The sequence below is a fragment of the Fulvivirga marina genome (assembly GCF_016775155.1).
Classification (GTDB): domain Bacteria; phylum Bacteroidota; class Bacteroidia; order Cytophagales; family Cyclobacteriaceae; genus Fulvivirga; species Fulvivirga marina.
This window is the reverse complement of sequence record NZ_JAEUGD010000014.1, coordinates 1-115343: the sequence shown is the minus strand read 5'-3', so window position 1 is coordinate 115343 and position 115343 is coordinate 1. Positions and strand designations below refer to the sequence as shown.

88 protein-coding genes and 1 other RNA gene (1 of these 89 running past the window's edge) are annotated in these 115343 nt (G+C 40.6%); 36 read left to right on the top strand and 53 right to left on the bottom strand.

All coding sequences use genetic code 11. The features are described 5' to 3' along the window. The 10 genes from JMN32_RS04115 to JMN32_RS04070 form a co-directional block, all read right to left on the bottom strand. Window positions 1-370, bottom strand: the start of a protein-coding gene (locus tag JMN32_RS04115; protein WP_202855020.1) for an outer membrane beta-barrel protein. It extends 782 nt beyond the left edge of the window; the window shows 370 of its 1152 coding nt (coding positions 1-370); the start codon lies at window positions 368-370; the stop codon falls past the left edge of the window. A gap of 105 nt (window positions 371-475) precedes the next feature. Then, the gene (locus JMN32_RS04110; protein WP_202855019.1) at window positions 476-1798 is read right to left on the bottom strand and encodes an ammonium transporter; all 1323 of its coding nucleotides are present in this window, start codon (window positions 1796-1798) and stop codon (window positions 476-478) included. 632 nt (window positions 1799-2430) lie between these two features. Then, window positions 2431-3261 (bottom strand): translation elongation factor Ts, encoded by an 831-nt coding sequence (gene tsf / locus JMN32_RS04105; protein WP_202855018.1) that lies wholly within the window; start codon window positions 3259-3261, stop codon window positions 2431-2433. 114 nt (window positions 3262-3375) lie between these two features. Then, window positions 3376-4140: a 30S ribosomal protein S2 gene (gene rpsB / locus JMN32_RS04100; RefSeq protein WP_202855017.1), complete on the bottom strand. Its 765-nt coding sequence runs from the start codon at window positions 4138-4140 to the stop codon at window positions 3376-3378. Between the two features lie 43 nt (window positions 4141-4183). Continuing rightward, window positions 4184-4570, bottom strand: coding sequence for a 30S ribosomal protein S9 (rpsI, locus tag JMN32_RS04095; RefSeq protein WP_202855016.1), 387 nt, complete (start codon window positions 4568-4570; stop codon window positions 4184-4186). 3 nt (window positions 4571-4573) lie between these two features. Further along, a complete protein-coding gene (gene rplM / locus JMN32_RS04090) occupies window positions 4574-5020 on the bottom strand; it encodes a 50S ribosomal protein L13 (RefSeq protein WP_202855015.1) in 447 nt (148 codons plus the stop codon). A gap of 138 nt (window positions 5021-5158) precedes the next feature. Beyond that, complete coding sequence (locus JMN32_RS04085; protein WP_202855014.1) at window positions 5159-5869, bottom strand: RluA family pseudouridine synthase; 711 nt, start codon at window positions 5867-5869, stop codon at window positions 5159-5161. 226 nt (window positions 5870-6095) lie between these two features. Next, on the bottom strand, window positions 6096-7316 hold the full coding sequence (locus JMN32_RS04080; protein ID WP_202855013.1) for an NAD(P)/FAD-dependent oxidoreductase: 1221 nt from the start codon (window positions 7314-7316) through the stop codon (window positions 6096-6098). Window positions 7317-7553: 237 nt separating this feature from the next. After that, entirely contained in the window at window positions 7554-9344 is a 1791-nt protein-coding gene (locus tag JMN32_RS04075) for a sodium:solute symporter family protein (protein WP_202855012.1), read from the bottom strand. A gap of 452 nt (window positions 9345-9796) precedes the next feature. Further along, window positions 9797-10078, bottom strand: a complete 282-nt coding sequence (locus JMN32_RS04070) for a hypothetical protein (RefSeq protein WP_202855011.1) — start codon at window positions 10076-10078, stop codon at window positions 9797-9799. A 12-nt stretch (window positions 10079-10090) separates the two neighbouring features. On the opposite strand from JMN32_RS04070, the gene JMN32_RS04065 reads away from it, so the two are divergent. After that, entirely contained in the window at window positions 10091-10240 is a 150-nt protein-coding gene (locus JMN32_RS04065; RefSeq protein ID WP_202855010.1) for a hypothetical protein, read from the top strand. Window positions 10241-10337: 97 nt separating this feature from the next. Here the strand turns inward: JMN32_RS04065 and JMN32_RS04060 are convergent, their stop codons facing one another. The 5 genes from JMN32_RS04060 to JMN32_RS04040 all read right to left on the bottom strand — a co-directional run bounded on the left by JMN32_RS04060 (window position 10338) and on the right by JMN32_RS04040 (window position 15179). After that, window positions 10338-11396, bottom strand: coding sequence for a sensor histidine kinase (locus JMN32_RS04060; protein ID WP_202855009.1), 1059 nt, complete (start codon window positions 11394-11396; stop codon window positions 10338-10340). 3 nt (window positions 11397-11399) lie between these two features. Continuing rightward, on the bottom strand, window positions 11400-12089 hold the full coding sequence (locus JMN32_RS04055; protein WP_202855008.1) for a response regulator transcription factor: 690 nt from the start codon (window positions 12087-12089) through the stop codon (window positions 11400-11402). A 108-nt stretch (window positions 12090-12197) separates the two neighbouring features. Next, entirely contained in the window at window positions 12198-12998 is an 801-nt protein-coding gene (locus JMN32_RS04050; protein WP_202855007.1) for a DUF3108 domain-containing protein, read from the bottom strand. A gap of 25 nt (window positions 12999-13023) precedes the next feature. Further along, complete coding sequence (locus tag JMN32_RS04045; RefSeq protein WP_202855006.1) at window positions 13024-14046, bottom strand: aminopeptidase; 1023 nt, start codon at window positions 14044-14046, stop codon at window positions 13024-13026. After that, entirely contained in the window at window positions 14043-15179 is a 1137-nt protein-coding gene (locus tag JMN32_RS04040; protein ID WP_202855005.1) for a hypothetical protein, read from the bottom strand. The genes JMN32_RS04045 and JMN32_RS04040 overlap by 4 nt, the downstream gene beginning before the upstream one ends. Before the next feature lie 141 nt (window positions 15180-15320). Between JMN32_RS04040 and recA the strand changes: the two genes are divergently transcribed. Beyond that, window positions 15321-16349: a recombinase RecA gene (recA, locus tag JMN32_RS04035; protein WP_202855004.1), complete on the top strand. Its 1029-nt coding sequence runs from the start codon at window positions 15321-15323 to the stop codon at window positions 16347-16349. Between the two features lie 95 nt (window positions 16350-16444). On the opposite strand, the gene JMN32_RS04030 is transcribed toward recA, so the two are convergent. After that, complete coding sequence (locus JMN32_RS04030) at window positions 16445-17707, bottom strand: ABC transporter permease (protein ID WP_202855003.1); 1263 nt, start codon at window positions 17705-17707, stop codon at window positions 16445-16447. 118 nt (window positions 17708-17825) lie between these two features. Between JMN32_RS04030 and queA the strand changes: the two genes are divergently transcribed. Both queA and JMN32_RS04020 read left to right on the top strand, forming a co-directional pair. Continuing rightward, entirely contained in the window at window positions 17826-18872 is a 1047-nt protein-coding gene (gene queA, locus JMN32_RS04025) for a tRNA preQ1(34) S-adenosylmethionine ribosyltransferase-isomerase QueA (RefSeq protein WP_202855002.1), read from the top strand. Window positions 18873-18927: 55 nt separating this feature from the next. After that, window positions 18928-19617 carry a 2-C-methyl-D-erythritol 4-phosphate cytidylyltransferase gene (locus JMN32_RS04020; RefSeq protein ID WP_202855001.1) on the top strand — a complete coding sequence of 230 codons (690 nt, stop codon included), beginning with the start codon at window positions 18928-18930 and terminating at the stop codon, window positions 19615-19617. A gap of 65 nt (window positions 19618-19682) precedes the next feature. On the opposite strand, the gene JMN32_RS04015 is transcribed toward JMN32_RS04020, so the two are convergent. Next, window positions 19683-19904 (bottom strand): DUF2795 domain-containing protein, encoded by a 222-nt coding sequence (locus tag JMN32_RS04015; protein WP_009578808.1) that lies wholly within the window; start codon window positions 19902-19904, stop codon window positions 19683-19685. Window positions 19905-20162: 258 nt separating this feature from the next. Here JMN32_RS04015 and ettA point away from each other — a divergent pair, with 258 nt between their 5' ends. From ettA to JMN32_RS04000, 3 genes are all read left to right on the top strand, one after another. After that, on the top strand, window positions 20163-21845 hold the full coding sequence (ettA, locus tag JMN32_RS04010) for an energy-dependent translational throttle protein EttA (protein WP_202855000.1): 1683 nt from the start codon (window positions 20163-20165) through the stop codon (window positions 21843-21845). A gap of 12 nt (window positions 21846-21857) precedes the next feature. Next, entirely contained in the window at window positions 21858-22409 is a 552-nt protein-coding gene (locus JMN32_RS04005; protein WP_202854999.1) for a DUF3267 domain-containing protein, read from the top strand. A gap of 169 nt (window positions 22410-22578) precedes the next feature. Next, window positions 22579-23076 (top strand): SixA phosphatase family protein, encoded by a 498-nt coding sequence (locus JMN32_RS04000; RefSeq protein WP_202854998.1) that lies wholly within the window; start codon window positions 22579-22581, stop codon window positions 23074-23076. Here JMN32_RS04000 and JMN32_RS03995 read toward each other — a convergent pair. Genes JMN32_RS03995 through lon form a run of 4 tightly spaced genes read right to left on the bottom strand, consistent with a single transcriptional unit; the run spans window position 23073 to window position 29025 of the window. Further along, on the bottom strand, window positions 23073-24092 hold the full coding sequence (locus tag JMN32_RS03995; protein ID WP_202854997.1) for a DUF4421 domain-containing protein: 1020 nt from the start codon (window positions 24090-24092) through the stop codon (window positions 23073-23075). The genes JMN32_RS04000 and JMN32_RS03995 overlap by 4 nt on opposite strands. A 14-nt stretch (window positions 24093-24106) precedes the next feature. Continuing rightward, on the bottom strand, window positions 24107-25519 hold the full coding sequence (hslU, locus tag JMN32_RS03990; protein WP_202854996.1) for an ATP-dependent protease ATPase subunit HslU: 1413 nt from the start codon (window positions 25517-25519) through the stop codon (window positions 24107-24109). Between the two features lie 3 nt (window positions 25520-25522). Next, window positions 25523-26542, bottom strand: a complete 1020-nt coding sequence (porQ, locus tag JMN32_RS03985) for a type IX secretion system protein PorQ (protein ID WP_202854995.1) — start codon at window positions 26540-26542, stop codon at window positions 25523-25525. A gap of 14 nt (window positions 26543-26556) precedes the next feature. Beyond that, window positions 26557-29025 (bottom strand): endopeptidase La, encoded by a 2469-nt coding sequence (lon, locus tag JMN32_RS03980; RefSeq protein ID WP_202854994.1) that lies wholly within the window; start codon window positions 29023-29025, stop codon window positions 26557-26559. Window positions 29026-29277: 252 nt separating this feature from the next. On the opposite strand from lon, the gene JMN32_RS03975 reads away from it, so the two are divergent. Next, window positions 29278-31212 (top strand): OmpA family protein, encoded by a 1935-nt coding sequence (locus JMN32_RS03975; RefSeq protein ID WP_238354344.1) that lies wholly within the window; start codon window positions 29278-29280, stop codon window positions 31210-31212. Between the two features lie 277 nt (window positions 31213-31489). Here the strand turns inward: JMN32_RS03975 and rseP are convergent, their stop codons facing one another. Genes rseP through JMN32_RS03960 form a run of 3 tightly spaced genes read right to left on the bottom strand, consistent with a single transcriptional unit; the run spans window position 31490 to window position 35508 of the window. Continuing rightward, window positions 31490-32836, bottom strand: a complete 1347-nt coding sequence (gene rseP, locus JMN32_RS03970) for an RIP metalloprotease RseP (protein WP_202854992.1) — start codon at window positions 32834-32836, stop codon at window positions 31490-31492. Then, a complete protein-coding gene (locus tag JMN32_RS03965) occupies window positions 32836-33999 on the bottom strand; it encodes a 1-deoxy-D-xylulose-5-phosphate reductoisomerase (protein ID WP_202854991.1) in 1164 nt (387 codons plus the stop codon). Before JMN32_RS03965 ends, rseP begins: the two co-directional genes overlap by 1 nt. 6 nt (window positions 34000-34005) lie before the next feature. Beyond that, window positions 34006-35508, bottom strand: a complete 1503-nt coding sequence (locus JMN32_RS03960) for a GH3 auxin-responsive promoter family protein (protein WP_202854990.1) — start codon at window positions 35506-35508, stop codon at window positions 34006-34008. Window positions 35509-35690: 182 nt separating this feature from the next. On the opposite strand from JMN32_RS03960, the gene JMN32_RS03955 reads away from it, so the two are divergent. Next, on the top strand, window positions 35691-37148 hold the full coding sequence (locus tag JMN32_RS03955; RefSeq protein WP_202854989.1) for a S1C family serine protease: 1458 nt from the start codon (window positions 35691-35693) through the stop codon (window positions 37146-37148). A gap of 73 nt (window positions 37149-37221) precedes the next feature. On the opposite strand, the gene JMN32_RS03950 is transcribed toward JMN32_RS03955, so the two are convergent. Continuing rightward, on the bottom strand, window positions 37222-38109 hold the full coding sequence (locus JMN32_RS03950) for an NmrA family NAD(P)-binding protein (RefSeq protein ID WP_202854988.1): 888 nt from the start codon (window positions 38107-38109) through the stop codon (window positions 37222-37224). 70 nt (window positions 38110-38179) lie between these two features. After that, window positions 38180-38764, bottom strand: a complete 585-nt coding sequence (locus tag JMN32_RS03945; protein ID WP_202854987.1) for a TetR/AcrR family transcriptional regulator — start codon at window positions 38762-38764, stop codon at window positions 38180-38182. 105 nt (window positions 38765-38869) lie between these two features. Here JMN32_RS03945 and JMN32_RS03940 point away from each other — a divergent pair, with 105 nt between their 5' ends. Continuing rightward, window positions 38870-39268, top strand: a complete 399-nt coding sequence (locus JMN32_RS03940) for an acyl-CoA thioesterase (RefSeq protein ID WP_202854986.1) — start codon at window positions 38870-38872, stop codon at window positions 39266-39268. Window positions 39269-39310: 42 nt separating this feature from the next. Here JMN32_RS03940 and JMN32_RS03935 read toward each other — a convergent pair whose 3' ends face one another. The 5 genes from JMN32_RS03935 to JMN32_RS03915 all read right to left on the bottom strand — a co-directional run bounded on the left by JMN32_RS03935 (window position 39311) and on the right by JMN32_RS03915 (window position 47468). Next, a complete protein-coding gene (locus JMN32_RS03935; RefSeq protein WP_202854985.1) occupies window positions 39311-40747 on the bottom strand; it encodes a right-handed parallel beta-helix repeat-containing protein in 1437 nt (478 codons plus the stop codon). A 650-nt stretch (window positions 40748-41397) separates the two neighbouring features. Beyond that, on the bottom strand, window positions 41398-43770 hold the full coding sequence (locus JMN32_RS03930) for a TonB-dependent receptor (RefSeq protein ID WP_202854984.1): 2373 nt from the start codon (window positions 43768-43770) through the stop codon (window positions 41398-41400). A gap of 100 nt (window positions 43771-43870) precedes the next feature. Continuing rightward, entirely contained in the window at window positions 43871-45820 is a 1950-nt protein-coding gene (locus tag JMN32_RS03925; RefSeq protein ID WP_202854983.1) for an STN and carboxypeptidase regulatory-like domain-containing protein, read from the bottom strand. After that, window positions 45804-46817: a FecR domain-containing protein gene (locus JMN32_RS03920; protein WP_202854982.1), complete on the bottom strand. Its 1014-nt coding sequence runs from the start codon at window positions 46815-46817 to the stop codon at window positions 45804-45806. Before JMN32_RS03920 ends, JMN32_RS03925 begins: the two co-directional genes overlap by 17 nt. Window positions 46818-46862: 45 nt before the next feature. Next, the gene (locus tag JMN32_RS03915) at window positions 46863-47468 is read right to left on the bottom strand and encodes an RNA polymerase sigma-70 factor (RefSeq protein WP_238354343.1); all 606 of its coding nucleotides are present in this window, start codon (window positions 47466-47468) and stop codon (window positions 46863-46865) included. 184 nt (window positions 47469-47652) lie between these two features. Here JMN32_RS03915 and JMN32_RS03910 point away from each other — a divergent pair, with 184 nt between their 5' ends. Beyond that, window positions 47653-51810, top strand: a complete 4158-nt coding sequence (locus tag JMN32_RS03910) for a reprolysin-like metallopeptidase (protein ID WP_202854981.1) — start codon at window positions 47653-47655, stop codon at window positions 51808-51810. A gap of 611 nt (window positions 51811-52421) precedes the next feature. Beyond that, window positions 52422-55955 carry a reprolysin-like metallopeptidase gene (locus JMN32_RS03905; RefSeq protein ID WP_202854980.1) on the top strand — a complete coding sequence of 1178 codons (3534 nt, stop codon included), beginning with the start codon at window positions 52422-52424 and terminating at the stop codon, window positions 55953-55955. 41 nt (window positions 55956-55996) lie between these two features. On the opposite strand, the gene JMN32_RS03900 is transcribed toward JMN32_RS03905, so the two are convergent. Beyond that, window positions 55997-56431, bottom strand: a complete 435-nt coding sequence (locus tag JMN32_RS03900) for an SRPBCC family protein (protein ID WP_202854979.1) — start codon at window positions 56429-56431, stop codon at window positions 55997-55999. Between the two features lie 27 nt (window positions 56432-56458). Next, window positions 56459-56863 carry a VOC family protein gene (locus JMN32_RS03895; RefSeq protein ID WP_202854978.1) on the bottom strand — a complete coding sequence of 135 codons (405 nt, stop codon included), beginning with the start codon at window positions 56861-56863 and terminating at the stop codon, window positions 56459-56461. Window positions 56864-57172: 309 nt separating this feature from the next. Between JMN32_RS03895 and JMN32_RS03890 the strand changes: the two genes are divergently transcribed. From JMN32_RS03890 to JMN32_RS03880, 3 genes are all read left to right on the top strand, one after another. Continuing rightward, window positions 57173-58156: a GlxA family transcriptional regulator gene (locus tag JMN32_RS03890; RefSeq protein WP_202854977.1), complete on the top strand. Its 984-nt coding sequence runs from the start codon at window positions 57173-57175 to the stop codon at window positions 58154-58156. Between the two features lie 535 nt (window positions 58157-58691). Then, window positions 58692-59156 carry a PAS domain-containing protein gene (locus tag JMN32_RS03885; RefSeq protein ID WP_202854976.1) on the top strand — a complete coding sequence of 155 codons (465 nt, stop codon included), beginning with the start codon at window positions 58692-58694 and terminating at the stop codon, window positions 59154-59156. 428 nt (window positions 59157-59584) lie between these two features. Further along, entirely contained in the window at window positions 59585-60103 is a 519-nt protein-coding gene (locus tag JMN32_RS03880; protein ID WP_202854975.1) for a superoxide dismutase family protein, read from the top strand. A 561-nt stretch (window positions 60104-60664) separates the two neighbouring features. On the opposite strand, the gene JMN32_RS03875 is transcribed toward JMN32_RS03880, so the two are convergent. After that, window positions 60665-62509, bottom strand: coding sequence for a PAS domain-containing protein (locus JMN32_RS03875; RefSeq protein WP_202854974.1), 1845 nt, complete (start codon window positions 62507-62509; stop codon window positions 60665-60667). A gap of 1155 nt (window positions 62510-63664) precedes the next feature. On the opposite strand from JMN32_RS03875, the gene JMN32_RS27480 reads away from it, so the two are divergent. After that, entirely contained in the window at window positions 63665-63793 is a 129-nt protein-coding gene (locus JMN32_RS27480) for a hypothetical protein (RefSeq protein ID WP_262896693.1), read from the top strand. A gap of 106 nt (window positions 63794-63899) precedes the next feature. Here the strand turns inward: JMN32_RS27480 and JMN32_RS03870 are convergent, their stop codons facing one another. Next, window positions 63900-64631, bottom strand: coding sequence for an SDR family NAD(P)-dependent oxidoreductase (locus JMN32_RS03870; protein ID WP_202854973.1), 732 nt, complete (start codon window positions 64629-64631; stop codon window positions 63900-63902). Between the two features lie 119 nt (window positions 64632-64750). Between JMN32_RS03870 and JMN32_RS03865 the strand changes: the two genes are divergently transcribed. The 4 genes from JMN32_RS03865 to JMN32_RS03850 all read left to right on the top strand — a co-directional run bounded on the left by JMN32_RS03865 (window position 64751) and on the right by JMN32_RS03850 (window position 67192). Beyond that, window positions 64751-65095 carry a winged helix-turn-helix transcriptional regulator gene (locus JMN32_RS03865; protein ID WP_238354342.1) on the top strand — a complete coding sequence of 115 codons (345 nt, stop codon included), beginning with the start codon at window positions 64751-64753 and terminating at the stop codon, window positions 65093-65095. Between the two features lie 243 nt (window positions 65096-65338). Beyond that, on the top strand, window positions 65339-65923 hold the full coding sequence (locus JMN32_RS03860) for a TetR/AcrR family transcriptional regulator (protein ID WP_202854972.1): 585 nt from the start codon (window positions 65339-65341) through the stop codon (window positions 65921-65923). A gap of 3 nt (window positions 65924-65926) precedes the next feature. Further along, entirely contained in the window at window positions 65927-66388 is a 462-nt protein-coding gene (locus tag JMN32_RS03855; protein WP_202854971.1) for a hypothetical protein, read from the top strand. Between the two features lie 96 nt (window positions 66389-66484). Beyond that, window positions 66485-67192 carry a FecR family protein gene (locus JMN32_RS03850; RefSeq protein WP_202854970.1) on the top strand — a complete coding sequence of 236 codons (708 nt, stop codon included), beginning with the start codon at window positions 66485-66487 and terminating at the stop codon, window positions 67190-67192. Window positions 67193-67328: 136 nt separating this feature from the next. Here JMN32_RS03850 and JMN32_RS03845 read toward each other — a convergent pair whose 3' ends face one another. The 3 genes from JMN32_RS03845 to JMN32_RS03835 all read right to left on the bottom strand — a co-directional run bounded on the left by JMN32_RS03845 (window position 67329) and on the right by JMN32_RS03835 (window position 69570). After that, entirely contained in the window at window positions 67329-67844 is a 516-nt protein-coding gene (locus JMN32_RS03845) for a VOC family protein (RefSeq protein ID WP_317191759.1), read from the bottom strand. A gap of 306 nt (window positions 67845-68150) precedes the next feature. After that, entirely contained in the window at window positions 68151-68306 is a 156-nt protein-coding gene (locus tag JMN32_RS03840; RefSeq protein WP_202854969.1) for a DUF3784 domain-containing protein, read from the bottom strand. A 229-nt stretch (window positions 68307-68535) separates the two neighbouring features. Then, window positions 68536-69570, bottom strand: a complete 1035-nt coding sequence (locus JMN32_RS03835; protein ID WP_202854968.1) for a hypothetical protein — start codon at window positions 69568-69570, stop codon at window positions 68536-68538. Window positions 69571-70314: 744 nt separating this feature from the next. Here JMN32_RS03835 and JMN32_RS03830 point away from each other — a divergent pair. Continuing rightward, window positions 70315-72498, top strand: a complete 2184-nt coding sequence (locus tag JMN32_RS03830; RefSeq protein ID WP_202854967.1) for a sensor histidine kinase — start codon at window positions 70315-70317, stop codon at window positions 72496-72498. A 441-nt stretch (window positions 72499-72939) separates the two neighbouring features. Here JMN32_RS03830 and JMN32_RS03825 read toward each other — a convergent pair whose 3' ends face one another. After that, window positions 72940-73809, bottom strand: coding sequence for a response regulator (locus tag JMN32_RS03825; protein ID WP_202854966.1), 870 nt, complete (start codon window positions 73807-73809; stop codon window positions 72940-72942). 524 nt (window positions 73810-74333) lie between these two features. Between JMN32_RS03825 and JMN32_RS03820 the strand changes: the two genes are divergently transcribed. From JMN32_RS03820 to JMN32_RS03800, 5 genes are all read left to right on the top strand, one after another. Then, a complete protein-coding gene (locus JMN32_RS03820) occupies window positions 74334-76304 on the top strand; it encodes a YHYH protein (protein WP_202854965.1) in 1971 nt (656 codons plus the stop codon). A gap of 270 nt (window positions 76305-76574) precedes the next feature. Beyond that, entirely contained in the window at window positions 76575-86567 is a 9993-nt protein-coding gene (locus JMN32_RS03815; RefSeq protein ID WP_202854964.1) for a LamG-like jellyroll fold domain-containing protein, read from the top strand. Between the two features lie 100 nt (window positions 86568-86667). Beyond that, window positions 86668-87591 carry a T9SS type A sorting domain-containing protein gene (locus JMN32_RS03810; protein WP_202854963.1) on the top strand — a complete coding sequence of 308 codons (924 nt, stop codon included), beginning with the start codon at window positions 86668-86670 and terminating at the stop codon, window positions 87589-87591. A 223-nt stretch (window positions 87592-87814) separates the two neighbouring features. Then, a complete protein-coding gene (locus JMN32_RS03805; protein WP_202854962.1) occupies window positions 87815-88813 on the top strand; it encodes a hypothetical protein in 999 nt (332 codons plus the stop codon). 88 nt (window positions 88814-88901) lie between these two features. Continuing rightward, complete coding sequence (locus JMN32_RS03800; protein WP_202854961.1) at window positions 88902-89066, top strand: hypothetical protein; 165 nt, start codon at window positions 88902-88904, stop codon at window positions 89064-89066. Window positions 89067-89083: 17 nt separating this feature from the next. On the opposite strand, the gene JMN32_RS03795 is transcribed toward JMN32_RS03800, so the two are convergent. Continuing rightward, window positions 89084-89302, bottom strand: coding sequence for a DUF3185 family protein (locus JMN32_RS03795; RefSeq protein ID WP_202854960.1), 219 nt, complete (start codon window positions 89300-89302; stop codon window positions 89084-89086). 918 nt (window positions 89303-90220) lie between these two features. Here JMN32_RS03795 and JMN32_RS03790 point away from each other — a divergent pair. Then, the gene (locus JMN32_RS03790; RefSeq protein ID WP_202854959.1) at window positions 90221-90766 is read left to right on the top strand and encodes a CARDB domain-containing protein; all 546 of its coding nucleotides are present in this window, start codon (window positions 90221-90223) and stop codon (window positions 90764-90766) included. A gap of 163 nt (window positions 90767-90929) precedes the next feature. Here JMN32_RS03790 and JMN32_RS03785 read toward each other — a convergent pair whose 3' ends face one another. The 10 genes from JMN32_RS03785 to JMN32_RS03740 form a co-directional block, all read right to left on the bottom strand. Then, window positions 90930-95492, bottom strand: coding sequence for an ATP-binding cassette domain-containing protein (locus tag JMN32_RS03785; RefSeq protein WP_202854958.1), 4563 nt, complete (start codon window positions 95490-95492; stop codon window positions 90930-90932). A 324-nt stretch (window positions 95493-95816) separates the two neighbouring features. After that, a complete protein-coding gene (locus JMN32_RS03780) occupies window positions 95817-98804 on the bottom strand; it encodes a type I restriction endonuclease subunit R (RefSeq protein ID WP_202854957.1) in 2988 nt (995 codons plus the stop codon). Next, a complete protein-coding gene (locus tag JMN32_RS03775; protein WP_202854956.1) occupies window positions 98801-99889 on the bottom strand; it encodes a hypothetical protein in 1089 nt (362 codons plus the stop codon). The genes JMN32_RS03780 and JMN32_RS03775 overlap by 4 nt, the downstream gene beginning before the upstream one ends. Continuing rightward, on the bottom strand, window positions 99849-100607 hold the full coding sequence (locus JMN32_RS03770; protein WP_202854955.1) for a hypothetical protein: 759 nt from the start codon (window positions 100605-100607) through the stop codon (window positions 99849-99851). Before JMN32_RS03770 ends, JMN32_RS03775 begins: the two co-directional genes overlap by 41 nt. 3 nt (window positions 100608-100610) lie before the next feature. Continuing rightward, complete coding sequence (locus JMN32_RS03765) at window positions 100611-101924, bottom strand: restriction endonuclease subunit S (RefSeq protein WP_202854954.1); 1314 nt, start codon at window positions 101922-101924, stop codon at window positions 100611-100613. Continuing rightward, window positions 101924-103693, bottom strand: a complete 1770-nt coding sequence (locus JMN32_RS03760) for a DUF262 domain-containing protein (RefSeq protein ID WP_202854953.1) — start codon at window positions 103691-103693, stop codon at window positions 101924-101926. The genes JMN32_RS03765 and JMN32_RS03760 overlap by 1 nt, the downstream gene beginning before the upstream one ends. A gap of 12 nt (window positions 103694-103705) precedes the next feature. Continuing rightward, on the bottom strand, window positions 103706-105523 hold the full coding sequence (locus JMN32_RS03755; RefSeq protein ID WP_202854952.1) for a type I restriction-modification system subunit M: 1818 nt from the start codon (window positions 105521-105523) through the stop codon (window positions 103706-103708). Then, window positions 105510-106502 carry a nucleotidyl transferase AbiEii/AbiGii toxin family protein gene (locus JMN32_RS03750; protein WP_202854951.1) on the bottom strand — a complete coding sequence of 331 codons (993 nt, stop codon included), beginning with the start codon at window positions 106500-106502 and terminating at the stop codon, window positions 105510-105512. Before JMN32_RS03750 ends, JMN32_RS03755 begins: the two co-directional genes overlap by 14 nt. Then, entirely contained in the window at window positions 106499-107080 is a 582-nt protein-coding gene (locus JMN32_RS03745; protein WP_202854950.1) for a DUF6088 family protein, read from the bottom strand. Before JMN32_RS03745 ends, JMN32_RS03750 begins: the two co-directional genes overlap by 4 nt. A 318-nt stretch (window positions 107081-107398) precedes the next feature. After that, window positions 107399-108574, bottom strand: a complete 1176-nt coding sequence (locus JMN32_RS03740) for a hypothetical protein (protein WP_202854949.1) — start codon at window positions 108572-108574, stop codon at window positions 107399-107401. Between the two features lie 584 nt (window positions 108575-109158). Between JMN32_RS03740 and JMN32_RS03735 the strand changes: the two genes are divergently transcribed. Together JMN32_RS03735 and JMN32_RS03730 are read left to right on the top strand one after the other, a co-directional pair. Next, on the top strand, window positions 109159-109323 hold the full coding sequence (locus JMN32_RS03735) for a hypothetical protein (RefSeq protein WP_202854948.1): 165 nt from the start codon (window positions 109159-109161) through the stop codon (window positions 109321-109323). Window positions 109324-109435: 112 nt separating this feature from the next. Further along, window positions 109436-110800: a tetratricopeptide repeat protein gene (locus JMN32_RS03730; protein ID WP_202854947.1), complete on the top strand. Its 1365-nt coding sequence runs from the start codon at window positions 109436-109438 to the stop codon at window positions 110798-110800. Between the two features lie 13 nt (window positions 110801-110813). Here JMN32_RS03730 and JMN32_RS03725 read toward each other — a convergent pair whose 3' ends face one another. Further along, on the bottom strand, window positions 110814-111251 hold the full coding sequence (locus JMN32_RS03725) for a helix-turn-helix transcriptional regulator (RefSeq protein WP_202854946.1): 438 nt from the start codon (window positions 111249-111251) through the stop codon (window positions 110814-110816). A 415-nt stretch (window positions 111252-111666) separates the two neighbouring features. Here JMN32_RS03725 and JMN32_RS03720 point away from each other — a divergent pair, with 415 nt between their 5' ends. The 7 genes from JMN32_RS03720 (at window position 111667) to JMN32_RS03690 (ending at window position 114158) form a co-directional block, all read left to right on the top strand. Then, window positions 111667-111837: an HTH domain-containing protein gene (locus tag JMN32_RS03720; protein ID WP_202854945.1), complete on the top strand. Its 171-nt coding sequence runs from the start codon at window positions 111667-111669 to the stop codon at window positions 111835-111837. Window positions 111838-111906: 69 nt separating this feature from the next. Next, complete coding sequence (locus tag JMN32_RS03715; RefSeq protein WP_202854944.1) at window positions 111907-112218, top strand: hypothetical protein; 312 nt, start codon at window positions 111907-111909, stop codon at window positions 112216-112218. A 9-nt stretch (window positions 112219-112227) separates the two neighbouring features. Then, entirely contained in the window at window positions 112228-112464 is a 237-nt protein-coding gene (locus JMN32_RS03710) for a hypothetical protein (RefSeq protein WP_202854943.1), read from the top strand. Window positions 112465-112586: 122 nt separating this feature from the next. Next, complete coding sequence (locus tag JMN32_RS03705; protein WP_202854942.1) at window positions 112587-113231, top strand: hypothetical protein; 645 nt, start codon at window positions 112587-112589, stop codon at window positions 113229-113231. A gap of 114 nt (window positions 113232-113345) precedes the next feature. Further along, the gene (locus JMN32_RS03700; protein WP_202854941.1) at window positions 113346-113642 is read left to right on the top strand and encodes an alpha/beta fold hydrolase; all 297 of its coding nucleotides are present in this window, start codon (window positions 113346-113348) and stop codon (window positions 113640-113642) included. Beyond that, entirely contained in the window at window positions 113629-114006 is a 378-nt protein-coding gene (locus JMN32_RS03695; RefSeq protein ID WP_202854940.1) for an alpha/beta fold hydrolase, read from the top strand. Before JMN32_RS03700 ends, JMN32_RS03695 begins: the two co-directional genes overlap by 14 nt. Beyond that, window positions 113997-114158: a hypothetical protein gene (locus JMN32_RS03690; protein WP_202854939.1), complete on the top strand. Its 162-nt coding sequence runs from the start codon at window positions 113997-113999 to the stop codon at window positions 114156-114158. The genes JMN32_RS03695 and JMN32_RS03690 overlap by 10 nt, the downstream gene beginning before the upstream one ends. Before the next feature lie 47 nt (window positions 114159-114205). Here JMN32_RS03690 and JMN32_RS27695 read toward each other — a convergent pair whose 3' ends face one another. Beyond that, window positions 114206-114442, bottom strand: coding sequence for a GIY-YIG nuclease family protein (locus JMN32_RS27695; protein ID WP_202854938.1), 237 nt, complete (start codon window positions 114440-114442; stop codon window positions 114206-114208). 361 nt (window positions 114443-114803) lie between these two features. Next, window positions 114804-115212: a transfer-messenger RNA gene (ssrA, locus tag JMN32_RS03680) on the bottom strand. Window positions 115213-115343 lie beyond the last annotated feature (131 nt).

Sequence of the window (115343 nt, the reverse complement as noted above, 5' to 3'; positions counted from 1 at the left end):
TCCAGTAAGCATAAAGCTGGTTAATAATTTGTGAGCTTCCTCTTTCGGAATTGTAATACGGCGAAGCAAAAACTGCATCTTCTCCCCTGGGACCAAACACAAGATCGGCAACAAAACCTCCCTTTTCGGCCTGATACGAGCCGATAAAATTCACCATCCCTAGACTGAAGCCAGGTAAATTACCAAAGGAAGTACCTGGTGCCTGATAATCGTCCCCTCTGTTCTTTGCATTAAGGTTAGCCCTATAATAAACATCGACGGAACCTGACAGTGAAAATTCGCCACTTTTTTCTTCCTCATCCTGCCCGAAAACCACAGGTGAAACTGCAAAATAAAGTAACATAGTAAATAGTGTAAATGACTTTTTCATCTTACTTTTGGATTAGGTTAATAATTGCGTTAACTAATAGAAGCCCGTTAATTCTGAGAGAAAGGTGAGATCTTCTTTCAGGAGGGCTTCTTATTTTATACTGACCTATTCATCGTATACAATGGTGTAGCCACGTATACCGTGTTCATGACTATCAAGGCCTTCTATTTCGTGCTGCTCTGAAACCCGAATACCAAAAAGTTTCTTTAACACAAAAAATATTATAAATGCTGAAGCAAAAGCTGTTGCTCCACATACTGCAACACCATAAAGCTGTGGCAGGAAAGGCATGGCCTTACCATCGGCTGATACTCCAAAAATACCAACAGCCAATGTTCCCCATACACCACAAACCAAGTGAACGGATACTGCCCCTACGCAGTCATCAAGCTTTAGTCTATCAAGGGTAATTGCCGAAAGCACTACCAGTATCCCTGCCACAAAACCTACTACCAGCGCCCAACCCGGACTGATTACATCCGCACCAGCAGTTATTCCTACTAAACCTGCAAGCAGGCCGTTAAGAACCATGCCGAAATCCAGTCTTTTGAAAACAAAGTACCCTGCCACAAGCCCTCCTATAGCACCTGTACACGCCCCTAGACTGGTGGTAACTAATACAAAAGATACTTTACCTGGATCTGCCGAGAGCACTGATCCTCCATTAAAGCCGAACCAGCCTAACCACAAAAGAAATACTCCAATAGTGGCTAGAGGCACACTGGAACCCGGCTTATCAATTACTTTACCATCCACATATTTACCTATACGAGGCCCTAAAAGCATAATACCAGCTAAAGCTCCCCATCCGCCAACAGCATGTACAAGAGTAGAACCAGCGAAATCATAAAAACCAGCAGCATCAAGTGCTCCTCCACCCCATTTCCAACTTCCTACAATAGGATAAACAATACCTACGAACAATAGGGTGAAGGTGATATAAGAAGATATTTTAATACGTTCTGCAACCGCTCCAGACACTATAGTTGCTGCAGTTGCCGCAAACATGGCCTGAAAAAGAAAGTCGGTCCAATAGGTATAACCTCCACTGGCATATTCAGCCGAATTACCATTTGTAGGAAGATCGAGCATAAAACCTCCGAAAGCGAACCACCCAGGGGTCTCAAAGCCAGGGTACATCAGGTTAAACCCTACAATGTAGTATGTTAGAATACCTATAACAGGAGTTAGTGTATTTTTAAAGAGTATATTGACTGTATTCTTGGATTGACTAAACCCAGCCTCTACACCAGCAAAACCTAAGTGCATAATAAATACAAGGGCCGTAGCCATCATCATCCAGATATTGTTGGCCGTAAACAGGCCTTCTGCGACAAGACTAAGATCAATACTGTCTGCGCTAGCAGTGGTTTCCAGAGTACTTTCTCTGACCACCAAAGGTAATTCGCTCAAAAAGAACTTCTCCATAATAACAGGTTTGTTTTTAAATGACTTGCAATCAAAAGTTTGAATCGTAAAGCCAAATGAAAAACAATTTATCGATATTATAAAGCTAGTTGGATTATTTTTTTAACCTTATTTTAAATTTTAAGCATAAAAAGTAGGTATACAGGGTATTTTTTAACCTTAGTGCAAACGTTTTTGTTGCATATAATTCAAATACATGGTACTTTTTAAACCATAATTTGAAAAATGACTTAATTACGACAATATTTTTTGACAACTATGGAAATTTTCAGTCACATCCAGACACATATTAAAAAAGTCATACAAAAACACTATTAGAGTAAATACAAAATCGAACAATAAAAAAGACCGCCAAACCTGGCAGCCTTTAATCCGATTGTATTTATAAGGGATTTGATATCAGACAGCAATCCTTGCTTTCACAAAGTAAAATACTCTCCGTTAAAGTTCACCTGCACAAAGTCCCACAATTCAGCCGCCTCTGTTTCGACATTCTACTTGGCTACGATTTAATCCAGAATATTAGCACGCTCATGAGGAGACGAACTTCATCCATAATCACAAGGACTATAAACAGAAAAGCCGTTATGATCAAATCATAACGGCTTTAAATGTATTGTTAATTACCTTACTTATCCAATAGCTACTCTTTTAAACTCTGCAACTGTCAATCCTTTTGACACACTATCAAGATAGCCTGCAACTGTCAGTGAACTATCTTTAACAAATTGCTGGTTCAACAAAGTGTTATCCTTGTAGAATTTCTGAAGTTTACCTTGAGCGATTTTCTCTACAATGTTTTCAGGCTTACCTTCAGCCAATGCCTGCTCTTTACCGATCTCCAATTCTTTTTCAACTATTGTAGCATCAACACCTTCTTTATCAACCGCTACAGGGTTCATCGCTGCAATCTGCATACCTACGTCTTTTCCAGCTTCCTGTACATCTGCACCGTTAACTCCTTTAAGAGACACCAACACTCCTAATTTACTACCTGCGTGAATGTAAGGCACTACAGCTTCGCCATTTACTCTCACATATTCGCTAATCTCTATTTTCTCACCGATCTTACCTACAAGTTCAGTGATCTTTTCCTCTACAGTATGATCTCCGAGTTTCTCACTTTTAAGCGCTGCGATATCTGCAGGTTGCTTATCAAAAGCAATATCAAGGATAGCATTTCCAAGGTTAAGGAACTCCTCATTTTTACCAACAAAGTCAGTCTCACAATTCAAGGCGATAAGGATTCCCTCAGTACCATCATTGTTTGTTCTTACAAAAACAGATCCTTCAGTCACATCCCTATCGGCTCTTGAAGCTGATACTTTCTGTCCTTTCTTTCTTAGAAGGTCTATTGCTTTGTCAAAATCGCCATCAGCTTCGGTAAGTGCCTTTTTGCAATCCATCATTCCGGCACCGGTCATTTGCCTAAGCTTATTTACGTCTTTTGCTGTAATAGCCATAGTTACTTAATATTTAATATTCTTAAATTGATTTGTCTTTAATAAAAAATTGAACATCAGTTTATCGCCAATGTTCAATTTTTTTGAATTATCTATCGGTATAATTTATTTATTTTATTCTACAGATTCCTTGTCCGCTGATTTTTTAGCTTCTTCTTCTTTCTGTAGGTTCGCCTCTTCTTTATCCTTCTTTCTTTCCATCAAACCTTCTTCGATAGTTTTTCCAACTTGCTTAGTGATAAGCGAGATAGATTTAAACGCATCGTCGTTTGCCGGAATTGGGAAGTCTACCCCAGTGGGATCAGAGTTAGTATCCACCATAGCAAATACAGGGATATTCAACTTTTGAGCTTCTTTTACAGCAATGTGCTCTCTTTTAACATCTATCACAAAAAGAGCTGCAGGAAGTCTGTTAAGATCAGCAATACCACCAAGAACTCTTTCAAGCTTCTCTTTTTCACGGGTAATCATCAATCTTTCTCTTTTTGCAAGGTTAAGATAAGCCTCATCCTTCATCAGCTTATCAATTGAAGACATTTTCTTCAATGACTTCCTGATAGTAGCAAAGTTGGTAAGCATACCACCTAACCATCTATCAGTAACGTAAGGCATGTTCAATCTTTTAGCTTCTTCAGTCACTACATCCTGTGCCTGTTTTTTAGTAGCTACGAACAAAACCTTTCTTCCTGATCTTACGATGTTCTTAAGTGCATATGATGCTTTGTCGAGGCACTCAAGGGTTTTATTTAAGTCAATAATGTGGATACCATTTTTCTCCATGAAGATATATGGAGCCATTTTGGGATCCCACTTTCTCGTTAAGTGTCCGAAGTGAACACCAGCATCAAGTAAGTCTTTATATTCTAATTTATCAGCCATTAATTAATTTGTTTTCTTTTTTATATTCCGTCAACAGTAAATATTAACGCTTACTGAACTGGAACTTTCTTCTCGCTTTTCTTCTTCCGTATTTCTTTCTTTCAACCATTCTTGGGTCCCTGGTAAGAAAGCCTTCCTTCTTAAGAGGAGATCTGTTCTCAGCATCTACTTCGCATAAAGCTCTTGATAATGCCAATCGTATAGCTTCTGCTTGTCCTGCAGGACCGCCACCATCAACATTTACCTTAATATCGAAGTTACCATCCTGACCAACTGTATTTAAAGGCTGGCGAACGATGGTCTGCAAAATACCGGCAGGAAAGTAATCCTCTACGCTCTTGTTATTCACAGTGATCTCACCTTTACCAGAAGTCATATAAATTCTGGCTACTGAGGTCTTTCTTCTTCCTATTGAACTAATTACTTCCATTGATTATAGTTTAATTTCTTTAGGTTTTTGAGCTTCATGCGGATGCTCAGCACCCTCATAAACGTATAAATTTTTAAACAAGGATCTTCCCAGTCTTGTTTTAGGAAGCATACCTCTTACGGCTCTTTCTACAAGGATTGTAGATGATTTTTTGGCCATAACTTCTTTAGGAGTAGCAGATCTCTGACCACCAGGGTATCCGGTGTGGGAAACGTAAACTTTATCAGTCCACTTTTTTCCTGTCAGCTTTATTTTATCTGCATTGATAACGATAACATTATCTCCACAATCAACATTCGGAGTGAAATCAGGTTTGTGCTTACCTCTGATAACTCTCGCAACTTCACTGGCTAACCGGCCTAAAACTTTTGAATCAGCATCAACGATGATCCAATTTTTGTTTACTGTTGCCTTGTTAGCCGAAACTGTCTTATAACTTAAAGTATCCACGCTGTAAAAGCTTTATATTTTTGACAATAGATAATTCCTCCCTCAAAAAGGGACACAAAGATAGATGTATATATTTTTAAATGCAACAGGAGCCTTAAAATATTTAAATCACCTGTTTTTCCACATCAAATGGCTTCATCAACTATTCTTTTCCAGCTGCTCTGTAAGTACACGGAAGTCTTTAGGATATGGAGCCTCAATAGTCAGTTCTTCATGATTAAGAAGTTTGAAAGTAAGACTATGGGCATGCAGGGCCAACCTTTTAATTAGAGGTTGCTCCTCTGTCCATTTTTTAAGATTATACTTTCTTTTAATAGAGGACAAATAAAGGGATTTGCCTCCATACATCTCATCTCCTGTTATGGGCGCTCCTATACTGCTAAGGTGTACTCTAATCTGATGCATCCGTCCGGTAACTGGCATACATTCTATTAAGGTATGGGCAGAGTATGCTTTCAATGTATTGAAAATAGTCTTTGCCTCTTTCCCTTTATGATCAATCCTTACAGTCCCGTTGCCTAGCTTTAAAATTGACCTGTCTACTTCCTTATTATTAAAATCGTGTATACCATCAGACACTGCATGATATATTTTCCTTACCTCTCTGTTTTCAAACTGAATGGACATATGTCGATAAGCATCAGGATTCTTAGCGATTACCAATGCCCCGGTGGTTTCCTTATCTAACCTGTGACACACCTGAGCACCTTCATGATATGCCCTTGCCATTACCAAAATGTTCACACTATCATTTCTATCAGCAAGCGTAGAGATAAAGGCAGGTTTATTAATAACTATATAGTTATCGTCTTCCCTAATGATTAAATCCTCAAACTTCATTTTTGCCATGACGCAAAGGTAATGTTTTTTCTGATTTCTAGTTACTGGTGGATTGAGAGGCGCATAATTTGATTTTGCAGGTTACCAACTGGTTTGTGATTTCTTTTTTACCGTTCATTGAATACCGAATACCGATTACGACTCACCTGATTACTCCAAACCGACCGCAAAAAAAGAAAGTCATCGGATGCTTCACCACCCGATGACTCTTTGTTCAACCTAACCTATTTATTACCTATGGGAGCCAGGCGTATCCATGCCTGTTTTTCCATATGAAATACTTTTCGAGAAACACCTTTCCAAGGTCATTGAAGATGTTGGGCAACAACACTGCAAATTGTCGTGGTTTGAAAAGATGGTTGGCAATAAGGTATATTTCCTTGTGGCCGGCATCCATTACACATAGCGCTGGTATCCTGCCCCACTCTTTGCTCACCAGTTTTGTTTTTCCTTTAATTAGGTTTGCAATGTTACCTGCAACAATTTTACCTGTTACATCACTGGGATACCCCGTTTTAGGCACACCAAAAGGTGTATTTACAATTTCGAAAGGAGGGGCCACTTTAACTGCCAGCCCAGCAGCAAACACATTTTTATATTTTAGATGTTGATAAGTACCAGACACTTCAACAAACCCTTTTGCATCTACCAATTTCGGGCTAGCCTTCATTACGTCAGCTCCTTCAAAAGGCGGCATCAGCATTGCCATTTTATATGGTAACACCTCGCCTGTCTTTAAGGTGATTTTATTATCCTCTATTTTTTCAATACTTGCATCGGTGATCCATTCAATATTATAGAGCTTCATAAACATCTTCAGCATCTTTTCACCTCCGGGCATACCATCTATTCCAAAGTTTCCAAGATATGGCTCCGGAGTGATCCAGTAAAGTTTTACCTGCTTCCTCACTCCTCTTCGTCTGAGCTCTTTGTCCATATTAAAGAGGTATTCATAGGCCGCCCCCATACAGCTGGCTCCCTGAGTAGCACCAACCACTACAGGGCCGGGGTCTTTAACGAGATTTTCAAAAGCCTCCCTGGTCTTCATAGCAAGTTTAGGGATTACAATATTCTGGATTTTGTTGTCTTCAGGCTTCAAACCATCTACCACATCAAAATTCATTTTCACACCAGTGGCTACTACAAGGTATTCGTAAGTCAATGTTTCGCCTTCAGGCAGATAGACAGTGTTTATATCCGGATCAACCCTTTCTGCAGGTGCTTCAATAAATTCTATATTATTCTTTCTGAATATTTCTCTAAGGTCAAACCTAATATCCTCGATTTTCCTACGTCCAAAGGGCACCCATATTAAAGAAGGCACATATAGAAAGTCATGACTTGGAGATACTACGATTACCTTATACTCTTTTCTTTTACCTTTAAGTCTTTTTACCAGTTGCATTGCTGCAGTAAATCCGGCAAAATTGCTTCCGAGAATGACAATATTTTTCATAGTTCTGCAGGTTGCTGCGTTTAATTCAAACTTTGATTTTGTTATCTGTAAAATTAAATGATGAAAGCTAGCCAAACGCTGATGATCGTCAGCTTAAAAAGTGACTTTTAGTGCTTAAATGAAAGAGACTGTCTCAAAAGCCTCTTCTTAAACAGCCCTGCTTTTATTTACGGCTTGGAAACAACAGGGGGATACAATGGCCCTCCTGATATACCGAAAATATATGTTATTCATTCGCTAATCATTTTCCAGCTTATCCAGCCAGTTTTTCTTTAAGATTACCGATGTCACCGCGAAAATACTAAAGGCTATAAGCATAGGCCAAAGTTCTCTGACAACAAGGTAAATAGGCATAACCACCAATGTAAATTGCCAAACAACACCGATAACAATATTAAAAGTGTCACGGCCTGCATTATCATTAGGCTTGAAATCGGGATACCTTTGCATAGTCAGCTGCTTTACCGGTCCCCACCATCCCCATGGTCTCACATTTTTGTAAAAGTCAATCAATGTATCTTCATTATCAGACTTAGTAAGCAAAGAGCCTCCGATTGCCACTATTAATGAGGTAATAAGTATAAATGGGAATGCGTAAAGTGGCTGTACGTCGGGAAAAAGAAATGGCAACAGCAGGGATGCGACCAATCCGGCCATCATGCCACAGAAATATCCAAAGCCATTGAACCTCCACCAATACCACTTCAACAGATTGGCTGCGGTGTACCCGCCAAACAGAGCTCCGAATACCCATTGTGTAACTGAGTTGATGGAGTCTATCACAAATCCGAAAGAAATACCCAGCACGATGATTACCAGAGAGGCAATGTAACTCGCCCGTACGTAGAGCTTTCTGCTACCATCCGGTTTGATGTATTTCTTATAAATATCATTAACAAAATATACAGGAGCTGCATTGACTGTAGCCGCATAGGTTGACATAAACGCGGCTATTAATCCAGCCAAAAGCAGCCCTAAAAAACCGACAGGAATGAAATTGTTAATAGAATAAGGCAGGATCATCTCAAAATCAAAGCTCGTTTCCGTATTGATCTTTGGTCCGAGAAATACGATTGCCAGGATAGTGAGACCTGTCACCAGCATATACCGGGGGAAGTACATCACCAATGATACAAGGCCGCTCATTTTCGCGGCATCCTTGGCTGTTTTGGTCGCCAGTATCCGCTGCATATCATAATTAGGCACCGGCCCAGCCATACTTACCAGCACACCTTTGAAGATCATCATCATCACAAAGAATGAAAACCATGAGAAACCGTCTTCACTGATTTTATTATTGACGTCATTAATTATACCGGTCCAGTCCAAATCGAGGTGCGATCCGAAAAACACATTTCCCCATCCCTCAGGGATATGCTCCGCCAGCATTTCAGGACTCACGAGATTCATCGCAATTACACCTACTGCTACTGAGGCTATAGTCATGATCACAAACTGAATGAGCTCAGTGATTACCACACTATACATACCTCCTTTTATCACATATAGAGAGGTAAACCCAATCAGTATAAGTGCATAGGTATCAGGTGCCAGATCCCAAGGCAGGAAGGTTTGAGAAAATTTCCCTATGCCCTTAAAGGTATAAGCAATAAAACCCACCACACTGACCAGTGCGAAGATCACCACTACCAATTGTGAAAGTTCTGCGCCTTTACCATTTCCAAAACGCTTTTCAAGCCATTCAGCTCCCGTCATTACATTGGACCTCCTCAACCACACAGACAAATAAACCATCAAAAATATCTGATTGAACGTTGGCCATATCCATGGCAGCCAGGCACTTTTAAGGCCATATACGAAACACATAGATACGAGCCACATGGTACCTGTGATATCGAACATGCCTGATGCATTGGAAATACCCAATATCCACCAGGGAATAGTTTTACTTCCCAGAAAGTAGGCCTGCAAGTCCTTCGAGGCCTTCTTAGAAAAATAAAAACCCGGGGCAATGGTCAACACCAGATACCCAACAATGATTATTACATCAATCAGCTCAAGTTTCATATTTCAGCACAGGTATCAAAAGTCAATAAATGATCAGTTCTTTTTCTGCCTGTTGTAATCGTCTGTTTTTATTTACAACTGTTTTTATTTTACCAAGAATGGGGGCGAAATAGTAATCGGCAAAACGGTCTTTTCATTCGGGTACCTTCAGGTGTACATTCCTGACAACGACATTGGTTGTTAGCTCAAGGGTTGTGACATCTGATTCCCCACTAAATTCCATCTCTATTTCAGGCTTTTTCTATTTAATTTTCAGCTTCAAATAGTGATTATCCTCATAGATAACCTGCCCATCTTTTACAATCCGCGTAGTAAGCAGATGGCTGACTACTTTCCTTTGTATCAATTAATTGCTGCATGTAGTCTTAACACTGACCTGCTACAGTTGTTTCCGATAGTAAGTTCATACCGTCCTTCATATACTTTTTCCTTGAAAAGTCCAGAACATCCACTTAGAGAATTACAGAGTTCATCAAACCCCAATCTTCCTTTTCTGCATTTTTCAGAAATGCTTCATCTCTGGGGTACATACTACAGGCGAACATGAAGTCCTGCCAGGTCAGTATACCATGTATACCAGAAAGATCATAGAATTCATCATTTTCATGAATTCCTACTCTCCAAACACGAAGCATATTCATATTAGAAGCTACTGATTTGTCAAAAACCTCCTGACAATTCTCTTGAGTTACCCTATCCAGAAAGCTGCCAGAGGGTATACAGTTGGCTTCCAAATGAAAACCGGAATGTCATTACACTTAGCTTTTCTTCAGATTTATCATTACGGGTTCGAGAGCCTGTTTTGCCAGCAAACTAATCGTGGTGTACAAGTGCTCAATCTTATAGAAAGAGATGAGGCTATTGTAGAAAGTACCGAAAAAATCCTCCCTTTGTAGTACACTTTACTGAGTCATTTATCATTCCTGCAGGGATAGACAAAATATTCAACAAAGCACCGGCATTACTAAAAATATCCTATTTGAAATAACAGAGCTACTCAGCAGGTGATGTCTGCAAAGTAGCCTCTCGAGGAAGCTTAAAACTAAACACTGATCCTTTTCCTGGCTCACTGGATACTTCGACCTTAGACTTATGAACCTCCATAATATGCTTTACAATGGCCAGTCCAAGCCCAGTGCCTCCTTTTTCTCTTGAGCGGCTTTTGTCCACTCTGTAAAATCTTTCAAAGATCCTTTTCACATGCTCCGGAGGTATGCCTTCCCCAGTATCCCTAACTCGGGTAACTACATGAGATGTAGTAATTTGAAAGTCAATAGTAACCTTTCCATTCTTGTTGGAGTATTTTATCGCATTACTGATCAGGTTGGTCAGCACCTGATTTATCCTTTGCCAGTCTGCATAAACAAACACTTCCTCAGGGGCATGCTTTGATATTTTGAGGTTTATATCTTTCTTTTCTGCCTTGTTTTCAAACTGATCAATGACTTCTTCTGCCAACTGCCTGATATCGAAAGACTCAAAGTGCATTTTGATTTCCCCTGTCTCTATCTGTGACAGGGTAAGCAAGTCCTGCACCAGAATGTCCAGCCCATCCAGGCTTTTGGCAGCCTTTTTCAAAAACCTGTTTCTTACACTTTTATCCTTTACCGCTCCGTCAAGCAATGTGTGTACAAACCCCTGGGCTGCAAAAATTGGAGTTTTGAGCTCATGACTCACATCAGCAATAAACTCTCTTCGAAAGGCTTCCAGCTTTTTAAGTTCATCAATTTCCTTCTGCTTAAGTGCCGCATAGGAAAAGATCTCTTCATTGATCTTTTTTAGGGGATTAAACAAACCGGATTTATTCTGATCAATAGCAGTCAATTCGCTCTTCCTCAGGTTATCAAGTAAGTTGTATATCTTATTGATCTCTCGAAAAATCAGGAATTCCAGAATAATAAACCCCAGCAAGTAGGTAGAGGAAAGGCTGATCAGAAAAGTAACTACCAATGCACTGCTACTTACCTCTTTAAACAATGACAGAAAAGAGGTGGTAACTACTGCAATGCAAAAGGCCAGAAGCACTGCAATTAACCTGGAATTAAAAACCATATTTTAATTGAGACTGAACTTGTAACCTACACCCTTTATGGTTTTGATGTAGTCATCTCCTATTTTTTCTCTTACTTTTCTGATGTGGACATCCACAGTTCTGGCCAAAACATATACATCCGACCCCCAAATGTTCTGTAGCAGTTCATCCCTATCAAACACCTTATTAGGGTTTTGGGCCAGAAAATAAAGCAATTCAAACTCCTTTTTAGGTAGCGACACTTCATTTCCCTTCATTTGTACTGTATAGCTGGTACGATCGATCACCAGGTCACCTATAGAAATCTGATTGGTAACTTCTTTCTTCTTAGTATCTCTTCTAAAGAAGGCATTGATCCTACTCATCAATGCTCGCGGTTTGATCGGCTTAGTTATGTAGTCATCGGCACCAACATCAAAAGCTGCTACTTCTGAGTACTCCTCTGAACGTGCCGTAAGGAATATGATAAACGTGCCCGATATATCAGGTATCTCCCTTAGTTGCCGACAGGTTTCCACTCCATCTTGCCTAGGCATCATAATATCGAGCAAAATAAGATCGGGCTTGAACCTTTTGGCAATTTCAACACCTTTAATACCATCCAGAGCCGTCTTTACTTCATACCCTTGTTTTTCAAGATTGTATTTTAACAACTCAAGAATTGCTTCTTCATCATCCACAACAAGCACTTTATGGCCTTGCTTGTTTCCCATAGTTTATTCTCTTTGATTGAATTTCAGTTCAATATTACTACAAACAGTAAATAAAATTATAGAGAAAAATCCTTATTAAAAAGTTAATAAAGATAACTTAACAATTCCTTAATCAAGTCCTTTTTCATATTTGACAATATCTATTTCTACCGCACCCACAAACATTTCAGCCTTAATCTTTAGAGGCACTTTATTTCTATCATCCGATATCCATACTTTAACAGAATTCTCCCCATCAAAAAGACTATTCTCTGGCATTATTGGAGATAGCACAATAGACTTGATCACCCCAAGTTTGGTCTTTACATTTTCTCGTCCCACAAACCTGATTTCAAAGTCGTAAACCTCATCATCAAAGAAAGCATCAACCTTTATTATATCACCTTCTTTAAGCTTGTCAAACTCCAAGGTTCTGATATAGTAGTAGCCACTTACCAAATCCTGTACATCGGCAGGCACATCAAACGTTTCTATAGGCTTCCATTTCTGCTTCTTATTGTCAAAAGTTTTCACTTTAGCCTCCTTGGCATGGTGGTCGAAATTAACAATTTCATTTTTACGATATTTTCCCTCCTCTATTACCCTGTAGAACTTTTGAGTCACTAAAGCACTAGTATCCAGGTAAGTACCCCAATTATCTCTTATCCTCAAAAAGAGATCAAACATCCCTATCGACTTTCCGTATACATCGATCTTGAAACATGGCCTGTTATTTACATTGTATATCTCATCGCTGATCACCATCCTGCCCTCTGCAGCATGCACAAACCCATAATGAGCCTTGTATTCAATAACTTCTCCAGGTATAAAGCAGCTATTATTTAAAGTACGGTATTGATGCTGCCAATCACCCCTGATAAATGAGCAGAGCAGCATGAGAATAAGTATGGATAAAGGTATTCTTGTCATTAAGCTAGTTCTTCGCAGCTGAAATTTACAAAAAAGGATGTTTTTTCTTCAAATAAGCTATGAATTCGTTTAAGTTACTATTAAATTTTTGAGTATAAAGCTCGTCCAGGTTGTTTTGCTTTGATCTGTAGCGCATAAACGACATAAAATAAGTATTATTGGGCTGGTATCCCTTTACCCCCTGCAAGTAATCTGTCTTATTGAGTTTTAGCGTGTCTAACGACTGCATAATTTGGCTAATCATTTCTTTTTTCTTCCTCTTCTTTTCATCTTCCGCAATACCATCAAAAGAACTGTATAATACCTCAAGACTATCTGCACCCCTTAGTATGTGGGCTATGTAGTTTTGTTCATCTTCAACCTCCTTCACATATTCCTCATACTCGTATGATCGTTTCCCATACTTATCTTTTAAAAACCTATAAGTGCCTTTGTCTGCAATAAAAGAAGCCAGATTCTCATTAAATTCGACACTATCTTTAACAAAGATAGTTGCATGTACAAGTTCATGAATGATCAGGTTAGCCAGATCTCCAGTGGTTCGATTCAACATATTACTGAGGATCGGGTCATTAAACCAGCCCAAAGTAGACCAACCCCCTACTGTCCTTACACCTGCATCATACCCCTCCGCTATAAGTTCCTCCATTGTCGCAGTAGCATCATCCTCAACGAAAAACCCTTTGTAAGGCATGGTACCCACCACTGGAAATTTCCACTCCTTAGCCTCAAATGCATAGGGCTTACTCCCTGTAACCACCCAAAGTACAGGCTTACCACGCTGGTCGTACATGGCGGTATAATTATCACTGTTATTAAGCCCTAGCTCCTCTACAGCATACTTCCTTACTTCCTGTATTAAGTATAGCTTACTCTTAACGCTATCTGTAACAGTGGGGTCCGCAAGATAATCTTCTACCGGTCTTGCATTCCAAACAATATGTAACTGTCCTTTAGCCTGCTTTAAGCCATATACTACAAGTTCAAAATTCCAGATTATCAAAATTGCCACAATCACCATTATGGCCAACATAATTTTTTTGATCATCTATGACTCCTTTTTTTCAACAACAAAAAATCTGTTGAGTAATTGATATAAAACCCGTGAGAAAACTCAAAGTTCCCATTCCCAAGATCATAAAAGGGTTCAAACCTTGTAGTAAGCCAGATCTGATCTGTAACTTTGAGATTATGTGTAACCCTGAAGATCAACAACTCCCGTACTTCTTCAACGGTACCGGGACTCTTAAATGTGGATGAAACTGACGGATAAAGCTGCCCCCCGGCAATGGAGATAAATTCGTGTCCACGCCAATAGCTAGCCAAGAAGTCTACCTTAGCCCTGGTCTTCACCCCTGCATTTAAATACCATCCACTTCCATCTTCAAACACCTGTAGCCTTTCTGTAGAAAAGTCTTTATGGTTTACGTAATAATTATCTGTATGGATACTTTTCACAAAACTGCCCTGCTGATTTACATATTCCAATGTAAAGCCCACAGCCGTATTGGTATATGTTTGCAATGGTGCAGGGCTGCTATCTATCTGCCCTCCTCGGTGCATGACCAAAAACTGCAAGGGCACCGAAAGACTAAGCTGATCTGTTTGTAACACTTTATAATCAAAAGACAACCCTCCAGTAATTTCCTCCTGATCAAAATCTCCTTTATAGATCATATTCTGCCAGTTTACCCAACCATCCACAAATAAGTTATCTTTATCAACAATCAACTGAAAACCATTTTCTAACCTATCAACCAACACCTTCTCAAAATCATATAAAGGTTCGATAAGTCTATGAGAGACGCTTCCTTCCAAATTTCCAAAAATAACCTTGGTGTCACCATGAACATATTCAAGTGAAAAAACAGGGGCTATTTCGTTATAATCATCTCTCCCAAAATCCTTTTGAAGATAAACACCAGCAGTTATCTTAAAGTTTGGTGCCGGATTGTAACTTAAGTAGGGGTTAAGTTGATACCCGAATAGTGTGTAACCATCGGCAATATCATTAAAGTACTCATTATTCTTGGTGAAACCTAAACTGTTAAGACCTAAAAAAAGTGAATTCGAATCTGCAGGAACTACCTCTGACCGCTGTTCAAATTTTCTATTATCTAACTGCGCTTTTACCTGTAAAGAGGCCGCCAGGAGCATCAAGAGACCAAGTTTGAATTTCATATTGAGGTTTTGGCGCAATATAAAAAAGTGAGATCAAAAAGCGGGCTGGGTCAAAACAATTTTTGGATAGCTGTTTAAGTTTTTATGCCTAGAACTTAGTAACTTCACCGCTTTGAGGATTAATGATAACTACATTTAGTAATGGCTGAAAAGGACGAAAAATTAAAAGCACTTCAATTAACAATTGATAAACTGGAAAAAACCTTTGGAAAAGGTACAGTGATGAAGCTGAGTGATGAGCGGGTAGTGGATGTACCAGCCATCTCCACCGGATCTTTAAGCCTTGACCTGGCATTAGGTGTTGGCGGTATCCCTCGTGGAAGAGTTATTGAAATTTATGGACCTGAATCATCAGGTAAAACGACCCTGTCTATGCACTGCATAGCTGAAGCTCAAAAGAAAGGCGGCCTTGCTGCATTTATTGATGCAGAGCACGCATTTGACAAGGTATATGCAGAAAAATTAGGTATTGACACCGAAAACCTCCTGATCTCTCAACCTGATAGTGGGGAGCAGGCTTTGGAAATCGCAGAACACCTGATCCGTTCAGGAGCCATCGATATTATAGTTATTGACTCTGTAGCCGCCCTTGTTCCTAAAGGTGAACTTGAAGGCGAAATGGGAGATAGTAAAATGGGTCTTCAGGCACGACTAATGTCTCAAGCCCTGAGAAAGCTTACCGGCACCATCAATAAGACCGGTTGTGCCTGTATCTTCATTAACCAGTTAAGAGAGAAGATTGGTGTAATGTTTGGTAATCCGGAAACTACCACTGGTGGTAATGCCCTAAAGTTTTACGCTTCAGTACGTCTGGATATTCGTAGAATTGGCCAGATCAAAGAAGGCGCTAATGACATTACCGGTAACCGTACTCGTGTAAAAGTGGTAAAAAACAAAGTTTCCCCTCCTTTTAAAGTGGTTGAGTTTGACATCATGTATGGCAAAGGAATTTCAAAAGTCGGAGAAATCATAGACCTTGGGGTTGAACTTGAGGTAGTCAAAAAGGCTGGCTCATGGTTCTCATACGATGGCAATAAATTAGGACAGGGAAGAGATGCCGTAAAAAACCTGCTTGAAGATAACCCTGAATTAATGGAAGAGCTTGAAAACAAGATCAAAGCGAAAATCAAGGGTGAAGATCTTGAAAAACCTATTCCGGCACAAGAATAGACTTACCCGCTTCTTACAATTAAAGAACACTAAAAACTATAAAAAACCCCGGTTCAAGATTATTGAGCCGGGGTTTCTTTTTTAATTAGATCTGTTTAATTAGATCTGATAGCTATTACCGGATCCAGTCGGGCCGCCAAGGCAGCCGGAATAATTCCCGAAACTGTACCTATGCCTGCCGAAACTCCCAGCCCTAGCACAATATTTTTTAATGAAAGCACCACTTCAAGGTTGCCAATAGGTATAAATGTGATCAACAGCACCAGAATCAGCCCTGCAGCCCCCCCAATAACACTTAAAAAGATTGCCTCAAATAAAAACTGAAATAAGATAAAGTAGTTTTTAGCTCCAAGAGACTTTTGTATACCAATAATATTGGTTCTTTCCTTCACCGACACAAACATGATATTAGCAATACCAAAACCTCCTACCAATATTGAAAACCCTCCGATGATCCATCCGGCAACGCCAAAGACATCAAACACACCTCCGATTACATTGGCAATTGCCTCAGGTCTGTTAAGTGCAAAGCTATCATCCTCCCGAGGCTTTAGTCCTCTCCTTGTTCGCATCAGTCCGGTAATTTCATTTTCAAGTTCTACCAATCCCACATCGGCATCATATCCTTTAATTCCTATGGAGGAGCCAATCTCATTTATAGCCCCGGTTCCTGTTTGGTAGAGCTTTCTAAATGAATTGTAAGGGATAATGGCAGTATCATCGTTACTAGGTGTTCCTAGAAAACTCTCGCCCTCCTTCTTCAGCACTCCGATCACCATAAATTTCAGACCACTCATTTTTACCTCCTTACCTACAGGATCTTCATTTGGAAATAAATTCTGTCCCAGATTATTACCAAGGATCACCACATTACGACCAGACTCCACCTCTGTCCTGGTAAAATACCTCCCCCTGGTTATGTTGATTTCAAAGATGTCGCTATATCCAAAACTACTGCCGCGCAAGTCTACTTCGCTTATGCTGTTATTCTTTCTTTTAATTGTGATATTGCTTCTAACTGCAAATATGGCTATACCACTCTGATGCTTAAGGTTAGCCTGTAAAAACTTATACTCATTATAGCTGGCATTGGGACGACTCATAAAGTCCCACCATTTATATTCACCATTAGCATCTGGTGTATACGGCCATTTTTCAACATATATCACACCAGCACCAAGAAATGAAAAGCTTTCCTTAATATTCTTTTCAAGTGAATCGACCAAAGTAAATACAGCAATAATGGCAAAGATTCCGATGGTAACGCCCAGCAAGGATAGCACCGTTCGAAGCAAATTCATCCTTAGCGCATTCCACGCAAACCTGAAGCTTTCTAGTATAAGTCTTAATATTAACACTATTATAATTTTATTTTAAAGTATGTAATAAGCGAACCTCAATTTGTCAAATAAATGCATATCTTTGCAAGCTAATTTTTTTATAACTAACCTTTTATTTAATACCGTAATATTAAATATGAAATTATCAGAATTCAAGTTTGATCTACCTATCGGGCTGGTTGCCTTATATCCGGCTGAAAACAGGGATGAATCTCGCCTAATGGTAGTACATAAGGATACCGGGGAAATTGAGCACCGTACATTCAAGGACGTTGTAGAATACTTTGACGAAGGCGATGTGCTTGTCAACAACAACACAAAAGTATTCCCTGCAAGATTATACGGTAATAAGGAGAAGACAGGAGCAAAAATTGAAGTCTTCCTACTCAGGGAACTTAATCAGGAAATGCACCTTTGGGACGTACTTGTTGACCCTGCACGTAAAATCAGGGTAGGTAATAAATTATATTTCGGTGAAGGTGACCTTGTTGCTGAGGTAATTGACAACACAACTTCTCGTGGAAGAACTATCCGATTCCTTTACGATGGAACGGATGAAGAGTTTTACAAAACAATAGACAGCCTCGGAGAAACACCTCTTCCAAAATATATAAAAAGAGAAACAGAACCCGAAGATCGTGAGCGTTTCCAGACCATTTATGCCAAGCATAAAGGAGCTGTAGCTGCTCCAACTGCCGGACTACATTTCACAAGACAATTGATGAAGCGTCTGGAAATAAAAGGTGTAGACACCACCAGCATTACACTTCACATCGGACTGGGCACGTTTCGCCCTGTAGATGTTGAAGACCTCACCAAGCATAAAATGGACTCTGAGAATTTCAGAGTAGATGAGCAAACTGTTAGCATGGTGAACAATGCTCTGGATAATAAGAAAAGGGTATGCGCAGTAGGCACCACCTCCATGCGAGCGCTGGAATCTTCGGTATCAGCAAGTGGCAGGCTTAAGCCTAAAGAAGGATGGACTGATAAGTTTATCTTCCCTCCTTATGACTTCAAGATCTGCAATGCCATGATCACCAACTTCCATATGCCTGAGTCGACATTACTTATGATGGCCGCAGCATTCGGAGGATATGAGTTGATAATGAAAGCTTATGACACAGCTATTAAGGAAAAATACAGGTTCCTGACCTATGGCGATGCCATGCTCATTATTTAAGTTAAAAAATCATATAATTTAGTCGGATGGTCCCAAGCCATCCGATTTTTTATTTATGGCTACTCAAGAATATGCAATAATAGTCGCCGGAGGAAAAGGCTCCAGAATGAATAGCGCCACACCTAAGCAATTTATGCTATTGAATGGCATCCCTATTCTCATACACACCATCAATGCTTTTTTTGAATATTCTGATCAAATAAAAATCATCCTTGTGCTTCCGCAAAATGATATTGCCACATGGGAAGGTCTGTGCGCAAAATACAGATTTAAAAAACCACTACAAACAACCGTAGGAGGCACATCAAGATTTGAGTCCGTAAAAAAAGGATTAGCGCAGATCGAAAGAGAAAATGGGCTGGTAGCAATTCATGACGGGGTACGCCCCCTGGTATCCCCAGATATCATCGCTACTTCATTCAAACTTGCTGCCGTACATCAAAGTGCCATAGCTGCAGTAAGGCTAAAAGAGTCTATCAGAATAATCAACCAGGATATCACCAAAGCTGTTGACCGAGCCAATTACAGACTTATACAAACTCCTCAGACTTTTGCGTTGAGCTTAATCAAGCAGGCATATGAAATAAAAGAAGAGGCTAGTCTAACAGATGACGCCAGTGTGGCCGAGCGTGCAGGCTATACAATCTCCCTTTTCGAAGGAAGTTATGAAAATATAAAGGTGACTACACCAGAAGATATTGCCGTAGCAGAGGCTTTACTCAATTACAGAAAAAACAAAGGCTGACCAAATTACTTGCAGTAAAGCCAGCCCAATAATATCATACTAATAGAAGTCTATATCTATTAAAATCAATATTCATCTTCATTAAAAAAGAAATCTTCCTTGGTCGGATAATCCGGCCAGATCTCTTCGATATTCTCATAAGGCTGACCATCATCTTCCAACTCCTGCAGATTCTCCACTACCTCTAATGGCGCTCCTGTCCTAATGGAATAGTCAATAAGTTCATCCTTGGTAGCAGGCCAAGGCGCGTCTTCCAAATACGATGCTAATTCTAGTGTCCAATACATAGATAAATCCTCCTACGATTTATACTTCTGAAATTTCGTGCAAAAATAAAATTAAAATGATCAAATCAAATATTTTCTTGATTTATTTATCTCTCGCCTCAATTCAGAATGTGAATGATTAACTTACCGCTGAAACGTAATGCTTTTTCTAAAAGTTTACAAACGTTTATTTTTTTTCTTTTAAAATTTTTCATTGTTAGGCAGCATTCCGTAGCAAAACGATAAATTTGTTATTGAACAGCATTTAAGCGTAGAACTATGAGTGACGAAAAAATAATATTTTCAATGGCGGGAGTAAATAAAATTTACCCGCCTAATAAACACGTATTAAAGGACATTTACCTTTCGTTCTTCTATGGAGCCAAGATTGGTGTATTGGGACTTAATGGCTCAGGTAAGTCATCCTTGTTACGTATTATAGCAGGCGTAGATAAAGACTACAAAGGCGAAGTAGTATTTGATGGCAGCTATTCCATTGGTCTGCTGGAGCAGGAACCTCAACTTGATACTTCTAAAACGGTAAAAGAAGTGGTTGAAGAAGGTGTAGCTGAAACTGTAGCGTTGCTGAAAAAATTTGAGGAGATCAATGAGAAATTTGCCGACCCTGCTTTAATGGAGGATCCTGATGCCATGAATAAGCTGATTGAGCAACAAGGTGAAGTACAGGAAAAACTGGATCAGCTCAATGCCTGGGAGCTAGACAGTAAGCTTGAGAGAGCCATGGATGCACTTAGAACCCCTCCGGCAGATGCAAAAATAGAAAACCTATCAGGTGGAGAGAAAAGACGTGTGGCCTTATGCAGGCTACTACTACAAGAGCCTGACATTTTGCTGCTGGATGAGCCCACCAACCACTTGGATGCTGAATCCGTGCACTGGCTGGAACAGCACCTACAGCGCTATGAAGGAACAGTAATAGCGGTAACGCACGACCGATACTTCCTTGACAATGTGGCAGGGTGGATTCTCGAATTAGACAGAGGTGAAGGCATCCCCTGGAAAGGCAACTATTCTTCATGGTTAGACCAGAAACAAAAACGCTTGAGTCAAGAGGAAAAATCTGAGTCAAAGCGTCAAAAAACACTGGAGAGAGAACTCGAATGGGCACGAATGTCTCCTAAAGGTCGACACGCTAAAGCTAAAGCCAGGTTAAATGCCTACGACAAACTTCTTAGTGAGGAAAGCAAAGAGAAGGAAGCAAAACTGGAACTATTTATACCTCCTGGTCCAAGACTTGGCGACAAGGTAATTGAAGCTCATGGGGTAGCTAAAGCCTTTGGGGATAAATTGCTATACGAAAACCTGGAATTTTCATTACCCAAAGCTGGCATTGTAGGAATTATAGGCCCCAATGGTGCTGGTAAGACCACTCTTTTCAAAATGATAACCGGGCAGGAAAAGCCAGACGAAGGTACATTTGAAGTAGGATCAACCGTTGAAATCGCTTATGTGGATCAAGAGCACAATGACCTAAAACCAGAACAAACTGTATGGGAGGCCATTAGTGGAGGTAACGAACTTATCAATATGGGTGGCAAGCAAATCAACAGCCGTGCATATGTAAGCAAATTCAACTTCAGCGGCGGTGATCAGCAGAAAAAACTTAAAGAACTGTCTGGTGGAATGCGTAACCGCGTACACCTAGCCATAGCACTTAAGCAAGGTGCCAATCTCCTGCTACTGGATGAACCTACCAACGACTTGGATGTAAACACATTAAGGGCACTGGAAGAGGCTTTAGAAAACTTTGGGGGTTGTGCGGTGATCATTTCTCACGATAGATGGTTCCTGGACAGGGTATGTACCCACATTCTTGCTTTTGAAGGTGATTCACAGGTAGTTTGGTATGATGGTAACTTTACCGAATATGAAGAAAACCGAAAACAACGCCTTGGGGATGAAGGTCCTAAACGAATCAAATACAAGAAGTTAGTAAAATAGGCTGCTTCTTATATGGATAGCCCGCAAAGTAAAGGGAAAGTGTATACCATAAAAGGTTCTTCCATTAATTTGCTGGCTTTCCTTTTTCTTATTCCAATCTTTCTGATTTTTGCTGTACCATATATAAACCTATATGGCTATCTAGCATTTCACCATGGCCTAACCAGCTTCATCAGCATATATTTCCTCATCACGTTCCCTCTAGGCATAGTTTTACATGAATTGCTGCATGGCGCCGTTTGGGCAAGTTTTGCAAAAGAAGGGTTCAAATCTATTAGCTTTGGATTTAACAGAAAAGCCATGGCCCCATATTGCCACTGCAAGGAACCCCTTCAAGTTAAGCACTATGCCCTTGGAGGTGCGGCTCCTGGACTATTAATGGGTATTATACCTGCCATCACCGCAATAATCATAGCTAGTGACTGGCTTCTGATATTTGGCATTTTCTTTACCTTGGCGGCCTCAGGTGACATTATATCGCTTTGGATGCTACGCAAATTGGATAGTTCAGTATGGGTAAGTGATCACCCCAAGGAAATTGGTTTTTACGTATCCAGTGAATAGTACCGACTTTTTAGATTCCATAACAACGTTTTCTATTATAAATTTTATTAAATTATCAATGAGGCTGCACCTCAAAAGTTTCCTTCAACAGTTTTCTGTATGTCACCAGAAACTTTGGCTCACTTATCACTTTTGAGAACAGGCCAGATAAACTGAAATCCGCACACTCATGAAAACGCTATACATTGTCAGGCACGCGAAATCCAGCTGGGACCACCCTCAACTTTCTGATAAAGACAGACCGCTAAGCAAGCGGGGTGAACGTGACGCCCCCAAAATGGGTCAAAGATTATATAACAGAGGCATTTCCCCCGACTTAATACTCTCAAGCCCGGCAAATCGAGCTATTACTACCTGCAAAACCATTGCCAGAGCATTGGGTTACCCATTAGAAAATATTGAAATAGACGACCACCTTTACCATGCCAGTGAAGACTTGCTCCTGGATATTGTTAATAACACAAATGACATATGGCTTTCTCTTATGATATTTGGTCACAATCCAGGATTTACAGATTTTGCCAATAGCCTGACTGATGGAGATTTGGACAACATCCCAACCTGTGGCGTTTTTGCTTGTACCTTTGAAGTAGGTAGCTGGCAGGAGGTGGGTTTTGGCAATGGCAGCTTATTGTTTTTTGACTACCCTAAAAAGAAGATTTATTAAAAAAGGTTTTTCTTCATTACACCCTTCTCCAAAAAACGTATTCCAAAAAACAGTTTCGCATTACCTGTTTGGCCGCTTACATCTATATCATCAAGTCCGTAGCTTACCGATTGGGTCACCATACTAAAGCCACAGAAAAATTTTTCACTGTTATAGCCTATGGCCACCCGACCTCCTATAACTGGCCGGATCTTAACTGCATTTTCGGTTTTCTCAGTGGTGGTTGATCTTGTCCATATATTAGCCGGGCCTGCAGACAGCGAGAGGTTAAGGTAGAAGTCTTTCAAAACAAAGTTATGTGCATACCCAGGAAGAACGCCTAAGGTAGTGAATTTCCCGGCTATCACATGCCCCTCCGACGTACTTGGGGACTGATCTGAAGCAGGCATCAGTGCTGAATCAGCACTAAACTTGAAAATTCCGAAAGTAGTACCTAGCAAAAAGGACCCGGCACTTTTTTTCTGCTTATCCGCCTGCATGTAGGAAGACCTATATGAAAATTTTTCATGGTTAAACATATAAAACCCATTAAGCTGAAAATTCACAATTTTCAGATCCTCCCTTTGGATAAATGGGTTATCACTTTTCCATTCAAGAAATTTCTCATCCGGGTCTTTAATATAAAAACCTTCATAATTCTGGTATGCAACATCAGCTCCCCAACGTTTTGTATAAATATTGGTTTGGAAATCAAAGGCACTTGTTTCTCCATACTTCTCCTCATCTTCTGCACTTGATGGCAACCTAAAAGATAGCTCAAGCCCCAGATTGAACATATACAGTCCAAGGCCAAGATATGTATTATTAATTGGCTCATACTCTACAGATTGCCTATCTCTCTGCTTGTCCTCTACTCTCATGTTCATGTTGCGCACAGTAAGTATAGGCTTTAAATAAAAACGGTCAGGGAACTCCTGTATATAGGTTTCCCTGACCAATGTTGTACTATCCGTTTGCGCAGTCAAAGGACCTGACAAGCTAATCATAGCAACGGTTAAAAGAAGTAACTTCTTCAACTTAATAGCAGATTTTAAAGTATGTATTCACTCAAGTCTTTATTTTTAACCAAACCAGACAACTTATCTTTAACCATTTCTCGGGTAACTATTATTTTGGCGTTTGGCCCTATCTTATCAGGAACATCAAATAAAAATTCATTGAGCAACTGGCTCATCACAGTGTGCAACCTTCTTGCCCCAATATTCTCAACTTCTGTATTAATAAAAAATGCTGTCTCTGCTATTTCCTCCATTGCTTCTTCCTGAAAAGAAAGCTCAACATCCTCAGAGGCTAACAATGCTTCATATTGTTTAGTCAGCGCATTTCTGGGTTCTTTCAATATATGGAAGAAATCTTCCTTGGTCAGGTTGTCCAACTCCACCCTGATAGGGAAACGCCCCTGTAATTCCGGTATCAGGTCTGACGGTTTAGCAATATGAAAAGCTCCGGCTGCTATAAAAAGCACATGATCTGTTCTCATTAAGCCGTACTTTGTATTTACGGTACTACCCTCTACAACAGGCAGCAAATCGCGCTGTACCCCTTCACGGCTTACATCAGGACCTCCTCCACCTTTTTTGCTGGCTCCCCCGGCAATCTTATCTATTTCATCGATGAATATGATACCTGTATTCTCCGCTTTTTTAATTGCCAGGTCTTTCACCTCATCCATATCAATAAGTTTGGACGACTCTTCCTCCATCAATATTTTTCTGGCTTCAGCGATAGTAACTTTTCTTTTCTTATTCTTCTTTGGCATCATACCACTGATCATTTCCTGTAGGTTGATCATAGAAGATTCGTCCATCATACCTCCACCAATCATTCCCACACCAGCATTGGCGGGTTTCTGCACGTTGATTTCAATCTTTCTGTCTTCCATTTCTCCATTTTTGATCTTTTCACGGAAGCGCTCTCTTGTTTTTTCGTTTAACTCCTGCTCCGTCTGAGGCATCTCTTCTTCTACAGAAGTCGTGGCTGAGGACGGGCTCCTGTGGCTGTAACTATTGCTCTTCATTGGTGGTATCAGGATATCGAGAATAATATCTTCTACAATCTGCTCAGCCTTAACTTTGACTTCCTCTTTCTTTTCTTCCTTAACCAGGTTTACAGACTGCTCCACCAAGTCCCTGACCATGCTTTCCACATCGCGTCCAACATAACCTACTTCGGTAAACTTCGAAGCCTCCACCTTGGTAAATGGTGCATTGGCTATTTTGGCCAGTCTTCTGGCAATTTCGGTCTTACCTACACCCGTAGCTCCTATCATTAAAATATTGTTAGGAACAATCTCCCCCTGCATATCAGTCTTTACATTCATTCTCCGCCAACGGTTACGCAGTGCTATGGCTACGTTGCGTTTAGCTTCCTTCTGCCCTATAATATATTTATCTAGTTCTTCAACGATTTGCTTTGGTGTAAAGTATGTTTTCTGATCAATCATGATTTACAATTTTCCTTTTCTAAAAAATAAGTTTGTATTGGCTGTAAGAGTAAAATTATTTGTGGCTCCCGCAGCATGGTACCCCCCTCTACTATATGCAAACTCAAATGCTTTAACTCTAAACATGAGTCCAAATGAAAAACCAGCCCCTCCTGAAGTGCTTTCTAACTTTAACTCTTTTCTAATCAAATGGTTATAACCTACCCTTAAATTTACATTTTTTGTAAGTAGTAATTCTGTCCCTATTACAATATGTCTGAAGATTTTATCAAAAGCTCCGGGTTCATCTTCAGCCTGCATTTTAGTGGCATCGTAATAACTAATATCTCCCCGGTACATGTTATATCCTGTAAACGAGAACCTGAAAGGCATATGACTTGGCTTAAAACTAGCCCCCAACTGCACATCAAATGGCAATTTAGCATTATCACTGTCAGTATACTCCGATACCACCAAACCCATGTTTTTCAACACCATCCCTGCTGTAAGCTTTTGGGATGGATGCTTAAAAACACCACCGACATCCATTGCCACAGCATTTGAATAATAGCCTGTAATAGAGGAGTTGATAAACTTCAGACTAGCACCAAGTGTGAATGAGCCCATTGTGTGGCTTCTCCCTACATAAATGACAGTTTCACCAGCATCCACCTCTCCAAGGTCAACACCTGTATCATCAAAGCTCTCAATGGTTCCATAGTCGAAATGATTGGCCCCAAAAAACCACGCCCCATATTTACCTAAGTCATGCTGATATGCAAATGAAAAACTATTGATATCAGCAAAGTACGAAAGATAATTAAATGAAAGCAGACCGGACAGCGTATCTGACGTCAAAGCGGGATTGCTATAGACCATATTGATATCGACATCTGCCAGTGATACGTTTACCCCTCCGAGTCCACTAGCCCTTGCTGAATAGGGTATATTTAAAAATTCATATGACCGTTGTCCTCCCACCTGTGCAGTTGCTATGCTACAGGTAACTAACAGGCAAACAACGGCTATGATCTCCTTAAGCATCAAATATAGGTGCTCTAGTTATTACTATTTACCGCTGTATCTGTGAAATCAAATTTCATGTGTCCCTTCACTTTATCCTTCAAAAGCGCCACCTGAAGCACTTCATCGACAGTATCAACGTAGTGTATCTTCAAATCTTTTATATACTGCTCATCAATTTCGCTAATATCGCGCTTATTTCGTTCAGAAAGTATAATTTCTTTTATCCCCGCACGTTTTGCAGCAAGAATTTTCTCCTTTATTCCTCCTACTGGCAATACTTTACCTCTTAATGTAATCTCTCCGGTCATAGCCAACTTCTCTTTAACTTTTCGCTGTGTATAGATAGAAGCCAATGAAGTTAACATGGTGATACCTGCTGAAGGACCATCTTTAGGGACAGCACCTGCAGGAACATGAACATGAAGATCATACTGATCAAATGCCCGATGATCGATATTTAGATCATCAGCATTGGCACGTAGGTATGAAATTGCCGCCATAGCAGATTCTTTCATCACATCTCCCAGTTGCCCTGACAACGTCAGTTTACCTTTACCTTTACTAAGGCTAGATTCTATGAACAGGATTTCCCCTCCAACTTGTGTCCAGGCGAGCCCGGTAACTACGCCAGCTATTTCATTGCCTTGGTACAACTCTTTATCAAATATTTCTGCTCCTAAGATCTTTACAACCTCATCTACGGTTATTGTTTTATTAAACTCCTCCTCCATAGCAATAGATTTAGCTGCATGACGAATGACCGACCCAAGCTTTCTCTCAAGGTTCCTCACTCCCGACTCTCTGGTATAGCCATCAATCACCTTTTCTATGGCCTTTTTATGGAAAGTCACATCAGAGCTTTTCAGACCATGTTCTTTTTTCTGCTTTGGTATCAGATGTTTTTTTGATATTTCTACTTTCTCCTCCTGCGTATATCCTGAGATTTCTATGATTTCCATTCTATCACGTAAAGCAGGATGTATGGTTTCCAGCGAGTTTGCCGTTGCAATAAAAAGCACCTTAGATAGGTCATATTCAAGCTCAAGGTAGTTATCGGCAAAAGTACTGTTTTGCTCAGGGTCAAGCACCTCTAGAAGTGCAGATGCGGGATCGCCACGAAAATCAGAACTTACTTTGTCAATCTCATCCAGGATGAAAACCGGATTAGAGGATTTGGCCTTTTTAATGTTTTGAATCAGTTTACCCGGGAGTGCGCCAACATAAGTTTTTCTATGTCCTCGTATTTCTGCCTCGTCATGCACCCCTCCCAGTGACATTCTGACATACTTTCTTTTCAAGGCCTTGGCGATGGAGCGCCCCAGTGAAGTTTTACCAACCCCGGGAGGGCCATATAAACATAATATTGGCCCTTTCATATCCTGTTTCAGCTTAAGAACCGCCAAATATTCTATGATACGTTCTTTAACCTTTTCCATACCAAAATGGTCCTTGTCGAGTATTTTTCTAGCTCGCTTCAGATCAAAGTTGTCTTTAGTATATTCATTCCATGGCAACTCAAGAAGCAACTCTACATAGTTCATAGCCACGGGATACTCCGCTGCTGCGGGATTCATTCTGAGAATCTTATCCAGTTCCTTATTAAAGTGCTTACCCACTTCACTTGGCCAGTTCTTTTTCTCACCTTTAAGTCTCAGTTCTTCTACCTCCTGATCTGGCCCATCAAAGCCCAGTTCATCCTGCATCACCTTAATTTGCTGCCTGAGGTAATAATCACGCTGTTGTTGGTCTATATCAGTGTGTACTTTCTTCTGTATATCATGCTTCAATTCAAGCAATTGAATCTCTTTAAGCATGAACTCCAATAGAAGTGTAGCTCTTTTTATCCCGTCATTAATTTCCAATAGCCTCTGCTTATCCGCCACTTCGGCATTGAGGTTGGAAGAGAGAAAGTGGGTAAGAAAACCGAGATCCTGAATATTATCCAGGGCCATTTGAGCCTCCTGCGGTATTTCCGGGTTAAGCTTCAGTATTTTTGAAGCTGAGTCCTTAAGCGACTGTATAATCGCTTTGATCTCTTTCTTATTGCCTTTTGGAAAATCACTCTTCAGCAGCTTTACACTAGCAGTGATATACGGCTCTTCCTTAATAATTGAGTCAATCTCGAACCTACTTTTTCCCTGGATGATGATGGTTGTATTACCATCGGGCAATACCAGCATCTTGATTATTCGCGCTATAGTACCTACTCTGTAGATATCATCCACACCCGGATCTTCCGTCTGTACATTTTTCTGAGCTATAACACCTACATATCTATCTCCCTGATATGCTTTTTTTACAAGCTTAATCGACTTTTGCCTCCCCACGGTAATAGGGATTACAACTCCGGGAAACAAAACAGTGTTCCTGATCGGCAAAATAGGTACATCTTCAGGAATATCATCTACCTGATTCTCATCCTCATCTTCTGGGTTAATCAATTGAATAAGGCCTTCCGAATCTTCCTGCACTAATTCAGACAAAAATAATTTATGAAACATAATTACGTTCTTATAGTCACAAAACATGTCAACCTGACACATTTTCCATTTAAATCACTAACTTTTAGGTTGGTAGTATTAAGGGTCAATAGGTGTGCCAAACTCTTTTGACTAACTTTTTGAAAAAAATACTTTTTATAACATCTTTAATATCTGGCATACTGCTCAGAAAAATGCATACTTGCAAAGAAAACCAGGAGGGCCTTGAAAACAACAATTAAATTGATTTTTTGCTTTTTCTTAATCATTATATTGAATAATGAAGCAATTAGTCAGAAAAAGAGAAAGACCCGAAAGTCAGGAGGCGTACTGGCTTTGAATGATTCTATTACCTCTTTTAGCAGCTCTGATCTCTTCAATTTTCCGAATATTAACAAAGTCCCATATTACCGTAACGACAGCAAATTAAAGCAAATTATAAAACTGGAGAATGAAAAAGGTTGGATTGCCTTATATCCCATGTTGAGGTCATATGTGAAGAACTTCGGTATTATGAACTTTTACCGTGACACATACTGGCTATGGAGACTGGCCAAACTCACCGAAATTTATGGAGATTACGATGAAGCTAAACTTCTATACAAACTCGTATTAAAACACCACAGGTCTGATATTGATATCAGAAAGATTGAACTTCACTTTGACTCGCTTACTACCAATGACAAGGATTATTACGTTCCTCTTGAGTATTACTACGAACTCGTAGATTATCGAAAAGAGGTAGACACTCTGCGTCCACCAAGAAGTGTATTACTAAACATGGGTGAGTTGGTAAACTCCGAACTATCAGATTACGGCCCTACCTTAAGTGACAACGACCAAATGTTGATCTTCACTTCAAAAAGAAACTCTCACCACCGAGGCATTGATCCCGTTTATGATGAAGACCTTTTCTTCACCGAATATTCGTTTGGAGGATGGAATAAGACCAAAGAATTTAAGGAGTTAAACACTCGGTTTAATGAAGGCTCTGCTACACTAAGCAATGACGGTCGAACGCTGTATTTTGCCAGGTGCAACTCTCCGGACTCCTATGGCGATTGTGACATATTTACAGCGACCCTCCAGCAGGATAGTACCTGGGGGCAGGTAAAAAACCTGGGGGTTAATGTGAATAGCATAGCTTGGGACTCTCACCCATCCTTATCCCAAACTGAAGACACCCTTTATTTCGCATCGGATCGTATAGGCGGATTTGGGCTTTCAGACCTATATTATACCACTCGTGCTCCAGATGGCGAATGGTCCAAGGCAGTTAACATGGGCCCTATTATAAATACCCGAAACTCAGAAGTAAGCCCATTCTATCACAATTCCAGAAATGTGCTTTACTTCAGCTCCAATGGGCAGAGCCTAAACTTCGGAGAATTCGATATCTATAAATCATACTTTATTCAGGGCAACTGGATTGAGCCTAAAAATATAGGGCCTCTCGTTAATGGACCTGGAAGTGAGTTTTATTTTACTATTGACTCCAAAGCTCAGGACCTCTACTATGCCAGGTCTGCTGAAAACAATATGGCCAATCTGGATTTATATTCATTCCCAGTACCTATGGAAGCCCAACCAGGTGCCACTACAAAAGTAAAGGGATCACTGACTGATGAGGATACTGGCAAACCTTTTAAGGGTATAGTTTCCATTATTGACCTTGACAACGGCATAGAAGTAGCTCCTAAGTTCCTACGACCTGACGGTTCGTTCGAATTTGATCTGATCAATAACAACAATTACCTGCTCATCATTCAGGGGGAAGAGTTTTTTAGAATAGAAGAGTTATTTTACCTAGACGGTGAAATGCAACTACACAAAAAGACCTCTTCTATTTCAAGCAAAATGAAATTTGAATCTCTTGAATTTGAAGAAGGCAAAGCTGCATTAACCACTCCTATGTATGGAGATTTGGATAAAATGGCAGATTTCCTTTTAGACAATCCTGACTTTAACCTACGTATATCTGGTCATACTGACTCTGATGGAAGGGAAGACTTTAACCTCAAGTTATCACAAGATAGAGCCGACATTATCAAAGAATACCTTGTTTATTTTGGTGGGGTGGAAGACTCAAGAATCACTGCCAAAGGGTTTGGAAGCTCCAAGCCTATCGTAAAGGAGGTGACTGAGGAAGATAAAAAACTCAATCGTCGGGTTGAGTTTGAGATATACCGAGACAAAGTAAATGAGTAAATAAAGCTCTCAAAAGTTTAATAAAGCTACCTGGAGGTAAGACCCAGCTTTAATTAGCAAAGTCTCCTTAACGTACAAGGCCTTTTAACAACAAATGCAGCACTTCGAACTGGCAAGACTCTTGCTGAATATCTGAGCCTGCTCTGTTTATATTTCATTTCTTAGTAAACTCACGGGGGTGACTAAAATTGCAATAAATGAGCAAGAAACACCTAGCCAATAAAAAATGGGGACCCCTTTCGAAATCCCCATTTAGTATATTTTGTAAATGAACTGCTTAGTTAATACCAAACAGGTTCTTGACAAACTCTATTTTGAATATATCATTGAAAATAATGAACACCATTAGTAGTAACAGGAATGCCATTCCGACCTTTTGTGCATTTTCCAAAAACTTATCAGATGGCTTTCTTCCTGAAATAATTTCATAACTCAGGAACATTACATGACCACCATCAAGCGCAGGTATGGGCAGTAAATTCATAAATGCCAGTACCATAGATAGTAGCCCGGTCATTCTCCAGAAACGTTCCCATTGCCATTCTCCACCGTAAGCTTGGGCGATACCAATCGGACCTGCCAGGGATTTACGCACTGAAAGCTCCCCACTAAACATTTTACCAAATGCCTTAACCTGCAGGAACACTATTCCGAAGGCTCTTTCAGTGCCTATTCCAACTGATTCGCCCAGCCCATATTCCAATTTGGCAAACATATCTTTAGGAGAAGTAAATCCTACACCAATAATTGTGTCATTTCTAAAATCTCTCTCATAGCTGAGCAATTCACCATTCCTTTCAATGGTTAACGAAATAGTATCTTCCTTATAACTCTTCACAACATCGGACATCTCTTTCGGGTTGTTAATCTTTACACCGGAGATCTCAACGATCCTGTCATATTCCTGCAGGCCAATTTCATCGGCAATTGATCCCTTCTGCACTTCTCCCACAAGGGCAGGAACATTCGGCATAATAAATTTTCCGGCAGCCTCTTTGTCGTTCATTTTCTCTATGAAATCCCCCGGGATCTGGATATCAACAAACTCTCCGTTTCTTTCAACGGTATAGTAAGAGCCACTACCCATAAACACACTAGGTTTAACCGTCTCAGAAAAATCTTCAAATTCTCTTCCGTTGATCTTTACAATTTTATCACCGGTTTTCAAGCCTAGCTCTTCTCCTACTTCAAGAGCTACAATACCTCCGTGCTCATTGACTGCATCATTAGAAATGAAGGTATCTCCATAAATGTATGTAAGACAGACAAATATAATGATACCCGTAATCACGTTAACTATAATACCCCCCAACATTACAATCAGTCTTTGCCATGCAGGTTTTGACCTAAATTCATAAGGTTGAGGTGGTTGTTTCATGGCTTCCGTATCCATGGATTCATCTATCATTCCTGATATTTTCACAAACCCACCCAGAGGAATAGCACTAAGAGCATATTCCGTTTCACCATATTTAAAACTGAAAATTTTAGGGGGAAAACCAATTGAGAACTGTTCCACCCTCATTCCAAACGCCTTTGCGGCGAGCAGGTGTCCCATCTCATGAAGCCCCACTAAAATTGATAAGCTCAGAATTATCTGAGCGGTCATTACTAATCCTTCCATTAATCTATAAGTTCTAAAGCTTTGATTCTAGTTTCTTCATCTGTGTTTACGTAATCCTCGTAAGTAGGAGCATTTATAAAAGTAATTTTTTCCATACAATGTTCCACAACATCGGACATTTCAAGAAAACCAATTCTATCCTTCAAAAATTCCGCAACTACAATTTCATTTGCTGCATTGAGCACACAAGGCGTGTTACCCCCTTTAGCTAATGCATCGAACGCTAATGCAAGATTACGAAAAGTTTTTTTATCAGGTTGCTCAAATGTGAGGGCCGGGTAATTGGCAAAGTTAAAACGCGGAAAATCGGACTTCAATCGCTGTGGATAAGCCATTGCATATTGTATCGGCAACTTCATATCTGGCAAGCCCATTTGCGCTTTGATGGACCCATCTTCAAACTGTACCATAGAATGAATGATGGACTGTGGGTGTACCACAACATCCACCTGATCAGGCCTGAGTCCAAATAACCACTTGGCCTCTATCACCTCAAGTCCTTTATTCATAAGGGTAGCCGAGTCGATTGTGATCTTTGCTCCCATATCCCAATTCGGGTGCTTTAGCGCCTGCGCTTTGGTAACCTTCTCCAGCTGTTTTCTGGACATACCACGGAATGGACCGCCAGAAGCTGTTAGTATGATTTTTTCTATGGGGTTGTGAAACTCTCCAGTCAGACATTGAAAAATAGCCGAATGTTCGGAATCCACCGGGTAGATGTTCACCCCTTTTTCCATAGCCATTTTAGTGATAAGCTCTCCGGCAACTACCAGTGTCTCCTTATTGGCCAAGGCAATATTCTTGCCTGCTTCAATGGCTCTTATTGTTGGTTTCAAGCCACTATACCCCACCAGCGCAGTTAAAACCAGATCAACGGTATCCATTTCAACCACCGCCGCCAGTGCGTTCTCTCCTGCATAGACTTTGATATCGTGTTTATCCAGAGCGTCAAACACTTTGTGATAGTGCTCATCATTACCAATCACTACTGTATTAGGTTGGTATTTTATCGCCTGTGAGATTAAGAGATCGCAATTATTCTGCGCAGTAAGTACTTCGACCTGAAAATGATCAGGGTTTGCATCCACGACTTCAAGCGCTTGTGTTCCTATTGAGCCTGTAGAACCAAGTATGGCTATATTTTTCTTTTGATTATCTTCCAATGTGAATTATTCTGAAATGCGGTATTTAATCAATTCATCGGCAATTTTTCTGTCATTTGACAATCTGGGTACTTTATTCTGGCCGCCGAGTTTACCTTGTGATTTCATATATTCTATAAAGGAATTCTTATTTAACTGAATAATCTTCAGACTTCTGAGTATGCTGCCTGATTGAAGATCATCATAATAAGTATTCAATTTCTGAAGCTGCAAATTTAGTTCTTTTTCGAAGGCTGACAAATCAGATGGTGAATTAGAAAATTCAACATACCATTCGTGCAGTGGTAAACCTTCTTCAGGTGTCACCTGGGGGGCTACGGTAAACTCTACAATTTCAGTTTCAGGGAATTTAGCAACGGTATATTTCATGGCTTTTTCTACCTCTTCTCCTATCACATGCTCTCCAAATGCTGAGATAAAATGCTTAATACGACCTGTCACGAGTAAACGATGCGGGTTAGTGGATACAAACTTAACTGTATCACCTATTGAGTACCCCCATAGACCTGCATTGCTATTAATGATCACCGCATAATTCACACCCGTTTTTACCTCTTCAATAGAAAGGCGTGTAGGGTTTTCATTGAAATATTCATCGGCAGGAATAAACTCAAAGAAAATGCCCGAATTTGAAAGTAACAGCAACCCTTCTTCATGTTGCGTATCCTGATAGGCTATAAATCCTTCTGAGGCTGGGTAAGTCTCTATAGAATCAACCTTACGACCAATAGAATCGAACAGTTTGGCCCTATAAGGTTCAAAGTTAACCCCTCCGTAAACGAAGAGATCAAAGTTTGGAAACACGTCCTTGATCTTTTTCCCAGTTCTCTCCTGAATACGGTCAAAGTACATCTGAACCCAAGGTGGAATACCTGAGATCAGTGTCATGTTCTGACCGATTGTTTCGTCTATTATTTTCTCCAGTTTTTGCTCCCAATCTTCGATACAATTAGTTGCATAGCTAGGCATTTGGTTGGTTCTTAAATAACCGGGCACATGATGATTCACTATCCCTGATAACCTTCCGGTATGAATACCTGCCTTCTGCCCCAGTTCTGGACTACCGGAAAGAAAGATGAGTTTACCATCCAGAAATCTGGACTTACCGGTTTCATGTACATAGCTCAATAGTGCATTGCGAGCACTGTTGATATGATTTGGCAGGGACTCTTTGGTAATAGGTATGTATTTCACCCCGGACGTGGTACCGGAGGTTTTTGAGAAATATTCGGGCTTACCAGGCCATAAAACATCCGATTTACCTTCAAGTATTTGCTTCACATAGGGTGATAACTCCTCATAATCTCTTATAGGAACTCTTTTTTTATAGTCATCGTACCCTTTTATTTCGTCAAAGGCATGATCTTTACCAAAAACAGTATCAGCTGCTTTGCTGACTATTTCATTAAAAATTTTTGATTGATATTTACCTGGATCTGCCGACCATTTCTTTTGCTGACCGACAATAAATGAAGCGAATGGCTTACTTAGTACTGACCTGAATCCCATACTCACAAATATACATAACTCACTCTATTGAACTAACCTCTTTTTATATGGTGTTTTCAATCATAATTATTTATCATTTTATCAGTTATTATAATTGGCAAAAACTTACAACTTCTGATAAATTGTCTCGTTTTATAAAGGCAGCATAATTTTTGTGATGGATATAAAAAAAGTATTTAAATATGCGTAAAACTATTTTTGTAATAGCAGTAAGCTTTACGGCAGGTTTGGGTGGCGCATTCACCTACGACCTGCTAAAAACTAATCAACCCCAGAACACAATACCTCAGGCGCAGACAGTGCATTTGGCACGTAGTAATGGAAATGATGCAGCCTACAACAGTAGGGTTACAAGAACGGAAATACCTGAAAATGATTTTGTTGAGGCCTCCAGAACAAGTACTGAAAGTGTAGTTTATATCAAGAATATTTCAGAGACCAGTTATAACAGAAGCTATCTGGACTGGTTTTTTGACAGAAGCCCTGGCACTCAAACTCAGATCAGCAGTGGCTCGGGAGTTATTTTCACTAAAGATGGGTACATTGTTACCAATAACCATGTAGTGCAAAATGCGGATCGACTTGAAGTCGTTTATCATAAACAAATTTATGATGCCAAACTAATTGGCACCGACCCTTCCACTGACCTTGCGGTATTAAAAATTGATGCACAAAACCTACCTGCCATACCAACAGGAAGTTCAAAGAATCTTAACGTTGGCGAGTGGGTGATTGCTGTAGGAAACCCTTTTAACCTTACCTCTACTGTTACTGCAGGTATTGTGAGTGCAAAGGGTCGTGAAATTAACATACTACAAGGGAAGTTTCCCATTGAATCTTTTATACAAACAGATGCAGCCATTAACCCAGGCAACAGTGGAGGTGCACTGGTCAACCGCCAGGGCGAGTTGGTGGGTATAAACACTGCTATACTTTCCCGAACGGGTTCATATGCTGGCTATGGCTTTGCAGTACCTATTGATATTGTAAAGAAAATTGTAGGAGACCTAATTGAGTATGGAGAAGTTCAAAAGGCATTCTTCGGTGGTGAGATTACTGATTTTGATGCCTCCATTGCCAAAAGGCTGGATATTGAAGTAACGAAAGAGTTCAATGGCGTACTGCTGGCTTATGTACAAAATGACGGAGCCGCAGCCAAAGCCGGCTTGCAGGAAGGAGACATCGTGTTGAAAATCAATGAAACTCCAGTGAATAGTAAAAGCCAGTTTGAAGAAGAACTTAGCTATCACTCTCCGGGAGATAAAGTAACCTTTACTTACAAAAGAGATGACGGTACAAAGCAGGCCAACCTGACTTTAACTAACCGAGAAGGGACAACATCTGTATTGAAACGAGAGATATATACTTCTGAATCATTGGGAGCCCAGTTTGAGGCTGTACCCAAAGTAGAACGGGATATTATAGGAATTGAATATGGTGTTAAAGTATTTAATATAGGTAGTGGCCTCGTGAGACGTATTGGTATTACGGAAGACTTTGTTATTACTGACATTAACAGAAACCCTATCAAATCTCCACAGAGACTAGTTGAGATTTTGGAAAAAATCCGGGGAAGGGTAATCATCGAAGGAGTAAATAGGCAAGGAAGAAGAGGGTACTATTCTTTTGAGCTCAGATAGACTAATCTGATATTGATAATACTTAAAAAGGCTGTACCGAAACCCTAAAAAAGATTTCGGTACAGTTTTTTTGTTAGCCATTTTGATAAGCTAAAGCAAACTCAGTGGAAAAATTTTCTACAGAAGTTGGTGTCGTATTACCTTCATTTCTCTCAAAATCGTTCAGGTACTCAGCACCATTCAGAGCATCAAAAAGCTCGTTATATCCATCTGCAATGGTTGCAGGTATTCCATTAGATACCATACCATTCTTCAATTCCTCTTTAGAAAATGGCACATACTGAATCTCCTTACCGATTGCTTTACTAAGGATTTCGGACACTTCCGGCATAGTATAATCTCTGTCCCCTGCAATAAACTGCTTTTCAAAACCTTTAAAGTCAAGAGCGATCAATCTTTGTAACGCAACCTCTGCGATGTCATTGGTGTGTACAAAAGGCATTTTAACATCCTGACTCAATGAATACCCAAAGATGCCTGATGCTTTGATCAATGGAATATTTGCATACAGGTTTTGCATGAAAAAGGCCGGTCTCAAAGCCAGTACGCTAAGCCCTGCCACTCCTCCTAGTAATTGCTCAAAATCGTACAAACCACTAACAGGCCCTGCCCCGTTTTGAAGATGCGAACCACAAGAACTTAAAGCTACGACATAAGGAACCTTTGAGGACTGTAGTGCATTGGTTATTGAAGTTGCTATTCTCCTTTGATAATTTCTCCAGGGCTCTTTCAAATCCCATTTAGGCGGGATAACCGCATAAACGGCTGTGGCTCCTTCAAAAGCCTGGGTTAAAAATACTTCGTCTTCCAAATTGCCTTCAGCCACTATAGCTCCAGCTGAAACAAGGTCTTCTACATTAGCTCTGTTTCGGCTAATTACTTTGACCTGCTTACCATTTTCCAATAATCTTTGGGCAATAATGCGTCCGGTATTGCCACTTGCTGCTGTAATTACATACATGGTTTCTGTTGTTTATAGTTAATAATTAATTAAATACATACTAGTTTGTATGTTCTTGGTTAAAATTTTTTTAATCCTTCTTCAATAATCTAACATAGCCAATCAACTGATCTATAGACCGGTCAAATACTTTCTTGCTCTGAAATGCTTTGCCTAAAGCATAGCTACCTTCTATACCTGAAATAATATAAAAGGCAACGTCTTCAACCATTATGCCTTCCTTTAGCTCTCCATTTTCAACACCTCTGCTCAAGGCTATCACAAGTAAGTCCTTTTGGGCCTCGAAAATACCTCGCAGCTTATCTCTGAAAGTATCATCAAGAGGAGACATTTCCTGTACAAGGTTATTTAAAGGACAACCTATATGAATTGTTTCTCTTGAGGAACAGCCCTTCAAATATTCTAACACGCTGGTAATGGCCTCTATACTGCCATTTTTGCTGTTTTTTAAAGGCGCAAAAGTACCTATATAATGAGGAGCAATAATTTCATCCACAATAGCATAGCCTAGCTCCTTTTTTCCTGAAAAATAGTGGTAAAAAGCCCCCTTGGTAATACCCAGCTCATTAATCACTTTATCCGTACGTAAGCCCTGAAAACCATGCAGGCACATGGCTTCGTAGTTTTTACTGAGTATTTGCTCCCTAGTATTCATGAGTATACAATATTACGACATACCTACTGGTATGTTACACTTTATTTCAATTTTTATTTTATCAATGTCATTCTTTACATTAGAAATGTTTGGCTAACTTTCCTTATGATCACATTCGAACCTGAAATTTTTAAACATGAAATTATTGTGCAAGAGAATCATATCGATGATCTGAAACATGTCAATAACGTGACCTACCTGGACTGGGTCCAACATTTGGCCCATCAGCATTGGATAGCTCGTGCTACGCCTGAACTCTTAAAATATAAATGGGTTGTACTTAATCATTTCATTGAATATAAACGACCTGCATTTCTGGGTGAGAAAATCCTGGCTACTACATTTATTGGTAAAACTGAGGGTGTAAGGTGCGAGCGTTTTGCTGAGTTTTATAAAAACGGCCAGTTGCTGGCCAAGGCTCGCTCAGAATGGTGTATGATAGAAGGGGAGACACTAAAACCTGTACGCGTGCCGGAGGATATGTATAAATTGTTTTCCAGTTAAGCTCATGAGGCACTGATCAGCACCTCATGAACCAATCATGTATTAGTTCCTCTGATACTCAACAGCACCGATATCTATACTCTGGCCTACTTTTCTGCTATTTAACATGAAGTCTGCGAGAATATTCGGATCATCAACTCCAATACCAGCGTCAATCAGTGAGCTATTATCAGTAGGTGAGAAGTTATACTGATCAGGGTTTTCAAGGTCAGCTTCTCTAATATCCATTAGCTCAAGGTTATTATCCACATTCAGGCTAATTTCATCACTCAACTTATTATGAAGTCCTCCTGTAATGTTGACAAGCAGATTATTGTTGAATATATTGTTTATACTCAGCTTGGAGTTCATATAGATCGCATACTCTCCTACATTATACATAGTATTGTTTACTATCATATAACTTTTACCAGCAGGAGGCTCTCTATCTCCAATATGCACCCCATCCCTCGCACAGTCTATGATTATATTGCTAAATACCTTATTAGCAAATCCATTGATAAATATGGCACTTCCGGTACCTCCTTTGATCAGATTGCTAAATATACTACCTGTTGTACCTGGGTTGATCTGTATGCCCGATTGGTGTACCTGTATATTTTTGAGCCCGTAGTTTATCACTACATTATTATAAATTTCACAACCCAGCACAGCTCCTCCAACCTGAATCCCGTCCTGCCCTACATTTTCAACAACATTATTATAAACTTTGACTCCTTCAAGCTGAGGCTCAAGCAAAACGAGATCAGGACAATCCGCTATCGGCGGAAAATTGGAATGCCAGTGTGAACCTCCAATGTAGAAGCCTTCCCCATCAACATCATGGATATAGTTATGATGAACTACTGTATTCTTTTGAGTGAAAGTACCCCTATTGGTACTACCATCACAAACTGGCCTTGTTCGGGCTGAAATTGCTGGCCCTCCAATGTTGGTGATCTCCACATGGTCTATCTCAAAATTGGTAGCAGCGAGTTCAGCCACAATACCAAACGGACTCCCCTCAGAAACTTTAATTCCATAGTCATCAGTTGACCCTGTACCTGTTAAACGTATATGACTTAGGGTATGTAACTTTATACCAGGTACATTGTCTGCTACATCTACCTGTCCATCGCAATTGGTAATAATGTAGGGTTTATCGGTAGTGCCATGAAAATTTCTAAATATCAGGGATTTTCGTTTTCCAGCACGTATCCCAATAACAGAACCTGGCGGAAGCTTCAAGTCGTTGTTATCGATCACCTGCATATCCAACTCCACAATATAATCACAATCAGCACATGCTTTTGGGGAATACTGGCAAGAATTGTCATCAAATGCAAACCCAGCAGATTTATTGATAGCCAACATATCGGTACAACTGGCAAGAACACCCGTTTTAGGTAACAACTCGTAACGTGTAACATCTACATTTTCATCTGAACCGCAAGCCGAGAAAATGGAAAGTAAAATAAGCAGTGGGACAATGTTTTTCATTTGATTTTGTTGATTTCACCTGTATCTCTACAAATACTTCTTGTTCTATTACCCTTGATTATAATACAGGGACAAAGGCTTCTTAACATTCACGCTTAATTCATCAGCGGGCGCCGAATCAGAAAGAAAAATAACGTCCTTACTAACAAATATTTTATGAACACCGGTTTAGGTCGAAGCAATAATGCAATTTATGACAAATTTAGTAAAATATAACATTTTTCAAGTACAACTTTAACCGACTTCCAACCCAGTACTTTTTACCAAGCTAGTACCGAAAATATGTTACTTCACACCTATTAGTTTCAACTCCTTTTCTACTTGTCAGTCAAAGAGATTCAACTTAATAAAGGCACTAAACTCATTGATTACCAAACAGTAAAGCGAACAAGAAAGTGCAAAAGAAATGATGAGTAATCGATCAAAAGATCATATACCGGAGGAGTTGCCTGTTACTCCGATGGATAGCTAATTCGAGCACTTGATGACTCAAGGGCATAATCATCATATCTCAAGAAATTAAATAGCCTGTGCCTAAGTCTTCCAACATGTTCAAAATCGCTTTGAAGTCTGTTGGTCTATAAGCAAGGTTCTGAAGCAAATTCAGTTTGCAAATTAAATTGGCTAGACACAAGCTCTTTTGGGTTTTCCTAAAAATGGATGGTATACATTAACACCGGAAGCAGTGGTAACTGATCCATATACTCTACCTCATTAGTCACATCATTATAATACTGTTCAATCCTGGCAGCATTATTAGTTACATTTTGCACATCAAGCTTCAGTTCCTGACTGGTCTTTTTTCTATCTATCCTGTAGGTAATACTTAAATTGGTTAAGAAAACATCATCACCTTTAAGGGAGTATGCTTTATCCTCAAGATAGACTGTTTTATCCTGTTCCATTGATGCCTGAACGTCTATAGGTGTGAATTTTCGAGCTCCCATAATAGATACTTTTGCATTCAGCCCGAGTACCTTTTTCTTCCCCTCCCGGGTGCTAAGTTCAAATTCTTTTCCTATGAGCACATTTCCAGCGTAGTTACCATTAAAGCGACTATCCCTTTCAACACCATCCATACCTTTGTATTTGGAGTCATAAAATGAACCCGTTACCATAAAGAAATAGCTGTCGGAAAAATAGCGCTCAAGAGTGAGTTCAACACCCAGATTTTCACCCGTACCTTCATTTACTAGTCGCCTGTCGGTAAACCATTCAACCTGGTTTAACAGCGAATAAGAACTGTTTAAGTTACCCTCGACAGGTATATTATAAAGTTGTTGGTAATAGGCCTCCATTTTGAAAAAGAGGTTAGCTCCAAGCCTGTTTTCATAACCTACAACATAGTGTCGCGCTTTGGAGAAGTCCAATTCTGTATTGGGGGTTGATGTACTTCCTATGCCATCTTCTATTATACTGTAATAGTTCGTCAACGATTCCATTTTGCCGTGTATTCCCCATCCTGCTGATAGAGCTTGTCTGGGGTGGAATTGCCACCTTATGCTGGCTCGGGGTTCGATTGATGTATTATTATTTAATGTTGTACCCTGGGCATGCACACCACTCACCACTGTTACATCTTCCCAGGGGCGATATTTCCAACTTACAAAACCCTGATAGTGCGATGCATCCTGCTTCGTATTCTGATTGATCACATATTCGTTAGGCACAGGATCAAAGTATTGGCTATAGAATTCAAAATTATGATAAGTATAAATTAGTCCAGCCTGTAAGTTGTGTCGGGCATTGAATTTATGATTCAGCGTAGAAGCTCCCTTAAATGAATACTTATCCAGTTGAGCATCATCAAGCATAAACAGGTCTTGCCGGCTGTCTGGCTCATGCCCAAGGTACCCACTGCCATTTTTTGAGAAGGAAACACTATTTTGAAGATATGTTTTAGAGCCCAGAGGCAAGTATTGAGTTGCACCTACCACTCCCATATCAGCCTGATAATCACCCTGATGCAGAAGTTTATCCTCATCTTCATCGTCATATTCTTTGGTCAGAATATTACTCTTACCCCCCAAGCCAAAGATAGAAAACGTACCCAGTGACTTTGTGGGCAGATGCACTTTAAAGGACAGGTCCTGATATTTGGGAATACCATCAAAATCCAAAATACCTAATTCGCTGAGTAATGTGAGTGTTGAATATCGATAATTCACCAGAAAGGATGATCTCCCATTTTTAGCCAACGGACCTTCTGCTGTTGCTGCAGTACCGAGTATGCCTATGGATGCACTATATTCGTACTCCTCATTATTTCCTTTCCTGAGCCTCATATCAAATACCCCTGAAAGGGCATTACCATACTCCGGAGCAAATGCTCCAGAATAAAACTCAGAATTGGCAAGCATTTCACTGTTTAACGCATTGATTGGACCTCCAGTAGCACCTTCGTCAGAAAAGTGATTGGGGTTAGGTATTTCTATCCCTTCCAACCTCCATTGAATCCCCTTAGGAGAATTTCCTCTTACAACGATAAAGTTATTTCCCGAAGCATCACCTGTGACACCGGCATAACCTGAAACCATTCTGGCGGGATCATTTAGAGATCCTGCATATCTCTTGGTTTCCTCTACTGTCACCCCTCGGGCGCTCACCAATGCCATTTCATTAGCAATTTCAGATTTATCCTTGTCTGCTTTAATCACTATTTCATCCATACTAGTCAGTGATTCCTGCATATTGAGGTCAAGTACAACCTCCTTACCGGATGTAACCAGAATATTTGAAAGCATTATATCTTCATAACCTATGTAAGTGATTTTTAGGCTTATTCGCCCTACAGGCACCTTCTCTATTCTGAACTCACCATTCAAATCGGTACTTGCTCCTAAAACCGGATCAGTGTTTAACACAACTACATTTGCCCCTGGCAAAGAGGTTCTTGAATCTTTATCTATGATTTTGCCCCTTACCGTTTGGGTTAATTTCTGAGCACTCAAAACTGTGACTAGCGAAAAGCTTAGTAAAATGACGAGGGCTATTAATAATTTAACTTGTTGTTTGTGGATCATGTGTATTCGTTTTTTTGACTTACACATGAATGACAACCAACCTTTCTGCTACCCTTACTCCGAAACTGTTTTTTTTAAATAATATTTCAGAATGGTAGAGTTAGCGAAATATTTGAATACCCACCTCTCCTCCTATCCATAATTGCAAACGTGTAGTTCCTAAATTTCCTCTGGTTATGGAATAAGGAGCTAGGTTTGTTCGGTATTCTCCTGTTTGGGCATCCTTCCACTCTGATAGCCAAATATTGACCGTTGGTCCTGCGGTAAATGCTATATTTTTTTCATGATAACTCCAGCTCAAATTAACACGATTTAAAAGGCTCAGGTCTTTCTGAAGTTCTTTTTCTTCACTTACCCAAAAGGCATTATACTGAAATATAAGCGATGTATTCTCAGACAATATTCGCTGTGTACCTACTCCATAGCCAAAACCCCACCTTCTACCTCCCTGCCAATTGCCATACCCAAAAGAAAAGGAATTATAAAAATGCCTGACGCCAGTTTTAACAGATAACTCCAGAGGAAAAAGTTCATTGCTTGATAACTTCAGTGCCCGAAATCCATTTTTCACATAGCTCAACAATCCTATCGGTGTTCCTGACGCTGAATCTGCCCAATTAAGAAGAGCTATCTGACTGCTTTTAGCATTTTTGGCATAATTGAATATTCCCCCAATCTGTACACCGGACACTGTTCCCCTGGACACATTACCCAAGCCTGCAAACTGTACCCCCTTTATATCTCCGGCTACATTCATAAGCCCTGCCAGCTGCAAACCTTTAGCAGTCCTGGCAGCCACGTTGACCAATCCGGCGAATTGCACTCCCTTAATTTTTCTTCCTTTATTGTATATCCCTGCTATTTGTACACTTTGAACATCCTGTAGAGTAATATTGGTGAGTCCTCCTAGCTGAAGCCCGTTAACACTTCTGGTTGTCAGGTTGTTAATACCTGAAATTTGAATTCCTCTCATTTCACCTTGTAGTACATTGCTGATACCTGCCAACTGCACCCCTTTCAGTGAGTCAATTACCATGTTATTAATCCCCGCAGCCTGAAAACCTCCAAACGACCCTCGATTATGGTTAAAAACACCTCCCAACTGAAGGCCATGAACATCTCCCCCTACAAAATTACCAACACCGCTCGCCTGTACACCGTCAACATCTCTACGAATAACATTAAAAAGCCCTCCCAGTTCAAACCGATTAACTCCATAGGCATAGCCAACCATGATATTAACTGAAAAATCATTCTCTACTAAGCCACTCATTTTCAAATTTGTTCCCCACTTTGGGAGTATGGATATTTGCCCAACCTTACTAAGTACCAGCTCTGAGTTTTCCGTTCTTAAAAGTGATTTATCCGAAACTAACCTTTGTACGAACTGCAAAGATTCCACTGGTTGAGATTGACCAATGGGTAAGGCTGTAATTCCCATAACCTGTCTGGCACTTTCGCTGATTCGTAGCGTTATATCTATATTTTGGTCACTCGACGGAATAAGTATAACAGTATCCCGGATATTTTTACGGCTGAATGACAGTCCTAATTGTTCAAACCCGGTAGGTACTACAATCAAAAAGAAGCCATTTTCATCCGTTACCGCTGACGCCAGGCTGCCCACCTCATATACTACAACATCCTTTAGAGGAGTGTTATTTGAAGCTTGGTAGACCTTACCTGTCACCTGATAACCAGTCTTTCGGTTACCAGAAGGTTTGGCTACCTTTCTAAGGAGTATCAGGTGGCTTCCACTCATTCTGTACTCAACATCTTCTGGCAAAATATCATCCAGCACTTTCCTTAAAGATTGTCTCTCTGCATGTATGGATACTTTCCGGTCTGCGGAAAGAATAGAGGCATCATATGAAAAAGTAAAGCCTGCCTCACTGGATAATATAGCCAGGCTTTCAGAAAGCGAGATGTGCTCCGTAGTTATACTGACTTTTCTTTGCAAAACATTTTCTCGCTGGGCTCTACAATGAAAAACATGCAGAACAAAGACCATTAGCAGCCCGTATTTCAGTTTGCTATTGATCACAACCATTTCCGGAAACAGTAAAACGGCCTTTCTTTTTAGTAGTTATAAAACCAAAATTGGCATCTATGATCTCGAAAACATGCTCAACTGGCTCTTTGTAAAACTTACCGGTAAGCCTGCAATTTAGAATTTGGGTATTGTCAACATCAATGGAGATGTTATAAGCTTTTTCCAATGTTGAAAAAACGTATTCAAGCCGTTCTTTTTCGAATTCTATCGTTTCTGACATCCAGAAAATATCATTGGGATCATAGCTCTGAACTTCTGCAAACTCCTGACGGTGCTTGTTTATTGATATATATTCTCCAGCCTGAAGTATCACTTCTTTATCATTACAGGTAACCTGCACAATTCCTTCTTCCACACCTACTTCGATAAGATTCAAACTATCATAGTTCCTGACATAAAAAGAAGTGCCTAATACTTTGATAACTGCACCATGGGTCTTTATCACAAAAGGCTTGAAATTATCTTTTACTACATCAAAAAACGCTTCTCCCCTAAGACTTACCAATCTCTTAGTCTCTGAAAACTGCTCATCAAATGCAATTTCAGAATGCTTATTAAGAGACACCCATGACCCGTCAGGCAATGTATCAGAAATTGTGATCCCTTTTGCTGTCACTACTATTTCCTTTAAACCCTGGGGCTCCTCCAATGATTGATAGACCAGATAAATAACAAGTCCTATAACAAACACCGCTGCAATACGCGATAAGTAAAAATATAGATTGCGGCTTGTTGATATGGCTACCCCATCGTTCGTAGAGCCGGCCCTTTGCCTGAATTTACTCCAGGCCCGATCTACATCCACATCTGCATCCTGAGCAGGGAATACCCGTCCTGTATTTTCCCAAAGAATTTTTAGTTTCCTAAAATACTGTTTGTTGGCATCTGACTGCTCTATCCATTGCTCAACAACTCTCCGATCATTAGCACTGGACTCTCCCGCCATATATGAAGCCAGCAGCTCCTCATCTATGTTTAAGTGATCATTTTCCATTACCTTGTATATACTGACAACTTAACTTTCATTTAACCCTACTCTTTAGCTAAAAATTTTTACCAAACATTCCTTCATTATAACCAAAGCCTTAAGCATAATAGCTAGTGCAGGTAAATATTCCATTAAATTTTCCCTCAAAAACTTTAACGCCTTACCCATCTGAGTCTCCACAGTTTTAATAGAAATATCCAGTTGGGCAGCTATGTCCTTATACTTCATTCCCTCCTCCCTGCTAAGTTTAAATATTCGTTTGCGCTCTGGTGGCAACTGATCTACACATGCTTCAATTTTTTCACGAAGTTCAAGTTCAACAACTTTATCATCCACCCTTCTTTCTTCTATAGACTGCGAAGAAACATGAGACATCGCAAAACGGTACTTCACTTTCTCATGCTTAATATGATTGAGACATTTATTCCTAACTGAACGATAGAGATAAGCCTCAAGGGAACCAGTTATCTCCAAAGTCAAACGTTTTTCCCAGAATCCCAGGAAAACATCCTGAACAACCTCCTCGGCCTGTGCGCTATCCTCCACATACCTCAATGCATAACCGCACATACCTGAATAATGCACCTTGAATAAGTGTTCAAAGGCCTGCTCATCTCCGGAGCGGATTTTAAATGCAATATCTTGGAGGTCGGTCAAGGCTTCATGCTGTAGTATAAAAACAAAAATAGCCGTTATATAAAACTATTCAAGGCATTGGGTTAAGCAGTGTAAAAATGACCTTGAATTATTCCTGCACCTACTAATACTAACATGGTATTTAAAGAAAAAAACGTACAATTGCACCTCCCCATAAACCATTAATAATTAACTATTTAGTCGAATGAAAAGAATTTTTACCATTCTGTTTTTAATATCTGTATGGACCATGGGGTATACTCAAAACAGTTTTTGGAAAGAGTCCAAAGCTGTGAGCTCGAATAAGGTCAACCGTAAACTTAATAACGCCAATGCTTACAAAGCATTGGTGCTCGACTTTCAAGGGTTGAAGCAGGCGCTGTCACTAACCGGTATGAGAGGCTCAGCATCTTCAAGAAATACGCAGGTGATACACTTCCCGAACGCCGATGGAAAAATGGAAAAGTTCAGTATTGTAGAAGCCCCAACACTACACCCTGACCTTGCAAAAAAATATCCTGGTATAAAATCATATGCAGGACAAGGTATGGATAACCCAACCTCAACAATTCGCTTTAGTATATCCAATCAGCGAGGCTTCCACGGTCTTTTAATGACTGCAAAAGGCATGGAGTATATTGATCCCATATCGTCGGACAACTCAACTTACGCCATATACAAGAGAAAAAGTATGAACAGAGATGAAAAGGACTTTCAGTGTATCATGGATGATCATATGGCTACAACGACAAAAAGCAAAGGTGTTACAACCTTAAAAACAAATGATCAGAAACTAAGGAAATATCGTCTTGCCCTATCATGTAGTGCAGAATACGGAAATATATTCGCCGGATCAGGCACCGATGTTGAGAAAAAAGCTAACATTCTGGCCCAGATGAACATAACCATGACCAGAGTAAATGGCATCTATGAAAGAGACCTCGCTATTACCATGGAATTAGTCCCTAACAATGATGAGATTATCTACTTCGGGGACATAGATGCCGACCCATGGTCGATTGAATGGAATAGTAAAACACAGCAAACTATTGATGCGGTGATCGGTGATGCCAACTATGATATAGGACATAACTTTAATACCACAGGTGGTGGAAATGCTGGCTGTATCGGTTGCGTATGTATATCAGGAGAAAAAGGCAGTGGTTATACAGGCAAATCTGACCCTACAGGAGACCCATTTGATGTTGACTATGTAGCTCACGAAATGGGACACCAGTTTGGTGGGTATCATACCATGAATACCTGTAGTAGAAGTGGTAGTGGCTTTTCCGAGGTTGAGCCAGCCAGTGGAAGCACCATCATGGGATATGCCGGAATCTGTCCGGTTAATATCCAAAACAATAGTGATGCTTATTTCGGTTATGTAAATATCAGGGACATTTCTGCCAACATCCAGTCTGGTGTAAGTTCGAGCTGCCCGGTTATTGTTGACCTTTCAAATAATCCTCCGGTGGCCAACGCCGGCAATGATTACACCATTCCAAAGTCTACCCCTTTTGTACTGAAAGGTACCGGAAATGACCCTGACGGCAATGCTTCCCTTACTTATTGCTGGGAACAAAACGATCCTGAAACAGCTCCGGGAAACGGAAGTCCTGAATCCAGTTGGTCTCAGGGACCTCTTTTTAGGTCTTTTGAAGGCACTTCATCTCCTGACAGGTATATGCCTCAAGCCAGCACTGTGTTAGCGGGAAAAATGGGATCTACATGGGAAATGTTACCTTCTGTAAGCAGAAAAATGAATTTTTCTTTGACCGTAAGAGATAATCATGCTGGTGGTGGCCAGACTTCTGACGATTTGATGGAAATTACTGTTGACGGTGACTCGGGTCCGTTTTTTGTGACTGATCCCACTTCTTCAATTTCATGGTACGAGGGTCAAACGCAAGTAGTGAGCTGGAATGTAGCAAACACTGATCAGGCTCCTATTAGCTGTTCAAATGTAAATATACTTCTGTCTACTGATGGGGGACAGACTTTCCCCACCACATTGATAAGCAATGCGCCTAATAATGGTATGGCTGAGGTGATCGTACCCAGTGGTTTATCAACTAATTGCAGGATCAAAATTGAAGCCGTAGGCAATATTTTCTATGACATCAGTGACAGCGATTTTGAAATAGCAACAGCCGTTACCTGTAATGCCACTATACCTACTGGACTAACTGTTACTGAGGTTAATTCATCCGACGCTTCATTAACCTGGGATCAAAATACAGGAGCCTCTTTTGATATACAATATAGAGTTCAAGGGACCTCAACATTTACAACTACCGGGGCAGGAAGTAATTCGAAACAATTACTCAATTTAATCCCAAGTACAACCTACGAGGCACAGATTAGGAGTAAATGTACCGGGTCATCCTCCGAGTACAGCAATGCAGTCACCTTTACTACAAATGAACTGGTTTCTAACTATTGTTCTTCTCAAGGAAATAATGCTGGTTATGAATATATTAGCTCATTCCAACTTGGGAATATTTCTAATACAACAGAGCCCTCAAATGGTTATTCAGATCATACATCAATAAGTACGGAATTAGTAGCCGGAACTGAATATGCCATTAGCATTACTCCAATATGGAATGCAAACCCTTACAATGAAGGCTATGCTGTATGGATTGACTTTAATCAAAATAGAGATTTTAGCGACGAGGGTGAATTAGTATGGTCAAAGACCCCTTCAAGAGACACTATTGTGAGTGGCTTATTTACCGTTCCATTAAGTGCACTTACCGGAACTACACGAATGAGAGTAAGCATGAAATATAATGGTATTGCCGAACCTTGCGAATCATTTGACTACGGAGAGGTTGAAGATTACACTGTCAACATAAAAAATATTGCTTCATTGGATGAGGTAAGTATTAGTTCGTCTAACGCAAACGGTGAACTCGCTAAAGTAGGCGATGAAGTAACTTTACAATTCCACGCTACCAAGAGTATTCAAGCACCATCAGTAACCATACAAGGAAACGATGTGGCAGCATCTCTTTCTGAAGGAGTATGGGTTGCAAAATACACCTTTACTTCGGCGGATAGTGAAGGTAAAGTAACATTCACGATAAACTATACTGACATAGAGGATGTTGCAGGAGAAGAAGTGACAACTACCACTGATGAGTCGACCGTACGTTTTGACAAAACTGCTCCAACGTTATCAAGTGTCACAATTAGTTCGAACAATAGCTATTCTCCTGCAGTTGCAATTACTGAAAATACGATTTCGGTGCTTTTTACACCCAATGAAGAGATTAGTACACCGGTAGTTACTATTGCTGACTCTCTGGCAACCATTCAAGCTAATGGGGAAACCTGGATTGCAACGTACTCCTTAACTAAGGGTGATGCTGAAGGGGAAATCTCATTTAAGATTGAATATGCGGATCTTGCAGGAAATAAAGGAACTCCTATATCAACAACTACAGATGCATCAGCAGTGACTTATGATAAAACACCGCCGGTTTTATCAGACATTACCATTAGCTCAAATAACCTCAACCGTAAATGGGCTAAAACCGGAGATATGATTACCTTGAGTTTTAAAGCAAATGAGGAAATATCAACACCTGTTGTAAACATAAATAATAGTGTTGCCGCCACTACTTTTGAAAATGATGTATGGAGTGCCACATATACACTCAAAAGTGAAGATATAGAGGGGGAGATCTCATTTACGATTGATTACAAAGACTTGCCAGGAAATATGGGTGACCAAGCTTTTGCCACTACTGATGAGTCCTCGGTAAAATTTGACAAAACTCCACCGACACTTGAAAATGTCTCAATAAAATCTGCAAACATATCAGATAAAGGCATTGCCACACCAGATGATGAAGTAACACTTTCATTTAAAGCTTCTGAAAAAATAGATAATCCGGATGTAGCCATTGCGGACACTAATGTCTCAGCATCATTAGTAGAGTCTCAATGGCGGGCAATTCGTACTATGCGCAATGGAGATACCCCAGGAGTTATCGCTTTTTCAATTTCTTACAAAGATTTAGCGGGTAACGAAGCCCTGGTAACCACCACTTCAGACGGCTCTTCGGTAGAGTTTGTTGAAGAAATTACTGGCCTGGAAGACCGTGCTTCGAAACAGGTGAAAGCGTATCCTAATCCAGCTTCCCATGAGATCATTATTCAAACAGAGGGTATTTATGGATCTGCCGAAATTAGAGTAATCGATTTTACAGGTAGAAAAGTACTTTCAAAAACTGTAGAAGTAAACAGAGATGCCAGGAAAACCATTGATGTAACTTCATTGGCTAACGGAACTTACACCTTACAGGTAGTTGGTAATAGTATGCTAAACACCACACTTATTGTAATTTCAAAATAATTAAAATCAAGGCTGGCTATCACGAGGTAGCCGGCCTTTCTTATTTAACCATCTCTTTTTCCACCAGTTCCTTTATCCGCTTCAGGGCAACCACTCCATTTTTTCAAAGTATTCCCTATATTCTTCTATGGTCAATTAAGTTTCTCATTGGATTCCATCTCAAATAACTCTATAGCCTCGACCCACGCGTACCCATGCCTTCCATACCTTTTACTAACTGTAAAACGTATACCCCTGCTTTGTTAGAGAATTGAAATCAGCTATCAACTTAAATCTGGGGTACACTCCATGAACGGTAGCGTAATATAACAACGACTACCTACCATGTATAATAACCGCACATACCAACATAACACCCTTTGAATAAGAACACAAAGACTTATTTACTATCATTGCGTACCCTTAATGCAATATCTTCATCGTCCGTCAAAGCTTCACACTGTACTCTAAAACAAAATAGCTGTTGCATGAAACTATTCAAAATCACTGAGTTAAGGAGTGTAAAATGATCTTGAATTATTCCTACACCTACTAATGTTAACATGGTATTTAAAGAAAAAAGCAGTACAATTGTGATTACGTAAACTACTAATACCTAATAACCCAGTCGAATGAAAAGAATTTTTACCATTCTGTTTTTACTATCTGCGTTGACAACAGGATATACACAAAGCAGCTTTTGGAAGGAGTCCAAAGCTGTAACCCCGGATAAGATCAGCGGTAAACTTAATAACTCCGGCACTTACAAGACACTTATGCTCGACTTTCAAGGGTTAAAGCAGGCGCTGTCACTAACCGGTATGAGAGGCTCAGCATCTTCAAGAAATGCGCAGGTAATACACTTCCCGAACGCCGATGGGAAAATGGAAAAGTTCAGCATTGTAGAAGCTCCTACACTACACCCTGACCTTGCAAAAAAATATCCTGGTATAAAATCATATGCAGGACAAGGTATTGATAACCCAACCTCAACAATTCGATTTAGTATATCCAATCAGCGAGGTTTCCACGGTCTTTTAATGACTGCAAAAGGCATGGAGTATATTGACCCCGTATCGTCGGACAACTCAACTTACGCCATATACATGAGAAAAAGTCTGAACAAAGATGAAAAGGATTTTCAATGTATCATGGATGATCATATAGCTACAACGACAAAAAGTAACGGTGTTACAACCTTAAAAACAAATGATCAAAAACTAAGAAAATATCGTCTCGCTTTATCATGTAATGCAGAATATGGAAATATATTCGCTGGATCAGGTACTGATGCAGAGAAAAAAGCTAACATTCTGGCCCAAATGAACATTACCATGACCAGAGTAAATGGTATCTACGAAAGGGACCTTGCCATTACCATGGAGATAATTGCAAACAATGACGATATTATATACTTTGGGGACACGAATGCTGACCCATGGTCAAATGAGTGGAATACAAAAACACAACAGACTATTGATGCAGTAATCGGTGATGCCAACTATGATATAGGACATAATTTCAATACTACAGGCGGAGGAAACGCAGGCTGTATTGGTTGTGTATGCACATCAGGAGAAAAAGGCAGTGGCTATACTGGCAGATCTGATCCCACTGGAGACCCTTTTGACGTAGATTATGTAGCTCACGAAATGGGACATCAGTTTGGTGGATATCATACTATGAATACTTGTAGTAGAAGCGGTAGTGGCTCTACCGAAGTTGAGCCCGCCAGTGGAAGTTCCATTATGGGATATGCAGGTATATGCTCAACCAATATCCAGGAAAACAGTGATGCCTATTTTGGTTATGTAAATATCAGAGATATTTCTGCTAACATCCAGTCAGGAGTAAGTTCAGGCTGCCCGGTTATTGTTGATCTTTCCAATAACCCTCCGGTGGCCAACGCTGGTAATGACTTCATTATTCCAAAGTCAACGCCTTTTGTACTGAAAGGTGCCGGAAGTGACCCTGATGGCAACGCTTCCCTTACTTATTGCTGGGAGCAAAACGACCCAGAAGAAGGGCTCGGAGCAGGAAGCCCAGAATCAACCTGGACTCAGGGTCCACTTTTCAGATCTCTGGAAGGCACATCATCCCCTGACAGGTATATGCCTCAAATCAGCACAGTATTAGCGGGAGAACTGGGATCTACATGGGAAGTGTTACCTTCTGTAGGCAGAAAAATGAATTTTTCTTTGACCGTAAGAGATAATCATGCTGGAGGAGGCCAGACTTCTGACGATTTGATGGAGATCACTGTAGATGGTAACTCTGGTCCGTTCTTTATAAGTGACCCCAACTCATCACTCTCATGGCATGAAGGCCAAACACAAGTAGTTACCTGGAATGTAGCAAACACTGACCAGGCTCCTATCAGTTGTTCAAATGTAAATATACTTCTGTCTACTGATGGAGGTCAGACTTTCCCCACTACATTGATAAGCAATGCACCTAATAACGGTATGGCTGAGGTGACTGTACCCAGTGGTTTATCAGCCAATTGTAGAATCAAGATTGAAGCCGTAGGCAATATTTTCTATGACATCAGTGACGTCGATTTTGAAATAGCAACAGCCATAGCCTGTAATGCCACCGTACCTACAGGATTATCCGTTACACAGGTTAATTCCACGGACGCTACAATTACCTGGGGTCAAAATACAGGGGCCACTTTTGATATACAATATAGAGCTCAGGGAGCCTCAACATTTACAACCATCGGAGCAGGAGGTAATACAAAACAATTACTCAATTTGTCCCCAAGTACAACCTACGAGGTGCAGGTTAGAAGTAAATGTACCGGATCAACCTCGGAATTTACCTCAATAGTCACCTTTACCACTGAAGAATTGGTACTGCAATATTGTGCTTCTCAAGGCAGCAGTATTAAAGACGAATATATTGGATCAGTGCAACTTGCGGACATAGATAATACAGCCCCAACTTCAAGTGGGTATACGGATTTCACTGCCATAAGCACTGACCTATCAGTGGGCAGCAAATATACCATTACCATTACGCCAACATGGACCGGAACCCCTTATGATGAAGCCTATGCCGTTTGGATTGACTATAACCAAAATGCGGACTTTAATGACCCTGGAGAATTGGTATGGTCAAAAGACCCCTCTAAAGATACGCTGGTAAGCGGCGGGTTTACAGTTCCGGTAAATGCTCTTCCTGGAACAACTCGCATGAGGATAAGTATGAAATATAATGCTATTCCTGCATCATGCGGATCGTTTGGCTTCGGAGAGGTCGAAGATTATACCGTCAATATAGTATTGTTGGATAAAGTTAGCATCAGCTCAAATAATGTAAACAATGAATTCGCCAAAGTAGGTGATGAAGTGACCTTACAATTCCATGCTGCCAAGCCCATTCAGGTGCCAACGGTGACTATACAAGGAAATAATGTAACTGCATCCCTTTCGGAAGGAGTATGGATTGCAAAACACGCCTTTACTTCATCTGATACTGAAGGAAAAGTAGCATTCACAATAAATTACACTGACATGGAAGATGTTGCAGGGGCAGAAGTGACAGCTACTACTGACAAATCAACGGTACTCTTTGATAAAACTCCACCGAGTCTTGTAAATGTCTCAATAAAATCCGGAAGCTTACAGGATAAAAGTATTGCAACGCCTGGTGACGAAGTAACATTAGTTTTCAACGCTTCGGAAAAATTAGATAATCCCGATGTAACAATTGCAGACGTTAATGTAGCAGCTTCGTTAGTAGAATCTCAATGGAGAACAGTTCGCACTATGCGCGAAGGTGACACCCCTGGAGTTATCTCTTTTTCAATTTCTTACAAGGATATGGCCGGCAATGAAGCTTTGGTTAATACAACTTCTGACGGATCTAGCGTAGAATTTATGGAGCAGATCACCGGTTTAGGTGATCTGATTTCAAAACAAATAAAGGCTTACCCTAACCCCGCTTCTAATGAAATTATTATGCAAACAAAGGGAATTCAAGGCCAGGCCGAAATAAGAATAATTGATTTTACAGGAAGAAAAGCACTTTCAAAAACCGTAGAAGTGGGCAGAGATGACGAAAAAGCCATTGACGTAACTTCACTCGCAAGCGGAACTTACACCTTACAAGTAGTTGGTGATAGTATGCTAAACACCACACTTATTGTAATATCCAAATAATCTAAAATCAGGCCGGTTATCTTAGATAGCCGGTCTTTTCATTATTCCACAACCTCTTTCTCTGCCAGTTCCTTTATCCGCTCCATGGCAACTGGCCATACCTTTTCAAAATATTCCCTGTATTTTTCTATTGTATCCACCTCCACGGTCAGTTTAGTTCCTCCATTAGATTCCAGCGTATATGATTCTATGGCCCCGGCCCACTCATTATCCAGATCTTCTTCACCTTTACTAACCGTACCCAAGTGCTGAAACACCATATGCTTATAAGGCTTTTTGATCTTAATGGTACTGACCATACCCTCGCCTTCAGGCGTTAGGAATAACACTTTGCTGCCTTCGTTCCAATCAGTCTCCGCATAAGAGCCTTCCATAAAAACCGAAAACCAGCGCTGATAATAATCGTCACCCCATAAAACCTCCCATACCCTTTCTACAGAAGCTCCTATGGATATTTGAAATGACACTCTTTTCATAGCGTGTTGGTTTAATTTATTTATAATCTATTTAGAATGTAGCAACCAGTGATTACCAAATTTATCCTGAAGCCCACCAAAAAAGCTTCCAAAAAAATTAGGTCCCGGAGGATACGTAGCCACACCACCTTTTGACAACCTTGTATAGTAGTCTGTTACTTCAGCCTGATTACTACATTCCACCATTAAAGACATAGCATTGCCTTTGACGAGTCCGTGGTCTCCAACCATATCTGTTCCCATCAAGACCAAGTCATTACCATCAAGTGAAGCATGAAGGATATAGTTTCTAAGTTCATAAGGAAGCTTCCCTGCGTCAGGTGTATCTCCCAGGGTTTGTAAATAAAGTTCTCCTCCAAAACACTGCTGGTAGAATACCATGGCTTCTCTGCAGTTACCATTAAAAGTAAGATAAGCAATTAGTCTACTCATAGAGTTGGGTCTGGTAAATTCTGGTAAATGTCACTGATCCGAACTGTATACCTTTGAGAGTGAATAACATAAAAACTCAACCATGCATACCTGGTCATGTAGCCAAATATTGGCAGTTCAAAATCCATGCATAATAAAGAATGGCCTCCTGCATTGATAGCTCCATTTTCTTTTATTTGATTAGTGCAAAACAAATTTCGACAGTTCACCAGACTATCAGGAGGTGTGAAAGCGGCTATTTGGGGAGTTGATTCCGGCAAAATGATGGAGTATATTTGAACTTATAAACCTGCTAAAAGACCTATACCCATGAAACATATATCCATACTTGTTCCTGAATCTGCTGTAATGGAAGCTGTTGCTGATCCTCGTTACCTGTTCACCGCAGTTAACCAGTTTTTACAGGAATCTGGTAAGAAGCCATTGTTTAATGTACAACTGGTAGGGCAGTCTAAGGAAGTCCGTTTTTTAGGAGGGGTATATTCGGTTAGGACAGATAAAACCCTTGATGAGGTTGATAAAACAGATATGATCATTATACCCGCTTTATTTGGTGACTTAAAATCAGCTGTTGACCTAAACCAGAAGTCCATTCCATGGATTGTAAAACATTATAACTGTGGGGCCGAGGTCGCTTCCTTATGCCTTGGCGCATTTCTTCTGGCTTCAACGGGACTATTAAATGGTAAAAAATGTTCAACCCACTGGGCATTCTACAACGAATTTCGGGAAACCTTCCCCGAAGTAGAGGTTGTGGATGGAGGTATAATAACAGAGGAAAATGGGATATATTCCAGCGGCGGCGCCAACTCTTACTGGAACCTTCTGCTTTATCTGATTGAAAAATATGTAGACCGTGATACTGCCATACTCGCAGCAAAATATTTCGCCATAGATATAGATCGAGAAAGCCAGGCCCCCTTCACCATCTTTAACGGACAAAAGGACCATAATGATGAAGAAGTGAAAAAAGGTCAGGAATATATTGAAAGCAACTATCAGGAAAAAATTGCGATTGATGACCTGGTAAATATCCTGGGAGTAAGCCGAAGAAGTTTTGAAAGGCGATTTAAAAAGGCTACAAACAACACCATTGCGGAGTATATGCAACGTGTAAAGGTTGAAGCTGCCAAACGAGACTTTGAATTGAGCAGAAAGAATATCAATGAAGTAATGTATGATGTTGGCTATTCTGACAGTAAAGCCTTTAGAAACTTATTCAAAAAGCTAACTGGTCTAACCCCTGTAGAATATCGAAATAAATATAATAAGAGGGCTGAACTACCTGTATAAAAAACTGGAATAATTCCTGCAACGCCCGTCAGAATTCATAAATTTAACCAGGGGCTTTCTCGTTCATAACAGATCAGTTTGCATCGATCTTGTGTATGGTATTGACGAAAACAGAGTAAAGGTGAAATTTTTGCTTTCCATGAGAGCATGGGTTTAAGTAAAACTTCTGTTTGTATTAATGGTATTTATAACACCCATATACCTTTAATACCTACGCACTGCACCCTCACCTTGTAAAGCCTACTTCTCTTCTTTCAAAACATACTTTCACAGCTCATTTCAGCTATTCCGCCAATTTTCTTACACGCTCAAAACCAAGCACAAACCTTACTTAATGCGACAAGCGATCTTTCTGCGATTCAACCACCCAAAAACACATAACAAGCAGAAAATCAATAATTTACAATAAAATCAATCAGTAAGGATTATTCATTTTACCATAATTTATTAGATCGAGCTATGTTTAAACACAAAATACTTTATTTTTATAATATAACCTCGATGTGATCATAAGCATCTAAAAATGCCAGTAGCTATGACAAAACTTCAGGGAAAAGGCTTTTCTCATTCGTCAATTCTGGAATCCATTAAAGATGCTGTAGTAGTGCGCGACCTTAGCGGAAAAATACTCTTCGTTAATAATGCGGTTGAAATGTTTTTTGGATATAGTGAGGATGAGTTAGTAGGAAAAGACATCAGCCCTATTGTACCACTTATCAAGGCTAATGAAGAGAAACGACTTGGGGAAAGCATTTTGTGGGGTGAAGAAGTGGAGAATTTTGAAACCGAAAGAATTGACAAAAACCAGAATACCGTTTATGTATCGGTAAGCTTATCTCCCATAAAAGCTCCAGATGGAAAAATCTTAGGCACTACTACTGTAATGCGCAATATCACGGACAAAAAACGGGCAGAAGGTAAATTCCAGGCCCTGCTAGAGTCTGCACCAGATGCCATGGTGATTGTATTTTCAGATGGGTACAGAGTAAAGGCCTCTTGATGCACAATAGTAAGATACTTTTCTAAAAGTGTCTCCAATGCATTTTTAGCTTCAAGATGAACCTGCTGGGTTCCCAAACAAAAATGTATGCCTTGTCCCAGTGCCAAATGAGGAAATTGACACCTCAAACAAACACAAATCATTCAAAAACTTACATAAAAGCGTTTATCAAAAAAATCATACAATCAGTATAGCTATTTTTAGTGATGAAATGATCGACAACATTTATAACACGTTTTAACCATGTAACTAAAAAGGTGAAATATCGCCTTGCTCCGCTGCAAAAAAACGTAAACTTGATAGATAATACACTAGTGTGCTGTTATCAGCCTGCACATCGTATTATCAAGTTAACTCGGTAACAGTCATAGACAATAGCTTTATAGGTCGAAAAATATTATATTTATAAATCAATAAACGATTCATCTATGAAAAAGGCATTTCTTTTAACATGGGCAACTTGCAGCGTTTTTTTATTTTCTTGTTCAGATAATGAAGAGACGAAGAGTAGTGACTTTACTGGTCGCCAAATGGTTTATAACCTACTACAAGCCTCTGATTTTCCCGTTTATGGAACGGTAACTTTCCGCGAAAGAACAGACCTGGGATTACAGGTAGAGGTTAAACTTGAGGGTACAGATGGAGATGCTTATCATCCGGTTCATTTCCACTATGGCAACCTCGCCACACAAGATGCAGAAATAGCTTTTTCTCTCAATGACCTTTATGCTGACACCGGAGAAAGTTCTACCTTGCTCAATGATCTGGTTGACCAAAACAAATTTAGGTATGATGACCTGATAAAGTTTAATGGCAGTGTAAAAGTACACCTATCAGCTACTGGTGAAGGCAGGGACGTTATTTTAGCAGCCACCAACATAGGAAGTGCATTCTCAGAGCAAACGCCCTCAGGCCGTACAAGAATTGCAGTCTGCCAAAGTAACTAGACTCATTGATACATGACCACTTAAATGAAGATTTAGGTAACTCCGGAGTCTACCTCATAACCCACCTGTATAGATAGGAAAAAAGGTTGCTGTAAGTATGCTATATGTCCATCCCATGAAACTTTTCAACACATAAGCAACATATACTGCGTACAATTACGAGCGAGCGATTCTGAATACCTACATTGAGGTGGCTAATCAACTGTCTAAAATAGATAATCAAGGAAAAAGCTATGAGCTAAAATCAAAGTAGGTCGAGGCCTTGGTGTAGTCCGTCAATATTGCTAATGACCTCTTTACTTCTGTCAGGGCAGAATACATAGAGGTCCTTGGTGGCGGATGGAACTGACCTGAATTCATTTCGAACAAGTATTTCACAGATTAAGGATCATGGGGTAATTATCTCCTGATCTCTTATAAGAAAAAGAGATGTTTCTCCATAAAGAAGCCTCTTGGGTTCAATGTCTCGGTTTTCAGTTTTGCCGTCGTGATAACTCTTGTGATACCTCTGTTTTTAACATACTGAACAAGGCAAGCAGAGCTTGATTACCTTAATCGCGTTTATGATTTTACCAATTGCTCCATCCTCGGCAAATTTAACCGATCCGCCTGCTGATTGTACATTGCTATTGCAAAATCCTCATTGGTAATATGATATCGGGCTCCAATGTATTTTACAGTCTTTCCATTCTCGTCTTTAACAGGAACAATAGTAGCATCTACCCAATATACAGAACCGTCTTTCGCTCTGTTTTTAATAATACCATTAAACACATCTCCCTTTTTTAAAGTATCCCAAAAATATTTAAATAACTCCTTAGGCATATCAGGATGTCTGAAAAGGCTATGAGGTTGACCAATCATTTCTTCTCTGGTATATTTTGCAACCTCACAAAGCTTATTATTAGCATATGTAATCGTACCATGAATGTCTGCTTCTGATAAAATAGTTGTTCGCTCAAATACACTATCTCGTATTTCAAAGTCGCGTTTGATTTTTTCAGTTTCTTCAGCCTGACGCGCTATTGCCTCCTGCGTAGATTGCAGCTCTTCCATGTTCTGACGCATTTCTTCCTCTTGCGCCCTCATCTCTTCTGTCTGTTGTTGTGATTGCTCCAAAAGCATCTTAATGCGCTGGGTGGTACGACTCGACACAATAGCTGAAGCGAGGTTTTCCAAAGCTTTTTCAATAAAGCTTTTCTTATGTTCATCCAATAATTGAAAAGAAGCCAGTTCCAATACACCTACGACTTGTTCCTCTGTTTTTACAGGGCTAAGATAGACCGCATTAGGCGTGGCTAAACCAAGCCCGGAAGTAATATTGATGTAGTCTTTTGGTATCTCTGTAAGGTATATTGAAGCTTTTTCGAGAAAGCACTGGCCTACAAGGCCTTCCCCAACTGATATTTTCTTTTGCAAAAACTTCCGCCTTTCATAAGCATAACAAGAGGACAATTCCAGGTAGGCATCATCATCATCCTCGCCTTCCAGCAGAAAGAGTGCCCCCTGATTGCAGCCGGTGTACTTAACCATTTTGCTTACAAACTCATAAGCCAGCACCTCAGTATCTTCATTAAACTGGCGAATAATGTCAGTCACTTCTGCTATGCCTACATTTATAAACTTGTCGTGATCCTCTCTCTTTCGTCCCTCTCTCAGGCTATCACGCATTTTCAGGAGTGACTGACCAAGCTCATCTTCATCATTAAATCTATTCTTGTGCTCTGCCTCCAGATTACCTGAGCTTATAGTTTCGGCAAAATCCATATTATGTTTTACAATTTCCTTCTGCATTTCCAACAATGCCGTTTGGGTTGCTTTGGACTTTGCTGCCTTATCTAACACTACAGCCCAATAACCACATACGCCAAAAATGACAACCGCCAGACCTGCATGAAACAGGTATGTTTGCAGGTTCATATAATTCAACTGCGTAAAATAGACCTCCTCCATGCCTCTATACTGCAGCAAAGCTAATATTGTATGGTGCACAATTGTAACGATGGCGAGCGTCAACATCATTTTCCACGACCGATACGTTATCAACAGTACCGCTCCTATAAAAAATGTAAAATGCATTGCGGACAAGCCATGCATTTGGTAAATATAAAGAGCAGGAAATATTGCAAAGAGTACACTCAGCACATAGTGATGAATCGTTTTGTCAGGCAACAGCCACTTCACAAGCTGGTAAATAGCAATGGATATACCACCTACACCTATAGCAATAAAATAACTGTCATGAAAAAAAGCCAAAAAGAGGCCAAAAAGGAAGTAACCTGCCAATACATAATTCATCTTTTCATCTGAAAGCCGGAGTATTTCCTTCACTGCATTTCTACTTGCCTGGCTGATAATTTCACTTACAGTAGATATTTTAAAGTTTGCTATAGACTTCTCGGACATATTATTTTGAGACTATTGGTTTACTAAATAAGCATTGATAATGAAAATCCCAAATGTTCAACCGCAGATAGCTGAAAGCCATGGGGTTGCATAACTTGTACTCCGCGTACTGCAAAAGTTCACCCTGTAGTAGCCTGTAAAAAGTACGTTTTGCAAAAAGGTTACTCTTGGTTAAGCAAGCAAAAACAACAGCAGCCAAACCCATGAACAAAATAAATACTACTCTTAACAAGGCAGTTTTAAGCATTCTGAAAACTAAAAATGTAACTATTATTAAACAAGCCTAAGCCCATTAAGTTCATTTGGAGCCTGTGAACTTAATCCAATCATTGCGCCAAGTGATCATACGCCACCCTACTACTACGCGGCATCTTCCTCTAATAGAATTTTACCCAGTTAAAAGGAGTACAAAGCAACTAAAATTATTCTAATGATACTATGGTAGCACTTAAAAACATCAAAACATTTTAGTAATTTGACTGATAGTTATCCGCTAATTTCACATCTTATTTACCTTGGTATCAGAACATCTTTTAGGAGAATGAAATATTTATAGTAGCGATAATTCACTACGAACAGGGCAGTCCATCAAGATAAACCCACAGCATCCACAAAATATTTGGTTGCTGGAGCGTTATTTTGATAATAATTAGAAATCTTTAATTTTAAATGTTCCTAGCAGAAAGGCTTGCAATAAGGCCGTTTGGTAAACTCCTATTAAAGTGAATTAGGAATAGATAACACTTAAACCATCAGGCTATAATAAATACGTGATAAGGAAACACTATCTGGTTCAATTGGTACTTAGCTTCTTGTTGTGCTTTATCCTGATAAACGTTATCGGATTTATTAACAATATTGATAAACGCTCAGCAAATCAACTCATTTTAATTTCGTTTGTTGGGTCACTGATGTTCAGCGCTTTAAACGGAATCACCAACGCTTTGAATTTCACCTTCATAAAGTCAAACAACAAGTTTATTGCATTTTATATACCAATTATATTTTGGTGTCTTCCTTCAATTTATGTTCTTGTCATATTATTTGAAAGTCAAAAATTACAAACAACCGACTGGTTCTTACTTGCAATTTATATAGAACCCATACTGTACAACTTGAGAGTAAAGACTGTTGCCGATAGATACTCAACTTAGGATGGCAGTTAATTATCCTGATGACTACAAGTCGGAGGAGCTAAGCAAGGACCTAACGGCATCAATAGTTGTAAATGCTAATTGTAAAGTTTCAAAAATCAAAATGGACGCCTTTATAGATCAATGGTAATAAAGTCGACTGCAAACTATTGTTTCACCTTTACTTTTTTCCAGAAGAAGGTAATCTGCTCTAAAAATATTGATTTTTTACCTGCAATTGGAAATCAACTATCAAATTACATTGTGGTACCACCATCCACAATAATCTTTTCATTGCGTAAGACCAAAGATTTTTCAGACACTAAAAACTCTAAAACGGGAGCCATATCTTTAGGGTTTAAAATTCTTCCAATGGGTGAAGTATTTGAAAAATGCTCCAATAAGTCTTTGATTGCTTCATCGCTCATCCCGGATTTTTGCTGAATCGGACTTTCCGTAACGCCTGGAGCAAGAATGTTTACACGGATACCCTTTTGTGCCAACTCAACATTAAGAACTCCGGCCAAGCTCTCCAAAGCTGCTTTGCTGGCTGTATAAGCGCTTGCCTGCGCGAAAGCTTTGAAAACAACTATTGAAGACATCAAAACTATGCTCGAAGGGTTATTCATGATCGGAATAAATTTTTGAACTGTAAAAAAGGCCCCTTTTAAATTAATATTCATGGTCTCATCAAACAGTTCCTCAGTAGTATTTTCAAAACTCTCTGCTTTAAAAATTCCTGCATTAACAAATAAACCGTCAATTTTCCCAAACTTATCTTTTACTACTTCTACCAGGTTATCAATATCGTTCAGGTTGGAGGTATCAGATAAAAACCCCGTTGCCCGGTCACCTAATTGGTCCAAAGCAAGCTGCATGTTCTTATCAGACCTACCGGTAATAATTACCTTATATCCGTTTGCTGAAAGATATTCAGCACAGGCAAATCCAATACCCGTTGTTCCGCCGGTAATCAAAATTGTTTTCATATTCATCTCTTTAAATTTTTCAGCAAAACAAAATAGTAACTTACTTTGCCGCAAGAACTTACTATAAAGTAAGGTACTTACCTCACAGACAGAAATATTGTAAACCAGGCAATTGTGGTATGAAAAAAGATGAAAAAAAATATGATAACGCCGATGAATGTCCGATCACGATATTCATGGATAAAATCGGTGGCAAGTGGAAACCAGTAATTGTGTGGTTGCTGTTAAACAATGGGACAATGCGATTTAACGAGCTGGATAAAGCCATTAACGGTATCACGCAAAAGATGCTTTCCCAGCAGCTAAAAGATTTGGAACTCGAAAATATCATCAAGCGAATATCCTATCCTGTTATTCCTCCCAAAGTTGAATACAGCCTGACCGATAAAGGGAAAACACTTTCAGAACTCCTGAAAGGGATAATGCAGTGGAGTAAAACAAACCTTCAGGGAAACTATCAGTAACTTAGGAACAAGCAACCGAATTTAATTTGAACAAACCACTCCAAACAAAATAGAACCTACATCATTACTAACGTACTTTGTGAAAGATCCCGAATTGGTCTACGCAAGAAATTAATCATGATTAGTTTGCTCAGATCTATCATACAATAGTTTCATCGGGTCAATACCCAAAATAAATTACGCTGTTTTTTTGAGTCTAATAAAATCAGCATAACTTAGTGAGTGAATATTCACAAACTAACAATGACATTATCGAACAGGCAATTGGAAATTATAGATGCGGCCGGCAAAATCCTGACCTCTGCCGGAGTAAGTGGTTTAACAATAAAGAATTTAGCCAATGAGATGGGCTTTCGTGAAAGTGCCATTTACCGGCATTTCGAAAGCAAGGAGAAAATCATCGTTGCTATGCTCAATCACTTAGCTGACACCATGGATCAAAAATATTCTGAAGTCACCAGCGCAGACGCTGCCGACGAGAAATTCACCCATTTATTTCAAAAGCAGTTCATGTTTTTCAAGGAACACCCTCATTTTGCAGTGGCGGTGTTCTCTGATGGTCTCATGAAAGGAAGTGATACCATTACCAGAGCCATCCATAATATCATGCAAGTCAAGGTGAAGCACTTAACTCCTATTATTGAAGGGGGGCAAAAAGCAGGCATTTTTAAAAGCGATATCAGCAGTACTGACCTCATTCACATTGTTATGGGCAGCGTCAGACTACTGATGTTTAAATGGAGAACTGCTGATTTTAAAACAGATATTCTGATTACTGGCAATCAGCTACTCAAGGTATTACTACAATTGATTAAACAACCCAATTAAATAATGAGATTACAAGTAAGAACAATATTAGCAGGCACTATGTGCATTTTTCTATGGGCATGCAATGGACATCAATCCCATGATAATGGTTTGGAACATCAAGAGCATTCATCGCAAAATTATACCGCAGAAGTTGAAAAGCCACTGCTGGATAATGGTAAAAAATGGAAAGCCAATGAAGATATGACGGTGCACATTCGGGCTATGCAAAATGATGTAAAGGAGTTTAAGAATACCGAAGACAAAGACTATGCAGCATTGGCTAGTCAACTTAACACAAACGTCAATCTGGTCATTTCCAGTTGCACAATGAAAGGTAAGTCTCATGAAGAACTTCACAAATGGCTGTTACCCTATAAAGAATTGGTACTGGAATTAGGCGCAAGCGAATCCGCTGAAAACAAAGAAAAAGTTTTTAGTAGCATCCAGACCGCACTCGGAGAATTTGATGTTTATTTTGAATGATAACACATTTTTGCACCCGACTTATCATCCACATGATATCGGATTTTGACTATAAATTCACTAAATTGATTATCAAGACCCCTAATCCATATCATTATGAAAGTTCAATTTTTAAGTAGTTGTTTTGCAAGCCTATTAGTTTCTGTACTCATTGGTTGCAATAGTAAAATTGAAATCGCTACAGCGGATAATTTTGAGCAGGTAGAGCTCCCTGATAGTTCAGTTATATATCTAAATAAAAACTCTAAACTCACATATAATGAAGACTTCAATCCCAGGACAGTCCAGTTAGAAGGAGAAGCCTTTTTTAGCGTAAATGATGGTGAAACCCCCTTTAAGGTAGTTTCTCCACAGGGTGAAGAAGTCACCGTTCTTGGAACGGAATTTAACTTAATTATTAATCCGAAAAACATTCTTCTGGAGGTTGAAATTGGTAAGGTCAGCATTCGTATAGGGGATCGCACCAATAATGTTATCAGTGGCAGACAGCTGGTTTATGGGCGCCATGATAATGGCCTACATCTGGGGCATGCAAAAAGGGCTCACAAAAGCTGGATTTCGGTGATGTCGAAAGACTTCAAAAAGACAGGTCGTGTTCTAAAAAGAAGCCAAAAGCACAGCAATAAAGCATTTTATAAAAATAATATTAAGAGAAACAAAGGTAACCAGAAAAGCATAAAGCCTAAAAACAAGGGAAACTCTGCACCTAAAGCCAATAAACTGAAAAATAAAAAAGGCAGCGGTAAACCTGCGTTAAAAGACAGTAAGGGCAAAGGCAGTAAAGATAAAAAAGGCAAAAATTAATTTCAGATTAGAGCCAATTTGACACAAAAACCTTTTCCTTTTATATACACAGTATAAAAGGCTTTTGTGTCTGTGGATTAGGGTTATTTCCTATACATAGAGACCATCCTACTTATCATTCATTTCATTTATTCCACTAATCTTCAGGTTCCCATAGCTCAATCTTGTTATCTTCTTCATCCATAATATGTACAAATTTCCCAATGCCATCATAAGCAGTTATACTATCTAGTATGGTTACTCCACTTTCTTTGAGGTTGCTTACAAGTCCTTCAATATTTTGAACCTGATAGTTAATCATAAAGTGCTTTTTGGACGGGGAAAAAGACTCATCTCCATTTTTAAAAGGTTTCCATTGAAGCGAATTTATCTTATCAGGTTCGTTAATATTTCTAGATTCAAAACTTGACGACCCCCAATCATTGATCTCAATCCCCAAATTTTTGGTGTACCATTCTTTTGTTTCCTTCGGGTTATCAGAATAAAAGAAAATACCACCAATTCCTGTCACCCTTGGTTCCAGTGTATCGGTAGATGAAGTTGAGTTGTCTGTTTGCTTTTTTTGATCTGTCATAATGTTTGTTTTCTCTGTGCCCCCATTACAACCCATCAAAAAAGCTGTCATCAAGGCTATTGTTAAAAGGTTTTTCATTTCACACAGGCTGTTTAAATTTCTATAAAAGAATTCATTACAAGACTGAAAAGTCAACAGAAGCCATAGCTATTGATCCGCGAACTTCCAATTAAGTCCTTCTATTTCGCTTAATTTAAGTTGTTTTGACAGTTAATCAAGAAATGACCAGGACTTGAGTTAATCTTTCAGTTTTATTCTTATCACATATCACAACGTTGAGCGAAAATTGCAATTATAAGAGTTCCTCCGATGATAGTTATAACCATTATAATATTAGCCAAAGTGTTATAAGATAATTACTTACCAGGATAAATACCTAAAAAGTTAAATTGCATTTCGTATCCAAGTTGATAAACCGTCAATATTCACTTTCTTTTTCTGAGATATTGTATTATATCCTGAAATTAGGCTCGGGTATTTTTTAACCAGAAAACCACAGGCTATTCGGAATAGACCTATCCCAATGTTTACATACTCCATTGCAGTAGACTATTGTGTTTTCCTGCAAAATAATTCATTTATTATACTATAATACTTTTTTCATAGTATAATAAATACAATTTCCTGTTTTTTAAACTTTCACACTATAACAAGACTTGAATATAAGGTAGGCCTGTGCATTTTTTCCTGCAGGTGGATAGAAAAGATTGCCTTAATGTATGCACGATCACTTTTTCTGATAGGAAATCACTGACGATGTTCCTCTTATCTATTTCAATCTAAAGCCACTCCTGAATACAACGGGGCTGTTGTATAGACCGTCTGCATTGTCATAGGCAACGTTATAAAGAAGCATGGTTTGCAGCTCAAGCCACTTTGTGGCTTCCCAGTTTCTGCCTATACCGACAAAGAAAACCTCATGCCAGCCCGACTCCAGATTAGCCTGATTTTCAACGGTTGTGTTCATCCTTTCAAACTCCAAATGACCAAAAATTCCCTTAAATGCTGTATGGCTCATGAATACGCCGTAACCTCGAACTTCTCCAAATTCCTGGGCCTTTGAAACACACTGGTCAGCCGGAAGCTTTGACCGGTAGATACTTCTTGCCCCCATTTCAAAAACCCTATTAAGCCTGTAACCAATAGTAGGAGAACAATTAATATTGAAAGTGCTATGACCATATAGAGAAAAGCTACCCGCTATGGTAAAGTTACCTCCAATAATTATGCGCCTGAATAAAGATTGCCCTTTCAAGGAATTAGTTTTAGAAGAACCTTTTATTTTCAAGGCTGAAACAAGGCTATCATATAGATTCTTGTATTCGACTATTTCTTCACGCGCTTTGTCAAATTGTCCAGTATTTTGAACTAACTCCTCCTTAGTATTTGCTGTAACTTTTTGCTTATATCGCTCCCTTTCCAAATCCTTATAGGTATCATTCTTTGGCAATACCATGTTGGCAGGCATATGATACATTGGGTCTTCATACAAATGTAGCCGTGATATAACACTATCGCGGACATCTATCAAAGCAGCAGTGTCCGAGGCTTGCGACACTCGATCTTGCAATCCATGGGCAGTGTCCAATACCTTCGTACTATCAATGGACAGGTCAGGGCTATGTCTTTTCAATGAGTCTTGAGCAGTGCGCTGTACCTTATCCATTAAATCGCTCACAACGGTGTCCTTTTTTATTTCCTGACTACCCAAAGTATCGATACCCGTGCTTTTAAGGTACGCATTGGCATTAACAGTAAACAATGAGACAAAAAAGGGTACCCACAACACGTTGAAAACTTTCATTTTTACAGCATTTAGAGTGGTGAAAATAGTTGGGTTGTCTATTCGTTACCCAGGTTCAGACCGTGACGTCTGTTGCATTGAGTAATATATTGTCCAAAATTTCGGGTTGGTTTAGTAGGGAATAGTTTGTGATTCCAAGCTGTAGTCACTCCTTTCCAAGTGAATCCGGACAATTCTTATACTGCAATCCAAATGATTACCCAACTGATTGTCATGGCAATACTGTCATAACATTTGACACTCTGATTAATATTTAAATAAAAGCAAGTTTTTACTAAATAAACTTGGTAGTACAATGCGAACAAATATGACAGTATTGTATAATAATTTTAAACCTTATGCTCACCAAAACTTACGTATACAAGGAATCCCAAGAGTTTCTCTATATAGCTATTACTCCATAAATTAAAATCATCATGTCTACTTTCTTCATTCTTGTCATCCCTGCTCTTTAGTCGATTATCATCAAGTAGAATTAATATCTTCCTGCACTCCACTCCAAATATTTAATACTTTGATTATAAATAACTTAATTTTAGTTTTTATTTTTTATAAACTTACACAGTAACCCCAAGTCTATCAGAAATTAAACATCAACATGAAATGACCATCAGGTTAATTCATACGACCAAAATGAATGTAATATCAGCATACGTTAGCTATCATTAGCCTAACAATCATGACAATTCTGTAGCATGTATAAATGACTATCGAAATGTTCACTGGAAATTAATATTATACGCAATGAAATACACCCTGATCATTCTCTTACTAAGCACTAGCTGGTTACTGGCTCAGGAAAGACCTCCACTTCCAGGTATGGAAAGTATCAGGCCGCTGGCTTCAGACCCGGATGACACCACTGGCTTTTATAAGCTGGCACACGCCATAGAAGCTAATCATGATAAATATCCTACACATCTCGAAGCTTACTACTATTACCATCTGGGGCAGTATTATTCCATGCACGAAATTAATTTGAGGAAAGCCGTGGATAATTTAATGCTCACGCTCGCTTACCTGCCAAATCTACCTGATAGCTTAAAGTATCTGGAATTCAAAACATTGCGAAGCCTTGGCATACATTACGGGGCATTATCAAAATTTGACTCGGCTGCATGGGCTTATGAGCAGGCCCTGAACTTTATTAATTCAGTCAACACGGAAAAATATAATTCGAAGCAGGCCATGCTCTACATTCAATTGAGTGACCTGGCCATCCAGGGCTTTGGTAACCTTGAATTGAGTTTAGAATATCTCGATCGTGCTTCGAAATTCAGAGACATATCCTCAGACACTTCTGAAATAGATTATCATCTGGCATCCGGCTACGGACGCTATCATTTCAATAAAGCCAACTATGATTTAGCCAAGTCGTATTTCCTCGAGTGCCTAAAACTGGCAGAACTTCGAAACCCCAGAGAAAGAAGAAACATCAAAAACTTTTCCTACTCCTTTCTGGCCAGTATCAATTTTGAGGTGGATAATTACCGGGAAGCTCTAAAATACGACCTATTATCCCTTGAGATAGAAAAAGAGGAAAATAATCCTGCCAATCTGATAGCCTCATATAGTAATCTGGGTGAGGATTATTTACTGATTGGCCAACCGGACTCCGCGCTTTATTATTACTCACTTGGACTGGACCTTGCAGAGAAGATCGAATCGGCCGAACGCAAAATTGAAGTATTGGGCAACCTGCATGAATTTTACGCCCAACAAAATGACATGTCCAGGGCGTACTCAACCCTTAAAGAACGTAGCGAGTTGCTCGATACCCTGATCAGACATAAGACCCAGGTGAGATATAACGAACTCCTCAGAAAATATGAGGCAGAAAAACAGGAAAAAGTGCTTAAAGAACAACAAGACCAAATAGAATTATTACAAGCACAGGAAGAGGCCGCACAACTCAGACTGATGCTTTTTATTACAGTCATTGTGATTGGGCTGGTCATTGCTTTCTTCATCTTCAGAAGCAGAATAAAGAGCCGGGAAATGAAAGCCAAGCAGCTGGAAGAAATGAGTCAGTTTAAGGACGCAGTAACCGGCATGGTGGCGCACGACCTGAAAAACCCATTATCGGTGATCCTGAAAAAACAGGATAATGACGAGACGGTAAAATATATGGCTGGCAAAATGCTGACGCTGGTACAGAACATGCTGGATATACGGAAGTTTGAACAAGCTCAGCTTATCCCTGACACCGAAGCCCATTCTCTGGATAAGATCATACAAGACGCAGAAGATCAGGTAAGACCACTACTGGCAGAAAAAAATATAAATATTAAAGCCAATTTGAACCCCTGCATGGTTAATGCAGATAAAGAACTGATCAGCAGAGTATTCATCAACTTATTTACTAATGCCATCAAATATTCTCCATTAAATGGGCGTATCCTGATCACAACTGAGAAACACAGCGATCAAATAACGGTTAGTATTACCGATCAGGGGAAAGGTATTTCAAAAGAAAACCTCAATGTAATATTTGAACCATACAAGCAGGTATCACCTCTGGCATCCGGTAACATCGCCTCCACAGGCCTGGGACTGACCTTTTGCAAGCTGGCTCTCGAAGCTCACCACTCACAGATCAGAGTAGAATCCTCACCCGGCAAAGGCACTACCTTCACTTTTGATCTACAGCTAGCGGGTACCAATACAAGAGAGACTGCCGCTGAAGTGGTTGACCAAAGCATGGCTTTAACCGCGAAAGAAAAGTCTTATGTAGCAGAGATACTACCTCAACTTCAAACCCTCAAGTTTCACAATGCGCTGTTATTAGATAATATAATGGATGAAGTAGAAAAGCGAGATTTGAATAACCTGAAACCAATCATAACTGCATTAAGCAATGCCGCCTTTTCTGACAATCGACAGCATTACGACCAATTACTGGAAGAACTGAAGCAGTTGTCACTGTGATAACTATTGAGATTCCTGAAATGGGCACCCTTGATAATTACTTTTAGACTAAAGAAGCTCCTTCTCATAATTTTCAAACCTTTTTTCTCGTAGGCTAAAAAAACAGGATCTCAAAAGTTAAAATTTGTTAGGAAATAGGATTTGAGATCAGCCTTGATCAAAATGCATTCCGCTGACGGTAGAAGCCTTTAGCGGAGGCCGTAAGAAATTCAAGGAGTGGAACGGTTAAAAAATCAATACTGTTTGACCGCAGGGAGTTTATTGATTTTCATTGGAACTCCTCGAATTTTAGAATTTTGAGTACATGCCTTGCTCCGCCATAGCAGCTACGCGAAGGTGATGCTTGAATTTTTTGCTCAAGACAAAAAGTAAGAAGCTCAGCTATCAAAATAATCCGTAGTAATTCTCAAGGACACACCGTAATGAAGGGAATTTATGCCTTTACCCAATCTCTGATATCACTTCTCTTAGGTTATCTTCTTCATCAAGGTTCAGCTTCTTCTTTAACCGTGATAAAGCCACCCGGGCACTCGAAGCTGTTATGTTGAGCAAATTAGCAATCTCCTTATTGTCCATCCCCAGTTTTAAGTACGCACAAAGCTTTAAATCCTTATGCGAAATATCACTGCCTCGCTGCTGTATGATATCAAAAAATTTTGGATGAACTTCTTCAAAATGAAATTTAAAAGTATCCCAGCTTTTATCTATATCGAAATAGTTCTGAATACGTCTTTTAAGATCACTGACCTGGGGTGTAAGCTGGTTGCACACTTCATAGGCTTTCTTCTCAATAGCACCTAACTCATCAAAAAAGTCATTAAGCAGATTATTTTGCTCTACAATCAACATTGATGTGGTGGTAAGCTTTCTGTTTTTCAACTCTATTTCGCTCTTCAACAACTGCTGAATAGCGAGGTTCTGCTCCCGTATGCGCAGAGAAGTATTAATTCTGGCGATTAATTCAACAAACTCGATAGGCTTTCTTATAAAATCAACAGCCCCAGCCTCCAAAGCTATGCGTAGGTCCTCCGGTTGCGTCATACGTCCGGTAGCCATGATAATAGGAATATCATGCGTCTTCTCCGATTTACATATGGCCCGGGTAGCTTCAATGCCATTCATCTCAGGCATATCCCAATCCATGATAATAATATCCGGGAGTTCCTCTTCGGCGACACGCACAGCCATTTTCCCATTCCCCGCATTGATGATCTGGATATCGTCAAAATAATCCTGCAACTCGCGATTCATGACCCGGATAATTTCCCTTTCATCATCAGCGATAAGTATTGTCTTTTTTCTAAGGCTCATCAACTCCCAAAATAGCAAGATTCCATGAAATTCACATCAATATTACCTTGAGAAATATACATTAATGAAAAGCCTGCGCAGAGGGTGGCTGTCAGGGGACAGCCACCAGGAAGATTTAAACCCAAGCCAAAAGGACTAAAACGCGGCTTTACTAAACTTCAAAAGTTTAGTAAAGCTTAACCGCTCCAGTGCACTGACCAAACTTAATATCCAACCCAACCCAACCATTCAAACGGAAGCAAACACGATCCAACAACACAAATCAGAAAGTGATGGATAAAGACCAAATGGCTGTCGGGGGACAGCCTTGGGGTTAGGACAGCCCCAGAATTAGGGCAGCGACCGGGATTAAGAAGTGTTCACAAGAAGAGGAATTACTATGATGTAGCGCTTTGTTAACGCGTCCAAATAGGACTGAAAAAATATGCTGGCGACATTTGTAAAACACTATTTAAATAAAATTATCCACGCATCACTCTCCCCTAGTGAAGGATAATTCCTTAAAAGAGCAAAACTGAGAGCATATGACGACAAAGAACTTATCCAATATGAAGATCAAAACTACTGTAATTGCAATCCTCTTGTTCATTGTATCAGGCGTGGCCCTGGCACACCCGGGTGGACATGGTGTTAAAAACTTAAAAGAGTGGCACCTCAAAGGAAAGACTTCCGTGAAAGGGGCTTTTCTAATGAAGTCCAATGACTTTATTTACCTTGAAGATGAGCATGGTGAGTTAACACAAATCAAAATATCTGAACTTGCTGACGAAGACTTTGCCTTTGTAAAGCAAAAAACAGAGAAAATAGAAGCTATAAATAATCCCGTTGCTAAAGATGAAGCATCTCCTGCTAAATCGACTATTCCGGTAATGGCATTGGCTATTGTGCTCATCGCTTTGATTTTAGTATTGGTCAGCCCAAGAAATAAGTCCGTAAAATTTGTTTATAGCAGCTTATCCCTATTGTTCTTAATATCCCTATATGCCTGCAATAAGGATAATGATCCTACTACTTCCTCAGGCATTGCGAAAGCTTACGACATATCATTTTTACGCGAGACCTTCTCAATATTCAGCAATGTTAGCTACGTAGATACAGATGATGACTATTTCTATGTGGAGTCTAACGGCATTCCTGACCATCAGATGATGGTAGGTATCACCGCCTGGATCGAGCGTGTGCCAACACCATTTAAGTATACCTATGCTGAAAACACACAGGAAAATATGGCGTGGCCTATTCCTATAAATCCAGCCTATGAAGAAACAGACAATATTGCTATTATTGATGAGCTTCAAAGAGGTGCGATCGCCATTGCTACCAACGGCATTCCAATCTTCAACCCTTATAATGCTAGCGGAGAGCTCTCATGGGAGATCGGTGAGCTGGACGCATACGGCGGTCACTCAGGTAATGGCGACGACTATCATTACCACTTCCCTCCCGTGCACTTAAATTCCAAAACAGGTACCTACCCCATTGCCTTTGTTTTGGATGGATTTCCGCTATATGGTTATAGCGAACCGGATGGTTCTACAGTAACCGGCCTTGATGAACACTTCGGCCATGAAGACGAAAACGGGTATTACCACTACCATGCTTCTTCCAATGCACCTTACATGACGCCGTCGCTGCGTGGTGTAGTTACCGTAGACCAGGAAGGCATTCAACACAACCAGATCGAACCACAACCTACTGCTATGACGGAAAGAGGACTTAGCGATATCACCTTAGTAGGTGGTACCGACAGTCACGAAATTACCGGACTGGATATGAACGATGCCAATAACGGTTATGCCCTGTCTTACAAAACCACTACGAATAATGTAACCAAAAATGGTATGATCGAATACAGCTGGGATGATAATGGCCTTTTTACTTTCACTTTCACCACAGATATAACAGATGCCAGTAGCTCAAAAACCTTTACCTATAACGGTGATCCGGGTACAATACATGCTGATGCCTATGGCTACAATTCCTCAGGAAGCTCTTCTGATTTTACGCTAACCAGTGCCGCAGTTTCAAATGGCGAATTGCTAGATACTTATAAATGCGATCAGCCTGAAGAGCGATCCATACCCGTAGCCTGGTCAAACCCTCCGGCGGGTACCGGTGCCTTCGCTATTGTGATGTATCACTACCCCAACCCGGCAGATGCCAGTGATCCCACAAAATCACCCGATGGCTATATGCAGGTATGGAATATCGATGCCAGCGTAAGTGAAATTCCATGGGGAGAGGCAGGCGTATCGATTGGTTACATTGGCAAAAACAACAAAAAAGGTGATTATGCCATCGGCTATACTTCACCCTGTTCTCCTGACCCAGGCACGCATGAATACACCATCAGGATATACGCCTTATCTGAAACGCCGGCTTCCTTACCCACTTCAAACAGTATAGACGTGGATTATTCTACCCTTGTTGATGCTATAGGTACGGTTACCACTTTAGGAACGGCCAGCCTGACTTTTGATAGCGTAACAGAGTAAGTAACAACCCATTAAGAAGAGTCATAAGTAACACTTTTTGCCTCCATGTAGCGCTTTGTTAACGCTTTATGCAATTACGTAGCGCTTTGTTAACGCATCCAAATAGGACTGAAAAAACATACTAGCGAAATTTGTAAAGTATAATTTATTGACAATTAAATATAAAAGTATACGCCGTCCCATCAGCTTCTTTCAGTGATGTAGAACACCCTGACAGGAATCAAATAAGAGATTGACTTACAGACAAATACATATTCAAAATTGATAGAAATGAAAACTTACTTAACATTCAACTCAAAAGCCCTCCCACTACTTCTTGTGGGTATGCTTTTGAGCTTATGGGGTATCGCCCAGCCGACCCGAGAAGGCTCAATTGACCTTACGGGAGGTGGAACTGAGGGCAGATACATCCTGATGAACCACCAGGGAAGTGGCCAGCAACTGGGCATCGAAGGAGGTTCATTCACCATTGAAGCCTGGATCTATATGACCCAGAACTATGCTGATGATTTTAACTTTTTCCGCCTGATAAGTGGTGACAAAATACTGACCGTATCCTACCGGGGTGACGGTAATCGAAACTCAGGAAGTGCCTGGGCATTTGAGACCAGAGGCCTGCCGGAAAAGAACGGAGGAAACTGGTACTTCACCAGAGGGTACAAAAGTGGGTATAACCCGCCAACCTTTTTGAATCAGTGGCACCACGTAGCTTTCTCAGTAGACGAAGGCAGTACCATAAAACTCTACATTGATGGAGAAAGGGTAATTTACAGTACCCTTACCCATAATGGCGGGCCGCTAGCCGATCTATGGCCTGCTGCCGGTGATGGAAAATGTGAAATAGGCGGAGCCTCGATATACACTGGTTATCAGGGTACTTTTTATGCCGGAGAAGTACGTGTATGGGATGCGCAACTTGCAGATTGGCAGGTATCCCAATATTATGACGAAGAAGTGAACAAGACGCACCCGCACTGGAACAACCTGATCCGCTACTACCATGGTACGGAGTCCACAGGCACAGACATCAACAGAAAATTTGAAGACCGTTCACCGGCCGGTACAGAATACGATGCAGGTATCGACCATGCCGATGTAGGTATAGCTTCAAATTTCAGCCCTACGGTTAAGCCTCCGGTTTTCGATCAGAATAATTATCAAATTAACTTCACTGCCGGAACATGCCAAACCTCGGACATCGGCCTACAATGGAAATCTTTGGCCAGTTCCTGGATGAGCCCAGGTTATATTGATTATGATCAAATAGGGTACAGAGTTATACGTGAGTCAGATGGAAAAGAAGTTCATAATAGCACCGCACATATAATAAAAGATACGGATGTAACAGCAGGTGACAAGCACAGATATATACTACAAACTTATTGGACAATCAATGGAGCAAAAGTCTATTCTGACACGAAATGGTATAGCAATTACGGAAGTGTGAAAATGCAGTATGATGCGCCGGGTAACTTGCAGGTATCTCTCGACAATTGCGATAAATCTATAGACCTATCCTGGACAGCAAACAGCGGTACGCCTCCAACCTGGACTATACAAAGAGCAGATGATGCACTATTCTCAACCGGAGTAACCACCCTTATCTCTGATCTGGATGGCAGTAATACTTCATATACTTTGCAGAATCAGGAGATAGAGACCTCTAAGTATTATCGTGTCATTGCCAGTGGGCAGGATAACAATGGATGTCAGGTGGGTGCTACTTATTCAACTATTAAAGAAGGTAAAACCTCCTCCCCTCCCAGCCCGCCAACTGAGATGACCATCACACAGGACCTGGCCAACAAAACTCTGGTACTCAACTGGACTACACCAGAAGGTAGCAATGCCGACAGCTGGATCATCCGCAGATCAAACTTTGATGGTTCCAATACAGTGGAATTTACGACTGACCTCGCCACCACTACTTATACAGATGCTGACCTGAAGCTATGCCAGACCTACAGCTATACCATTGGTGCTGTCAATGAATGTAGCCCTGATGGTAATTTTGCTACCACTGACCTCACCGGAAACATCAGCACGGACCTTTCTGATGCCATAGCTTCCATACAAGCTTCCAAAGGATACTTTGGAGATGCTGTACAGGTAGAGTGGGAGCTCAATTCCAGTCTTTCCAACATCGACAGGTTCAGGATTTACAGGTCGAGAGCGGATAAAAACAACTTCAGTCTGCTCAAAGTGCTGGATAATGATTTGATCTACATCGATGAAACAGCCGTGGGTGGCATATTTTATAACTATAAAGTTGTAGGTGAAGCCGCTTGTGAAGACAAAACCATCTATACCAATGAGGGCATAGATATGGGCTTCGTAATACCTTACGGAGTAGCCAACGGACATGTAGAGTATGATGGAGGTAATGCAGTGGAAGGTGTGGCCATCAACTTTGAAAAACAATCGACGCAGTCTACAGGACGCAGCCTCGTCTTCTATGGTGATGGATATGTGGAAACCCAAACTGCTGTTACCGAGTTAGGCACTGCGGCTTTCACCATGGAAGCATGGATAAAAACTATCTGCACCGAGTGTAGTATCATCACCAAATCCGATGCTGATAACACCTGGGAAATGGGTGAGAAAGTGATGTATCTGGATGGAAATGGAAACCTGGCCTTTGTAGGCCATTCCAGCAACTACATCAGCACCAATACAGCCGTTAACGACAATGAATGGCACCATGTAGCCATTGCCTGGGATTACAGCTCGCAAACCGCCAAAGCCTATGTAGATGGTCAGGCAGTAGCATTGACCAGTAGCTCTTATAATGGGCAGGCGTCAGATGCTTCTTTCTCCCTCCAATTAGGCAAGGCCAACGGAGCCAACGGTGAAGCTAAAAACAACTTCATGGGATATATGGATGAGGTCAGGGTTTGGAATGTCATGAGAACAGATGCTCAGATTGCAGAAAACTATAACCGCTATATCAACAATGGCAGAGACAATTTGATTGCTTACTGGCGATGTGATGAGGGTATTGGCAATCACATCTACGACGCTTCAAAAACTGCTGACGAATTCAACAAACATGATGGTACCTTCATGGGTAGCATAGGCTTTTCTTCTATCATACCTTCTAGCGATCTGTTAGGCATACGGGGTATAACGAATGCATTTGGAGATTACACAATAGACTATATCCCTTATGCTTCAGGAGGTGAAATATTTAAGGTGACACCCTCATTAGGACAACATGCTTTTGAGCCGTCTTCACGCACAGTATTCATCGGTGACGGAGCAAAAACACAAAACGGACTGGATTTTACTGATATTTCATCTTTCGAAGTTACCGGTAAAGTAACCTACGAAAACAGCCAGGTACCTGTAGAAGGTGTTGCCGTACTTATAGATGGCATACAGGCCGTAGGCAGCGACAACAGACCTGTACGTTCTGATGCTGAAGGCAATTATACTGTTCAGGTGCCCATCGGTCATCATTTCCTTTCTGTTGAGAAAGATGGTCACACTTTTTCCGAAGGCTATTTCCCTCAACTCAATGAATATGGTGATGTTGAAACTTTTGAATTCAAAGAAGACCGTGTGGTCAACTTCACTGATAACACCAAAATAAAAGTAGCCGGACGTATAGTAGGTGGCACGATTGAAGGTGATAAAAAATTAGGCTTTGACCTTTCACTAAACAACATCGGCGTGGCCGACCTGCAACTCAGGTTGCAAGCTGAAGGCTACGACCTTGATATTACCGATGACAATATCTACGATGTTATATCTGTAACCACCGACCCTTATAGCGGCGAATACTCACTGGAGATGATCCCTGAAAAGTGGGTCGTAGAAAAGGCTGGCAACGACAATTACTTTATCGAGCCCGGCGACATTGCTGTATTGGACCTAAGCCATAGCCTGGAGCAAAATATGGTTACCGATAGTACTTCAACACTTTCAAACGGCACCGTCACTTACGAAGTGGATACCTTCTACTATCACCACAAACTCAACTTCGTAGTAAGGCAAACTCCGTCCATCTATGTATTTGATGATCAAGATGGTGCATTTGACGGAGATAGTGAGATTATCTATACTTCTCAGCAAACCGGTGACCGTGACACCCTGGACCTGTCAGCCGCGGGCTTCAACTTCCCGGTATTCACTCAGGCTAAAGAATATAGCATGAAGATCTACGTATGGGAAAAATATGAAAACCCTGATCACCCTGATGGAGCTGTAGAAGATCTGGTACCTGTGCAAAATGCTGAAATTAATATTACAGACAATTTTGGTATTAACCCTGAGGGTACCTCAGGCAAAACAGCCTATAATGGTCTGTACACGTACACTTTTAAAGCCGGTATTCCCTCTTTGTCTGAAAATGGCGAATATTCTTATACCAAGACATTACAAGTAAATGCCACCGTGGGCGATGAAAACGTAGTCTGGCCGGAAACCGACCTTTTCCGTGGTTATATTCTCGGAGGTCTGCCTCAAGAAGGAACAGATTTCATCACTTATGGCCCCGAAGTAGTGGAAATGGTGTTGCGCGACCCTCCGGGATCCAATTCTTATGCATTTATTGAGAAAGGATCGTCCTTCTCTAAAACAGAATCTTGGGTAATGGATGTAAATACCAACCTGGGCCTAAACAATACCTGGCACTCAGGTATGTATGTAGGCCTAGGTGGCGGACTGGCAGGCCCCATCGTACAATCTGACCTGGTACTGGATTCAGAATTAGGCATGACGATTCAGAGAGCATTCAGCGATGCAGGAGAGTATACCGAAACCTGGACATTCAACGAGCGTATCGAAACCAGTTCCGACCCGAAAGATGTAGGCTCCGACGCTGATGTTTACATTGGTAAGGCACACAATGCCTACATCACAAAAACAAAGAGTTTAGCTCTCATCGAGCGTACTTACTGCGACGAGTTTGGTCTGAGCTATTTAGATACTGGTGGAGACATTGTTCTTGGTATTATTGATGGCTATGCTATTGATGAAGGAAATACAGCAACCTACTTTGCCTACTCCCAACGCCACATTGTTGAAGAGCTGATCCCTGAACTATTGGTATTGCGAGATGAACTATTCAAAAGTGATAAATATGAATCGCATTTACCTTGGGGACATCAGTTCTATGGAGTTTCTAATGACAACAATACCGATGCTTACAACCAGTTTAAGCAGGAAGCCATAGCCGCAAATCCGTCAGTAGACACTACGCAGCTATCCTATACTTTCCATGCTACAGGTGCTGATGATGAGCTCGATTCCGTGGCCTTTATCAATGAGCAGGTACGCCAGTGGATCAATGCCCTGGCCCTGAATGAGGCCGAGAAAGTAGAGGCCTCTACCATTAAAAACTTATCCGTTGATGGTTCTGCCGGAGCTGTTAGTGAAGAGATTACAGAAACATACGCTTCACAATACAACTGGAAGGCAGCACGTACCCTGAACTTCGCGTGGAATGCAAAGTTTGGCGCCCTGCTCAACGGCAAAGGTTTTACCTTGCGCAACACATTTGACGTAGGTGTCGGCCTAACCAATGGAGGTAATTCCGAAAAAGCCCATTCCGTTACGTTTGGTTATGTGATTGATGAACGCGATGAAGGGGATTATTACAGCATAGATGTAAAAAACACAACCGGTGTTGAAATACTTAACCGCTCTCACTTCAGTGATTATATCCCTTCAAAAAGTGAATTTATTGAGGCACAACTTATACGTACAGGTATAGGTGTAGGTGGTACCGGGGTCAAGGCTCTCGGAACAACACTGGCTTACAAATATACCAGCCGTACGCATTCGTTTATCGCCACAGCCGCATTTGCGGTCGACGCCGCCGTATTCATCTACGAACTTAGCGACGCAAGCTATAACCTGTTTAACACCTATGACAATCAGGATAATGTAGGCACCAATTATAACATCTCCGGATTCAGGATATCAAGCCCCATCTTCTCCGTAAGAGGTGGCCAGTCCCGTTGTCCTTATGAAGGCGGAGAAGAAACCAGTTTCTATGTAGAGAATAACGAACCCATAAAACTGCATACGGCTACGTTATTGAGAGAAAATCCGAAGATCGATGCAGAACCTGCCGTTCGCAACAGTGTTCCTGAAGATGAAAAAGCCGTATTTACCTTGAAGCTTCAGAACGAGAGTGAGTCTAACAGCGACGTTTGGTACGACATCACCATTGATGAAGCTTCTAACCCTAACGGTGCAATCGTACTGATCGATGGCCTGACTGCCGAACGCTCGTACCTTGTACCGGCCTGGAAAACGGTCTCCAAAACCCTTACCATACAGAAAGGTGCCAGTGGTGTGCTGGATTATGACAGCATTGCGGTGATACTTCACTCCACCTGCCAGTTTGATCCTATGACCAGCCAGGCAGATATAGCGGACACCGTTTACCTTTCAGCTCACTTCCAACCTTCCTGCTCAGATGTGGTACTCGAAGGCTTGAATGATAACTGGGTGGTAAACTATGAAGATAATAACCAGGTAGCCATCACCCTCAAAGGATATGACATCAACCATCCTACTTTAGAGAAGGTCGATTTTCAATACAAATCTCTTAGCGGGAACCCCATTGCGGTTAAAGGATACTTTATGGATGCTTCCTCTGAAGATTACGACAACTATGGTGATCAGGCAGAGCTGCTTGACAACAGAAGCGAAGTCAGTTTTATCTGGGACATCAGTGATCTGACAGACAGAACCTACCTGGTTAGGGCACGAGCAACCTGTACAGATGGCTCGGTCACTGAAACTGACTATGTAACCGGAGTGATTGACCGGGTAACCCCTGTGGTGTTTGGCTCGCCTGAACCTTCGGATGGTATTCTAAATCCTTCTGATGACATTTCAGTGCGTTTCAATGAAACCATAGAGTCAGGGTTGGTAAAAGATCATAACATCAGCGTAAGAAGTATTCTCAATGGCTCAGAGGTATCTCATGCTACAGCCGTATCCTTCAACGGAGTTAATGAAAAGGCCCGAATACCGGCCATAACGCTCAATAACAAATCATTTACAGTGGAGTATTGGCTGAAGCGTGATGCAGGAACTTCAGGCACAGCATTTACCAAAGGCACGGGTGCAGACCTGCTTGAAATTGCCTTCAATGCCGACGAAACGATCGCTGTAACAATGGGATTACAAACCTTCAGTGTAGAACCTTCGGCTTATTACAGTAGTGTTACTCCTGTAAATGCATGGCATCACTGGGGCATGGCTTACGACAATGATACGCACGAACTGCGATTCTTCATGGATGATCAGCTTCTGATGACCAAGACCGGTATATTTTTCTCTGCCACTGAAGTTGAAAATGCCTACCTGGCTGCCGATGCTGATAATGGCAATGCTTTGGAATGCCAAATCCACGAAGTGAGACTTTGGAATAAAGCCCTTACCGTAAGCCGGTCTGTAGAATACATGAACCAGACACTGTCAGGAAATGAGACCGGACTGTATGGCTACTGGCCTATGAATGAAGGAGACGGCACCCTCGCTCTTGACAAAGCAGCAGGCAGACACATGGCTATAGATGCCAACTGGAGCCTGTACCCTGGCAGTGATGCCTTTGCTTTCAATGGCAGCGGTCAATACCTGACCCTTGACGGGAATAATGTAGTAATCACCAATGAGACGGATTTTACCGTAGAGTTCTGGTTCAGAATGCAGACCCCGTCAACAACGCAAACTATCTTCTCTTCAGGTAAAGGGGACCTTACGGATACGTTGTACAACGAGCTGTATGCACTGAGCATCAATGCGCTACCATCAGGTCAACTGAATGTGGTAAGCCAAGGCAATATTTTCACGGCCGCTACTACCAACTACTTCGATAGTCAATGGCACCACTTTGCCCTGTCTGTAGATAGAGATGCTACTACAAAGTCGTATATAGATGGTAAACTTCAAAAGTCCAGCAGCAACTCAGGCATAGCCGGACTGGCCGGAAGCCAGCTTTGGTTAGGTGCACGAGGCTTTAAGACTACTTCATCCACTTATGCAACGGATCAATATTTTGAAGGAAGTATGGATGAATTCAGGATCTGGAACTCAGCAAGACCGGTGAAATATATCAACAACTACAAAAACACCAAGCTTGCCGGAGACGAATATGGATTGATCGCGTACCTGCCTTTTGAAAAGTATGAAGAGGTTATGGGTGGTATCGTTCGTACTACTACCCTCAGTGATGAAGCGACTCCTCAGTTCCTTACGCAGGCGGCCCCTGCCGTGGCTACCGGAGGTGAAACTTTCACAGAAGGTGCATCCATCACAGATGTAAGGCCCGTACAGGATATACCGTTTGACTTTGTGGTCAACAACGATGAGATCGTGATCACTCCGCTGATCGATGCTTACCGCATAGAAGGACAGACGCTGGAAATCAGTGTAAGTGATATTCGTGACCTGAATGGCAACAGGCAGCTATCCACAGCCAGCTGGACGGCCTACGTACAGCAAAACGAGCTGGTATGGCAGGAAAACACCATAGATGTAACACAGGAAGAAGGCAACAGTACTACTTTCAAGGCTACCATTGCCAACCTGGGAGGTGTACCTTATGACTATACCTTAGAGGATATGCCCGCATGGCTTACCACCGATGCATCAACCGGAACAGTGCCTGCAAATGCTACAAAAACACTGACTTTCAAAGTTAATGCAGGGCTGAATGTCGGCTATTACGAGCGCAGCATCAATCTGGGCACGTCTCAGGATTTCAATGAGCAACTAACGGTTAATGTTACGGTAAGCAAGCCGGCCCCTGACTGGAATGTCAACATAGACAACTACGAATACAGCATGAATGTCTTTGGCCGATTGATCATCAACGAGGTGGTTTCTCTCGATGTCAATGATGTGGTAGCCGCTTATGTAGGTGATGAGATCAGAGGTGTAGCTTCTCCTGAATATGTAGAGGCACTGGACGAGTACCTGCTGTTTATGACCGTTTATAGTAACGTCACCAGCAATGAAACCATCAGCTTCAAAGTTTGGGATGCCAGCAAAGCACAAACGCATGAAGAGGTTACTCCACAGTTGAATTTCCTGGCTAACAGCATCATAGGCACTACCGCAACTCCACAGGATATTGTAGCTTCAGATGCCATCTCAACGACCCTTGAATTTGGTCAGGGCTGGAACTGGGTGTCATTCAACCTCGTATCAGACGATCTGCAATCAGTAAATACTATATTCAGTGCCGTTGGAGAGCAGGACGATGTGGTAAAAGGTCAGCATGCCCTGGACATCTATGATGCCAGCACAGGGTGGCTTGGAGGCATAACCCTCAATGAAGGCGGCCTGCAAATAGGTGAAATGTACAAGGTCTACCTGAAAAGCGGAGGAACTATCAAGTACAATGGTACCCCAGCAGATCCTCAATCAACCAATATACAAATCGATGCAGGCTGGAATTATGTAGGGTACACCCCTCAGGCCACCATGACCGTTACGGAAGCATTGGCAGGATTAAATCCGGTTACCGGAGACATGATCAAGAGCCAGTCTAAATTCTCGATGTATGATGCCTCGTTTGGCTGGGTAGGTTCATTGAAAAGCATGAGCAGAAACCAGGGCTATATGCTCTATAGTGCCAACAATGTGTCATTCACATACCCTGAGAGCAGCTCATTGTCTTCTGGCAGGGTGAATGCATCGGAAGAAGAGTCTATTACGCTTCCTGAAGGATGGCATGTTGCTTCAGCACGTCAGTTCTCTGATAACATTTCCATCATAGCAGAAATATCGGGAGCAATGAATGTTACGGATAGTGATATCCTGCTCGCTCATGCTAATGGAGAAATTCGCGGATACGCAAAGAGGTACACTTTGAATAACGGTAAAGACGCCTTCTTCCTGACCGTACATGGAGATGCCGGAGAACAAATCACTTTCTCTCTGTATAATGAAGATAGCCAAACATTCACCGAAGCTACGAACCAGCTAAAGTATGTGAACAATGCGATAGTAGGTGACATAAAACAACCCTACCCTATCGAGTTGAACGAAGAGTTATCGGTTGAAACGCTGACGGCCTATCCAAATCCATTCAGCAGCGAGCTGAATCTGGCACTGCCTTGCACGAGCGGTACCCTGGAGGTATACAATGCCCATGGAAAGCTGCTGAAGTCTCAGGAAGTGAGTGGTCAGACCGCCAGAGTTACGTTTGAACAGCCACTACCATCAGGCACCTACTTCGTCAAAGTAGTAGGCCCGTGTGGAGTAGCCTCAACCAAAGTGGTTAAGACGGATCAGTAAGATCTTTTATTTAAAACCCTTAAATAAAAAACCTTGGAGGTTTATGTGCTTCAAGCAGATAAAACCTCCAAGGTTTAACAAACTACAAATGACCTCTTAAATGAAATACATACTCATCATATTCACCCTGGCCCTCAGTTTCGGTGCTTTAGCCCAGGCACCAGACTGGCAGGTCAACCCTGCTGACTACGAATACTCCATGACCTTTACAGGCATTGTATCTGTAGACACCGTGGAGAATATCAATGCCGGCAGCCAGATAGCCGCATGGGTGGGCAATGAACTTCGGGGAACATCTGATCCTATTTATGTATCAGCTACCGGGAGATATTATTATCAACTACTGGTCTATGCCAATACCAGCGGAGAAGTTGTAACCTTCAGCTTCTATAATGCGGATAATGATCAGGTTATTGATCTCGAAAATACTGAAGCTTTTATATCCGATAAGAATACAGGCAGCTTTAGCGATCCCTATATTTTTAGAAATTGGGAAAACACCACCTTCAACTCCTTCTCTTTTGTAGGGTTTGATGCAGAAGCTACGATCAATGCCTCCACACAGCAGATCACCATTACCTTGCCTGAAAATACAAATGTCACCAACCTGGTCGCCGAATACCAATTCGACCATGCCATTTCAGTACAAGTTGATGGCACAGAGCAGGAAAGCGGCGTTACTGCCAATAACTTCACCAGCCAGGTCAAATACGACATAAGCACCGGAACCCATATCTATACCTGGACCGTCAAAGTGAGCGTTGAGAACACAGCAATCACAGGTTTGAGCAAAAAACAAGAAGCACAACTCATCATCTACCCTAACCCTGCATCCGATGCCCTCTATGTCAAAAACCTGGACGGGACAGCTGAATATGAAATTCTTGATTCCTTTGGCAAACTGGTGATGAATGGCAAACTAACGCATTACGTAAATGTACAGGGACTTACCCCGGGAATTTATTTTATCAAAGTAAATACTGCATACCATGAGGTACGCATGATGAAGTGGGTGAAGAATTAAGAGTTCTGATTAAACCATATTAAACCCTTGGAGGTTTATCAGCATGATGAAAATAAACCTCCAAGGGTTGGGTAAACGAATGGTATAAACGTACAGATTAATATTAAACCTTGGAGGTTTTTCTTCTTGACGCACATAAACCTCCAAGGTTTTTGGTAACGAACAATACAAACGTGCAGGAACTAAAATAGAATCAATAACAAATACAATTAACTGATAACTGATGCAAAGATTATTTAGAATATCAATTATAGCCGCACTAATCGGAACATGGGCTTGCTCTGATGATGATACTACCACACCCTCAACCCCTGATAACAATTATACAGGTACCGGATCTGTCACTCAGGGCATGGCTACTACCGTTACTTCTAACCTTCTTGGATGCGGACGCGTGGCAGGTATAGGCACTATAACAGATACTGACAACAACGCCTGGACAGTGCCCGCAGACGTAAATTACACGGACTCCAACTTCCCTTTTGCTTCGGAGATGAATAACCCCTGTAGCGGTGTTATCTACAACAGTGCCGCCGAGGCTGTCGCTGCGTTGGATGGCTCTGACATTATCGAGTTGGATGCAACCGGAGAGGTGATCACAGCTTATATCTTCGCTGATAATTATTTCGAAATGTACATTAATGGAACTCCCGTCGGGAAAGACAATGTACCTTTCACTGATTTCAACTCTGATATTGTGAGATTTAAGGTGAAGAGGCCCTTCACCGTAGCCATGCTCCTGGTGGACTGGGAAGAAAACCTTGGTGTAGGCTCTGAAAACAATCGCGGGTTCAGCTACTCCCCTGGCGATGGTGGCATGGTAGCAGTATTTGCCGATACCAATGGCAATATTATTGGGACCACTGACAACACCTGGAAAGCCCAGACATTCTATACTGCTCCTGTTAAAGACTTAATGTGTCTTTCGGAAAATGGCACAAAAAGGCTTTCAACCAACTGCGATGCAGCAGGATCAAATGATGGCACCTCCTACTATGCCGTTCATTGGGCAATCCCCTCCGGCTGGATGAATAAAGATTATGATGACTCTGAATGGCCGGCAGCCACTACCTATACCAACGATGAAATTGGAGTAGACAACAAATCCAGTTATACCAACTATACCGATATTTTTGATGACGCCAACCATAATGCGCAATTCATCTGGAGCACCAATGTGGTATTAGACAATGAAGTAATAGTAAGGAAAACCATTCAATAGGTAGCAGGCTATTCAAATGGTCTGCTACCATGAGCATCTATTAAACCCTTGGAGGTTTATCACCTTGAAGCACATAAACCTCCAAGGGTTGAGTTCTCGAAGAGTATGGAAAGACAAAAAGGCATTCATGGCTGATTTAAAACAAGTTTATCAGGCACCTACACGTCAAGCTGCTGAAATGGTCTTACAGGAACTTGCTCAAAAGTGGCTGCATAAGTATAGCTACGCCATCAAGGGCTGGGTGGACAATTGAGACAACCTCACCCACTTCTAACTTTTCCTAATTACTACAACTCCCCCAATCAACACCACTACCCCAAAGCCAAGGTAAAGCATGCCTTCATTTTTGGATGAATTGTCTGAGGCGCTGATCTCCACACCCAAAGCACTGATTGATTTAGTACTGTCTGAAATCTTATTTATGCCAAAAAGACTTAAGGCTATACCTCCAATAATAAGAACTATACCTATGATTTTATTTACACTCATGATTTTTAGTTTTAATTCGTGAACTTATAAAAATGAAACAAAAAGATAAACTGCATTTAATATTTAATTCCTTAAGCAGCTAAACGTCATCGTTCTGTATTCTCTTCATATACTGCTTATGGCTTTGCAGGTTTTGTTATCTGTACCCCGGACAGATGCACAACCCCTTCGAACTGGCTGCCAATCCCTTTTAGCAAGAACTTCATAAAATATTTTATAAAAATCTACATTTAATAATACTTACAGTATTTTATCAAAGTAACTAACACATACAATGACGTGTCCATGATGAAGTGATAAAGAATTAAGATTTCCATATTAAACCTTGGAGGTTTCTCTCCTTGATGCACATAAACCTCCAAGGTTGGAGTTAACGAAGAGTATAAAGGCGCAGAAACTTACCCCAGAAGTTCATCTTCATCAAAGTAACCAACACATACAACGACATGCACATGATGAAGTGATGAAGAATTAAGATTCCATATTAAACCTTGGAGGTTTCTCTCCTTGATGCACATAAACCTCCAAGGTTGGAGTTAACGAAGAGTATAAAGGCGCAGAAACTTACCCCAGAAGTTCATCTTCATCAAAGTAACCAACACATACAACGACATGCACATGATGAAGTGATGAAGAATTAAGATTCCATATTAAACCTTGGAGGTTTCTCTCCTTGATGCACATAAACCTCCAAGGTTTGAGTTCACGAATAACATAGGTAAAAGAACTAAGAATTTCATGTTAAACCCTTAGAAGGTTTATCACCTTGATACTCATAAACCTCCAAGGGTTGGGTAAACGAATAGTATAAGTGAGCAGGGATTTTTTCACCAGTTTACTAACAATCTGTTTCATTTTTTATGGTAAATTCATAATCACTTATAACATATTCATAAAACCATTTAACAAACCTAAATCATGACCAAACTTAAACTTTTCTCAATTTTAGTAATGTTACTCATTTTACAAACCGCTTGTGAGGACACAAACAACAACTTAATCAACGACCCGATGGCCCAGCGCTCTCCCAATCCCAAAATAGAGAGCCAGGAACTGATGACCGAGGGAGCACAATACGACCTAACTATAGAACTCGGTGATGTTGAACACGTTAATGGAGGAAAATCCGTGAGCGCAGGCTCCCAATTACGGCTCGATACCTATTTAACGAACCTTGGTCCTGATCCTTCTCCAGGCCGCACACCAACAAGTACGGCATACCTTGTCGGATGGTATTTATCGTCCGATACAATCATCACTACAGATGATATACGGATAGGATCATTTTCCGGAAATAGTTTAAACCCTGATGAAACTGTACGTTTCTGGGCCGATGTTCAGATTCCCTCAGATATCCAGGGTGGATGGTACTACTGGGGTGCTATTGTAGATTATTCTGACCTTCTCATTGAGACTAACGAATTCAATAACACTGCGTTAGGAAACCAAGTGCTTGTTCATTAATGCTTTAAACCCTTGGAGGTTTATCGCCATAATGCAAATAAACCTCCAAGGGTTGAGTAAACGAATAACATAAGTGAAAGAATTAAGAACTCCAGATTAACCCTTGGAGGTTTATCACCATAACGCACATTAAACCTCCAAGGGTTGAGTTCGAAGCGTTGACTTAGCCAATTAGCTCACCACCATGCTCACCACTACCAGGCCCTAATGTAATCAATTGATCCGCCGCAGCAATCAAAGTGGCATTGTGCTCAATAAAAAGTACGGTATCACCACGGTCGACTAAGGATTGGAAGACCTTGATTAATTGGAGGATATCAAAATAATGAAGGCCGGTGCTGGGTTCATCGAAGAGGTATAACGTAGTGCCTTTTCGTTTTTGTAGTATGGAAGTGGCCAGTTTCAGTCGTTGGGATTCTCCACCTGACAAGGTATTACCGGCTTGCCCCAAACGTAAATGGCCAACCCCTACTTGCTTGAGCACTTCAAGGTTTTCTACAATAGCTCCCGACTCAAAAAATGCTATAGCTTCTAAAACGGTCATCTGAAGCACTTCGCCGATGGAGCGGTCTTTTAGGTTACAGGCTAGAATTGTGTCGTTATAACGCATTCCCTTGCAGGTATCACAGGTCAGCCAGACATCGCTCATGAAATCCATGCTGGTTTTTAGCTTGCCGTGGCCTGAACAGGTGGCACACTTACCGTTCTTACTTTGGTAGGAGAAATCAGCTTTCTTTAGCCCTGCTTCTTTTGCACTGGCTGTTTTTGAGAATAGCGTTTTCAGCTGCTCCATAATTCCCGTGTACGAAACCGGCGTGCTCAGTCTGTCATGGGTAAGGATGGACTGATCCATGAGTAATACTTCTTCAAACTGCTCCAAACCATGGACTGAAGCACAGTTTACCGGCCTGTTTTTGAGCCAGGAAGTGTATAATACCTCTTTAATCAAACTAGACTTCCCACTTCCGGAAACACCCGTGACGGCGATAATCTGCCCTGCATAAAAAGTGACATCAATATGTTTGAGGTTATTAGCAAAAGCACCTTTTACACCAAATGGATCGCCTTTTGGGTGCTGCGGTTTTGGAAGGACATCTTCATGAGTTTCCAATAACTTGTAGGTGACCGAATGCTTAGCCCTGGCAATATCGCTCACCTTTCCCTGGTAGATTACTTCACCACCCAGGTTGCCGGCTCCTGGTCCCATTTCAATCATATAATCGGCACTTTGGATAAAAGAGGCATCATGCTCCACGACCACCACCGTGTTTCCGTTGCTCACAATTCTTTTCAATGCATTGGCTAAAGCAGTTACCTGCCCTTTGTCCAAACCAATGGTCGGCTCATCCAGCACATAGGTGACACCAAACAGGTGGGTTGATAATTGACCAGCCAGCGTAACCCGCTGGCGTTCTCCACCGGAAAGCGTACTCACGGCCCTATCCAGGTTTAAATAACCCAACCCAAGCTCCACCATCGTATTCATGGCTTCTTTAACCGTGGGTAAAACCATATGGCTAATGGCTAAAACAACCGAATCTACCTGAGTATCCAATGGCTCCATCAAACGAAGGCAAGTATCTATATCCGTACTGGAAAGGGCATGGATATCCTTTCCCAGAAACTTTGTGTTCAATAACTCAGGTTTTAATCGGGTACCATGACACACCGGACATTCCACATCGTGCAATAAATCTTCTATGTGCTGAATGCTTTTGTTGTGAAGCTTCCGTTGATATTCCTCATCGATATAATTACAGAACCCGCGCCATTTGGCAGTTAATGCCTGCGTACCGGTGCGTGATTTGGTGGTAAACTCCCAGGTTACTTCCCAAATTTCATCGCCTGTTCCGTAAAGGATGACTTCTTTGATCTCATCCTCCAACGCCTGCCACGGACGGTCAATATTCCAATGGTTTTGTTTTGCTACCTCTTTTAGCGTTGCCATAAACTGGCCATGTACATCGGCATAGTAAGCCATGGCCTTGTTGGTAGAAATAGCTCCCTCCCAAATGGATTGATGAGGAGCAACAATGACCTCATTGGGATCACAGGTTAATTTCACCCCCAGTCCATCACAGTGAGGGCAGGCTCCCAAATGATGGTTAAAGGAAAAGTGCTGAGCGGTGTAGTTTTCTCCTTCGTGCTGGGCTATCCTCGAATACAGTAATCGGAAGGCATCATAAACCCCGGACAAGGTGCCCACAGTAGATCGTTTGGAAGGCGAGCCGCCTTTTCTATTGATGCCGATGGCTGGCCCTAAGCCCGAAAATGAAGCAATTTCTGCTTCACTATTTTGTTGTAGAAAACTTCGGTGGTAGGTAGATAGTGATTCTGTAAAACGTGCATTGGATTCAGCAAACAACGTATCGTATACCAGCGATGATTTCCCGCTTCCTGAAACACCGGTAACTACGGTCAATTGATTTTTGGGAATACGCACATCAATATTTTTCAATCCATGGGTAGTTACACCATTCAATACAATTTCATGGGAAGTAACAATATTTGGAGTGGCTTTTTCAGGTGCAATATGAACAGGTTCAGGCGTTTGTTCAGGCGCCCCCTGGTAGACAATAGTACCTCCCCCTTGGCCGCTTTCAGGGCCGAGTTCAATATGCCAATCACTGTATTCAATAATGGCTTCATTCTGTTCAATGCAAACTATGGTATTGCCTTTCTTTTTAATGCGGTCGAACAATTGCAGCAACGAATTGATATCGTCATGGTGCAACCCGATACTGGGCTCGATGATCACGTACAGGGTGTCTCCTGTGTCTTTTTTCTGGAGTTGATTGGCAATTTTAATGCGCTGCGCTTCTCCTCCCGAGAGTGTGGTAGAAGATTGCCCGAGGGTCAAATACCCCAGTCCTACTTCTTGTAATAGTTGTAGCCCGGCCAGCACTTTTTTGTGGTCTTCAAAAAAGGAAATGGCCTCATTGACGGACAGTTTATAACAATCGGCAATAGACAACCCTTTGTATTTGATCGCCAGGGTTTCTGCATTGAACCGGTCACCGTTACAGGTCTCGCACACCAAATCTACATTACCCAAAAAGTGCATACCTATTTGCGTTTTCCCTGCTCCCTGGCAAGTTTCGCATCGGCCGCCCTTGTTGTTAAATGAAAAACGCGACCTGGTAAAACCCTGAGCTTTTGACTCTGGCAACATCGCAAAGAGATCACGAATATGATCAGACAAGCCCAAGTAGGTAGCCGGATTACTGCGGGGTGTTTTTCCTATGGGGGAATGATCAATAAAAATCAGTTTATTGATGGCGTCTATATTTTCATGACCGCTGAGCTTCGCAGGCCTGTCCACTTCCATGCCCAAATGCTGCTGCACTGCCCGAAGCAGGGTGCCTTTTACCAGGCTCGACTTCCCCGCCCCTGACGGACCACTGACCACATTGAGCTTTCCCAGTTGAAATGCGACATCAATATTTTTTAAATTCCTTTCGTGGCATCCCATCAAATGGATTGCCCCTCGTTCTTTTTTGGAGGATGATTTAACAATTTCAGGCGGACTTTTAATAGCTCGAAACGTCGGGCTGATCTCCCTTAATTCATCCTTTTGGATAAACTCGGAGAATGCTCCGTTAAAAACTACTTCCCCTCCATTAACACCTGCTTTTGGACCTATTTCAATAATATGATCGGCACTAGTAATGGTATCCAGATCGTGTTCCACCACGATCACGGTATTTCCTTTGTTGACCAGTTCTTTAAAATGATGGATCAAACGCTCGTTCTCTTTCAGGTGCAGCCCAATAGAGGGTTCATCAAACACGTAGAGCACATCACTTAAGGGGACAGATAGCTGGTTGGCTACCCGAATACGCTGGATCTCACTGGCACGAAGCGATGCTGCCGAGCGATCTAAGGTAAGATGACCCAAGCCTAAATCTGCGAGCAAATCCACTTGCACTTCAATTTTAGTCACAATTTCTCTGGCAACGACATCCCAGGTATTCGCTTGAATCCAGGCTTTTAATTCGCTCAGTTCAAAATGCGTTACCTCCGCTATGGATTGGCCATGCACCGTAACGCTTAGGGCATCGCTATTTAAGCGCGTACCATGGCAATCGGGACAAGTTACGGCATGTACGTACTTGAGAATATTGGCATTCCGGTCCCTTCTTAAAATATCCGACATGATTGGGATCATGCCTTTATAATAGCCCTCTTCGCGTGGTTTAGCCTTTATTCCGGTCCACTTCAAGCGCGACTCCAGGCTATGCTTCCCAAAGGGTACTTTTATTTTCTCGCTACCGTACAAAACAACAGCTTGCTGCTGGTCGGTGAGTTCATTCCATGGAATATCCACATTAAACCCTTCGGCTTCACAAACCTGGTTGAGGACATCAATCGTAACCTGCGAATACATGATATACCCATTGGGCAACGTGGGCGCCAAGGCTCCTTCTCTAATGGATTTTTCAGGGAAAGCGATCAGCCGGTGAAGATCGATTTCCTCTTCTTTGCCAATGCCGTTGCAGCGCTTACACTTCCCCACAGCGGAGTTGAATGAAAAAAGCGCACGGGAAAGCGCTATGTTAGTTGGGGTGGTTCCGGTTCGTGCAAACAGCAGGCGCAACAAATCATAAATATCAGACAGCGTACCCACGGTTGAGCGGGCATGCATTCCGGTGGTGCGTTGCCCAATGGCAATCACCGGAGAAAGCCCCTCCATTTCATCGACATCGGGCCTGTTTAATTTGCCCATAAATTGCCGGGCAAATGATGGCAAGGTTTCAAAATAGCGCCGCTGCCCTTCTTTAGCAATGATATCAAACGCAAGACTCGACTTTCCCGAACCCGATATTCCCGTCACCACAATCAACTGATTATGCGGTATGCGCAATGAAATATTCTTCAGGTTATTGGTCCTTGCTCCTTGTATAACTATTTCCGGATGTGTGCTTGAAGTCATCGCGTGAAATTAAGGAAATTAGTTTTTAGGTAGGTCCGACATACGCTGCCGACAAGTTTTGGCTTGTGCGGTTGTATTGAGCGACTTGATAATGTGCATGGCCGAGAAGGGATTGGGTCATTCTTTCAACTTTTTATAGATCTTTTTCATCATTAATTCCCGCACTAAATCCCCAAAAACTTTATCTTCTAAAATCCGCTCAAAGAATTCTTGGTTTTGATCCATTCTCCCTATGAAGCTGTCTGTGAACTTATCATCAAAGACGTATTTAAACGTATCTATCGTATTTGCGAGAGCCTGTTTTTTGAGTGTTTCATCGTTGATCATGTCTTCTTCAACCTGGTCTAGTAGCAACTGATCAGCAGGTTCGAACTCTGTGCCGAAACGGTCATTCAGAACATTAATGATTTGTGAAAGCAATTCTTCCTCATCTTTATCACGTTTCAATCCTGCTTCAGATGTTCCACTCAATTCACCTTCTTCTCCTTTTTCCAATTCTATGGCGCCTTCTTTTATTTTTTGTAAACGATAGTATTCCAAAGCAACTTCGTCATCCAAATGCAATGATTCTGAGAGTTCACGTTTTGGAAGCCTTGTTTGCAGAAGTTTAGCATAAGCATAGAACTTCTCAAATTCAGCATCAACAAACGGCATAATCTGGGATAGAAAAGAATAAAGATTGGTCCATGAACGAATTCCCTTTTTGAATTCATCTTGTTTGTCTTCTTCTGATATTTCCTTAAATCGATCAACGGCTGGGTCAGTAAAGGAATATAAATATTTCTGTAGCTTCTGATTATTGATTTTGTTTTCCGGGTTGAAATATACCTGAGAAAAGGCTTCAATTTCTTGTTTCCAATACACTTGAAAGTTGTCCAGTCTGGCTTTCAAATCATATAGATGATTGATGTCCGTCTCTTCTTTGACCGAGGTAACTTCATAGTAAGGTTGGAAAGAGTCGAGGATCACTTGTCTTTCATTGGCAAAGTCTAGTACAAAAGTTTCTTCTTTGCCGGGACAAGTTCGGTTTAATCGAGAAAGAGTCTGTACAGCTAATACACCTGATAGTTTCTTGTCTACATACATCGTATGAAGTAAAGGTTGATCAAATCCTGTTTGATACTTATTGGCTACAATTAAAAGCTTGTATTCATCCTTTTCAAAAACAGAAGGAAGTTCCTTTTCGCTATAACCAGTTAATTCAGGTTCAGAGACTCCATCCGGATAATTATCATCTACTATTTTACCAGAAAAAGCCACTAGAATCTTAATGTCTTGATCATATCCATGATCTTTGATGTACTTGTCAAATTCTTCATAGTAGCGTTTGGCCAACTTTCTTGAACTACAAACAAGCATTGCCTTTGCTTTACCCCCAATTTTATTAGCTACAATCTCTCTAAAATGTTCAATGATAACTTCGGCTTTTTGCGATAGGTTATGAGGGTGAAAATTGATGTATTTGCCAATTGCTTTAGCTGCCTTTTTTTTGTTTAATTGAGGATCATCTTCTATTGCTTTGGTTAGCTTAAAGTATAGTTCGTAAGTGGTGTAGTTTTGAAGCACATCTAAAATAAACCCTTCTTCTATTGCCTGACGCATGGAGTAGAGATGAAAAGGTTTGGGTTTTCCTTCAGTATCTTTTGCTCCAAAGACTTGAAGTGTTTTGTATTTAGGTGTTGCGGTAAAAGCAAAGAATGAAATATTGGACTGTTGTCCTCTTGAAGCAGCCGAACGCTCAATTTCGTCTCTAATAAAGTCATCTCCTGAGTAATCATCGAATTGGTCTTCCTCTGTTTCTGTTTCTTGAGTTGTAGCGGCTAGCACTTCTTTCATTTTTTTGCTTGCTTCTCCTCCCTGGGAGCTGTGGGCCTCATCAATAATTACGGCATACTTGCGATCAGGTAATTCACCCACTTTATCAATTACAAAAGGAAATTTTTGAAGGGTAGTAATAATAATATTTGTTCCATACCCTAAAGCAGAGGCTAACTGGTTGGAGTCTTTATTGATTTTTTGAACAACTCCTGTTTTGTGTTCAAACTGGTAAATCGTGTTTTGTAATTGCTGATCCAATACCAATCGGTCTGTGACGACAATTACCGAGTCGAAAATGCGTTCGTTGGCTTGGCTGTGAATGCTTGACAGGCGATAAGCTAGCCAGGCAATGGAATTACTTTTTCCTGAACCAGCTGAGTGCTGAATGAGGTAGTTTTTTCCTGCACCGTTTTGTTGTACGTCATGGCCAATTTCCCGAACAGCATCTAATTGATGATAGCGGGGAAAGATGATTTTTTCCTTTTTGTAGACTTTTCCTTCGGACTCAAATTCTTCGGTCTGTAAATGCACAAAGCGTTGAATGATTTCCATCCAACTATCTTTTTGAAGAACGTTCTCCCAGAGATAGGCCGTTCTATATCCATTAGCATTGGGCGGGTTTCCTTTGCCGTTGTTAAATCCTTTGTTGAATGGAAGCCAGTAGGTTTTACTCCCGTCCAGTTTGGTGGTCATAAATACTTCATCCTGATCTACGGCAAAATGAACCAACGCTCTTTTCTTGAAGGCAAAGAGTGTTTCCCGGTTGTCACGAGTGGTGCTGTATTGTTTGAGTGCGTTGCTGACGTTTTGGCCTGTAAACTGGTTCTTAAGTTCCAGGGTGGCAACAGGAAGTCCATTCACGGATAGCAGTACATCCACCGAGTTTTGGTTTTTTGTACTGTAATAGATTTGACGGTAAACCTTGAGGTTGTTTTTGTTGTACAAGTCCACTGCATCGGGGTTGAGTCCTGATGCAGGTTGGAAATACGCCATTTGGAAACGCACACCGTAATCCACAAAACCATTGCGGAGCACATCTAAACTACCTCTTAAATCCAGTTCCTTATACAATCGTTGGATAATTCGATTATTGGCCTGCTCGCCATGGATAGCCATGATTTTCGCCCATCGCTGAGGTTGTGATTCTTGCAAAAAGCTGAGCACCTCATATTTAAACAACCCCAATTCGGGGCTGTAATCAGGGGAGTTGCCTTCTGTATAACCTCCGTGCTCTACAAGGGACTGTACTATGGCAGATTCGAAAGTATGTTCTGTAGTAATGCTCATGATAGTCCTTGTTTTTTGTCTAGCAGGTCTTCTTGTTCTCTGACATAGCTACGGTAGGTCATCTCTTTAAAAATGATTCTTAATCGCACTTTGTGTTTTTCTTTCAGGTCGTTTTTGAGATGGTAGATGAACTCACCGGTTTCTTCTCCCTCACCAGCGATGTTTTCTTTGTTGTAACACTCCTGGATAAACTCCGTGTCGTCAAGAAACTTTGCTTCATCAATTTCGTGAAGTCGCAATGGAATTTCTGGTTCGATGATCTCAAAAGTATCAGGATCAAAATAGCGTACTCTCGGCTTGGTGATTTCTGTATATTCTCTTCCCTGAAAGCAGGGTGTGCCCTGGCTAGACTCCCAGTAAATGCCAAAAAACTCTGTCCTGTTTGATTTGTACACTTTCGCAATCTGTAAACTTCCATCTACTTCTCTAATGCCTTTGTCTAAAGAGATCGAGCTGAGAATGCGTAAGGGCTCCATATCAAGTTTAGAAGCAAAACTATCTTCATCGAAGAGTAGCTTTTTGAAGCGTTGTTTGGCTTCTTGCTCTACATCAATACTTGCATTTCCTAAAAAAGTATAGAAAAAACGGTTGTCTTGTTTCGTTAATTCATCAAAGATGAATCCTTCTATTTCGGATGAATAATACAATTTCCACAGTCTGAACGCTCCCTTTTGCCAATCCCAACCACCAAATAAAAATTGAGCAGAGCCTCTTTCTTCATGGATACGATCCTGGCCTACTTCGTCAATGGTTCTTACCAATTTTGAAAAGAGTTCTGACAAAAAATCGAGCACTTCTTCCAGTGTAGCTGAGGGTGATGCCAGGTGTTGGTCCAAATGGATGGAAGAAATCAGGTTCAATACCAGGGGATAGGCCCTCATGGTATCTCCGGCAAAACAGAGCAAACAATCTTTACGGGGAAGTTCAAAAAGTTTAATGCCATGTTTCCATTTTTCGCCCATGGTGAGACAGCTATCCGTAGCGAAAATAAGCTCCTCGGTATCGTTGGCTTGACGTATGTAGGCAGTGCAAAGTGTCATCTTATTAAAGGCAGTTTTTTTCTCCCAGGTATTGTTCTTGGTCAAAAGGAGTACTGTAAATCTTTATTCTTTTCGGGTATCTTATGGGTTTCTTTTTATAGGCTTCTCCACGGAAGTCTACTAATCCTTTGGATACATAAACAACGTGATTTTTGAACCACGCAACTTCTCCAGTCCGTGATTTGCGGTTTCCTTTCCAACCTTCATATTTGGTATGATATTGAAGCCCTAAATACTTGGGGTAGCACCTAACATTTTTTCCCAGGTTGATTTCATCTAAGGCATCAGTAAATGAGGTCTTGTGATAGGCTTGATATCGTTTTACAATTGCACAGAAAATAATGTTTGCGTAATCATAAATCGAATCGTAGCGTGCTTGCTGTTGAGAAGTCAGGTGATCAGGCCTTTTTTCTTTACTAAAACCTGCCGCTTCTATACTTGATTTCAGTTCTTCGGAAGTAAATGAAACCTTGGAATGGTCTTTTAAAATTACGCTATGAACATTGTTTTCTATCGTGTGCTCAAAAATGTTATTTAGCCCAAAGACTTCAATAGAGGCTTTTATGTAGCCAATGGATACACAGTTGCCCGCACTTGTCGCTTTTCGCTCAGGGCTTAATTTCACTTTGCCTTGGCCAAAAGCCTGGATAAGGTCTATGGCTTGGAGATTGGCACTTTGCGCCCTTGCCTTTTCACTTAAAGAAAAGGTGACTGCCAAAAGTATCAGTAGGTGTAGTGCTTTTATGTGTTTTGAAATCATCATTTTTTATGCCGTTACTTTTAGTTTACCTGTTACCACTTCGCTGATCAAAGCAGTGCGATATTCGGTTAATAATTCAATGAGTTTTTGGGTATTTTCAATTTTTGAATTGATTCGTGCTGATTCTATTTCAATGTATTCGACTATTAATTGTTGTTCTTCAATTCCGTATTCAAAAAAGGGAGTTCCGTAGAAATCACTGTGATTTAAGTCAGGAATTGTTGTGGTACCTGCAACCAAAAGCAAATACTCTTTTACTTTAGAGCACTTTAAATAATTGAACAAAAACTCTTTTATAACTAGCTGTCTATTATAATCGATTAGAAAGAAGTTGTTGTGAAGGACTCCTTCAACATTTGTAATAGGTTCCCCAGTAGCACCTGTACGTGCCATTAAAATATCATCACGATGACAAATTACGTTTTCAGGAGGATTACTAATATACTCTTTTGGATTATCTGGGTTATTAATTGATCGTATTGTAATGTATTCTAAAGACCCTTCAAGACTTATCGAGTGTCTCTTTTCAATTGGAATTTGTAACCCCTGTCTTACTTTGCATACATTTTTCATTCTACTCACCTCCCAATGCTCAGGAATTTCACCTAACCACTCAATGCCACTGTCTTTCATGGTAGCATTAGGGTTAATGCCTTTAGTTACTGCCTGGTTGATGATGGTTTTCTTTTCTTCTTCGTAGAGCTCGAGGAGTTTCTTTTTGTCGGCAATCAGTTCATCTATCTCTTTTGTTTTCTCATCAAGGTAGTTGGCGATGGTGGTTTGTTCATCGATTGGAGGTAGTAAAACCTTCGAGTTCTTCAGAATAGCTTGAGTTATGCTAAAAACTTTAATACCGGAAACTTCACTCCTTATTTGATTCCTAAATTCCAAAGAATCGAAGAAGTAGGCTATGTAACGATAATTATGCTCTTCATTTTGCCTCGCTATAACTGTATGATAGCCCGCAAAAGTTGGGGTATCACTATTCAAACATGTGAAATTGCCTGAGCCCTCAATATCTTCTGAGGTGTCCGCAAAAACAAAATCTCCTCGGCTAAGTAAAGAACTTGGTGAAGTTTCAAGATAATTTTCTTTTACACATCTCAAATGGTGAACTTCCGGACTAACCTCAAAACCAAACTTTGAGTGAATTTCCCCATAGTTCACACATGGAATCCCCTCATCAGTCAAGTCTTGTTTAGTAATTGCAAGCCCTCTGCCTAATGAAAATAAATAGGAAAACTTTTGGGTACTCCAATGCTCAGGAATCGTGCCAATCCAATCAATACCCGAGTTTTTATATGTATCGTATGGTGGCATTATTTTGTCCAAATTTGAATAGCAGCTTTTGAAAGATCATTTGCACGGGATTCTATTTCAGATTCGTTCCAGTCTGCAATTTCCAAGTAATCGGTAGTTTGTTTTAGGGTGGAAAAATTCTTCAAAGCTTCCTTTTTATTCTCCCAATTCGAATCACGCATAGAGCTGTTTAATTTTCCTTTTACCAGAGTCAGGTTTCCCATGGTTTTTAGTTTGTAGTCACGGTGTCCATCATCCGCTCCTTCTGCAAGGTTTGTCCAATGGTTACGCCACTTTTTAGGTATGATGTGTTCAACACTAAACCCGTTGAAGTTGAGCTTTGGGTTGTCAGTATATTCGTGGTTTAACTGATAAAGAGCAATGCAATACAATATCTCTCTACTGTATTTGTTAATTAGGGATGTATTATGAAATGCCTGTTTGAACTCTTCATCATCAGGGAAACGATTACTGTTATCCAAAAATTTCAACAGCTCTGTTTTTATAACAGTACTGTTTATCTCTTCTTTTTTCTTTATGTCGCCAAGTAAAGAAAGGAAGAGATTATTATAGTTTTTAGTAGTGAGTTTGCAAATGGTTCTTCTAGTCAGGTATGATTCTAATACACTAAGTATTTTAACTCTTTCGCTATGATCAGTTACTTTTTTGTAGATGTATAAAATCAAAGGGAAAATGGTAGTGATTTCAAATTCACGAATGATATGGAAGAACCTTTTTTCATGCTCTACAAAGCTAATTTCAGATAGGTTTTCTCCATCAGGTAGCTCTTGGTATACCAAAGCAAAGGACTTTAACTCTTTGGCAAAATCAATTAATTCTGGTGAGGACATGTCTTTCAAATGGTTTTTAAACTCTTTGAAAAGAGATTCCATTTTAACCCCTGATTCCTTTAAGATTACGAGATAACTATAGAGGAAAAGCTCTACTGTCGTTCTTCTGATTCTTCCAGAGTTTCTATCTCTATTCCAGAAGTCTATAGCATCTTCATCAGTCTCAAAAACCGAATGCCAGTAGTCATCATATAGGTCAATAACATCATTTTTAGAGTAGAGGTAGTTTTTAAGTAATTCGGCAATCGTAAGTTTTACTCCAAGAGAATTGATGGTGTCGAATATTTGCTGAACATCATCTTCTTTGGATAAAGCCATATGTATAACAGGAAGTTTTTCAAGGATAATAGAGATATAGGATCGTATATCTTGGCTGTCGGCACTTGATTCTATTTTTTTTCTAAAAAATACATAACCACCGTTTATGCGATTTACTGCATCCAGTTTCTTTTCAAGGCCTGAACCATTCAGTTCTGAAAATTCATTCCAGAGTTCTTCATTTCCATTCTGACTCAGCACAATGTTTTGAAAGTATTCTTTGTCAATCTTACTGTGAGAGATTCGAATATTTTCCTGTCCATAGGAATCTGTAAAAACTAAGAAGTTTTTAATCCAAGTTTGTAAGCTCGTGTCCTCTGTTGCATCTTGGAAAGCCCTTAATAAAAGGCAAATTGTCGTTAATCGTTGTTGCCCATCAACCAGATCATATTCAAGAGCCCCAACTCGCTCGGAGTCTTTTTGTTTTATAATAATCGTTCCAATGAAATGTTCACTGCTTGTGTTTCCGTTTTTGAATTCCTGATATTCTTCTAAAATGTTCTCCCACAATTCCCCCCAGTTTTCCGTTTTCCAAACATAAGGACGTTGAAAAAAAGGTATGAAAAATTGATTGGTTCCCATAAGGAAGGATTGGAGTTTTTCTTTGTTTGCACTCAGCATGGCTGGATTTTTTTAGTTCAAAATTGTTTTTTCTGCGTCCATGGTTTTCTTTTCCAGGGCCAAAATATCTGCTTTAATATCGGCCAAGGCCCTTAAAGGTTTGAATTCATAGAAGTACTTGGTGAAGTTGATTTCGTATCCGATTTTCGTTTTATCCTTATCAATCCATGCTTCAGGGAGATGTGGTTTTACTTCAGCCTCGAAGTAGCTTTCTATGGTTTGAGGAACCAACTTTCCATCAGCCTCCTTTTTTAGAAAAGGAATGTTTTCGTAATCCCGCAGAGAAGAGTCTGCCTTTGGTGCTCCTTTTGAGGTGAGCACGATTTTCCCATTCTCTTTAAGTGGTTGCTCTACGGTCACCCGCCAATAACCAAAATGCTTGTTAGGGTATATTTTAGAGAATTCATTTTCTTCGAAGTTTCCATAGAGTTGCGTGATAAAGCCAACCCCTTTGGTGGTGCCGTTTTCAGCAATTTCTTTTCGTTTGTTTCCTAAACTCCTGTCTTTACGTTTCCAGAAGCGGTTAAACTCAATTTTTCCTTCTTTCAACAATTCTTCATCCTTAACTCCTGTAGCGTTGATCAACTGAATTTTCCCTTTTCGTTCTTCGCTTTTCTTGTTGGTGACAATCCAGATATAGGTATTAATTCCTGTGTTGTAGAAAAGTTGGTCGGGCAGTGCTATCACGGCTTCCAGCCAATCTTTTTCGATAATCCATTTACGAATATTACTCTCACCACTTTCAGCAGCTCCTGTAAACAAAGGAGAGCCATTAAAGACAACCGCGATACGGGAGCCTGTCGGTTTCATTTTGGAAATCATGTGTTGCAAAAACAGCAAAGAGCCATCATTGATACGAGGCAAGCCTGCTCCAAAACGCCCTCTCATTTGTTTGTTGTCGGCTTCAGCTTTAATGATTTTCTGAGCCTTTTTCCAATCTACCCCAAAAGGAGGGTTGGAAAGCATATAATCGAATTTCTCTTCCTCTAATCCGTCTATCGTAAAGGTATTTCCAAACTTGATATTACTGGGGTTTTGTCCTTTGATCAACATATCGGATTTGCAGATAGCATAAGACTCAGGGTTGATCTCTTGTCCAAATACTTTCAGCTGAGCCGCAGGATTTAATTTTTTCACATATTCCTCCCCGACAGAAAGCATTCCTCCTGTGCCACATGCCGGATCATAAAGTGTCCTTACGATTCCTTCCTTAGTGAGAATGTCCCGGTCTTCAATAAAGAGCACATTGACCATCAATCGAATCACCTCTCTGGGCGTAAAGTGCTCCCCGGCAGTTTCATTGGATTGTTCTGCAAACCGTCTGATCAGTTCCTCGAATAGATAGCCCATTTCTAAGGAGTCTAGATCTTTATTCTCCTGATCTGGTGTCAGATCGATTTCTTCAAAGGCTTTAACTACTCGAAACAGGATGTCGGCTTTTGGATCATCCATGCGGTCTATATGATCATCAAAATTGAAGTATTCAATAATTTCCCGCGCACTCGTAGAAAAACCATTGATATAGTTTCTCAGGTTTATCGCTACATTGTCTGAGTCGGCAATGAGTTTTTTAAAGTTGAACTGACTTTTGTTGTGAAAATTGAAGCCTGCTATTTTGTTCAGGGCAATGTCTTGTGCACTTTCTTTGAGTTTCTCTACCTTCCTGGCATAGTCCAGCACCTTGTCTTTGGTGGGTTCCAGCACACAGTCCAACCTTCTTAAAACCGTCATCGGTAGAATGACTTTACCATAATCAGATTGTCTATAGTCTCCCCTCAAAAGATCGGCAACACGCCAGATGAGATCAGCCTTTTCTTTAAAATTCTTCATTTAATTTTTTATTTATTTCATCCAAGAGTACTTCAAAGTCTTTTGAAGAGCCGTGGATCATATTGTTCTGCATTTCTCTATAATCTGATTTGAAATTTTTCATCTGTCCTTTTGGAGGGGTGATGTTGAGTGTTTTCAAACTCAAGGTTTCATAATCGGTTGTTTTTACAGGAGTCAATACTTTTCGGTGTTCGATGATACTTTTGAAAAGCTCATTGTCTTGTAAAGCATCTAAGCCGTATTCCGAATCCAGTATCTGTCCGATATCATAAAAATGACGAGACATTCGCAAATGTCGAATTTTATCGGCTGGTTTTTCGAATTCTTCGTGAAGTAGGATCAGCTTTTCTAATAATGTTTTTTGAGGACTAGTAGCTTGAACTCCAAACTTAGACTCTGTAAAATCCATTTCCAGATATTGCTGATCGATAAGAGAATTGATTTTAACCTCCTGAAAAGGTTCGCGTAGCGATCTTGCACTCACTTCGATCAACACTCTTGTGGGTAAGTAGGAAACTTTTTCGAAAACAGATTTATAATTCACCTGAATTGTTTCAGGATCTTGATCCGAAATCTTTTCGTTTTCTACGAGGATGTCATACAAGCCTTCATCAACCCCATAATTGTTAAGTTCATTTGTGAGAATAGCGGTTAACTTTTCTGAAACAAACGTGTGGCAAGCCCTTCTGAGCTTTCTAATTTCCCCTTTGGTTAGTTCGCCATGAAAGCCCAGGTATGAACGATCTATTCCCAGGTCAATGTCTTCGGAAAATCGATCAATGAGATTGAAAGCTTTACTCAATGAAGTTCCGCCTTTGAAGATAAACTGTGTAGCCAATTCGGAATTGAAAACCATACGAAGCATGAGCGTCACCCAGGCATCTTTTTCAATAGCTTGGGGTGGAAGGTTCATACGAACCCCCACCTGTGCAAACAACTCAACTTGTTCTTCTTTCGATAAGGTTAGCCAGTTGTTCATTTCGTCATAATTAGTTTCCGGATCCAAACAGGGGCATTTCGTAAGTTTTTGTAGATCAATTCTTGTTCTTGACTATTGCGAATGACCTTTTCAATCTTTTCAATTTGCTCGTCTGTTACATTTTTTTCTCCAATGGCTTTGAGTGCCTGGATTATTAAATTGCTCAGTTGATGGTCGATACTGAGGTTTTTTGGGTTCGTTTTTTTGAATTGTATGGTTTGGTTTCCTACTTCAATTTGTCTGGCAGATCCGTCTGTTAAATAAACAGCTTTTAAAGGGATCTGAGTGGAAAGTCCTAATTTGTTGAGAGCGGTTATTCCCGTTGGGATAATTCGGGCTTTATCACGCATGGCAATGGCTTCAGCTATTTGTTCGGCATGCGGAAAGATGGTGCCAAGCCTTTCGTGTTTTTTTGGCAAGAAATAAATGCCTTTGGCTATGCGGCCAATTTCGTCCTCGGTTGCCAATCGCTGTAGTGACTTTCTTACTGCTTCATAAGAACCCAACTCCGTAAAGTCAGAGATGAAGAAGATATCTCCTTTATTAAACTTCTTTTTTATGGTCTCCAAATCCAACATTGTCCCAAAAATGGTTAAAAATTGGGACAAATCAATATCTTCCCTAGGATATTTTGTCCCGAAAACAGACCAGTATTGGGACTAAAATTGAGTGATGATGTTTCAGATAAACGGTGTGTGGGGAGATTTTAGCTCTTTTGGTTTTCAAGGTGGGAATTGAGCATTGGCAAAAACCAAATGTGCTAAAATGTGCGGAGGGTTTTCGGCACTCCATAGCATACAACGCCCAACTAAAATGAGTATGCGCCCCGGTTGCTATCAGCAATGAAGCATTCCATTTGCATTGTTCTTTCAGATGGCTTAGTTCGCATATTCATTTTAGTGTTTGTTAGACACATTTTTTAGTTCTAGTGAATCTAATAGCAATTCTAGTTTTCCAAAAGCTGTATTTTCATATGAGCCATCGGTCTTGAAGTTATCAAGTTCAGAGTTTGTTAATTTCTCTATTTGCCAATTTATAGGGTTGGTTAATGTCAACTTTCGTGCGTTTTCGTCACAAAACCCCGTTGCTTTTAGACTCCTAGCAGGCAAAACGTAATTGCTCATTAATTTGGAATAATCGAAATTAATCTTTTCCTCTAGTATTGCCGTTTTTGTCGACATGAATTTAACTCCATCATATCTGGATAATTCTTCAGAAACAACCCATTCAAGAAGTAATTGGGGAAAAATGTATTCGGGTTTGAAAACAGATGTTGGGTAAGATGTTCTAATAGAACAACAGAAAATAATTGGCCAAATTATAAGATAATCCGAAATCAGATATTCAAATTGTTTTACCACATCCTCATATTCACCATCTTCATATTTACTTAACTTCTCAAAGTGATATTGTAATGAGTCGCAGATTCGAGATGGTGTCGCTGTCAAATCAATCAGATGATGACCAGTGAGATCAAATTTTGAAATAAAGCAGTCTTCAATATTGGGCCTTTGCAATTCCTCCCAACAGGCATAAACACTACTGCCAAAATATAAGCACGGAAATCCTGTTAAACTATACCTATTATTACCGATTAGATGTCTTTTTTCAAAAGGAATATGAAAAAGGTCATTTCTGTTGAACCTGTTGTTAAACCCTTTATCATCTACTCTAACTCGATACACAAAGTCTGATTGAGACTTATTTGTCCAATGATGTGTTAGTTGGTTAAAGGTCATGAAAGGCATAGAGGTTAGATGCATGATCTTATCGGACATTAACTGATAAGCCATAGACCTTTTCCCTTCAAGTGCTAATTCGAATACTTTTGGAAACAGTTTGTAATAATCAATTGCGTGCTTTATTTGTCGTCCAATAGAATCATTCTTCTTATATGATTTTAAATGTGATTCTACGTTGTTGAGTACTGATTTAATGTGATCTAAAAAATTTACTCCATCCCATTCTGAGATTGTTAAAAAGATGTCATCCTGGAAAAAGTTGAGATAAGGTTTATACTCTCTCTGTAGATGTTCAATGTCTTTTTTAGTATAGTAAGGACTTGGTGGCATATATTGTGTCTAACGACTGTATAAACGCCATTAATGGCATTTATTTCTTTTATAACCTTCAATAAACGTAAAAGAGACGACTTTTTAACACAAAAACGAAGTGTAATTTATACCTGACAACAAACAGTTACAAACATTTAATATCGATTACGCTGCTTGATACTATAAATTATCAAAAAAGGAAACAATACCCAACCTTGGGTATTTTCAAATAACATTTACAACCTCATTTAAAATATAGAAAGGAATTTTCAGACGCCCAATATATCATAATTCATTTAATTGAGACACACGCTCATAAAAATCACGGCCAAAACCACCCCAACCACCCCCTCCCCAAATGTAATATTTCCGTATTAAATGACGATTTTTCAACTAAAATTACCCTTGCGGTGGGGGCTCTTACAGAATTCGAAGGGTCATTTTGCCTGGGGGCATTCATACGAGACAAATGCAGGTTGGGTAACTGACCAGAAAGCATCATAATATAGCAATGAGACATACAAGGGTGACTTAGTTGATACAATGAGCTGTTTTGATGGGAAAGAACCCTCTATTATTGCATAAACTAAAATATCAACGTCATGAAACTTAGAAGTGTATTTATTGTATTGGCTCTAATATTCTCAGGATTAGCTTTTTCCTCATGTTCTGATGAGTCGGAAAGTATAGTCCCTGCCCCGGTGAGTGCTGATGAAGCTGCTGCAACTGTAGGGACCGGCGGAGAGGATGATGACCCAATGAAATAAACAATAATAGTCGTAAATCACACCATGTAAGGTATCGGCTCTATTGAGTTTGTATAGAAAGTTAATAAGCGGTCTATTTGAGTAATTGTTAATTTAACCATAACCAGACCTAATGAAGATTGTCCGCGTGGCCTTGATGGCTATAGTGTTCTTTACAGCCTGCAATACTGAAACAGCCGAACCTTCTGCTACCCAACTTCCTGATGATCCAGAACAATTAAAAGCCCTACTGGAAGGAGCTCAAAGCGCCCAAGTGAAATTAGAGGCCTATTCTGCATTGCACAATATCCACAGAAAGACCGATCCTGAACTTGCTTTCTTTTACCTGGAGAAACAATGGCTTCTTGCAAAAGATGTGAGCAATTACTTGGAAGCCGGGAAGGCCTGCTACAACATGGGACTCATTAAAAAGAATGAGGGAGATTTTGTGAAAGCCGTTGAATTTTACCTGGAAGCAATTAACAATTTTGAAGAAGTTGGTGACCTGACCAAAATGGGTTCTGCATTAAATAATTTAGGTGTTATTTTCATGGAAACTGGCAATTTTGAATACGCCATCAAATTTTATAACAACACTAAAAATATCTATGAGGCCAACCAGGATGTCAGAAGACAAATACTAGCCAATTATAACCTCGGCATTTGCTACTTTTCACAAAAAGAGGCCGACTATGCTACGGCTGAAAAATACCTGAAAGACGCCGAACGTTTGGCTGAAGGATTGGCGGAGCGAAAAGCGTACTACCTCAACAAGATCTATAACTACCTCGGGGCGCTGTATTACAAAAAAGGTGACTATACCAAGGCTAAAGAGGCCTACTTAGAGTCTGTTAACTTCACGGAACCTGCCGAAGAAAGTGATCAGTTTCAGTACATCGCTTACGCCAATGTAAGTGAAGCTGAAATGGGTGCAGGTAACTATGAAGCCGCCCATCAATGGATGGAGAAAGCATTAAACATTGCTCAGGGCGCAAACCTGAAGGCCGAATTGATGATCAGCGGATACAACATTCAGGGCCAGCTTTATCAGCATCAGGGAAAATACAAGGAATCTATAGAAGCACTGGAAGCTGCTATAGCCCTGGCGGACGACAACATCATCAATGAACCTTTGCAGGAGACTTTGAGGATCATTCGCCTTTCCTACAAAGGACTAAATAAACTGGGCAAGGCTGTAAGTGCCGACCGATACGACCATATACTGGAGCTGGACGGCAAACAGGACAGACTGGAAAAAGACCTGGTGGAAAACACGAATTTCCAGGCGCTTCAGGCGGCCTTGGGTCTATCGATAGAGCTGGATAACCAAAGAAAGGAAAACAGAGCTGAGGTGGAAGAGAAAGCTGTCTTTATCATTATCACCATCCTGTTGGCGTTGATCGTGGGCATTATCGCTTACAGGCTGCGCACTAAGGCCATGGCACTCACCCACGCCGGCAATAAACTGAGCCTGGTGCAGGAAATTTTAAAGGATTGATCTATAAAGAAAATTACAAGTTAAGCACGTCCTGAGCGGTTTTGAGTTTGCCTTTCAGCTTTTCATACTCATGGCTTATTTGCGATAGGCGCTCCAGCATATCTTCAGAAATTGCTTTCAACCTGAGGTAGGCTTCATCCATCTCACCGGTATCATACTGCTCCTGCGTTGAGTCAATCTGATGCTGTAAGGTACTGATGGGCGGCAGTGTAATGCTGTTGCGATCGGCTTTCTCAGGTTTTTCGTACAGATCATCTATCTGCACTTCAAGGACACCTGCCAATATCTGTAATATTTGCATACTGGGTACGGTCTTGCCGTTTTCCCACGAAGAGATGGTACCCTGCCTGAACTTCTTGCCAGTCACCCTTTGGATCTCCGCCAGTACATCGAACTGCGTCAGCCCGCGTTTCTTTCTATAGTATGCGAATTTATTGTTTGGAATGCCCAATTTACCTGATTTAACAGTTGTTTGCCCCTGGCCCGACGATAACCCATCGTTATGCCCCTTGGTCTTCTAAATATAACAAAACTAATGAATCCGTGTGAACTACTGGTTCAAAAATGGATAGTCTGTATCACTGGGTGCCGTATTTTTTGATTGAGGAGCACATACGTTTTTTTATGTATTTTAACATTTCCAAGAATTTATTACATGAACCACTGGTTCACACTCCCGCTATATATCCTTGAGAAGAATGCTATTCACTGATTTTTAGCTGAAAATTCAATTAAACTCACTTACAACGAATTAATATCAAGTAAAGCGTATTTTTGTGATATAATTATTTGTGTAATTTGTTATTCAGTCGCTCAAAGCATTTCAAATTTTGGCATTAAAGGATACTGTAGAAAAACTGTTTTACATGGATGAACTGATAAGGTCCGAATCGACAGGAACAGCCAAGGAGCTGGCCTATAAGCTGTCCATATCCCGCAGGCATGTCTATAATTATCTAAAAACGCTCAACAGCATTGGCAGGGCCACACGCTTTGATACTACTAAGAATAGCTATGTCTATAAAGAACCCCGTTAGGGTTTAGGTTGATAGCCGCCCGGGGAGGTGCAAGTGCCTCTCCGCGGCGGCTTCAAAAACTTGCTGATTATGAAAAAGAACACCCCATGGGAAGACTCCCAAATCAGGTATGCACTGCTGCTCGAAGGCGTAAACGACCTCATCAGAAACACCACCCGGCTGGCAGAAACCTACGAAACCACCAACATGGATTTCGCCCAGCTGATCTACGAAAACGGATTATATGAACTGATGAAAAAAGCAGACCAGCTAAAAACTTACGAGCGCAGCTTTGAACTGATGTACTACAGCATGAAGGGTCAGGTAGAGCAGCTGAAGCACCTGCGCGAAGTACTGCAGTTGTTCCTCATCAAGGACCCGATAAATATCCCCATTAACTAGCGACTGGTTTTGATCAGAGTATATGATTTTACCCATAAGCTGAAGGGCAACTACTTCGTCAATACCGATGGCATCATCGTTATGGTAGACCTGGAGCACCACACCATCAAAGTGTCAGGCTTCCGGCTGAAGCTCTACTTCATACTTTGCCGCAGCCAAATGAAGGAGCTCCCACCCGACCAGCCGCTTTACAACCATGTGATCAGACATTACAGGCAATTGCTCCATAAAATTCCAATAATCTGATTGTTAATACCGGAAAAATTAAGCCTTTTAAATTCTCTTTGATTTGCTAGCTTTAAGATTCTTAGGGGAGAGATAACAATGGATGCCTATACATACGGTAGTTCCCCCACCACATTAGCAACATGGCAAAGAAATATCAACGAGCAGAAGACTTAAGCAATAAACTGAACAAATTCCTTAGTGGCTTAACTGGGGAAAACAAAGACTATTACTCTCAAATAATGCCTGATGAGATCATACAGTTGAAGGCAGCACTTGCGAACATCAACAACATTTTAACTCTCAAAACCACGATAGCTTTTGCCTCCTGGCTGTCGCACGCAATATGCTTAACCCCGGATGAGTATAAACTTCTAATTAACCAAGTTGAAGAAACGAAACCCAACACAAACGGGTATGATATTGAACTACCTGACAAACAAATTATTGCCGAAATTAAAAGTATTGTTCCCATCAATAATGGCAACTACTACGGAGCAGCTCAACGGAATTCTATTCTAGACGATGCCAGGAAGCTTGTAAGCGGAAAAAAGAGAGTTTGTGATACAAAATCCTACTTTAAGTTCATCGGAATTCTTGACTTAGGCGAACAAACAGATCAAGCCATTACCAAACTAATGAAACCGGCAAAGAACATTCGAACAGAAGAGAGGTTTAGAATTGAACGGCATCAAATGGTCGAAAGACTGGAAATAGCACCTGATCAATTCGCATTGACAGATTTATCGACCGAAAGAATCTACCTGAAGAAAGTGAAAATAGAGTAGCGATACACAATCCCTATCACTGTCGCATTCAACCCTACAAACTGCCGCTTCCGCACCACATCAAACACTCAAGCATTTTCCTTCTTTGTATTGTTAACAAATGATGGTAAAAATATGAAAACAGCAGTTCAAACCGATGATCAGCAAAACAAGCCTACCGACAGCAGGTATGCTCCTGTTAATGGAATAGACGTCTATTACGAAATATATGGTGAAGGTATGCCTCTTGTTTTACTCCATGGTGCTTATATGACCATCGAAATGAATTGGAGTAAGCTAATCCCTGAACTATCAAAAACAAGGAAAGTAATTGCCATTGAATCGCAGGGACATGGGCATACTCCGTTTTCGGAAAGAACCTTATCACGTGCGACTTTAGCAAGTGACGTGGAAAAAGTTGGATCATCTTAAAATTACCAGTGCAGATATAGTGGGGTATAGTTTTGGCGGTTCCCTGGCCTACCAGTTTGCTATACAACATCCTGAACGGCTACGAAAATTAGTCATCATTTCCTCCACTTATAAAAGCAGTGGCTGGTTGCCCGAAGTAAATAATGCGTTCAAAAAAAGAAAGCCTGAACAGTTCACGGGTTCCCCTTTGCACACTGCATACGAAGCAGTAGCACCAGACAAAACAAAATGGACAGCATTCCTAAAGCAGATGTTTGCCTTAGGCGCAGAGCCATACAACATGGGTGAGGCTAATATTGCAAAAATCGCATCTCCTGTATTACTGATTGCGGCGATAATGACGGACTGGATAAAGTGGAGTTGATTAAAACTTATCAACTGCTGGGTGGTGGTATAGTTGGTGATTTTGGCGTGATGCCTAAATCGCAACTGGCCATTGTTCCTTCGCAAGGACATTGGAGTCTGATCATGCAGACAGATACGATTTTCAACTATCTGGACAATTTCTTAAAGTAAACGTGCTCCTATTGATCATGCAGCCAACATTTTATCCAGCGGCTATATCACAACAAATGCCGTTTAGAAAAAGCCCTTCCTGAGCCTGATTTCAAATACTTTTCATACTGGTAGGCCTTGTGTTTATCATTAAACGCGGTATAAACGACCACAACTACCGGCAAGCGGCTTTTAGTATAATGCACCTCCCCGTTCATATGTCTTTTCAAGCGATTTTCCACGCTATTGGTGCACCCAACATAGTGTGTACCATCATTACATTTCAGGATATAAACGTACCACATGATAAATCAAATTTTTAAATACATAAAATATTCAGATGCCGAGTAAGAAAATCCCGGATGATTTATATGGGGTACAAAAAGTAGAATTACAAATAAAGGAAATTCTGCGTCAGGTTTATCAACCTAAAATGATACGGAGTGATTTTTTAAAAATCCTCATGACTTCCTGTCCAAACTACAAGGAAACTCAAAAGAGGGCTACAAACAAATGTCCGCCTTCGCCCTATCGGACTATTGTGGACGATGATGGACGATGGTGGAGCTTCTCCGCCGTAGCCCGCCCAAAGCTACAGGGAACTAACAAAAGAAGTATGTGCAAACAAAAATGCCCGCCTTCGTCCTGTCGGACTATGGCGGGCGATGGTGGAGCCGGAGGGATTCGAACCCTCGTCCAGTGAAGGCAACTATCGTGTCTTCTACATGCTTAGTTGTCTTTGGATTTTCGAGCAAAGCGAGGTAGACAACCACCGAACTTTACCTTAGTTGCGATTAAGTTTCGCACCAACATCACAACCCTGTCAGCGCTAGTTAAGTCTGTTCGACACTCCAAATCTAACCGGACATAACCACGGTCAGCAGAGTGTGGCCCGGGAATCGCGTCTGGCGATTCAACCGTTTAAGCCTGCTATTTTAACAATTGTTAAAATTAGGCAGCCATGGCGTAATTAGATTCGCCAATTGTGTTGTGGAACTATCTTTCAAGGCTCTCATCCCATGAGCCTGCATGCTTACCCACGTAATCACACATCCTGTCAAAACCGGTCGGCCCCGGCTTTCAAATAAGAATACAAATATAAGGGTAAATAAGTTCGCTATACAAATGCAAATCCTATAATAAAAAAAGAGGCTGTCTCAAAAGTCTCTCAAAAGAAAGGCTGGCGAAAATTCTATCGCCAGCCTT

Coding starts and splice junctions, on each gene's coding strand:
- JMN32_RS04110 (WP_202855019.1), bottom strand. CDS start 1,798: ATGGAGAAGTTCTTTTTGAGCGAATTACCTTTGGTGGTCAGAGAAAGT.
- tsf (WP_202855018.1), bottom strand. CDS start 3,261: ATGGCTATTACAGCAAAAGACGTAAATAAGCTTAGGCAAATGACCGGT.
- rpsB (WP_202855017.1), bottom strand. CDS start 4,140: ATGGCTGATAAATTAGAATATAAAGACTTACTTGATGCTGGTGTTCAC.
- rpsI (WP_202855016.1), bottom strand. CDS start 4,570: ATGGAAGTAATTAGTTCAATAGGAAGAAGAAAGACCTCAGTAGCCAGA.
- JMN32_RS04085 (WP_202855014.1), bottom strand. CDS start 5,869: ATGGCAAAAATGAAGTTTGAGGATTTAATCATTAGGGAAGACGATAAC.
- JMN32_RS04080 (WP_202855013.1), bottom strand. CDS start 7,316: ATGAAAAATATTGTCATTCTCGGAAGCAATTTTGCCGGATTTACTGCA.
- JMN32_RS04075 (WP_202855012.1), bottom strand. CDS start 9,344: ATGAAACTTGAGCTGATTGATGTAATAATCATTGTTGGGTATCTGGTG.
- JMN32_RS04065 (WP_202855010.1), top strand. CDS start 10,091: ATGTCATTACACTTAGCTTTTCTTCAGATTTATCATTACGGGTTCGAG.
- JMN32_RS04060 (WP_202855009.1), bottom strand. CDS start 11,396: ATGGTTTTTAATTCCAGGTTAATTGCAGTGCTTCTGGCCTTTTGCATT.
- JMN32_RS04055 (WP_202855008.1), bottom strand. CDS start 12,089: ATGGGAAACAAGCAAGGCCATAAAGTGCTTGTTGTGGATGATGAAGAA.
- JMN32_RS04050 (WP_202855007.1), bottom strand. CDS start 12,998: ATGACAAGAATACCTTTATCCATACTTATTCTCATGCTGCTCTGCTCA.
- JMN32_RS04045 (WP_202855006.1), bottom strand. CDS start 14,046: ATGATCAAAAAAATTATGTTGGCCATAATGGTGATTGTGGCAATTTTG.
- JMN32_RS04040 (WP_202855005.1), bottom strand. CDS start 15,179: ATGAAATTCAAACTTGGTCTCTTGATGCTCCTGGCGGCCTCTTTACAG.
- recA (WP_202855004.1), top strand. CDS start 15,321: ATGGCTGAAAAGGACGAAAAATTAAAAGCACTTCAATTAACAATTGAT.
- queA (WP_202855002.1), top strand. CDS start 17,826: ATGAAATTATCAGAATTCAAGTTTGATCTACCTATCGGGCTGGTTGCC.
- JMN32_RS04020 (WP_202855001.1), top strand. CDS start 18,928: ATGGCTACTCAAGAATATGCAATAATAGTCGCCGGAGGAAAAGGCTCC.
- JMN32_RS04015 (WP_009578808.1), bottom strand. CDS start 19,904: ATGTATTGGACACTAGAATTAGCATCGTATTTGGAAGACGCGCCTTGG.
- ettA (WP_202855000.1), top strand. CDS start 20,163: ATGAGTGACGAAAAAATAATATTTTCAATGGCGGGAGTAAATAAAATT.
- JMN32_RS04005 (WP_202854999.1), top strand. CDS start 21,858: ATGGATAGCCCGCAAAGTAAAGGGAAAGTGTATACCATAAAAGGTTCT.
- JMN32_RS04000 (WP_202854998.1), top strand. CDS start 22,579: ATGAAAACGCTATACATTGTCAGGCACGCGAAATCCAGCTGGGACCAC.
- hslU (WP_202854996.1), bottom strand. CDS start 25,519: ATGATTGATCAGAAAACATACTTTACACCAAAGCAAATCGTTGAAGAA.
- porQ (WP_202854995.1), bottom strand. CDS start 26,542: ATGCTTAAGGAGATCATAGCCGTTGTTTGCCTGTTAGTTACCTGTAGC.
- lon (WP_202854994.1), bottom strand. CDS start 29,025: ATGTTTCATAAATTATTTTTGTCTGAATTAGTGCAGGAAGATTCGGAA.
- rseP (WP_202854992.1), bottom strand. CDS start 32,836: ATGGAAGGATTAGTAATGACCGCTCAGATAATTCTGAGCTTATCAATT.
- JMN32_RS03960 (WP_202854990.1), bottom strand. CDS start 35,508: ATGGGATTCAGGTCAGTACTAAGTAAGCCATTCGCTTCATTTATTGTC.
- JMN32_RS03955 (WP_202854989.1), top strand. CDS start 35,691: ATGCGTAAAACTATTTTTGTAATAGCAGTAAGCTTTACGGCAGGTTTG.
- JMN32_RS03950 (WP_202854988.1), bottom strand. CDS start 38,109: ATGTATGTAATTACAGCAGCAAGTGGCAATACCGGACGCATTATTGCC.
- JMN32_RS03945 (WP_202854987.1), bottom strand. CDS start 38,764: ATGAATACTAGGGAGCAAATACTCAGTAAAAACTACGAAGCCATGTGC.
- JMN32_RS03940 (WP_202854986.1), top strand. CDS start 38,870: ATGATCACATTCGAACCTGAAATTTTTAAACATGAAATTATTGTGCAA.
- JMN32_RS03935 (WP_202854985.1), bottom strand. CDS start 40,747: ATGAAAAACATTGTCCCACTGCTTATTTTACTTTCCATTTTCTCGGCT.
- JMN32_RS03930 (WP_202854984.1), bottom strand. CDS start 43,770: ATGATCCACAAACAACAAGTTAAATTATTAATAGCCCTCGTCATTTTA.
- JMN32_RS03925 (WP_202854983.1), bottom strand. CDS start 45,820: ATGGTTGTGATCAATAGCAAACTGAAATACGGGCTGCTAATGGTCTTT.
- JMN32_RS03920 (WP_202854982.1), bottom strand. CDS start 46,817: ATGGAAAATGATCACTTAAACATAGATGAGGAGCTGCTGGCTTCATAT.
- JMN32_RS03910 (WP_202854981.1), top strand. CDS start 47,653: ATGAAAAGAATTTTTACCATTCTGTTTTTAATATCTGTATGGACCATG.
- JMN32_RS03905 (WP_202854980.1), top strand. CDS start 52,422: ATGAAAAGAATTTTTACCATTCTGTTTTTACTATCTGCGTTGACAACA.
- JMN32_RS03900 (WP_202854979.1), bottom strand. CDS start 56,431: ATGAAAAGAGTGTCATTTCAAATATCCATAGGAGCTTCTGTAGAAAGG.
- JMN32_RS03895 (WP_202854978.1), bottom strand. CDS start 56,863: ATGAGTAGACTAATTGCTTATCTTACTTTTAATGGTAACTGCAGAGAA.
- JMN32_RS03890 (WP_202854977.1), top strand. CDS start 57,173: ATGAAACATATATCCATACTTGTTCCTGAATCTGCTGTAATGGAAGCT.
- JMN32_RS03885 (WP_202854976.1), top strand. CDS start 58,692: ATGACAAAACTTCAGGGAAAAGGCTTTTCTCATTCGTCAATTCTGGAA.
- JMN32_RS03880 (WP_202854975.1), top strand. CDS start 59,585: ATGAAAAAGGCATTTCTTTTAACATGGGCAACTTGCAGCGTTTTTTTA.
- JMN32_RS03875 (WP_202854974.1), bottom strand. CDS start 62,509: ATGTCCGAGAAGTCTATAGCAAACTTTAAAATATCTACTGTAAGTGAA.
- JMN32_RS27480 (WP_262896693.1), top strand. CDS start 63,665: ATGGCAGTTAATTATCCTGATGACTACAAGTCGGAGGAGCTAAGCAAG.
- JMN32_RS03870 (WP_202854973.1), bottom strand. CDS start 64,631: ATGAAAACAATTTTGATTACCGGCGGAACAACGGGTATTGGATTTGCC.
- JMN32_RS03865 (WP_238354342.1), top strand. CDS start 64,751: ATGAAAAAAGATGAAAAAAAATATGATAACGCCGATGAATGTCCGATC.
- JMN32_RS03860 (WP_202854972.1), top strand. CDS start 65,339: ATGACATTATCGAACAGGCAATTGGAAATTATAGATGCGGCCGGCAAA.
- JMN32_RS03855 (WP_202854971.1), top strand. CDS start 65,927: ATGAGATTACAAGTAAGAACAATATTAGCAGGCACTATGTGCATTTTT.
- JMN32_RS03850 (WP_202854970.1), top strand. CDS start 66,485: ATGAAAGTTCAATTTTTAAGTAGTTGTTTTGCAAGCCTATTAGTTTCT.
- JMN32_RS03845 (WP_317191759.1), bottom strand. CDS start 67,844: ATGAAAAACCTTTTAACAATAGCCTTGATGACAGCTTTTTTGATGGGT.
- JMN32_RS03840 (WP_202854969.1), bottom strand. CDS start 68,306: ATGGAGTATGTAAACATTGGGATAGGTCTATTCCGAATAGCCTGTGGT.
- JMN32_RS03835 (WP_202854968.1), bottom strand. CDS start 69,570: ATGAAAGTTTTCAACGTGTTGTGGGTACCCTTTTTTGTCTCATTGTTT.
- JMN32_RS03830 (WP_202854967.1), top strand. CDS start 70,315: ATGAAATACACCCTGATCATTCTCTTACTAAGCACTAGCTGGTTACTG.
- JMN32_RS03825 (WP_202854966.1), bottom strand. CDS start 73,809: ATGAGCCTTAGAAAAAAGACAATACTTATCGCTGATGATGAAAGGGAA.
- JMN32_RS03820 (WP_202854965.1), top strand. CDS start 74,334: ATGACGACAAAGAACTTATCCAATATGAAGATCAAAACTACTGTAATT.
- JMN32_RS03815 (WP_202854964.1), top strand. CDS start 76,575: ATGAAAACTTACTTAACATTCAACTCAAAAGCCCTCCCACTACTTCTT.
- JMN32_RS03810 (WP_202854963.1), top strand. CDS start 86,668: ATGAAATACATACTCATCATATTCACCCTGGCCCTCAGTTTCGGTGCT.
- JMN32_RS03805 (WP_202854962.1), top strand. CDS start 87,815: ATGCAAAGATTATTTAGAATATCAATTATAGCCGCACTAATCGGAACA.
- JMN32_RS03795 (WP_202854960.1), bottom strand. CDS start 89,302: ATGAGTGTAAATAAAATCATAGGTATAGTTCTTATTATTGGAGGTATA.
- JMN32_RS03790 (WP_202854959.1), top strand. CDS start 90,221: ATGACCAAACTTAAACTTTTCTCAATTTTAGTAATGTTACTCATTTTA.
- JMN32_RS03785 (WP_202854958.1), bottom strand. CDS start 95,492: ATGGGCAAATTAAACAGGCCCGATGTCGATGAAATGGAGGGGCTTTCT.
- JMN32_RS03780 (WP_202854957.1), bottom strand. CDS start 98,804: ATGAGCATTACTACAGAACATACTTTCGAATCTGCCATAGTACAGTCC.
- JMN32_RS03770 (WP_202854955.1), bottom strand. CDS start 100,607: ATGATGATTTCAAAACACATAAAAGCACTACACCTACTGATACTTTTG.
- JMN32_RS03765 (WP_202854954.1), bottom strand. CDS start 101,924: ATGCCACCATACGATACATATAAAAACTCGGGTATTGATTGGATTGGC.
- JMN32_RS03760 (WP_202854953.1), bottom strand. CDS start 103,693: ATGCTGAGTGCAAACAAAGAAAAACTCCAATCCTTCCTTATGGGAACC.
- JMN32_RS03755 (WP_202854952.1), bottom strand. CDS start 105,523: ATGAAGAATTTTAAAGAAAAGGCTGATCTCATCTGGCGTGTTGCCGAT.
- JMN32_RS03750 (WP_202854951.1), bottom strand. CDS start 106,502: ATGAACAACTGGCTAACCTTATCGAAAGAAGAACAAGTTGAGTTGTTT.
- JMN32_RS03745 (WP_202854950.1), bottom strand. CDS start 107,080: ATGTTGGATTTGGAGACCATAAAAAAGAAGTTTAATAAAGGAGATATC.
- JMN32_RS03740 (WP_202854949.1), bottom strand. CDS start 108,574: ATGCCACCAAGTCCTTACTATACTAAAAAAGACATTGAACATCTACAG.
- JMN32_RS03735 (WP_202854948.1), top strand. CDS start 109,159: ATGAAACTTAGAAGTGTATTTATTGTATTGGCTCTAATATTCTCAGGA.
- JMN32_RS03730 (WP_202854947.1), top strand. CDS start 109,436: ATGAAGATTGTCCGCGTGGCCTTGATGGCTATAGTGTTCTTTACAGCC.
- JMN32_RS03720 (WP_202854945.1), top strand. CDS start 111,667: ATGGATGAACTGATAAGGTCCGAATCGACAGGAACAGCCAAGGAGCTG.
- JMN32_RS03715 (WP_202854944.1), top strand. CDS start 111,907: ATGAAAAAGAACACCCCATGGGAAGACTCCCAAATCAGGTATGCACTG.
- JMN32_RS03705 (WP_202854942.1), top strand. CDS start 112,587: ATGGCAAAGAAATATCAACGAGCAGAAGACTTAAGCAATAAACTGAAC.
- JMN32_RS03700 (WP_202854941.1), top strand. CDS start 113,346: ATGAAAACAGCAGTTCAAACCGATGATCAGCAAAACAAGCCTACCGAC.
- JMN32_RS27695 (WP_202854938.1), bottom strand. CDS start 114,442: ATGTGGTACGTTTATATCCTGAAATGTAATGATGGTACACACTATGTT.